We start from the raw sequence: 115,343 nt of genomic DNA on the forward strand, positions 1-115,343 counted from the left end.
CCTCCTATCCTATTATTTTATGGATAGGAGGTTTTTTTATCTATACAAGGCTATTTCGGCCATATTTCCCCTTCTCCTTGGAACGGAAGTTTGACATACAATCGAAAGTATAGTAAATTAGCAAATGACGAACAATATTATTAATGTTTATATTAAATATTCGTTTTTAGGGGTGTAATATATGGAAAATGTATTTGATTATGAGGATATTCAGTTAATTCCCGCAAAATGTATCGTTAACAGTCGTTCTGAATGTGATACATCTGTGACTTTTGGAGGACGAGTATTTAGATTGCCAGTAGTGCCTGCAAACATGCAGACCATTATAGATGAAAACATTGCATTAAAATTAGCAGAAGAAGGCTATTTCTACATTATGCACCGATTCAATCCAGAGAAGAGATTAGGTTTTGTTAAAGATATGCAAGAACGTAATTTATATGCTTCAATTAGTGTCGGGGTAAAAGAGGAAGAATATCGTTTTGTAGAAGAACTTGCCGAGAACAATTTAGTTCCGGAATACATTACAATTGATATTGCCCATGGACATTCCAATGCTGTTATCCAGATGATCCAACATATTAAGAAACATCTTCCGGAGAGCTTTGTTATTGCAGGGAATGTTGGTACTCCTGAGGCCGTAAGAGAATTAGAAAATGCTGGTGCTGATGCAACTAAAGTAGGTATTGGGCCAGGAAAGGTTTGTATCACTAAAATTAAGACTGGTTTCGGTACTGGTGGTTGGCAATTAGCAGCACTTCGCTGGTGTGCCAAAGCCGCAAGTAAGCCAATTATTGCTGACGGTGGTATTCGTACACATGGAGATATCGCTAAATCCGTACGTTTTGGTGCATCTATGGTGATGATTGGATCACTTTTCGCAGGCCATGAGGAATCACCTGGTGAAACAGTTGAAAAGGATGGCAAGCTTTACAAAGAATACTTTGGTTCAGCATCCGAATATCAAAAAGGTGAGAAAAAGAATGTGGAAGGCAAAAAGATGTTAGTCGAGCATAAAGGCTCCATACGAGACACGCTAGTTGAGATGGAGCAAGATTTACAATCCTCTATTTCCTATGCTGGTGGCAACAAACTTGACGCAATCCGAAATGTTGATTACGTTGTCGTAAAGAACTCGATCTTCAATGGAGATAAAGTATATTAATTAGAAAAAAGAACACATTCGCTCGTCCGTATGCGGATGTGTTCTTTTTATGTAGGCGAGATTGATCTTTTATTAAAAAAGGTGATTGCTATCATGCAATCACCTTTCCTTTATTAATCGACCATTTTTTGAAGCTGGTGCAATTGGAATGTCCGAACAGACCTTGGTAAGAATCGACGGATCTCATCTTCGTTATAGCCTACTTGAAGTCTTTTCTCATCGATAATAATAGGTCTTCTTAATAAACCTGGATTTTCCTGGATTAATTGATACAATTCTTTCATCGGAAGTTGTTCAATATCCACATCAATTTCTTTAAAGACTTTTGACCGCTCAGAGATGATTTCTTCTGTACCGTCTTCTGTTAAACGTAAGATGCCCTTTATTTCATCAAATGTTAAAGGATCGGAAAAGATATTACGTTCTTTGTACGGTATATTGTTTTCTTGAAACCACGCCTTTGCCTTTCTGCAGGATGTACAACTTGGTGTAACAAAAAGTGTTACCATGTAATTACTTCCTTTCTCTCTTGAAGAGATTTGACAAACTTACCAATGGATATCTCCAATGGTTCCGTCGCTTGCAGACTCTTGTATTCCCATATCTAAAACTATATTGTTATATATGTAATATCTTTAATTCAATACAATTTTATTACAGCTATGAAGCAGTGTCAACCTTACTTCCTTTACTCTTTTGTAAAGCATTTGTCTTTATTCTATTATAGCATCAGAAACTAGTGTTCGCTATGCTTTTTTTAGGTTTCTTTTATAGGAATTGCTTCGAATCCACAATAGAAAGTATACCCTAAACAATTATGGGTTTATGCAGTAACTTACACTTTATTCGTTTTTCTAGACTTTATAGTAAACCTTATCTACTACTAATACATTCCAAAGGGATCCATCCTACATCACCATTTGATTTTTTAACTAGAATATAACCCTCACACTCATCATCCACAATCTTTACCCTTTCTCCTTCAACGACCGGGAGAAAAGTTGCACTTAAGTCATCCTTACAGTAAAACTTTCCATCCTTTACTATTATATATTCATTTTTAATCCATTGTTCTACACCTAATTTTACATTTTCACATTGTGTAAAGTACTCACCTCGGTTAATGATGGATAATTCGTAATTAGGATATGTCACAGTTCCTACTCGTTTTCTCTCATCAACATAGCCCCTGAGTATAGTTGTTTCCTTCTTTAATTCATCAACGAATGTGTACGAGTATGCTCCATCTTTTATGATGAGTGCATTTAATTGACCATCTTTCTTGATTTGATTTCCGCCATCAATTGAAATAATACGATTTTCTTGATCGATTAACGGTACATGAGAACTAATTTGAAATGGACGATAATTAATGACTGGCCAGTGCCCAACGATTACAGTTTTATTAGATGCATGGCCTTGTTCCTGGAAAGCCCTTGTGTAAAGCGCAGTATTTTCTTCCGTTTTATACCAATCTTCTATGTCATCAATACCTGCATGGATAATAATATGATCCTCCAATTCATAGGCTGTAACAAGGGATTCTAACCAGCTAATCTCATCTCGAAAGTTCTCCTGATAATAGTCAGCTAACTCTCTTAAGGTAGCGAAATCATCTATTGACTTCCCGTGCTTCTCTAACATTTCATTTAAGACGGAATGCTTACGCTCTTTCATGTAATCTACTATTCCATGATTTTGATTCCATACATAATTATAGACAACATCACAATTACCCTTAGTAACAAATATTTTGTCATTTTCCGCTACTAACCCACGGACATATTCCAACACCTCGAGACTATTAGGACCTTTCTCACAAAGATCACCGTTAATGAAAAGGTAGTCGTCGTTCGTAAATATTACTTTCTCTAGTAATTTCTTAAATAATTTTAGGTTTGCATGAATATCAGAGGTAATGATAATCCGCTTCGATTTATCTAATGTAAGTTTTTGTACATTAATCACAAAATATCTCCCCCTAGTTTAAGATACCAACTAAGCGCTTCCTTCTCCATCCGCTGAACGAAATGTTCCTTACCCTTTATATAAGAACTAATGTCGTATGGGAACTGCTTTGCAAGACTTTGTTTTAAATCCCCATATTGTACTGCTTTTTCGTGATGCGCCCGCAAGAAATCACGAAATGCAAGGTGACGTATGATTTCTTCATTACCAGCCTCATATACATGAACATGATGCGTCCTATTTGCACCATCTTTATTGAAATATCGACGATTCTTTATTCCATTTTCCCCTTTTGGCTGATATCCCAGATCTATCATTGCTGGATTGAAATTATCTATTCTCGTAATCTCTTTCACGATTACAAGTATATCAATTATTGGTTTAGCAGCTAACCCCGGTACAGAGGTACTACCGATATGAAAGATTTCAACAATTTCAGGATACATAATCTCTCTCAGTTTCCTAGCTTCTGTCTTAAATTGTTCCATCCATTCCTTGTCATAGGCTACGACATCTACCTTTCTCATGGCATCCCCCAAACTACTGTATTTTCTAATTAAAGTCTATCATTAGTTTCCTATAATACCAATCTACTTTTTAACTACCTTTCGCTTCCCATTATTATCCATAACCTATACAATACCAATAGGAACAATTTACTAATAGAAAGTTACATGCTTCTAGGGGGAAACGTTAATGAAACTTTCAACAAAAGAGATATTTACGATTCCAAATATTTTATCGTATATACGATTGTTGTTAATACCTATTTTTGTCTACATCTATGTGACATCTGATGGACCAAGTGATTATTACATAGCTGCAATTATCATACTAATTTCTGGACTGACCGATTTATTTGATGGACTTATTGCACGTAAATTCAATCAAATTACCGAGCTTGGAAAAACCGTTGATCCTGTTGCAGATAAACTGACACAAGCAGCGATTGTTGGCTGTTTAATGTTTCGCTATGAATACATGTGGATTCTTGTCGTATTACTGGTTGTAAAGGAATTATTTATGGGAATTAATGGCCTAATTCTTCTTAAAAAAGGTAGAAAGCTAGATGGTGCTATGTGGTTCGGCAAAGTTTCAACAGCAGTATTTTATGCTGCTACTTTTATCCTGATTGGTTTTCCAGAGATAAGTTCCCAACTAGCAACTATTCTAATGTTCATTACCGGTATTTTTTTAGGTTTATCTTTCATCCTATACATACCAGAATTTCTAAAGCTATATCGAAATAAATAACGTTCAAGGGGGACCTTTCTTATGAACACGTTTATGAAACGCGCGATCGAACTAGCAATTCAAAATGTTCATGAAGGCGGACAGCCTTTTGGAGCAGTACTTGTTAAAGATAATCAAATCATTACAGAAGGGGTTAACGAACTACATATAAACCATGATATCAGTGGTCATGCTGAGTTATTAGCCATCAGGCGTGCGCAGAGCAAGTTAAAAACGACTGATTTATCAGGTTATACGATGTATGCAAGTGGGGAACCATGCCCGATGTGTTTATCTGCTATGTACTTCTCAGGGATTGAACAAGTATATTATTGCCAAACTGTTGAAGATGCAGCTATAGTTGGTTTGACAAAATCAAAAGAGATCTACCAAGATTTAAAAAAGGATAAAGCGAACAGAACGTTAGCCATTTCGCAAATCCCTTTAGAAAACATGCATGAAAACCCAATGAAACTTTTCCAAGAAAAGAATTAATTCCATCCTCTTATTCATCTAGTAATTTATATAGTAAATATATTTTTCTTCGATTTTTTAACCATAGATACTATATTACCTTTCCATATGATTGACCGCCGACACTTCGGCGGTTTTTTTCTTTTCCCGGAAAGTATTAGGCGACAAAAATAGACATTTAATTTGTCGAATTTTAAAAATTATTGTTATCTTTCGACAATTAGCAGGAATTTTGACTAAGTGTGTGGAATTAGTCATGCTAAGGCAAAAATCACCCACAACTAGCTATTCCATTTGGAAATTTCTCCACCAAGTAATATCACAAACATTTTCTTAATAAGCTAGTTTAAAAGGTCTGGGAGAGAAAAAACGACTAAAGGGGGGCTAAACCCAAGTGACAGAAGCAATCTTAAAGATTACAGATCTACAAACTCATTTCTTCACCGACAATGGAGAAATACCCGCTGTTGATGGTGTTAGTATAACTGTTAACAAAGGAGAGGTAGTCGGTATTGTTGGTGAATCCGGCTGCGGAAAAAGTGTAACCTCCTTATCTATCATGCAATTAGTACCGAGCCCACCAGGAAAGATTGTCGGAGGCGCTATCCAGTATAAAGGTGAAGATCTCCTTACCGCTTCAAAGAAAAGGATAAAAGATATTCGAGGAAATGAAATCTCCATGATTTTCCAAGAACCTATGACCTCATTAGACCCATTATTTACAATTGGCAACCAAATCCGTGAAGCCATTCGTATTCACCAAAAAATATCCAAAAAGGAAGCTAGTCGCAAATCTATTGAAATGCTGAAGCTAGTTGGCATACCGCGCGCAGAAGAAGTAATGAATGATTACCCACATCAATTATCAGGTGGAATGCGTCAACGAGTTATGATAGCAATTGCCATGGCATGTGAACCAGAAATCTTAATAGCAGATGAGCCAACTACAGCACTGGATGTTACTATCCAAGCCCAAATATTGGACTTGATGAAAAAGTTAAATAAAGAAAAGAATACAGCAATCCTTATGATTACACATGATTTAGGGGTCGTTGCTGATATTTGTGATCGAGTTATTGTCATGTATGCGGGTCAGGTCGTTGAAGAAGGAACAACTCGGGAAATATTAAAAGATCCCTCACACCCGTATACAAAGGGGCTAATTCGCTCCATACCGAAGTTGCATGAAAAGGATCAAAAATTATATTCCATACCTGGAACCGTTCCGAAGCCCAAATTGGGAGTGGTAGGTTGTCGTTTTAAGGATCGTTGCGAATTCGCCCACGACCGTTGTTTCTCGGATTCTCCGGAACTATTTTCATTGGGAAATAGTCGGCACAGCCGTTGCTTCTTAATAGACGACCCGGAAAGGAAGGTGGCACAAGATGCAGCAGCCAATATTGGAAGTCAATAATTTAAAGAAGTACTTTGATATCCGTGGCGGAGTATTCGGGAAGAAAGTTGGCGAAGTAAAAGCAGTTGATGATGTTTCCTTTTCCGTAAATCCGGGAGAGATTCTAGGCATAGTTGGGGAGTCTGGTTGTGGTAAGTCCACAACCGGAAAGAGTATTCTCCGGTTAATTGAACCTTCAGACGGTGAAGTTAAATTTGAAGGACAGGATATTACCAAACTTAATGCTGAGTCGATGAGAAAGCTACGACGGGATATGCAGATTATATTTCAAGACCCTTATGCCTCCTTAAACCCACGACACACGGTAGAAAAAATTATTAGTGAACCGTTACTGATTCATGGGATGAGTAAACAGGAACGAAAATCTAGGGTAAAAGAACTTCTCGAAGTTGTTGGTTTAAGTAGCTATCACGCTTCTAGATACCCACACCAATTCAGTGGTGGCCAACGGCAGCGTATTGGAATTGCTAGGGCATTAGCAAATAATCCCAAACTGATTATTTGTGATGAACCAGTGTCTGCTCTTGATGTATCCGTTCAATCCCAGATTTTAAATTTAATGGAAGGTTTACGGGATCAATTTAATTTAACCTATATTTTTATCGCGCATGACCTTAGTGTTGTAAAGCATATAAGCGATCGAGTCGGTGTAATGTACTTAGGAAGGTTAGTTGAGCTTACAGATAAGGATTCTCTATATGACGATCCGAAGCACCCATATACCAAAGCATTATTATCGGCAGTACCACTACCGGATCCAGATATCGAGAAAGAAAGAATTATCCTTGAGGGAGATGTACCAAGTCCTTCCAATCCGCCAACAGGCTGTGCCTTTCACACAAGATGTCCGATGGCAATGGAAATCTGCAAGAATATAAGACCAAATTTCGAACAAGTTGAGGTTAATCATTTTGTTGCCTGTCATTTATATAACGGGGCAGAGCAATAAAATATAACAATTGAAAACAAATAAGGGGGAAATCAAATGAAGTTCAAGTATTCACTGTTGTTCTCACTATTGCTTGCATTATTTCTAGTTCTTGCTGCATGTAGTGGTGATAACGAAACTGGAGGAAAATCTAATGATGCTGACTCTGGTGAAAATACGGATTCTGGAGATAATGGCGGCTCTGGAGAGGCAAATGGTGATCAAGTATTAATTTTTGCTCGTGGAGGAGACTCTGAAAGTCTTGATCCTGGTAGTACTACAGATGGAGAGTCATCAAGGGTTACGAAGCAGATTTTAGAAGGACTATTGGAATTTGATAAAGAATCCTTCGAGGTAACGCCTGGTCTTGCACATGACTGGGAAGTTTCTGAGGACGGATTAACGTATACATTCTATTTAGAAGAAGGGGTTAAGTTCCATGATGGAACAGACTTCAATGCAGAAGCAGTTAAAACTAACTTTGAACGTTGGGCAGATCCAGAACACGAGTATGCCTTTACAGATGATGGTTATGTCTATTCCATGTATGGAACGATGTTCGGTGGTTTTAAAGGCGACGAAGGCCATGTTATTAAAGAAATTAATGTAGTCAATGATCATGAAATCCAGTTTGTGTTAAACAAACCACTTGGATTCTTCCTACAAAATCTAGCAATGTCTTACTTTGCCATTACATCACCAGCAGCACTTGCAGAGTATGGTGCTAAGATTAACGAAAACCCAGTTGGTACTGGTCCATTCAAATTCGTTAGTTGGAGTAAGGATGACTCTATTGTTCTAGAGAAGTTTGAAGATTATCGAGTTGAAGGGCTTCCAAAGTTAGATCAAGTTATCTTCAGTGTCATCCCAGACAATGCTTCTCGCTTAATCGCACTTAAATCTGGCGAGATTGACATTATGGATGGATTGAATCCTGATGATGCAGCAGGTGTAGAATCTGATTCTAATCTAGTATTATATGAGCGTGCTGAAAACAACTTCGGATATGTGGGCTTCAATACACAAAAAGAACCATTTACTAATAAAGAACTTCGACAAGCTATCAGCTACGCTATTGACCGTCAAGCAATTGCAGATGCATTATATGCTGGATACGCTGTATCCGCTAAAAACCCATTACCTCCAAGCTATATGGGGTATAACGATGATGTTGAACCGTACGCTTACGACCCAGAAAAAGCAAAAGAATTATTAGCAGAAGCTGGCTATCCAGACGGGTTGGAGATTGAGCTTTGGACAATGCCGGTTGCCCGTCCATATATGCCAGACCCAGAAACTGTTGCCGTTATCATTCAAAGCAACCTAGCAGACATTGGCATAACAGCCAATATTGTACGTGAAGAGTGGGCACCATATCTAGAGAAGACAATGAACGGTGAACATCAAATGTATATGCTTGGTTGGTCTGGAACGAATGGTGACCCAGATTACTTCCTAAGTAGCTTATTGCACGGTGGAAATATCGGTACAAGTAACCGAAGTTTCTATGAAAATACGGAAGTAGATAAATTATTAGACCAAGCAAAAGTAGCTATTGACCAAGAAGAAAGAGCATCACTTTATAGTGAAGCACAAGCATTAATTTCTGAGGATGTACCAATGGTTCCATTAGTACACTCCAGACCAGTTCTTGCTACAACAGCTGCCGTTAAGAACTATGTACCGCATCCATCAACAAGTGAATCACTAGCTGAAGTAGAAATTCAGGAATAATCCAAATTAGGTATATAGGGGCTGGGACATAACTAAATTAGACGGAATCTAAAGCGAACAATAACCTACTTAAGCACCGGAAATATACGGAGACTCCTGTGGGAGGATAGGCCTAGCTAAGACCCCGCAAGAGCGATAGCTCTGAGGAGGCTTAGCAGCCGCCCACGGAAAGCGAAGTATATTTCCGGTGCGGGTTTTTGCACTATCTATTGTATTGTTCCGATTCCATTTAGGCTAACATACTCTTGTCTCGGCCACTTTCCTATTACTAGACTATTATATTCAGAAGAGCAGAGGTGAATAAACATGATTGCCTATACGACGCGACGATTATTAATGCTCATACCTGTACTCATTGGGATGACCTTAATCACATTCTCTATTGTTCATTTAATACCAGGGAATCCTGCTCAAGTTATTCTAGGTGAAACTGCTAGTGAGTCTGCCATAAAGGATCTAGAAGAAAGCATGGGACTTAACGAACCGTATGCTGTACAGTATTCCATTTATATTAAAGATTTAATCCAAGGTGACTTAGGCACGTCCTTAAAAACAAAAACACCAATTTCCGAGGAAATTTGGCCTTATATTGCCGCTACCTTTGAACTTACATTGTTTGCCATGTTATTTGCAATTGTAGTCGGTGTTAACGCAGGTATCATTAGTGCATGGAAACAAAACTCCTGGTTCGACTTTCTAGCCATGCTTATCGCCTTGATTGGAGTTTCTGTACCGGTCTTTTGGCTTGCACTTATGGAACAATGGATTTTTGCCCAAGAGTTAAGTTGGTTTCCATCTAGCGGAAGACAAGATAACCGAGATCCGATGGAACCTATTACATATTTCTTTGTCTTAGACTCTATTCTCCATGGCGATTTCGGAAGAACCATTACTACCTTAAAACATTTAGTGTTACCAAGTATTGCGTTGGGTACTATCCCAATGGCTATTATCGCGAGAATGACGCGTTCCAGCATGTTAGAGGTTATGAAATCAGACTATATCCGAACCGTACGAGCAAAAGGATCTGGACAATTTCTTATTATCTATAAACACGCACTGAAGAACGCACTTATCCCTGTCTTAACAGTAATCGGTTTGCAAACAGGAGTCCTATTAGGGGGAGCAATTTTAACCGAAACTATCTTTAGTTGGCCTGGTATTGGACGTTATATCTATGAAGCGATAACCTATCGAGATTACCCAGTTATTCAATCTGGTATTTTGGTGATTGCATTCTTATTTGTCATCATCAATCTAATTGTAGACCTACTCTATAAATTTATTGATCCAAGGATTAATTATTAGGGGGGATAGATGATGAAGATAAAAGAAAAAGCAATTGTAACAAATCAAACCAATCAGCCATTGAATAATAGACAACAGCAAAATGATGATGCAGATGTCATTTCCCCGTGGAAGGACAGCTTAAGACAATTACGGAGAAATCGATTTGCCATAGCAGGGATATTCATTATCGTTTTCTTTATTTTAATTGCTATATTCGCACCACTAATCACATCGTATCCATACGATAAGATTGATCCTGTCAATCGTCTCCAGCCGCCTTCTGGTGAACATTGGTTTGGAACAGATGATGTCGGTAGGGATATCTTCACAAGGATCGCATATGGAGCAAGAATTTCATTACAGGTAGGTTTCTTCGCTGTGACTGGTGCACTAGTCTTTGGTACCTTATTAGGAATCATTGCGGGATACTACGGACGCTGGGTGGACATGTTAATCTCCAGGACTTTCGATATTTTATTAGCATTCCCTAGTATACTACTTGCTATTGCAGTTGTAGCAATTCTTGGGCCATCCCTTGAAAACGCTCTAATTGCCATCGCAATTGTTAATATACCGATATTTGGAAGGTTAATCAGATCGAAGGTTATTAGTTTAAGAGAAGAAGAGTTTATTATGGCTGCAAGAGCACAAGGCATGAAAAATGGCAGAATACTATTCCACCACATACTTCCTAATAGTGTTGCTCCGATTATCGTTCAAGCAACATTGAGCTTTGGTACGGCTATTTTAGAAGCAGCAGCTCTCGGATTCTTAGGGCTTGGCGCACAGCCTCCTGCACCAGAATGGGGTGCAATGTTAGCGGGGTCGCGAGATTTCATCCAATTGGCACCATGGACATTAATCTTCCCAGGGGTATCGATCATGTTGGTCGTACTAGGATTTAATCTTGTAGGGGATGGATTAAGAGATGCTCTAGATCCTAAGATGAAGAATTAGCTGCCTACTATGTAAAAACGGTTCTGCATATTATCCTGCAGAGCCGTTTTTAACTTTAATTATTTATATACTTCTCAAATACATCTCCAAAATCCTTCTTATGATATTGTTCTCGGATGGAAGTTAGCCAAGAAAACCCATACTCTGTCAATTGTTTATATTGATCCGCTAGTTGGGTCTCATTTGTTCTAGAATTATGGAGAACTGAGACTGCTTTTTCAAGGCTTTGATGAGCCAGTTCTTGCATCGTTAGGTTCTCATGTGTTAATTCCGCAATATATAGAAGTGCCTTATATAGATCATTTAACCGATTGATTTCCTTTTTATCTACATCAATAGACATATTTTCATTACCAATAGTAAATTTAATTTCAATATCCAAGTCTACTTTACCAGCAGTTTCGAGTAATACGTTAGAGATTTTATTCTGTGAGTAGGAATAACGCTTTAAAACACGTTTAGAGGATACTGCATTATCTCCATCAACATGGATTAATGCTAAATTCGTAAAGCAATATTCATCAGACTTAGTTTTAATCAAAAAGTAAATTTTCTCGTTATCCTCATGTCTTACATAATCATCCGAATCTGTTTTGTCATAGTCCTCAGGTCCGATAATTTTCCCAATATCAGATAACCCTAAAGCATCAGAAGCTAGCTTTTTTAACATCGATATTTCCCCTTTCACGAAAATATGTAACCTACACCCCATCATGTTACCATATAATTCTGATAATTGAATAGGGCGTAGTAACTAGTTCTTCTGCATAATTACCTTTCATGTTAACTACTTCCATTGTACTTTGACAGTCGCTTCTTTGCTGTTCGTATCTCAGAAGTAATTATTTGGTGTTTCTTTGCTTTTGCTAAGCCAAACAGTGGCATATTCCCATAAAAAGACTCATAATTACCTTTTGCTACGTGATAGGTTTCATGATAGATACCAACTGCATCGTTATCTCCAACTTTCTTGTTGAAGTTCCTCCAAGCCGCTAAATGTTTCTCCCCTTTTGCATAAGCGAGCAAATCATCAGTTGATTGCCAATATGTGATTAGCAGTGTCGTTCTTAAACCCATGAAGGTTTCCGACGAAAGAAATCCCAGCGATTCCTTATGCTGATATAGTTCTCTAATCATTGGCGGCATTGCATTAAATACTGGCAACCACTTATTTATTGCATAACGTTTGTTTATTCTCATACCGATGAGAAAGACGACCACATTACTATCGTTATCAGCTGTGTAACGACCAGAGAAAACCTTAGCCATAAAATTCCTCCTTTATTCCATAAGTTTTATCGTATCCTTGCACCATTCCATTTCAGTGCTTGCAATTCGCTTCCCGTAATCTAGTGTGATTAGCCAATATTTCGCATCGGCCTTGTCTTGTGAGTGTGTGCGAATTAGATTTTCAATTTCCAAATACGTTGTCAATTTTTCATGTAAGACTTCGAGGTACTCCTTCAAATATAGAATTGTCTTTGTATCATCTTGATGCCGTCCAAAGAAGAGTTTTAAAAGTACTTCACTTTTATAAAAAGGTATTTCCTCTAAGGGAGAACTTAACCACACTCTTAGCGCCTCTTCTCCTTTACTAGTAAGGTAATATTCCTTTTTGTCAGGTTTTCCATCCTGTGGTATTACTTGCACAATTGCTAACCCTTCCTCAACAAGGGTCTTTAATGTTGGATAAATTTGCCCGTAACTTATTTTCCAGAAATGGTTTAGGCTATTGTCCATCATTTGTTTAATTTGATAACCCGTATTGCAGCTTGTGGAAAGCAAGCCAAGAATCGCATATTTAGAATGATTTAGTTTTGCCATATTGTTACCTCTATCTTTTAGATATATATCTTTAAGATACATAATAATCGATTATAATTCGTATTGCAATAGAAAACTTTCTGATAATAAAAATAAGGCTTGTCTCTCTATTTACTTTTTGGGGATTTGATTGTACTATTTCTTAGGGACACGAAATATTAGGAAAGGCGAAATAATATGGCTATTTTCTTAAAAGAATGGTCTGCACAACTAAAGACCTACAATCAAAATATTAAATTAGCAATCTGGGCCAATATCTTTTCCCAAATTGGAATGGGAATATTCATGGTCATTTACAATATTTATATTCAAGAGCTTGGACTAAGCCATGAAGTGAATGGTCAAGTTATTGCGCTTACCTCACTTGCCACAGCTATTATTCTAGTACCTGCTGGGATTATGAGTGATAAGCTTGGTAGAAAGCGTGTAATGGCTTTTGGAGTAATTCTAACGGCTCTCATTTTACTACTTAGGAGTATCGTGGAAATACAGTCGCTGTTACTGATCACAGGTTTTGCTACAGGGATATTCACTGCGTTCCTTCAAGTATCATCCATTCCTTGGTTAGCAGAGAACTCAAAGCCTAAACAGCGTGTACACTTATTCAGCCTACATTCAGCTATTATGACTGCGGCAAATGTCATTGGTAGTTTACTAGGTGGAACACTTACTGACTTTTTCAACTTATTTACAACTGAACTAAGTGCAATTCGATTCACTCTTGTAATTGGAAGTATCTTCTACTTAATAGCCTTCTTCCCTATTTTAAAAATGGTAGAAGTATCTAAAACAAAGGTAAACAAAGCGGATAAAGTTCCATTACGAGAATTCGTAACGAATAACAAATCCGGCTTTAAAATTATTGGATTATTTGCAGTTGCCCAATTACTAATCGGATTTGGTAGTGGTTTAGTTATACCTTATCTCAATCTTTACTTTGCAGATCGATTTGAAGCATCGAACTCGATTATTGGACTTATTATCTCACTCGGCCAAGCTGCTACAGCAGTGGCAATGATTATAGGGCCATTAGTAGTGAAAAAGGTCGGAGAAGTCCGAGCTGTTGTCTACTTACAGCTAAGTTCTTTACCGTTTTTACTCTTGACAGCTTATACAGAAAATTTATTATTAGCAAGTATTGGATTCCTCTTTAGACAGGCACTTATGAATGCAGGTAATCCGATTCAGGCATCCTTAATGATGTCGAAAGTAGATAATTCGATGAAGGGATTAGCGAATTCCATTAACCAAATGGTGTTCCAGTTAGGTTGGGCATTTATGGGGCCAGTATCTACGTCTATCGTTATGATCAACGGAGCATATTGGGGGTATGCGCAAGTCTTTACGATTACTGCGGGGCTTTATCTCGTTGGATCGTTATACTTCTTAATCGTATTCCGTTCATTAAAATCATCAGATGAGTAAAGTGTAAAGGATGTGAGCTGTAGCCTCACATCCTTTTTACAATCTCACAGATATCTTCCTACCATCTGAGTCTTCAAGCTCAAAGATGGTTATGTCTCGGTGATTTTTCATCTCTTTAATGATTGTTTTTAGTAATGGTTTTATGACTTTTTTATTTTCGGGAGGAAATATTACTGTTGTTGTTTGTACAGAATCTGAATGTGTTATTCTTTTCCATACTAGGTTTGATAGAATAATAGAAGAAGCAAAATGCAATGCAAAATAGGGTACTCGAATAGTTATCTTTCTGGATTTTTGGGATATTACTTTAATCTTAATCATCGTTATCCCTACTCGATAAACACAGCGACCTTGTCACCATTACCTGATTCTATATCTACAATCTGTCCTTCTAATTCATTATCAATTGCTTCCAAAATCAGATCAATGTCTAGCTCATTTACATATTTCTTTGCCTCAGGAATATTGGATGCAATACCATATCCAGCTTTAATTAATACTTGAAAAAGCCTGATCGGCAAGTTAACATTTACCCGGTCATATTCTTCAGATTGAATTCGAATCTTTAACGTTTTATCTAGATAGCTAGACTTCTTTGTAGAGTCTTTATCTTTTTCTTTTAACAATGCGATTAACTCACTTGCTTTCTCAGCGTCAATCTTTCCTTGCTCCATCATATTCAATACTTTTGAAATTTCATCCTTCACTTAAATTCCCCCTTTATTTTTTAACATTTTAATAGCTTCATCAGGTGTGATTTCCCCTCTTTCTAACATGCCAACAATACGACTTTCATCCACTTGTGATTTCTCTCTATCCTTATGACCAAGTGCTTGAATAATATCATTTAACTTACCGCGAACGGTTGGGTAGGAAATACCAAGCTCCTTTTCAACCTCTTTAATATTTCCTCTACAAAGCAAAAAGGTCTCAATAAACTGAAGCTGTTCCTGTGAAAGTAAAGTAAACTTAGATAGCTCAAAATCATTTTCAATTACCGTATTACACGAATGGCAGTGAAGCTTCGATACTGTGAGTGTATTCTGGCAAATTGGGCAATTTGTTATTAATGTATGTGCCATAGTAGATTCCCTTCCTTAATTTGGTTATATTATAATAGCCATTTCACTAAATGTAAATAATAAATTAAACTATTTTATAAATATTAATGTATTTATTAATATTATTAATTACATTATTAATTATTATAAAAATCGAAGTTAAGAAAGTTGAATTCTACCTCTACCTAACAGCCATCTCATTTTTAGCCAAAATTACCTACCCACTAATAAGCACAAAGAACTATAATCTTCACACTATTTTAACAAAGGGTTTACATTCCATTGGTATAATTTTCTATAGATTAAACTTGTGTGGGGGTTATATATTGAAACAGACAAAGAAGAAAGATGGACTCAGCCTTCGAAATCGATTATTACTCGTATTTATTACATTACTGACTATTTCTATTATTGCAGTAGGATTCAGTTCCTACACGATTACAAAGAATAACATCGTAAAATCTATAGAAGACAGGCTTTATAGTGAGGCGGGCCTAATGAGTGAAATTGCCAGTAATTTAAAATTTATGTATGTAAGTGATGAAGCTTACTTTCAACAACAACTTCAAGCAAGCATACGCACCCAAAAAGAAAAACTTGCTCAAGATGGCATCACCTCTGACTATTTTTACATATCTAGAAATGAAGTAGTTCCATTTAATATTAGTAAGGGCAAATTACCAAAGATTCCAGAAACCATAATTTCTGAAATCCTCGCTAAGAAAGATGGCGTTCTTCAGCAATCTATCCGAGGAGAAACATATACGTTTAGCTTCTTAGAGATGGAGGAGATAGATGGAGTATATGTTACTATTGTCCCTAGCTCATCATATATGGAGAATATCAATCAAATGGCTTATGTGATGGTTACCGTTATTATCGTTAGTATTATCATCGCAACCATCGTTATCTTATTAGTTGTTCGTGGTATTACCAAACCACTCAGCCTACTTCGAGAAAAAATGAGGAAGGTTAGAAATGGGAATCTCCAAGAAGATGACTTGTCAATTGAGACAAAAATTCCTGAAATTGCCTCCTTAAACAAAAGCTATTTAGCAATGGTCGACAATATGCGGACAATGCTTCAGAAAATTAATGATACAACAAGACATTTATCATCGACTGGTACAGAATTAACATTGTCTTCTGATGCTACTTTAGAATCGAGTAAGGATCTGATTATAGCTATTCAAGCTGTCAAAACAAGTGCAGAACAAACAGCTAGTAGTTCGGAGGGAAGCTCTGAATTATTTAATAATATGAAGGACAAAATTGTTCAGATGATGGAAAGTATGGAAACTATCTTCTCTAACTCCATCCAAATGTCCGAATCTGCAAGTCATGGTGAACAAAATATGTCGGAGCTTATTGATACAGTTAATTCATTTAAACAGGATTTTGAGCATTTAACAACTACCATTAAACAAGTGCAGGCATATTCTAATTCTATCAATCAGCTAGTTGGTTTAATTCAGGCTATTGCGGAACAGACGAAGCTACTATCGTTAAATGCATCTATTGAGGCTGCTAGAGCTGGTGAGGCTGGAAAGGGATTTGCCGTTGTTGCAGATGAGGTCGGGAAACTCGCAGAACAATCATCAAAAGCTACAGAAAAAATCACAGAATCCATTTCGAATATGGATATCATTACACATACTGCTACAGATGAATTTGAACAGATGCTAGATAAAACCAAGAACACGTTAGCCAAGTCAAATGAGGCTAAAGCCTCCATCGATGATTTAATGCATGAGGTTGAAATAGTTAGTACAGAGCTTCAAGGTGTACAAACTGAATTAATGGACCTTGAAAAACTACTTCCTCCATTAGAAAATGAAACATTAGGGTTTATAAGCGTATCACAAGAAACATTAGCTAGTGCCGAAGAAATGCTTGCAAGTAGTGAAAACCAACTAAAACAAATCGAGCATACCCATCAGGTCGGAATCAAGCTATCGAGCATTTCAAAGTCTCTTGCTGAAAGCACTGAGAAATTTGAACTATGAGGAAAAGACTGGCTATCACCATAGCCAGTCTTTCTATATCATCAAGGGGGGAAGATGAAATTCATTCATTAGTTTAACCAAAACGACCAGAAATATAATCCTCTGTGCGTTTATCTGCTGGATTTGTAAAAATTGTATCTGTCACATCAAATTCAACTACTTCTCCATCAAGGAAGAATGCCGTACGGTCCGAAATACGTGCTGCCTGTTGCATATTGTGAGTGACAATAATAATTGAGTAGTCCTTTTTCAATTCTTGTACAAGATCCTCAATTTTAAGTGTTGACTTTGGATCAAGAGCAGATGTGGGCTCATCCATCAAAATTACATCTGGTTCGATTGCAAGTGTACGAGCAATACACAAACGTTGCTGCTGTCCACCAGATAAACCATAAGCATTTTCCTTTAAGCGATCCTTTACCTCATCCCAAATATATGCTCCACGAAGACTTTTCTCCACAATCTCATCTAATATCTTTTTATTACGAATACCATGAATTCGTGGACCGTACGCTATATTATCATATATCGACTTAGGGAATGGATTAGGCTTTTGGAAAACCATTCCAACATGTGTTCGTAAATCCTCTACCTTAAAAGACTTATCTAAAATACTTTTCCCTTTGTACATAATCTCACCTGTTGTGCGTACAGTCGGAACAAGCTCTACCATTCGATTTAAAGTCTTTAAATACGTAGATTTACCACATCCAGATGGACCGATAATCGCCGTTACCTCTTTTTCATTAATCTGAAGGTTAATATCTTTTAATGCATGTGTGTTACCGTACCACAGGTTTAAGTCCTTTGTATCAAAAACAAGCTTATTACTTGCTTGTGCAGTAGTTACATTATTATTTACATTTAGTTGCATTTCCGTATTCTCCTTAACTATAGAAAGACTCACGTAAGGTTCCTCCTTTATTTAGAAACGCTGTTGAAATTTGTTTCTTATAAAGATTGCAGCTGAATTCAATACAAATAACAGTACTAGCAGAACTACAATGGTTGCCGCGGCAAGATTTGCATATTCCGCTACCAAGGATGAATCAAGTGTCCAATAGTAAATTTGCATTGGTAGTGCAGTAAATTTATCAAATATCCCCTCTGGGAAAGGAATGATTAATGCTGGAATACCAATAACCGTTAGTGGAGCAGTCTCACCTATCGCACGGGAAAGTGCTAGTATCGCTCCTGTTAAGATACCTGGCAAAGCTGCCGGTAAAATTACATTTTTAATAGTTTGCCATTTTGTTGCACCCATACCGTAGGATGCCTCACTTAGAAAACTGGGAACAGCACGAATTGCTTCCTGCGCAGCAACAATAACAATTGGCAGAATCAATAAGGATAGCGTTAGTCCACCAGCCAGAATAATATTTCCCATATCCATAGCACGGACAAAGATCGTTAGTCCTAATATTCCATACACAATAGATGGAACTCCAGCTAGATTTGAAATATTAGTTTGTATGATAGACTGAAGTTTACCTTTTTTGGCATATAGCTCTAAATATATCGCTGTTCCAATTCCTAGTATTAATGTAACTGGAGCAACAACAAGCATCATCCACAAGGTACCTAGAATAGCACCCATAATTCCCGCACGCTCTGCCGCGGTAGATAACCTACCGGTCAAGAAGTCCCAATCTATCCAACCAACACTATCGACGATTACACGATAAATTAATATCGCCAATACTATTAGGCCAAAGACTGTCGCTGCTAGAAAGATAGATTTTAGAATGTTATTTTTCGCAATTCTTCCGTTCATGCGCTTTGAAACTTGGTTCACATCGATATATTTCATTTTAGTATTCCTCCCTAAACTTACGAGAGACATATCTTGCAAGTAGATTCATGATTAAAGTGAATACAAATAATGTCATTGCAACAGCATACAAGCTATAATAGATTGTCGTTCCTGCTGCCGCTTCTCCACCAGATACTTCTACAATATAAGCTGTCATCGTCTGCATCGATTGTGTGATATCAAATGTGAAGTTTTTCGAGCTACCACTTGCAATCGTAACAATCATGGTTTCTCCAATTGCTCTAGAAATTCCAAGTACAAAGGATGCGATAATTCCAGAAAGTGCTGCTGGTATTACAACCTTGAACGTAGTTTCTAGCTTTGTGGAACCTAGACCTAATGCTCCTTCACGCATTGCTTTTGGCACAGCGCTCATTGCATCTTCTGAAAGGGAAGCGATCATTGGAATAATCATAATCCCCATCACAATACCAGGACTTAATATATTGGTTGCCGCTACATCTGGCCAGATGGAACGGATAAGTGGTGTGACGAAAGTAAAGGCAAAAAATCCATAAACAATTGTCGGAATACCTGCTAGAATTTCAAGCATTGGCTTAATTACTCTTCTGACACGATCAGATGCATATTCGCTCAAATAGATTGCCGCCATAATTCCAATAGGTCCGGCAACAAGCATGGCGATAACAGAAGAAATAATGGTACCGTTTATGAGAGGTAATACGCCAAATTCCGGGTTTTGGCTCATTGGTTTTAAGACTGTACCTGTAAAGAAGTCCCAAATCGGCACAAGCTTAAAAAACTCGATGGTTTCTGTTAAAAGTGTAAAGACTATTCCAACCGTAGTAAAAACCGTAATGATTGCAAATAAAAATAAGATGATTGGAATAATCTTTTCCGTTACAGTAGAAAAACTTTTTGCCTGTTTGTTTTTGGCAATCATTCCTTTAACATCTACATAATTATTTTTTGCGTTGTTGTTTGCTGCCATTTTACGCAGCTCTCCTTCCAAATCTTAAAGTCAATAAGATGAGAGCTATTTCGTGCCCTCATCTTATGATTCCTGTGTGCAAAAGTCTCATCGTTGACTATTCAATTATTTAATTGCATTAAGCTCATCGACTAATGCTTGTGCTTCTTCCTCTGGAATTGGAGCAAAACCAGTTTCACCAGCAAAGTCATTTGTGCTTTCCATTACATAGATCGCATAATCCAATACTTGTGCTTTTTCTTTTGCATTATTTACGTTCAAGTATGTGAATACTGGACGTGTAAATCCTGCATAATCTCCATCTTCTGCGATTGTATCAAGAGATGGTACAACAGCACCTTCACCAAAGTCGATTCCTACAGCATTAACCTTTTCTTTATTGCTATCATAGTAACCAAAACCAAAGAATCCAATTGCATTTGTATCTTCAGAAACTAATGTAACCAATGTTGAATAATCTTGTTGTAGGTTAATACCTTCCACTAAATCTTGCTCTTCTAAAATATTTTCGTAGAAGAATTCATACGTACCATGGTTTTCATTTGGACCATATGTTTGGATTTTTTCACTTGGCCAGTCAGGATTAATATCAGACCAGTTTGTATATTCACCAAGGAAGATTCCTTTTACTTGATCTACTGTTAATTCCGTAGCCCAATCATTGTCAGGGTGCGTTACAATTGTTAAACCATCTAGAGCTACTTTTAGTTCCATTACTTCTATTCCAAGCTCGTCTGCTTTTGCCTTTTCTTCATCTTTAATGACACGTGATGCATCGTTAAAGTCTGTACCGTTTTCTTGTAAGAACTTTTCAAATCCTGCTGATGTACCTGCGCGACTTACCTCTACTGATACACCTGGTTGTTCGTTAAGCATATATTCTTCAGCTAATCTGGACATTAAAGGATAAACTGTACCAGATCCATCAATTACTACACTACCTTCTAATTCTTCTGAAGCTCCCTCATCATTACCATTTTCTGTGTTTTCTGAAGCGTTATCTCCTGTATTGCTATCGTCCTTGCTATCGCCCTCGCTATCCCCACAAGCAACTAACATGATAGCTAGTGCCGCTACAAATAGGAACATTAAATACTTTTTGAACTTCATCAAAATTGTCCTCCCCAAAGTGCAATTTATGTTTTGTGGGTTTCCCCTTTACAAGTACAAGTATAAGAGCTGAATATTAACTGCATGTGTTGTAAATGTAAAGGGTTTGTAAATTTATAAAACATTCATTGATAAGTCTAATTTCCTATTTTGAAATTATAGCGAGAACACGTTGGACAACCTGTTATTTCGTGTTAAAATTTAGATAAGGATGAAAAAGGGGAAATTATGATGAGTCTATGGATGAGGAAAATAGCCGTTGCATTAATTGCGATTATGACTTTAGGGTTGTATACACCTACTTATCTAATTACAGATGAAGATAATAATGAGGTAGTATCCCCCGAAGGAAGTAATCAGGGAAACTTTGCTGTTAACGATACCACCGAGGCTACCGTAAACGAAGATACTGACCCATTTCGTACTTTAACAGAAAAGGCAAAAGAGCAAAGCTTTACGAAATTCGGACCAAAAATTTCTGAAAAAGTAGAAGATGAGTTCAATCAGTTCATATTACCTAATATCGAACACGCATTAGCCTCTATTATTCAGGATGACAATGCATCATACTTCTCTATAACAGAGCAACCATCAAGTGGTTATGGAGAAAGAATATTTAATGTGTACAATGAAATGACTAAAGAAGACATCGCTAAATTCCATGTAAGAAGAGATAATCGTCCACATGATGGTTATTGGTTTAATTTTCATTATCACTTAAAGGAAGACAACTTTGAAACTCACCACACATTAGGTGAGATTTACTGGGATAAAAATACGCCTCCAAAATGGATGGCATAAATTAAAATAAAGACAAAAGCTTAAAGAAAAATGGTTCCGATATCCTAAAACGATAAATCGGAGCCATTTTCATTTTGGTTAGTACTTCCTAACTTCCCCTATTCCTCATTATAAAATAAATTCCATACCCTCATCAGCGATGTAAAACCCTCGCATTTCAATATCTCTTCTTACTTCACCATTAAGATTAACAGCTGGATTAGAATGATTTAAATGTGTAAAGAAGATTTGTGTGTCTGACGTAACCTCTTGAAGTTTATCCATAGTAACCGTCATTAATGGATGAGGAATTTCTCGATAGTCACGCTTAATATGTTCTAAATCCTTTGAAGAATGGAAAGTTCCATCTAATAAACAAATGTCGGCTTTTTTACTAGCTTCTACAATATCTACTTCCCATTCCTCCCATCGATCAATATCCGGAATATATAGTACTTTTTATTTGGGCCATTGATCCAAAAACCGAATGTCTCAGAAAATTCATTTCGATGTGGGACAGAAATCGGTGTCACCGATACAGAATTAGAAATACTAACAGGGCTGTCATTTCTCAATTCCTTCAATATAATATTATCTTGTTTGGTTAATAGGCTCCAAGGTGCATTATTTTCAAGCATCCCTTTCAATTTCGCTCCTGTAAATACAGGTACTTGATTAGCATTAATACTCTCTTTACCTAAGAATAGTAGACCTGGAAGGTGTCCCATGTGTGCATGGGTTAAAAAGATACTGCTCATTATTTGGCCCTCCAAATGATATGATTGCTGAAGCTTTGACATTTGCTCTTTCATATCAGGAGTTGCATCAATTAAGTGCCATTTCTTCTCATCCGATAATATAATCGCAAGGGAAGCTGCAGAGCGCCTGAGAAGATGATTATCCTTTGAGACTTTGCAGTTTTCACAAAAACAGTTTGGATGTGGAATCCCACCATCTTGCGCAGTTCCGATTACTGATAAAATTACGCTGCTCATGCTATATCATCTCCTTTTTCTATTCGTACGTTATTGGTGTATTCTTTTCGAGTAATTGTCCATCCTGTATATCCAAAGAGTATATTAATAAGAGGAACAAGAATGACAAAGAACGAAAATGGGATAAATTCTGCAGGGCTTGTCCCGAGAATGTCTGCAGCAAAAACTGCGGGAACACCCCAAGGTACCAAATTTATACCGACTGTCCCTGCCGATTCTACCGCACGGGAAAGGTTTTTTGTATCTATTCCCATTTCTTTATATTTATACTCAAACGTTCGCGCTGGTAGAATTATCGCTAGAAACTGTGCACCAGTAGTAAATGCTATGAGAAAAGTTGATAAAATTGTAGTTGAAATTAAGGCACCTGTTGTTCGAACTGTTGCCATTATCTTTCTAGTTAACACATAGAATGCTCCTGTTCTCTCCAGCACCCCTCCTAGAGCGGTTGCTAAAATTAAAATAGAAACCGTACCTAGCATAGAGGTTAAACCACCGTTATTTAATAAAGAATTGATTGCAGTAACTTCTGATTCTCCCGTAAACCCATTGGTCATGGTTTGGATAATATTCGTTATAGATTCACCTTGTATAATTACTGCTAATACAGCACCTAATAAACTAACTGTCATTAAGGCTGGTATGGCAGGTATTTTTTTAAGCATGATAATGATTGTTACTATCGGCATAAAGAGTAATAGTGGATGAATAATAAATAACTTTTCTAATCCTTCTTGTATACTGTTGATTGTTTGTAAATCTGTAATACCACTACCTATATTCGTATTACTCACAATCCAAAATAAAAGTATAGAGATTACAAATGCAGGAATTGTATCCCAAAGCATGTGTTTAACATGACTAAACAAATCCGTACCTGCCATTGCTGGTGCTATGTTAGTGGTATCTGACAACGGAGAAAGTTTATCACCGAAGTAAGCACCTGAAATAATGGCACCTGCAGTAATTCCTGCGGGAAAGCCGAGTCCTTCCCCAATAATCATAAACGCCAGACCAACTGTCGCAATGGAAGTGAATGAGCTACCGAGCGATACTGCGACAAGACCGGTAACTAGTGCAACTATTGGAACAAATACTTCCGGTCGAATCATTATCAGGCCGTAATAGATAATAGTAGGGATGACTCCACTTGCAATCCAAGACCCAACAATCGTTCCTATAATTAATAGAATGAATACTGCTGGCAAAGCTTTGCTAACACCGTCTATCATCATCGTTTGTATTTCATCCCATTTCCAACCACTTACAAACGCTATGAGCGAGGCAGCTATAATACCGAAAATCAACGGAAAGTGCATACCTGCACCCCACAAGAACACAGATAAAGATGCCGTTATAATAATCGTAATGATTGGTAATATTGCTAATCCTAGCGACAATTCCTTTTTCATGATAACTCCTCCTATTTTTTAATCCACAAAAAAAAGCCCTCATCCCAATAAAGGGACGAAAGCTCCGTGGTACCACCCTAATTAGTAGACTCCTGTCTACTCACTCTACTAGATAACGGCCGAAACCGGAAAAAATCAGCTCCCTATTTGTAATTCGCCCTACATCTTGCCTGATTTTCACCAACCATCAGGTCTCTGTTTTCAAGAGTTGTAGAAACTACTAGAATAGTTCATTGCTTTTTAAAATATCAACTTTTATTTACCTAAGATGATTAGAAAAACTCGCATTCGCACGTCTTTTAGCGAATGTGTTAGTTTTTCTTATGTCGGCGGAAAGTTTTTACACTTTCCTAACTACAAAAAAACCTCCATCCCAAAAAAAGGGACGGAGGCTCCGCGGTACCACCCTAGTTAGCAGATTTCTCTGCTCGCTTTGTATTAGATAACGGCCGAAACCGGAAAAAATCAGCTCCCTATTTGTAATTCACTATACACCTTGCCTGATTTACACCATCCACCAGGTCTCTATGTTTCAAGTATGTATAAGCTACTGGAATAGTTCTACGCTTTTCCTTCATGAAGTTAAAGAACATAGTATAGGATTATTTTATAATTGTCAATGGTTTTTAAAAAATCAGGAATTACATGAAAATAAATCGCGCAAATTCACAGGGAATAATCATAAATTTGGGGTAGATTCATTCGTGCATGAGTCTACCCAATAATTTTAGTATTTTATATTTGTTCATATAAATTAGTAAGTTGCACTTCCAATTCACTTTGAGGGTCATCTAATGGAAATATTCTAGCTGTACCATTCTCATTCACTTGTTGTATATAAACCTGTTTTCCATTATAGGTAACATTTTTCATTGTTGGTGATGCAGCAATTTCCATTGCTCTCATACGATGCATTTTCTATCTCCTCCAAATTAAATACTAATAGGACCGGTTTCGTTTAACCCTTCTAAATCAACCTCTTGTTCATGATTCATGGAATCAAGCGGAAAAACCTTAGCGGTATGTTGATTAACTTCCTGGAGATATACCGGGATACCATGATAATGCACATTAACAAATACATCCGAGTTCATTATTTTCTCTGCACGTTGCATATCCATTTTCTAGCCTCCCTTTCATTGCCTTATTATTTTCTTCGAATTTTCACTTCCTATGTTAGGAGAAAAAGTGCTCCTTTGATACATATTTCCAGTTCAGCTGTATCGAATAATCTTTACGGAACATATATTGAAATGATTATGAACTTAAAAGGGAGGAAGTCATGAAAATTCTATTCAGAAACATCATTGGAGCCGCCGTTTTCCTTTTGATACTATTAACAGGATGTACAGAGAAGGAAGAAGTGGATTCCAAGGAATTCGAGCATGCATCAGAAGAGGTTGCTTATGATTATTACAATAACTTGAAGGACAGTAATTTTGAGGATGCACTTCAATTAATAAACGATTCCTATTTGGAATACATTGGATTTACTGAACGTGATTATATTAATACGTTTAAAGATAGAATTACACTAGAGGACTGGAAAATCACCAAGATTGAGGTACGGTCTAGTGAAGAAGTGACGGATGAAGTGACGATTGCACCTCAGCTTCAACCATTACTAACAGAAAGTGTTAACTATCTCGTCATACTGGATTTAGAAATAGAAAATCAAGGGGAAAAAATTGGGGTTGTTGATCATGTCATCCTATCGCAGAATGATAAGAAGAATTGGAAGATTAATGGTATTATATCCTACTAAAAAAAAGCCCTCCTAGGGGCTTTTTGGTTAGGATTACGTCGTACTTGAAAATGATTCCTTAACTACGATGGATTGTGTTACTTTTGTCTTTTTGTATTCTTTAAAATCTTCTTCCCCTACAAGACCGAGGTTAATAGCTGATTCTAACTTTTCCGTATCTGCAACCTTTTTCTCGATAATGAAATCATTCAGATTTAATTGTTCTAATTGAAGTACTGTACCATCGTTATCATAATGAATGGAGGTACGAATTTGTCTTTGTAATTTATAATGACCAAGTTTGATTTCACCTTTACTTTGTATTCCAAAGGTCGCATCTAAAATATCATGAAATTTCTTTTTTAAGTCGTTCATTTCTTGCTCTATATCCTTTTTTTGCTTTGCCAGCTCATAGTATCTTTTTACCTCTGCTTCCAGAACCGTCATAACTTCTCCCATATCTATACCTCCAGTAAATGTCTTTATTTCATTCATATGTCCGCCGTTGGTAGTTCATGCCATTTTTGTGGGACAGGCTCACCAGAGAATATAGGAGCATAATTCGTTAAGTAGCTGAATAAACATCTTGGAAACAATACGGAGGTGTTATTAAGTTGGGTCCAAAAATCATTAAGAAAGATTCTTTTCAACTTATTGGATATCGCCTTTCTACAAATTTAAAGGAAATAAATGAGCATGATATTATCCATCATGCAGCCACAAGACTTAAGGAGAAATCTATTTATATCCATAATAAAGTGCGTGATAAATTACTGATTTTGCAAATTTATCCTATGAAAGAAGAGTTTAATCCAGTTGATGAAAATTTTAACGTTATTGTCGGTTATGAAGTAAATAACGCAGAAGATACACCAGAGAATACCGTGCTTTTTACGGTTGAGAGCAATATGTATGTCAATTGTAAGCATAATGGTTCTAGGACTGATCTTTATAAAACCTATGACTTCCTCTATAATGACTGGTTACAGAAAAACAGATGTACACCTTTAGGTTTTGAAATGGAAGTATGGAATGAAAAATCTGACTCGGAGGTAGAAGTCTGTATACCCATAACGAAATATATGTAAGAAACTTGTTTAAACCTCTTCTTCCACAGGAAATAATAGTAATGATTGCCTTGAAATTAGGATAAGCAGATGTTTCATTGCATATAATTGTAAAAAATAATTTAGAAGAAGTGGGGAATGGTTATGACCAACTTTATTAAAAGAGGGACTTTGTCATTATTATTCATTCTAATGGTATTCATACCTTTTTCAGTTCACCACTCAGCTCAAACAGCAAATGCCTCCAACCAAACTACAAAGGAACAAACCCTTCAGGAAATTCTAAATCAAGTACTTAACCATCATGCAATAAAGGGATCAACCACTGGAGTTAGTGTGCGAAATGCTGATACAGGTGAATTAGTCTATTCGTATTATGGCGACCACCGTTTACATCCTGCCTCTAACATGAAAATGCTGACATCTATCGCCGCTCTCGATACACTGGGTGAAGAACACAAATTTTCAACAGAAGTGCTGACGGACGGGAAAGTGAATGGTAAAGTACTTCAGGGAAACTTATATTTAAAGGGTAAAGGCGATCCGACTTTATTGAAGGAAGACCTTGACCAGCTTGCTTCTCAATTAAAAGCAAAGGGTATTACAAAGATTAAAGGAGATTTGGTAGGAGATGATTCATGGTATGATGATGTTCGACTGTCCCAGGATCTAAACTGGTCAGATGAACCCTTTTATACCGGCGCACAAATATCCGCTTTAACCCTTTCACCTAACAATGACTATGACGCCGGAACACTTATTGTTGAGGTATACCCTGCAAAAGAAGTTGGTAAAAGTCCAATTGTAAAGCTCACTCCTCATACAGATTATGTAACAATAGTTAATAAAGCGTCGACAGTAAAAGATGGGAATAATAGGACCATCTCTATCGACAGAGAACACGGTTCAAATCAAATTATTATTGAAGGAAATATACCAGTCAGTGGCTCTATGGCGAGATCTTGGGTGTCTGTATGGGAACCAACTGGGTACGTTTTAGATGTGTTCAAAAAATCACTGACCACACAAGGAATACAATTTATTGGCAATACGAAAACAACCCTTGGAACCACACCAAAGAATGCTGAGCTCCTTGTCTCTAAGCAATCCATCACCTTAAAGGAGTTACTTATTCCATTTATGAAACTTAGTAACAATGGACATGGAGAAGTTCTAACGAAGGAAATGGGTAAAGTCGTACATGGTGAAGGCAGCTGGGATAAAGGATTAGAAGTATTAACAGAGGTCACCACACAATATGGTATCAATGCAGAGAATATCTTACTACGTGATGGCTCTGGAATGTCCCATAAAAACTTGATCACAGCAAATGATTTATCGCAATTACTATACGCAATTCAAAAAAAAGATTGGTATCCTTCATTTGAAAAGTCACTTCCTGTAGCCGGTAACTCGGAACGATTTATAGGTGGTACACTTCGATATAGAATGACCGACAGCGCAGCGACGAATAACGTAAAAGCAAAAACAGGATCACTAACTGGCGTATCATCCTTATCCGGTTACGTTACATCAAAAGACGGGCAAAAGTTAGTATTTTCTATCCTAGTTAATAACTATATTGAGTCCCCTAGTACTATAAGAACCATCGAGGATACCATTGCCACCAAGCTTGCCAACTATGAATTTTAGCGTTATTAAAGAAGCTTCTAGTAAGGGAGCTTCTTTTTTTGTTTGTGACGAAATTGTTAAGAAACAGAAATATACCCAGGACTTTGTACTTATATTCCATTGTAAATATATCCAAATAACTATACTCTAAGAGTATATAGATATATTTTAATTTAGTAGCTGGGGGCGTACCAACAATGAAAAAAGGGCTAACAAGACAATTAGGAATAATAATTATTGCAGTTTTTTTAATTTCCTTAGCAATCACATCCATATCTAATTACTGGGTAACGTATCAACACACGTATGAAGCAGCCGGGATTGAGGCTGTTGGTTGTGCCAATATCACTACCGGTTTAATCCATCCAGATGATGTAGAAGAATTGATAGATGGAGACCACTCAAAGGAACAACAATTAAAGGAATCACTAAATTGGACAACCGATCATAAACATATTTTTGAGGACCAGTATATTATTTCTTTAGACGGTACCATTCTAATTGCAGATAAGAATTTAGAGGATCAAGGCTTCCGTGCAGGAGATAGCTTTCACCTTGATGAAGAATTAGTTCAAACGATTATGAAAACCAAACAACCAGCTTATTCTGAAATATACGAAGCTGGTGGAATGAAACGTTTAACTGGTTATGCGCCAATCTTTAAAGACCATGATCCAAATAATGAGATTATCGCATTAAACGCTATTGATTTTAATGCCAGTATTGTAACAGAGCGCACACTAGATTCTGTAAAGAGTAGTGTATTACTTGGACTTATACCATTAATCATTGCATGTCTGGTTACAATTTTTATCATTAGTAGAAAGACAAAACCAATTACCTTGTTAATCGAATATGCAAAAAAAATTGCGGATGGCGATTTAACAGTTCAAAAGCTTAGTGTCAAAAATAAAGATGAAATTGGTCTTCTTGCTAATACATTAAATCAGATGGCTGAAAATTTAAGGCACGTTATTAAAGAGTTTAACTCTAGCGCGGATCATGTTGCAACCTCTACTCATGCTCTTGTGAAACATGTCCAAGAGACAAATGAAGCGACAGAGGAAATTGCAACTACAATGGAAGAGTTATCTGCAGGTGTAGATACTCAAGTTCAAACAATCGAAGAAACTTCCGGTACTATTCAAGAAATGTCCAGTGGTATTCAACAGATTGCATCTAACGCACACACAGTATCCAATACAGCATTAGAGGCAACGGATAATGCAACAAGAGGAAAAGAAGCCATTCAAATAGCAATTAAGCAAATGAATGAAATTAAGCATACTGTCCATGGACTCTCTAAGGTTATCGAAGGACTTGGAGAGCGTTCAAGAGAAATAAACCATATTATCGAGATCATTACGGAAATTGCCGACCAAACGAACCTTCTTTCTCTTAACGCTTCCATAGAGGCTGCGAGAGCCGGAGAACACGGAAAAGGATTTGCAGTTGTAGCAGATGAGGTTAAAAAGCTAGCAGAACAATCTTCTAATTCTGCATTACAAATTTCACAATTAATCAATGCAGTTCAAGTCGATATGGAGACAGCTACAACATCCATGAATGACGCAACAAACGAAGTTAGTACTGGTATAGGCGTTGTCACTGATGTTGGTAACTCTTTCGAACAGTTAAATCATTATATTCAAGATGTAAGTATAAAAATCCAAAACGTTACAGAGGCTGTGCAGCAAATGTCTATCGGTGCAGAGGAAATAGTAGAATCCATCAATCATGTAACGACCATCTCCGAGACGGCAGCACTTAACTCGCAAGATGTCTCAGCTAAAACAGAACAGCAAGTCGAGTTGATGAACCAAATTAACGATGCTATCCATAACCTTTCAACGGTTACAGATAATTCACGAGAAATAATTAGTAAATTTAAAGTATAACTTCATTTAAGACTATCTCACTTATTTCATTGGGTGAGATAGTTTTTTATCCCTATAATTACTTTTCGTAACTTGATAATTAATAGTTGCAAAGGGGACAAATCCATGTTAAGATGAAAACGTTGAATTCAAATATATTGAATTAAAGATAAACTACTTCGTTGTTTACTCTTAATTCAAACGATAAAAGCAATTTAGAGGAGGAAAAAATGATGTTAAAAATCGGTATTGTACTTGGTAGTGTTCGCGAAGGACGTAATGGAGAAGCAGTAGCTAATTGGATGCTTAACTTCGCAAAAAATCGTAATGATGAAGGTGTTGAATATGAACTAGTAGATCTTGCTAACTACGATCTAGCTATGTTAGGTTCAAAAGCATCTCAAACAGAAGAAGCTCAAGGCGCAGCAAAAGCTTGGTCTGAAAAAATGGCTTCTTATGATGGTTACATCTTTGTAACTCCTGAATACAACCATGCAATAGGTGGAGCATTGAAAAATGCACTAGATTACTTAAATCCTGAAGTGAACAACAAAGCTGCTGGTTTCGTTGGATATGGTAGCCTAGGTGGTACTCGTGCTCATGAAAACCTACGCCTTATCTTAGGTGAGCTTCAAGTAGCTGACGTTCGTACTGCTGTTACATTCTCTCTAATGGCTGACTTTGAAAACTTCTCTGTATTCAAACCAGCTGACTACCATGCTGATAATGCTAACACGATGTTAGACCAAGTTATCGCATGGAGCCGTGTATTAAAAACAGTTCGCTAATAGAATTGAGGTCAATGATAAATGGGATTCTTAGATAAATTATTTGGAAAATCAAAAAAGAAAGAGGTAGAAACGATGGCTGAAACGTTAAGAGTTGCGATTGTACAAGGTAGTGTTCGCGAAGGACGCAATGGTGCTGCTGTTGCAGAATGGACGTTAAATTTTGCTTCTAACCGAAATGATGAAAATGTTGATTATGAACTAGTAGACTTAGCTAACTATGATTTAGCTATGTTAGGTTCTAAAGCATCTCAAACAGAAGAAGCACAAGCTGCTGCAAAAGCTTGGTCTGAAAAAATGGCTTCATTTGATGCTTATATCTTTGTTACACCAGAATACAACCACACTGTTGGTGGTGCTTTGAAAAACGCACTAGATTACTTAAACCCAGAAGTGAACAACAAAGCTGCTGGTTTCGTTGGATACGGTAGCCTAGGTGGTACACGTGCTCATGAAAACCTACGACTTATCCTAGGTGAGCTTCAAGTTGCAGACGTTCGTACTGCTGTTACGTTCTCACTAATGGCTGATTTTGAAAACTTCTCTGTATTCAAGCCTGCTGACTACCATGCTGATAATGCTAACACTATGTTAGATCAGGTTATTACATGGGGTAGAGCTTTTAAAGCTTTACGATAAAAAACAAAAAATGGTATCTGGTTTTCATAATCAGATACCATTTTTTTGGAGAGAAGGATTTTTTCTAGTGACGTTTACTAGGTAAATTAGCCCTGTTTCCACCACGCTGCCTTCTTCTAATTTGTTCATCCTTTTGCTTCCGCTCATTAAATTTTGCTACAAAACTAGACGTATCCTCCAACGAAATTCCTCCTTATAACACTTTGTATTAGTTTTACCCTAATAGGGTTTGGTTATACGGAAGCTTATTAGAGAAGGCCCTTGTTAACTCAATAACAAGGGCCTTCTTATTAAAATAAATCATCAAATAAATCAAACATTGTTTTCTTCTTCTTTTTCTTATACCCATAATATCTTGGATCATATGACTGTGCATTCGGATATTCCTTTTTATAAGAAGGATGCTCACGGTGTCCCCTCTCATAAGAATCAAACGTTTCTTCATAATACTTACGATCTTCTTTTAGTCCTGCTGTTATCTTTTCTAATTCTCCTCTGTCTAACCATACACCTTTACAGCTTGGACAAATATCAATAAGAACTTCTCCCTTTTGAACTTCCCTCATTTTTACATCATCACAAATTGGACAATTCATATTAAGCCTCCTCTACTTCCATTAAATCTTCTTTTATGATGTGAACTTGCTTTAAAGTTCTTCCATCTACTTCGAGTATCTTAAAGACAAGGTTATCTTTCGCGAACACGTCGCCCTGTTTTGGAAAATGATTAAGCTCTGTCAACAAGTAACCTGATAGTACATCCTCTTCCTCGGGGATATCCGTATTAAAAATAGAATTCAGCCGATGAAGTGTTATTTTACCGTCACAGACGATTTCTGTGTCTGTTAGTCTTTCCACTAATTTCTCACTTTCTAAATCCATCTCATCCTCAATCTCTAACCCAATCATAGCCTCAATGATGTCCTCATGTGTTAGGACACCTTCCGTTCCGCCATATTCATCTAGTACAATTGCTAAGTGTTTCCGATCCTTTGTCATCTGACGGAACACCATTTCAATGGAGTGGAATTCAAAGAACACCATTGGATTCATGTCACAATATTCTTCTAATCGCTTCTCAGGTTCAATGGACCATGTTAATAAATATTTAGAGTGAAAAACCCCCACTATATTATCAATATCCCCTTCATAAACAGGATATCTCGTATATTGATTCTGGATAACGATATCTCTAACCTCTTCATATGTTGCATCATGAGGTACGGCAACAATATCGATACGAGGAGTTTTCATGACGTCCTTCACATTTAAATCTTGAAATTCAAGTACTCCCTTAATACGGTAAGACTCCTCTTGTTTAAACGTACCTTCCGTATCGGCAATGTCTACCATTGCCCTTAGGTCTTCTTTGGATATCGAAACATTCTCTGCATCATCTCTTGCTAAGAGCTTGATAATTAATCCAGTTAGCCCATTTAATAACCAAGTTAGTGGCTTAAATAATATGGTAAAAAATCGAATTATTGGATAGACAATATATGCTATTCTATCTGGAAATGCAGCTGCTACCGATTTTGGTATGACCTCTGATAAGACAATAATGGTCACAGTTAATATCCCGGAAGCCAAAGCAACATTTATACCATAATCGAGCGCAACCATTGTTACTAGTGTCGGCAACATAATATTAGCTATATTGTTTCCTATTAGAATAGTAGTAATAAACTCACTTGGCTTGGACACTAATTCCAATAATTTTTCTGACTTTTTATCATTCTGATTTGCTTTTGTTTGTAGCTTCATCTTATTTGCTGCAGTAAGGGCAGTTTCACTACCAGAGAAAAAGAATGATACAAACAATAATATGATGATCGCAATGATCACAAGAAAGTTCCCCCTTAAAATTTACAATTCCTTTATATAATGGTTACTTTTATAGGAAAATATTTAGAACTTATGATACAACTGTTACGCCTTAAAAATGCTCAATAAATAATCGAATTACATCTGCTCCACCTACAAAGGTTCCTAATGAACTACCAAGGTTAGCAAATATGACTACTAATAATACACGAGTAACCTTGTTGTTCCAGAATCCTTTGAAAGAATGAACATCGGTCGATAGACTTTCAAAGTCTTGAACACTCGGTCTTTTAAAATACGCTTGCACGAATCCTGCGAACCAACCTGCCGCAAGAAAAGGTTCTAATGAAGTTATTGGTGCCGCTATAAAGGCTGTTAAGACTGCAAGTGGATGTCCAAATGCAAGCAACGTCCCTAACGCTGACAAGGAACCATTCCATAAGATCCAGCTAATAACTTGTGCTATTCCAGCTTCTTGATTTGTTATGAAAGTAGTTACGATAAGCGCAATAATAAATATAGGAATAGTCCAACCAATAATTTTAGGGATTTTTGATTTTGGTGGGAGCTTAGTCAACTGCTCTAGGTCATGATCGCTTTTAATCTGCTCCTTAATTCCCGGCACATGGGCAGCACCTAATACTGCTACAACCTTTTCTCCTGGAGCTTCCTTTATCTTTTGTGCCAAGTATTGGTCGCGCTCATCTATTAAAGGTTTTTTCAGCCTAGGAAAGCTTTCTGTGAATTCATCAAGCATGGAATCAATCATATCTTGGGATTTCATTTTCTCCAACTCATCTTCACTGATCGTTTCATTCGTAAAGATACTGGCAATCACTTGCGTTAACAGCATAAATTTTCCTTTTAAACCTATCCCGCGCCAAATACGGGAAAAGGTTACCTGGATATTTCGGTCTGCTAAAACAAGGTCTGCACCAATTTCTTTAGCCGATTCAATCCCTTGGATCATTTCCTGTCCTGGATTAATACCAAATTGACTAGCCATTCGTTTTTGAAAAGAGGATATAGCAAGGTTCATGAGTAATAATGTAGCCTTCTTATCTTTAATAACTTGAAATATATCTGTTTCCTTCCACTTACTCCCCTCTGTGATGGATTTATAACGCTGCTCATCTAACTCCACACAGACGGAGTCGGGATTTTCTGCTGCTATAACTTCCTTTACTTGCTCAGCACTTGTTTTCGATACATGTGCTGTACCAATTAAAATAATTTCTTTCCCGTTTATCTCTAAACGCGATATATTTTCATCCGTCATAGAATACCTTCCTTTATTCATAACTATATAAGATTAATAATAAACTAGTTTGGAATAAAATTGAATATTTTTGATAATCCATTGTCATAAGTGAATAAGTTCAGGCTTATCCCGTTTAGCTATTATTCATTTTTACCCAATTATATCCATGTGGGATTTCTTTCCTACTTTGAAAAAAACGTAGCCTTTATAACAAAGGTTACGCCTTTTCCAATGTGATACCCATATTATTTTAGTATCTCCGTCATAGGAAGATAATTCATTCGCCATTGTAACCATTGTCTTTCTCTTGTTTTCCTAGGTAAGAACTGTCTTATATCATCTATATGAAAGCCAACCTGTAGACGTTTTTCATCCAACATGATAGGACTTCTTAAAAGTCTAGGATGCTTATGAATCAATTCAAGTAATCCCTGAAGTGGAAGTGAATCAATATCGACATTCATTTCCTTATATACTTTCGATCTTGTGGAAATAATCTCTTCTGTGCCCTCGACTGTTCTACTCAGGATTTGCTGTAGCTCCTTAACAGTCAATGGCTCCCTTAATATATTTCTTTCAATATAGTCTATATTATTTTTCTTAAACCATTCTTTTGCTTTTCTAGTTGATGAACATGCAGCACCATAAATCATTACAGTCATGTACCATTCCCCATTTCTACTAAATTTGAAAACTATAGCGTATTACCTACTTACATACTGCTTAAAGATTTCAATAAATTGTTTTGGAGAAGATTTCACAGTATAAGAATAAACACCACGAATGGTATGTAAGTAAAGGAGTCCTCCTCCTTCACTTCCTATTTCCCTATATGACATATCCAATATATCTCTTATATGGAATTCCCGGTGCTTACTGACAATCTTATCAGAATAAAGTACGAGTAAACGTTTATGCTCTATATCCACTTGCTCAATGCTATTTACTCTTCTTTCCACCTTGACATATTCCTGCTTCGCTAGTACTTCCACGAAATCCCTCCAGGTCTTGTAAAGCTTATTAATCCATCACTCTATTTTCTTCTTCTAAAAATCGAATAAAATGATTTATCGCAAACACTGGCTGTTGTTTTACTTGTTGGATATAGCGATCCTTTATAAAATCTTCCACAACAGTACTCTTCTTAATGCGCTTGATTATAAATGCCTCACTAACCTTTACTATTTCTTTACGTTGGTATTTTGCTTCCTTGGATAAAGTAAACCCAGTTGCCCCCATTACTGCATATATGATCAAGGAAACAGTGGTTCCTGTTTCTGGCATTACAATCAATGAGAAGAACAGATTAATTAGCGAGAATGCAATTAATGGAAAGGACCAAAAGGAATATTTAGAAACCTTTTTAATAAAAGGTGAGATGGTTTCATTTAACTTATCAACTTCTTTTCTTACAAAACTCGGCATATCTGTCATGGGTAAATTCATCTTAATCCACCTCTTCTTAGTTTTCTCTTTCTCTAAATATCAAAATATATTTAATAAGCTCTAGTAACGCAATCAACGTGCTAGCAACATAAGTCAATGCTGCAGCATTTAGTACTTTTCCAACGCCTCTTTCCTCTTGATTCGATATTAAACCAAGTTGTAGCAGTTTATTTCTCGCTCTCTTAGAAGCATCGAATTCTACTGGTAATGTGATTAATTGAAAAAGAACTGCCGCTGAAAAAAGTATAATACCTAGACCAATCAAATTTGCCCAATCGAGTAAAAAACCTCCAATAAGCAAAAATGGTGATAGTTGTGATCCGATATTAGCTACCGGCACAAACTTATGACGTAGAACTAACATCGAGTAGCGATTAGCATGTTGAATCGCATGACCTACTTCGTGGGCAGCTACTGCTAAGGATGCAATAGAACTACCTCGATATACAGGTTCAGATAGTCGTATTACTCTAGCGGTTGGATCATAATGATCGGATAAAGCTCCTCTTCTAGACAATTCAATTCTTACATCCGAAAGACCTTCACTATCTAGAATTTTCCTTGCAACTTCTAATCCTGTCATCCCTGAGGAAGCCCTTACTTTAGAACCTTTGCGGAAATTCCCTTGCACTCTTGTCTGAGCCCACATCGCAAGAAAGAATGCCATAATAATTAAAATATCCATTGGATGAAAGAGCATATCGTATCCTCCTAGATGTCTATCTTGCTATCAATAGACTTGCCATTATCATCCCAGATTTAAACCAAATTTTGGTTCTTTCATAGATATATACGAAATAACTTTGTGTTTTGTTGCACAAATTCATAAAAAACTTTATATTTCTGGGTATAGTCATAGTATAAAGAATAAATATGAACTGAATATGAACTAAAAAAGACCATGAGCAAAAAATGCTCATAGTCTTAGTACTATTGGCCAATCGGTATATTAACAGTGAATGTAGAGCCAACCCCTTCTTCACTCTCCACCTCGATACTAAATTTATGCATACGCAAGATTTTTTTTACGATTGATAGACCTAAGCCGTTTCCTTCTACCGACCGATTACGGGAGCGATCCACTTTATAGAACCTACCAAAAATATTAGGCATCGCTTCTTTTGGTATACCAATCCCATTATCTTTCACCTTCACTTTAATTTTATTGCTCACTATTTCGATGGTTACTTCAACAACCCCATCTTCATCCGAGTACCGAATACTGTTTGTAATCAAATTCAACCAAACCTGCTCCATCAAATCTTTGTCTGCAAATATCTCTACCGGTTCAATTTCCAAGCGAATGTCGATGTTCTTCTTACTCCACAGTGGTTCCGTTGTCAATACAGAGTTACGAATTTGTTCATCCAATCGATAAGAGGTTGGGTGGTATGGATGATGTTCAGAGTCAAGTGATGCCATCCGTAGTAAATTTTCACTCAATCGGGACATTCGTTCAATTTCCTGATAAATAATTTGTAGGTATTCCTTCTGATCCTCTTTCGGTACTACATCATCCATAATTGCTTTTGTAAATCCTTTAATAGATGTTAAGGGTGATTGAATCTCATGGGATACATTACTTACAAAGTCCGCACGCATCGTATCTATCTTCTCTAATTCTGCAGTCATATGGTTGAAGCTATCGATTAATTCCCCAACCTCATCCTGATTCTTTCTATTCTTCTTTTCCACCCGAACAGAGAAATCACCCTTGGCGATTTTCCGTGATGCTTGAGTTAGCCTTCTAATTGGTTTAACTAAGTAAGTGGAGGCAAAAAAGATTAAAATACTTCCAATTAACAAAACCAATAATAAAGAAACAAATACACCCTGTTGCAGGTCTTCAAATTCGTCCTCATAATCGATTCTAGTGATGAGTGCATATTGCTGACCGGAAACATGGATTGGAACACCTATAATCCTGGCAGATTGGTTATCCTCATCTACAAGCACAACAGGATCATCAAAAGAATGACTTAAAATCTCCTCTATGTCTTCACGCTGGATTGGGAATCTCTTATTGCTTTCCTTTTTATAAAAGACCGTGCGGCCATCTGTAATTAACACATCAAAATGGATATCATCAAATTCGTCCATTAATAACGGGATACTATCTGGACCGGCTATTTGAATGATTTCAGCTAATCCAATAGATATTTTCGATAATTCCTCTTTAAAGATTTCCTCTTGTTTAATGGAATAGGGTGTTAAAGCATATGACAGTACAATACTGACGATAACGACCCCGATGAAGGTACCAACTATTTTCAGGTAGAGACTCTTAATCATGACTAGCCTCCAAACGATATCCAAGCCCTCTGACAGTTGAAATCGAAATCTCTTCAAAATGTTCTAGTTGTTCTCGCAGCCGCTTGATATGAACATCCACCGTACGCTCGTCTCCTTCGTAATCATATCCCCAAATTTTTTCGATTAACTGATTACGTGTGAAGATTTTCCCTGGTGAGCTTGCTAGTACAAACAGTAACTCACATTCCTTCCTTTTCAAGGCTACACTCTTATCATCAGATTGAACGGTTAAACTGTCCTTATCAATTAGGATAGATCCAATTTTCACCTGATTCTCTGCACCAATATTATATCGTTTCAACAATGCTTCTACACGAAGAACCAGTTCTACTGGATCGAATGGCTTCACTAAGTAATCATCGGTTCCAGCACGGAATCCTCTAACTTTATCTTGAGATTCCCCTTTAGCTGTCACCATTAATATTGGAATGTCTAAGAAGGAGCGAATATCCTCCGTAAGCTCGTAGCCATCTATATTAGGCATCATCACATCGACGATAGCAAGTGCGACCGTCTCTTTCTCCAGTATCGTTAAAGCCTCCTGGCCATCTTCCGCTTCGACTACACTATAGTTACTATTTTCTAGATATAAACGAATTAATTTTCGAATATGTGCATCATCATCCACAACTAAAATTTTGTTCATACAAGTTCACTTCCCATTATTATTCTATGTTTAGTTTAGCCTAGGAATCCCGAACAGTAAAATTAGAAAAACTCGGTAGACGCTTCTATTTCCTTCAGAACACAAAAGCAATATTTTTACAATTTGCATCAATATTTTCCCAAATACGACTAATACTATAAGCAACCATAATAAAAGGAGTGATAATATGAAAAAAATTCTCATCAGTTTCATTACCGTGTTTCTAATCACCATCTTGCTTTCGGCATGTAATAATGATAATGCCAATAATGATAATGGCAATAACAATAACAACCAAACGAATAATGATGGTAACATTTCTAGTCTAAGTACCGACCAATCTAGTAATGATTATCCAGAGACACAGCCTATTAAGACTCAGGATGCAAAATACGAATTCCGCAAAGCTCCTGAAGGACAGCAAGCAACACCGGAGAATAAAGCACCAAATACAAATAATGTAGCCAACAAGCAGAATACCCAGCAAGCCAAGAACGGGAACTACGCTTTAAGTAATTTTGAGAGTGATGTAGTAACTCTCACCAATAAGGAAAGACAACAGGCTGGGTTATCGTTACTGGAAGTGGATAATGCTCTTAGCAATGTAGCTCGGGAAAAGTCGAATGATATGCAACGTAACGGCTACTTCTCCCACACTAGTCCGACCTATGGGTCACCATTCGATATGATGCGTGATTTCGGAATTACCTATCAATCAGCAGGTGAGAACATTGCACAAGGTCAACGAACACCAGATGAAGTCGTACAAGCATGGATGAACAGTGAAGGGCATCGTGCCAATATCTTGAATCCAGACTTTACACATATTGGAGTCGGTTATGACCCAGATGGACAGCATTGGACTCAGATGTTTATTAGAAAATAAGGATTATAGGGTGTCACGGTGACACCCTTTTTATATTAAGTTAGAATAATTATCAATTTGAGATTGATATTTCACTCAGTTAAGACTACTAGCCTGTAGTAATAAATATTTCAAAATGTTATAGTACATCACTTCCCCCTATGCTAAAATCTCATTAGGAAAAAGGGGGATGGAAAATCATGCTAAAGGAATGGACTTGGTTCGAACGTATTTGGTTACTCGTTTTTGCAGGGATAAATATTTGGTTATTCTTCGCTTGGGATGACACCCTATTAGGTTTAATTAGTTCCTTAACCGGTATGCTCTGTGTCGTCCTAGTTGCCAAAGGAAAGATTAGTAACTACTACTTCGGGATAATTCAGACTGGCACATATGCTTATATTTCCTTTACATACGGGTTATATGGGGAAGCAATGCTAAATGGATTATTCTATTTTCCTGTGCAATTTATTGGTATTTATTTATGGAATCGAAATAAAACAAAACAAAGTACGATTGGGGAAGAAGTTATTGTTAAGCGAATGAACGCTAAAGCTTGGACGTTTACATTAGCCGCTATTGCACTAGCTACAGTGTTATACGCCATATTTTTAGAACTCATTGGTGGGAGAAGTGTCGGTCTTGATTCCGCAACCAATGTATTTTCCATTGCTGCTCAGATTCTAATGCTGAAACGTTTTGCTGAACAGTGGATCATGTGGATTATCGTAAACGTATTATCTATTATTCTATGGTATATCACTTTAGTAGATACTGGTGGAAATGATTATACGCTTCTAGTCATGTGGACTGCATTTCTGTTTAATAGCGTTTATGGTTATATAAACTGGATTCGAATGAGCAAAAAGCAAGGAGCGGTATAAATGCGTGAAGTAGGAATGTATGGAGGGAAATTTGTTCCTATCCACATGGGCCATGTCCATGCCATGATTCAAGCTAGTACAATGGTGAAAGAACTTCATTTTATTGTTTCGTACGATGAAGCTTATGAGCGAGAAGTGTTTTTCAAGGGCGCTCAAATCCTCCCAATTCCTTATAAGGTGCGGTTACGTTGGTGGAAGCAGCTTACCAAGGAAATGTCACATGTCCATGTGCACGCTATTCAAGAAAAACAAACCGGGCACTTCTCAGATTGGGAATATGGAGCAAAAGCGATTAAAGATGTGATTGGAAAAGAAATTGATACGGTCTTTTCATCAGAGGTGGCTTACGAAGACTATTTCCATAAACTATACCCGAATGCTGAGCATATTTTGTTAGATAAAGATCGCCTAGCGTTTCCTATTTCCGCAACCAAAATTCGTACAGAAGGTGTCATGAAGCATTGGGACTTCCTACCAAACATTGTCAAACCTTACTTCGTTAAAAAGGTTGCAATCGTGGGAACAGGAAGCACTGGTAAGTCTACACTCGTAAAAAACCTCGCTAGCCTTTACAATACAACATGTGTTCAGGAGGTTGGACGTAGCTTTTATGATCGACTCGGAACCTATGAAACCATGAAAAGTGATTTTGCAGAAATTGCATTTGAACACCATCTAGAGATAAAGAAGCAATTGAATCTCGCTCGTAAGATTTTATTTGTAGATACAGAGGCCTTGGTTACTCAAAACTTTTCCATCGCCTATGAGAGGATTAGACAGCCTATACTTGATGGAGTAGCAAAGCTGCAACAGTTCGGACCTATGGCTATTCCTAGAACCTGATGTGGAATGGGTGGATGACGGTACAAGAGTATTTGGTAAGATTAGTATCAGAAAGAAGAATAATGATAGGCTTAAACAGCTATTAGCAGAGCAGCAGATAAGCTATATTTCCATTAAGGGAAACTATCAGGAACGTTTACAGAAAGTAATTCCTTTAATTAATAAATTATTAGATTAATTGATCAGAAGAAAAGCTCCTTATAATCTTTAGAAACCTAGTTGATGTAGAAATCCGTAAGATGCATGATAAAGTTAGAGAGGCTGACGTCTTCGGGACCTCAGCTTTATGGACTGGTTTATTTAGAAAAGACTAATCCCCATTAAGTACCCCCTACCAATTCCAGGTAGGGGGCACAAATTAACCTTTCTTCCTAACTTTTATGATAAACGTTGCCGGAATTAACTTGGCTTTTTCAACGGAATACCATCTAAGGTCATTCCCCTCTGGGACAACATCGGGTAGTACGACATCGTCTATCACCTTCTCAATTTCAAAACCAACTTGAATCAATGTATTGATATATGTAGATAATTTACGGTGATAAATGATAACCTCATTCTTCCATGCCTCATTAAATTCTGGACCTTCCTCTAAGTATGACTTGTCTACTATAAAACTATCTTCTATCCGTTTCACTCGGTCATGCATTGGGTGTTCCCAACTAAAGACAAAAATTCCTCCTGGCTTTAAGTAACGATGGATATTGGATAGTGTCTTTTCAAGATCTACGGTCCATCCAAGGGCATAAATGGAATAGGCGATGTCAAAATAATTCTTCGGTAATCCTGGATCTTCTTCCATTGGGGTCTCGAATAGTTTTACTATTGCCTCTTGGTCTTGAAGTAATTCTCTCGCTGTTTCGATTTGTTTCGTTGTCAAATCTATTCCCCAGAGCTCTGCCGCTCCATTCTCTCCCATATAGTTCAAGGAATGTCCGCTACCACACCCAATATCAAGTACCTTTTTATTTGAGATTTCACCAAACAGGTTTAACTCCGACTCTGTTGGTGCAAGCGGTCCTAGTTCAGGTAAAGCAGTTCTACCGAAAAAGCGTTTCGCAGATTTTTCCCAGCCTTGCTTGTTTATATGAAGCATTTCTACCTTTTCCATTCTGTTCCCCCTAGTTTTACTTGATATTACTTTCTAACATTCTACCAAAGATGTATAATTAAGAAAAATTAAATATTAATACATCATTCGCAATTTGAGACCTTAAATTTATATTAAAATCACGGTAGATACTAGTTAGGAGGGATTATCATAGACTGGATATTATTAGCTTCTTTAAGCGGTTTCCATATTGGAGATATGCTTTTCCAATTATTTTTTCTCGTATTCATCGTTTTAATCATTATTCTAATTGTTACTTTCATCCTTTCGTCGAAGAAGCGTAAACATCAACTTGACCGACTGGAGGAGAAGCTAAATTCTATAGAAAACAAATTAAATTCTGATTGATAGGTACATGTCACCATGTAACACCTATGACTATCGGACGATTACCACTGCACTAATATAAGCTACAATATAAATATGCATGGTGAGTCGTTAGGGTGGGATTTTCACTTCCCTCTGGAACCATTTTGGTGAAAGGGGGGATGCCTTTGGATTTTGTGATATCGATATTGATGTTACTGATCGCAGCGGGTTCATTTTTGATCACATTGCTGGAGTTCATTAGGCGGTTAATTGACGACAAGATTAACAAAAAGTGAACCCCCACCCGTGACGGCTAATCACTAATTAGGTGAGGGTTCTTTTGTTCATTTTAATTGTAAGATGTTCAGAGGGAATTCCACACCTGAACTTCTAACCATGCGAGCCGGGGATGTCGAAAGCATCCTCGGTTCATCTTATGCTGATTTAGCTACCATTATACCTAGCACTCCTCCTAATGTCCACAACCGTTTTAAACCTTCATGACATCCTCCTCGACACCCCGAAGTAATATTCCGAATATTTATGCTATAATTTGATTATTATTTATAATAGTTATGGAGAGGAAGTATGTGATGAAGAATTTTGAGGAAGTTCTTGGTGACTATTACAAAGCTTGGAATCAAGGTTTTAAAACAAAAGACCCCACTAACATCAAAGAATTCATGTCAAAGGATTTCACAGGATATTGGGCTTTTTCTGGAATAGCGAAACCTGAAATATATGACTATCATTATGATATTACCACTGTGTTAAATCAATATGATGAGAATACAAATAAAGATTATGAAATCATCTCCACCACCAAACGTAATTCGGAGGAGAATTATTTAATCTTCGGCACAGAAACAAGTATGATATCTGGACAACCTCATTACGCTAAAATTATGTATGTCTGGGCTATTGAGAACGGAAAGTGGAAGTTAATTCGAGAGTATATTGAGATGGAGAATTAGATTAACGTTTAAGAAAGTAGTTGAATATTTATGGATAAATTAGAATATGCACTTGTATTAAGAAAGAAGAAAAAGTTAAAAGAGTCTAACTCCCTATTGATAGAATTAACAAAAGAACATCCTCACAACCCCGAGTACCACTATCAATGTGCTTGGAGCTTTGATGTGTTAGGAGAAGAAGCGAAGGCTGTTCCTTACTACGAAAGAGCAATTGAATTAGGTTTAAACGGTAAATCCTTGGAAGGTGCAATAGTGGGATTGGGGAGTACTTATCGTACAATAGGCGATTATGAAAATTCTAAACGAATCTTTGAAAAAGGATTGAAGTTATTCCCAAATAACCAGGCGATAAAGGCATTCTTCTCCATGACTCTATATAATTTAAAACAGCACGATCAGGCAATGGAATTACTGTTAAATTGTTTGATAGAAACTACTGCCGATAATAGCATTAGAGATTACGAGAGAGCTATTCGGTATTATTCGGATAAGCTTGACCAAATTTGGTAGATCCTGTATTCTTACCACGCACACAAGGAACTGGAAAATATCCAGTTCCCATTTGTTAGTTTTCCTTATATATCCATTCCTTCATATGCTAGAAGAAACTTTTCATAGCTTTGGCTCCCTAATGTCTCAGTATTACTTCTAAACAAACGCTTAAAAGCAATCTCCTTGGCTTCGCTCACTGGACAATCTCTCGTATTCATAATTAAAGTCATATAAGCTACAAAGTATTCTTTACTTAGTGCCCCACCACGATTAAGTATCATAATCATTCCTCCGGCAATTTATAATCTTTTCTCAAAAAGAAGGACATCCCTCCAGACCCCATTTAATTGTGATTTTTTTCCCGATAACCAACTTCACGAAAACCAAACTTATTATGCAAGGCAATACTAGCCACGTTCTCAGGGAAAATACTAGACTGCAGCAGCCAACATCCATTTTTCTGTACTGATGTAACTATACTATTCATTAACTTTGATCCTACACCTTGCCCAGCATAGTCAGGATCAATATAGTTACTAAGCTCCACAACACCCAGATAAACTGCACGCCTTGAATATGGTGATAAAGCACCCCAACCAACTATCTTCCCACTTTCACTTGCAACGAACCGACTATGCTTCACATGTTGCTTATCCCAAACATGCCATGTTGGTGCTTGAACTTCAACCGTTCCATTTTTTGTTTCAATACCTTGTCCATAGATTCCAAGCACCACTTCCCCATCTTCATGCTCCAAAGAACGAATTGTGATATGATTATGTTCATTATTTTATCACTACTAACACCCACAGTTTCCCTCATTATTACCGGTTATAATTTGAAACTGTTTTGGAACAGAATTCACCTTACATACACCTGTTTCAGGAAGTTTTAATTGTACTTGCTTAGCAGCTTCTAAATCCCCTGTGAGATACGCTACAATGGAACGAACTTGCTCATAACCTGTGGTCATCAAGAAAGTAGGTGCACGGCCATAGCTTTTCACCCCAGCAATGTAAAAATTAGGCTCTGGATGGCGTAGCTCCTCTTCTCCATGAGGCCTTACGGTGCCACAGCTATGAAGGTTAGGATCAATTAATGGTGCAAGTTTCGGTGTACTTTCTACCGCATAGTCTACATCTAAGCGCAGCTCACTTAGGAAGGAGAAGTCTGGTCTCGCCCCTGTATTGACCACCATCTCATCTATTTGGTTTACTTCCCTACCATCTGTAGATAAGACACGCAAACCGTTACTACCCTTTAGGATATCTTCTATATAAAAACTGGCGTACACTTCAAACATCCTATTGTCTACTAATTGGTGTGTTTTCGTTCCTAATTCACCTCTTGCCGACAAAGAATCACTCGCTTCTCCACCAAATGCCTCCTGAACTTCTTGTTTCCGAACAATCCAAGAAATCTTTGTATCAGGGTATTGTTCCTTTAAATGAGCTAGATCAATTAACGTGTTTAAAGCTGAATGCCCACTACCAATGACAGCAATATGTTTATTCTTAAATTTATCTGGTTCTGCCTTTACATTCGGAATCGCGGTAATCAGTTGTTGCTTCAGCTCTTTATCACGCCATACCCCATCTGCAAACGGTGGATTAGGATTATGCCATGTTCCACTAGCATCGATAATTGCCTTCGCTTCTATATTCTTTGTTACTCCTCCTGATTGTACATAAATAATAAACGGACTTTCTTCTCGCAAGGAAGAATTCATTTTATCTTTATTCTTCCTAGTAACCGCTATAACTTCCGTTCGATAGAGAATTTTTTGTTTGAATTGCGGAAGCTTTGATAATGGTTCTATGTATTCTTCTACAATCTCATATCCAGTAGGAAGTTCTTCTGCTGCAGGTTCTGCCCAACCATTTGCAAGCAATAATTTTCTAGCTACAGAATCCATGTTAAATTTCCATGGTGAGAACACTTGAACATGTCCCCATTTCAATATATTTGCCCCTGCCTTTTGACCCCTTTCTAGTACTAAGAATTCTTCTTCCTTTTCATATAGATGTGCTGCAGCAGCAAGCCCGACTGGACCTGCACCAATAACAACTATTGGTAATTTCTCCATCTTGATTCCCCCTTTTATTAGCAACCACAGTTCATGTTAACAGTGCCTTTATTGTCTGGTCTTCTAAATAAACAACAAAGCTCCTCAGAAAGTATCTTGTTCATCACTTCATTATTGATGGAATAATAATGCCAAGTTCCCTTTTTTTCTCGTTGAATAAGATCTGCCTGCATCAATATCTTCAAGTGATACGATAGTTTGGATTGTGCCATGCCCATCGCTTCCTCCAAATCGCATACACAGATAGATTCTTCCTTTGAATCAGCCAATAGATGAAGTAACTTTAATCGCTTCTCATCCGCAAGAGCTTTAAATGTTTTTTCATAGTCCTTGAAAATGATTTGTAATTCAATAGCCCCCATCTCGGTTACCCCTTTCAATACATCAAACATTTTTGATATTTAAAGTATACATCAAGTTTTTTTGATATACAATCCACACCACCTGGAAATTAATAAGTTCTATATTTTTAGAATTTAACATTCAATAAGTATTGAATTTATGTTACTATCAAAATGGAGAGGTGAGATTATGGAAGTTATTAATCTAACAAGTAGGAAAAGACAAACCTATCAGGTTCAATTCGAATATTCCTTATTATGGGAGGCAGCACTAGGAATTGCTGCTTTTACCAACAAGACAATGCTAGATAGTTTAGAAAAACCGCTAGATTTTTGGCCCAACTCCTTATCAACAATTACGTTGGAACTGTTACACGATGTAGAGCGAAACAATACATGGAAAGCATTACTTCAACTCCTACATCGTCATCACGTGAAAGAACTCTCAGCATTTACATCTTACATCATGAACCTTTCGGAAGAGGACTTAAAGTATATTTGTTTACCATTCGTCAGCAGCCAATCTCAAGGTTTAAGAAAAGCTGCCGCTTCTGGCGAACAGACTGCTGTGGAGAATCTGAAGAAATTAATTGCTGATAACTCCTTCTTTCCGAGCTATATCGATTACATATACACAGTGGATGGAGACCAATTAAAAAATCATCTTACCCAAGTAATGGAGGCTTGGTATGAAGAGGTTATCCACGAGCAGCACGATAAACTTCATGCCATTTTACAGACCGACTATGAAACCAAAAAGCAAATGGCAATAAAAATGGACCCAGAAAAACTGGTGGAATGGGCAACCGGAGGAGTAACTTACATTCCTGAACCTCAAGTTACAAAGGTCTTACTTATTCCACAATACATCTATCGTCCTTGGAATATTGAGGCAGATATCGAGGATACCAAAGTTTTTTACTATCCTGTTGCAAACGAAAGCATTACACCTACAGACAGATTTACTCCGAATCATTTCTTAGTTTTAAAATATAAAGCTCTGGGAGATGAAGTACGGCTCAGAATTGTAAAGCTACTCTTTGAAGGGGAAAGAACCCTACATGACATCACGACCCAACTAGAAATGGGGAAATCGACCATTCATCATCACCTCAAGATCCTTCGCTCCGCAAAATTAGTAGAAATTATAGATTCAAAGTACGCACTAAAGAAGAACACATTAAACATTTTAGGCGAAGAATTGGACATGTATTTAGAAAAGTAGGGGTGTTTAGTGATGAAAAATCCCAGTTACCGGTCGGTTTTACTCAGCAGTACCACATCTGAGTTGGGTGGGGCATTATTTACAGCATGCAACTCCATCGTCATCTATGAACTCACCGGATCAGCCAGTGCCCTCGGGTCTATCTGGCTTATGTATTATTTTCCCTCATTTTTTATGCAGCTTTTTATCGGACCATATGTTGATCGTTGGAGTAGAAAAAAGATTATGATTCACTGCCAAATAATCCGAATGCTATTGGCCATCGTTCTATTGATGTCCCTAATCTTAGACGCTTACACCATCGCTCTGATTTATATCATTCAAATTATCGTTGGTTTAATCATGCCGATTTTCACCCCTGCTAATCAAGCGATTCTTCCAACCATACTGAATAATGAGGATCTTACGAGAGCGAATGCCTCCTTAGATAGCATAAGACAAGTAATGGTCATTACCGGACCCTTGTTATCCGGATTATTTGTTGATTATTTTGCAATCGAATGGGTGCTTTTATTGATTACTATTGCATTCGCTGTTAGTGCAGGACTTCTAGTAATAATTCAAGAAAACTACCAACAAAATAAAGTAAGAAAAAAGTGGATAACGGAATTCCAGGAAGGGCTTCACTATTTTTTTGCGCAACGAATAATTGTCTTGCTAGGTGTATTTTTGGGATTTGTTCAATTTGGAGTTGGCGTTACTATCGTTACAACCATTCCTTTTATCACCACTATTTTGGAGCAGCCTTATTCAGCGTATGGAATCTTCATGGCTGGTTTTCCACTCGGATACTTAATTGGTGCATTCATAAAACAACGCCTGGAAAACCCAGATGGATTAGGTATACTCTTTACTTCACTAATGATTGGTGGATGCACATATCTTTCACTAGGATTTACACCTTGGTATTCGCTAGGTGTTGTCACAGAGATAATCGCCGGAATCGTCATTGCTATTTTCAACATTCATTATGTCACATTGATTCAAATTCTGATCCCGAACCATGTAATGGGAAAAGTGACTTCGGTACGCTTATTAATTATGCGAACCATGATGCCCTTGGGCATACTGTTCGCTACGTTAACGACGACTTTTATTAGCATTCGTGTGCTCTATATTATTATTGGCTGTGTGATATGTGTTAGTGCTACTTTGGGTTATGTATTTCTACGTAATAGGAATTTTGAATATAAGGGATAAATTATTTTCTTTTATTATTTTGGGACTTTTTATTGTTTCATTCGTCTTAAGTATTACAATCGATTGTTTTTAGAGAGAGAAAAGGGGTTATCCATATGGAACAAAAAGTAGAAATTCCTCCCTCCATTCAATCAAACGATAGAGAGACCGCGATTGAATGGATTATGGAAGAATACGGGGAAAGTTTGAAACGTTTTATTTTTACGTATACCAAAAACCAGGCTCAAGCTGATGATATTTTTCAAGAGGTAATGCTAGTCGTATATCGAAAAATAGATACTTATCAAGGAAGGGCTTCCTTCAAGAACTGGTTATATCAAGTGACCGCTAACAAGTGTAAAGATTACTTACGATCACCGATCCATCGCTTCATTACATGGAAAGATCAATGGAAGGAACAATCACATACCGATAGTCCTGAACAAAGTATTTTAGTAGATGAGCAAAAGAAAATGGTTATAGAGGCCATTTTGAACCTCCCAATAAAATATAGAGAAGTACTTATTCTACAATACTATCAGGAATTCAGTATCCAGGAAATTAGTGAACTTCTAAAGGTTAATCCCTCTACCATTAAGACTCGAATTATGCGTGCGAAAGAGAAATTGAAATCGGGATTAAAGGGGGAATTTTTCGATGAGTAAATTAACTAAAAAAGATTTCGATGATTACCTAGGGATAGAGAGTTATCACACAAAGGAAGATCATGAGCGTTTTTATAGAAATATTCAAACTTCAAAAGGAAGGAATTTCTATTGGCTTCCAAAATCTTTAACAGCAGCCTTAATTATCGGGTTATTCGTTGTGGGTACACAGTTTCTCTTGGGGAATATTCCCTTTATTTCGAGTGATGATAACGAATCGGATTCTGAAGAGAAAACAGATTGGTCACTCTGGAAAGAGGCAGATAGCCTACATGATGTTGATTATTTTTATGACGCCATTATTCCTGGATTAAAGATAGCTAGGGAACGAAATCAAGTAATAGACATAAATCAAAAACATTCATTAAACGACGAAGTTAGGTTGTATATTGATAAAGCCTGGTTCCATGAAGATAAAATTTATTTATTTTATAGTATGGACTTATTAACAGATGATTTTGTGGAGAAAAACCACCAAACCGGGAGCATCGATGATTTCGTGTTACTCGAGAAAGACGGAACCAACATAAAACTTAAAACAGACTCCCCTAGTCCATGGAGTGGGATTGTATTTCATGATTCGTTCAATAACAAGCTCTATCGAGTAGCTACTATAACCCTAGAAGACGAGAAGCTATTAGCAGAAGCAGACCAACTAACAGCATCATTTTCTATCGACGCACATCATGAAGAAGTATCATTAAGTAATATAGAATTACCAGTAGCATATGGGGATGAAACCATAACTAGTAGGGCTTTGAATGAGTCATTCCAAACACTACACTCCTACATTTCATTCAAGAGGTTTGATAAGAGTGCTGATACAGGATATCTATTTGGTGTTGTGGATTCTGATCTAGGTCAGGAAGTTGAAACGCTTCACGGCACAATTACTTTAGACAACGGAGAGGAGATTTACCTTACTGATAGGCTTACTGTACTTTATGATGGAGAATTTATATTAGATTTACCAGAATTGGCACATGAAAATGTCTCTATTGATATTGATTATTTATCTATGTTGGAAAAAGAAAAAACTATTGATATACCTATCGATTTATCGGATTACCATAAAGAAGGTTCAGAAAATGTCATTGAACAGAGTAAGACGATTAATGAACCAATTGCTGAGCTAGGTAATACCAATATCCTATTACGAAGTATTCACTTTGACAATCAAGGGGTAACGGTTACTATTTCAACAAATAAAATAGCGACTGATCTACCGACACAAATTAATTTTTATAGTTTCTTCCCAGAATCTGCTGGATGGGGATTTCCTAACTCACTGAACGCAGTAGATAACAACGGGGAAGAAGCAGAAGATTATCACTTCCACTCGATGAGTGATAGTGGAGAATCTAACGAATTTACCTTTGGTTTAACGAGGAAATTTATAGAGAATAAGGAACACGTTACGATAAGCATTAGCAATCTATCGATAGGTGAAGAATTCGAATGGAATGCCGAGATTTCAAAACAGGATTAAAAGGGGGACTTAGGGTTGATTCTCTAGGTCCTTTTTAGTAGGAGACAAGTAAAAAATTGGGCTCAACACGAATGAAAGGAGGTAATCCTTATTAACTTAAGAATTCCTCCTTTTCCTATATAACTAATCCAAATGAATTGTCATTGGTGCCATTTTTACGATTTCAAGTGCCCCTCCTGATTCTTTTGAGTAGTAAACTTGAGGTGTTAATGTCAAAGACGTAGCATTTGGGTCTAGTGAATAAATGGTCGCTCGCGACTCGCTCATAGCTCCGTCGTCATAGCTAATTCCACCATTCCCATCAACCTCATAAACATTCCCGAGATTATCTTTGACCTCCATCATTTCAACCGAAACAAATTTCCATGCTTGTAGAATAGATTGATCTACATAAAATTCGTATTCTAATACAGCCGCCATCTCGGAATGTTCTAGTGACTTTATGACTAATTTTATACCGTTCTGTTCCATTGTTTGATTCAATAGTTGAACATCTGTTGATAGTTGCGCTAGTGTAAATTCAAAACTCCAACTGCCATCAAATTGTTTATCCGTATGGGTATTAATAAATGATCTTGGTTGCCATTGAATGAGGATTTCTTCTGGGCTATCCCCTTTAAAGTGAGGTGTCACCTTTTCAATGCCGACATACGTCGTTTCATTAACTTTTTTAATGGAACCTGAACCACCGATACCGTTTGCTTGTTCCACTTGTAGATAGCCATTGGATCGAGGATTTTCTCCTAGCTCCTCTTCAGTTTGAATCGCATATGTCACTATCACATTTGTGCCATCATACACTGCGCTTTCAATCATTACATCAATACCATTACTTGTTTGAACCTCATTCACAACCGTGGACAAATCTACATACGTATCTGGCAGAGCTTCATCCTCAAAATATGATAGGATGCTTTGAATAATAGGAAATTGGTTCGCAATCGCAGGTGTCAAAAAACTAGCAGTTACAACACTAACACCCAGGACTGCAACAGCAACATAGTGTACACTAAATCGTTTCCTCACTTTACTTCTGGACAACACATGCGTTTTTATTGCGCTTTTTCGTTCAGTGGATAACGGTTTTGGTTCAATTTCATTTATATTTAAATCAAGCCATTTTCTTTCTTGATTCATAGAAACCTCTCCTTTAGTTGTTTAGATTGTGCTAATTTCTTCTTCCCTCGATATAATCGATTTTCTACAGCTGAAATGGATAGGTTGAGAGCCTCTGATATTTCAGCTGTAGATAAATATAGGGAATATTTCATCATAAAAATATCGCGGTCAATATCTGGTAATGTACTCAGTGCAAGCAAAAGGGTATTCCTTTCCTCTTTCTTTAATACGTGCATCTGAACATCCTCCTGAGCTGGATGTTCAGTCAGAAATTCGTCGCTTTGTTCACGAGCTTGTAGCCTCTCAAGTTGACGAAATCGATCAATCGCTTTATATTTCGTGATCATCGCAATCCACTTTTTAAAGTCCTCAGCTTCTCCCTTAAACTGATTTGCATTCTGCCAAACGGTTAGAAACACATCATTAACACATTCCTCTACCGCTTCATTACTAATATTAGATAGAACTTTATAGCATATCGCATGGACAAGGGATGAATATTGATCAATAACATATTCGAGCGAATCTTCTTTTTGCCGCTTTAAACGTTTAATAAAATTGGTATCATTACACTTCATATGGGCACTCCTTATCTAATTCGAAAAAGCTTTTTCACTTCATATATCGAATCTCGGAAACAAAACCTCTCAAATTTATTAAAAGTTAGTTCAATAGATTAAACGTCAACATACTCAAGTAATAACTACTTTTCAACGAAAAATTCTCCATTCACAGCAACTAATTATCTATCCTAGGATAAGAGAAAACGAGTGATATCCCGATTGATTTTTCCAACTATGAAGAAGGAAAATCGGTCGAGAAGACCATGAATGAATTAAATGCTAAGATGGGTAATACCACCTTTTGAGTTTTTCATAGTTTTCACCCTTGACTATAGTGTAACTAGATACTTTAAAATGACAATTATAAAATTGTGATGAGCCATGACAATAGGAAGTAAAATTAGGAGGTCTAACATTGAACTGGTATGAAGAATTAAAATCATATTTTCCAGAAGAAGAAATGAAATCGAAAGCACAGTTGGATTGTTTATTAAAGGAAAGAGGAGATATTTACTATAAAGAAGAAGGTCCATATCATATTGCAATATACAGTGAATTCCCTGATTTTATTTTTATTGATTTCCTATGGGTCTCGGAAAAATCGAGAGGGAAGGGAATTGGAAGAAAAGTTATTGAAACATTAAAAGAGAAAAATAAACCAATTATAATAGAAGTTGAACCGATTGATAAAAATGAACCCGACACGGAACGTAGGCTTCGTTTTTATAGGAAGTTGGATTTTAAGTTGGCAGAATCCATCGATTATATGTTTCAAGCATTTGTGGCCAAATCGGAAACAAAGCTGGAAATTATGTATTGGTCAAACAGAGATATAACAGAAAGAGAAATTTTTGAAAATATGAATACAGTCTATAAGGAAATTCATACTTATAAAGTTGAGGAAATTTATCAAGTAGTCCCCAAAAAGGCAAAAGAGGTAATTCGTTTACTATAAAAAGGCGTGTAAATCTAATATATATAAAACACATGGACCAGCCTTAAATGAATAAAACCTTTGTGAAAAGTGTGCTATAGATTTCTTTAGCTATAAGAAAGTCGATTATTCAATTTGGTAATCGGCTTTTTTATATTTACCTAGCAAATAGGAGTAAAACTCTTGTTCAAAAATCTATTTTAATGAAGAAAGTCATTAAAAATGATTATCAATTTCATCAATAATCTACTTATTGAGAATTATTATCAGTATTTAGCAGGTTGACTTATTTAGGGGGATAACATGGAGATATTTGATGTGACAATTATTGGTGGCGGTCCTGCCGGTTTATATAGTGCTTTCTATAGTGGTTTACGAAATATGAAAACTAAAATTATTGAGGTACAACCTGCCCTAGGTGGAAAAGTGAATACATATCCTGAGAAGGTTTTATGGGATGTAGGTGGGATTCCAACAATCCAGGCACATCAATTTGTTCAAAATTTAATAAATCAAGCGAATACTTTTTTACCGACAATATGTCTCAATACTAAAGTGGAACAGATAAAGAAACAAGATAATATGTTTGTCATATCAACGAATACAAAAGAAGTTCATTATTCTAAAACAATCATTGTAGCTGTTGGTGGAGGTATATTAAATCCAATTAAGTTTGAAATTGAAGGCTCTGAAAAATATGAAATGACAAACTTGCAGTATACGATTTCTGGAACGCTACCGTAATAAAAGAGTTCTTGTATCTGGTGGTGGAAACGGAGCAATTGATTGGGCAGTCGAACTGCTATCCGTTGCAAGTGAAGTCGTTCTTATCTATCGCAAAGAACAATTAACTGCCCACGAATCTCAGGTTAAGATACTAAAAGATCACGGGGTGCAAATAAAGCTTCATGCAGAAATACAGTCATTTGTACCAAATGATAAGCAAACAGCAATTGAACAAGTTATCATTTCACAAAATGGACAGGCCACTCCATTACAAGTTGGTGAAGTTTTGATTTGCCATGGGTTTAATCGTGAAGAATCATTAACGTTTGCTGATGATATAAAACCTCAACGCAAGGATGAATATTATTTAGTTAGTCAAGGTCAATGTAAAACATCAGTTCCAGGGATTTTTGGTGCTGGTGATATTATCTCGTATGACGACAAAGTGAGTTTAATAGTAGGTACTTTTCAAGATGCAGTTCTTGCAGTCAACAACGCTAAAATGTATATCGATCCACAGGCCAGCCAATATGCAATGGTTTCCTCGCATAACGAAAAATTTAAAGAGAAAAATATAGCTTTCACAAAAGAAATATTATCCCACCGAAGCAATTGGCTCGAATTTTAGGGCTTCTTCCACAATCTCCTGTTGTACCAGATGGGATTACTGTAGCGGATTTAGTCGGTAGAGGCAGGTTTCCACATCAATCCTTATTCAGTGGATGGTCCAAGAAAGATTATGAAGCTGTGGAAGAAGCGATGGAATTTATGAACATAACAGAGTTTGCAGATTATGACATTGATGAGCTTTCAGGTGGACAAAGACAGCGTGTTTGGATTGCTATGGCACTTGCACAACAGACCGATATCCTATTTCTAGATGAACCTACTACCTTTTTAGATATCACGTATCAGGTAGAAATATTAGACCTATTAACAAATTTAAACCGAAAGTACAATACAACAATTGTGATGGTATTACACGATATTAACTTATCAGCTCGTTATGCAGACCATCTATTTGCTGTAAAGGAAGGGCAGCTAGTTGCAGAAGGTAAACCTACTGAAGTCCTAACTAGTGAACTAGTAAAATCTGTTTTTGATCTAAATTGTGTTGTCATTTCTGACCCAATCTCTGATACTCCATTAATTATTCCTAAAGGTCGCTATCATGTAAAAGATTGATTTACATGGAGATGTGAGATATATAGGGATCTAGAAAGAAAAAGTCGAATTTCCAATCCGAAAATCGGCCTTTTTTATTACCACTTAATCAATAAGTAATAATTGCAAACCTTACATTAGTAAAATAATAATATTACAATGTATAAGTTTACTTTACATTTATAAATAAATAATTTATTATAGTTATATAAGGAAAGGAAGGTATTAGATGTGAAAAAAGACTTCGGAGATTCTATTCAAAATAAAGTGTATGAACACAGGGTGTTAAGAAGAATGTCACAAAAGGAGTTAGCTGAAGCTGTAGGCGTGTCTAAACAAACCATTTTTGTGATGGAGAAAAATAATTACTCCCCTTCTCTTGTCTTAGCTTTTCGAATTGCTGATTTTTTTAATGTAGATGTTAACGATATTTTTACTTATGTGAAAGGTAGTGATCAAAATGAAATTTGAGTCTATCTCAGAAGTATCAAATATACTCTTTGACCCTTTAAGAATCTGGGCGGAAAATTCAACTTATAATTGGAACATTCTTATTGGTAGTGGTCTTGCATTGATTTTAGTCGGAGGGATTCTTGTATACGTATATCAACGAAAGATGGGTAAGTCGGACGAGAGAACAAGCCCAATTTTTTTAAAAAGCTCCCTTATTATGCTATGTAGTGTAATATTATGCGATTTGATCTTTCCGAAAGAATATATGTGGGAGATTTTCTTCTTATTTAAATATTCTCTTGCGTTCCTGGCGTCAGGAATATATCTAGCTATTCAATATAATAGAGATTTTTTAAATTAAATAATTATAGATAGCAAACTTTCCATATCATCAATTATAAGGAATAATTTAACAAGAAGATTGGGATTGTTAGGCCTTTATAGTATTGGAGGGTTAAAAATAATTGGAGGCTTGAAAATGAGTAAATCTCTTAGAGTTTTATTTCTACTAACAGATATTGGTTTTATTATTTATTGGGTAGTTACTTTCTTTGAATTAATCCCAAAGGAGTATCTGTATCAAGATTATCAAAATGAGTTATTAGTAATCTGGAATTGGTCATTTTTCCCTCTAGACATTTTGATTTCTGTAACTGGAATTGCAAGTATCTATTTACATAGACAAAAAAATGCAAAATGGGAATCCTTTGCATTATTATCACTTACACTTACTTTTTGTTCTGGGTTACAAGCTATTGTTTTTTGGATTATCAAGCTTGACTTTGACCTTATGTGGTGGATACCGAATCTCTATCTATTACTATATCCATTATTTTATATTCCTTCTTTACTAAAACCGAATCGTGATAGATAACATTCATGACTTTATAGAGAAGAATTACATGTATAATGCTAAGAGAAGCTGTTGTTGTACAATGCCACCAATTTTTTGGGAGGCATTTATCTTTTCTTGTGAAATAGCAGCCTCATTGATGCCAATAGTCCAACACTTTTTTTAGAATAACTATTCCTAATCGGACTTCTTCTATCCCAAAAAACATCCAGACTTTAACAATGTTATTAGGTTTAGTTTAATTATTATGAGATAAAATAACGATTCTCTGAAACTTTCTTAAAACTTTCCCGTCTATATATAAATCCGTAAAAGGGGGGTGTACTCCATGGGGCAACAATTAGAGGACCAAGTAAAGATACTATACGCGCAATACCATAACGAAATATTTACTTACATATTACTCATGATTGGTGAGAGACAGCAAGCAAAGGATCTAATGCAGGATACCTTTGTAAAAGTATTTATAAATTGGGAGCGTTTCAGGGGCCAATCCTCCCCGAAAACATGGATTTATCACATAGCCCGGAATGTAACGATAGACTACATACGAAAGAAACATCCCGTCTCCTATTATTTGGATTATTATTCTCCTATTCATTCCAAACAACCAACACCAGAAGAGAGCCTCGAATTAAATGAAGATATTGCCCTGCTTCACCGCGCACTCTTGAAGCTAAACAGACCTACCCGAGATGTTATCGTGTTACGGAAAATCATGGAATTCTCTATAAAAGAGACTGCTCTAGTTCTAGACTGGAAGGAAAGTCGAGTGAAAACAGTCTTACACCGTGGACTTGAAGCACTTCGAAAAGAGTTAGTAGAGGAGGGATTTACCAATGAAACGGTATGAAGAACAATCAAATCTTGATAAGGACTTAAAAAAATTACGAAATAACCGGTTGACGCAGGGTGAATCCTTAGAATCCTATCATATCATTCTATCAAGGCTAAATCAGAAGGATAAACAAGAAAAAAAACCGCTTTCCTATAGCCGATTAACGGTTACTTTAGCCACCATTATTGTTCTAATTTCTGTAAGCTGGATTATTTTTAGCCAGCAGCAGCATCTAGCAACCTCCATATCTAACCAAATGGACGGAATTGAACTCGAATTGACAATTGATAAAAGTACGTATTCCTTAGACGATAATTTTGTAGCAACTATAACGATCACGAACCATAACGGTACAGCTAAAGAAATCTATGTCCCTGTTCCGATTGATATAGAAGCAGGTATCTCAGCGGTTATGGTAGAAAAGAGGGGGCAAATGTTATATCAGCTTTTAACTCCACAATCTAACCAGGAGCATTCTAATTTAAAGGGACGTTCGTTTTATGACTATGCCCTTGTCAAAATAGGACCTCATGAAACGATTAAGCAGGATTTCCAATGGGATATGAAACTGATTAAACAAGAAAACAGAAAAGTTATTGCTGCAGACCGTGGAGAATATACACTTAGTTCCTTTATTGTATTGGATGAGTTACATCAGCAGCTAGAATATTACGAACCTGAGAACCAGTTAATCTCAAAACTTACTTTTAGAATAACTGATGATACACCAGAATCGGATGTATACACTAGTGCCAACTGCCCTGAAGGGTATATTCCTTGTGTCAATGCTATAGCAGGGAGTAGCGCTGTGAAAGTTTTTAATGGTACGAGTACACTTAATAGAGAAGACGGAAGCATGATGATGGGGGATTTTTTTCAAGGTGATATTGAAAAGAATTTAGATACACTGAAGGTGAATAAAAGTGACATGGTTACATTGGAATTTATTAATCATGATCCTAACAAATTAAGCGTCTATATGCTGGAAAAGGAAGAAAAAGTGAAAAAGGTAAATATTAAGCAGAATGCCTTTACGGCACCAGATAAATCTGGGACATATATTTATGAAATAGTCGGGGAATACGCACATGGGATTGTAAACCATTATGTGAAAGTCAGGGTGAAATAGTTTTGTATGATAACACAAAAAAACAGCCAAGCTCATATACTTGGCTGTTTACTACTTTGTATTTATCTCCTAAAAACCCGATCCCCATCATAACTATAAACTGTCAGCTTATCATCCACATATGTCTCCAAATAAACCTTCCTACCCCATAATTGATGAATATAAGGCAGTACATTTTCTAAATAATGTAGATCAAGCTCCATACCCTCGTATCCGTGAACCAAATACAATTCACCATTACGCATATAATCTCCATCCACTACTGTAATATATGGGAACCCCCCATTGACCCGCATCGAAACTAACTGTTCACGGACGTTTTCATAGTCTTTATCTGATATTTTGTAATACGGTCCTTGCTTTTCAAATAGATACAAGTCCTCTCGTTCTACCAAGTCCTTTGTTAGATAGTTCCGGATAAATGAAATATCCGATTCTATCTCACGTACTTCAAACATTTTCTCACGACCATATCCTGGCTTAACACCCCGTGCTATCATCTCTTCAGTTGGATTATTATAGCGTTCCTCAATATCCTCAAAGATTTTCAAGCCTAAATAATAGGGGTTGATTTGTTGTTTGGATGGCTGCACGACGGCGGAGTTTAGTTTGGCGAATTCTACGGTTTCATCGGATGTTAAGTCTAGTTCGCGCATGATGCGTTGGTGCCAGTAGGAAGCCCAGCCTTCATTCATGATTTTCGTCTCAAGCTGCGGCCAGAAGTATAACATCTCCTCCCGCATCATCGTCAGTATATCCCGTTGCCAGTCTTCTAACTCTCTACTATATTGTTCAATGAATAGGAGTAAATCCTTCTCAGGTCTTGGAGGAAGTTTCTTTTTTCGATTTACTTTCGGCATAGTCTCTTCCGGCTTTTCATCCATATCCCAAAGATCATCATATGGTGTTTGAGCCTTCTTGATTGGGGATTCCTCTTCTTCCCATTTATACTGTGGTAGCTTTGGGCGAACGATAGAAGGATCAATATGTTCCTGAATAGCCAGGACAGCATCTAGGAATTTTTCTACCTCACCCTTCCCATGAAGAATCTCATATTCTGCAATTCTTTCCGCTGTTGCCGTCATGCTCTCTACCATATCTCTCCTCGTATTGGAAAAACGAACATTGTTTTTAAAGAAGTCACAGTGCGCAAGGACATGCGCGATAATGAGTTTGTTTTGAATTAAGCTATTTGTATTTAATAAAAATGCGTAACATGGATCAGAGTTGATAACTAACTCATAGATTTGACTCAGTCCTAAATCATATTGTAACTTCATTCGATGAAATTGTTTTCCAAAGCTCCAATGAGAGAAACGGGTCGGCATCCCATACGCTCCAAACGTATAGATTATATCAGCAGGACAAATTTCATATCGCATTGGATAAAAGTCCAATCCAAATCCAACAGCAATTTCCGTAATTTCTTCTATGGCTTTATGAAGTTCTTTCGAATCGGTCAATGGTGATCCCTCCAAATAAGCTTTTTATAGTTTATGAGAGAAAGTTGGAATGATGAACGTGGTACAAGAATAAACATAAATCGTAACCGTTACTATTTACAAACCGTAACCATTACGATATAATCAATCTTAGTTTTTACAAAGGGAGAGTTTTGTATTGAAAAAAATACTGTTTTTCGTAAGTTTACTGAGTTTAATTGTAATGTTAGGAGCTTGTGGAAGTAGTGCAAGTTCAGATCACTCAAAAGATGAGGGAACATTATCCATCTACACATCTATATACCCTCTAGAAGACTTCGCCAAGAAAATTGGTGGAGAACATGTAGAGGTTACCACGCTTATACCGCCTGGAACAGATAGCCATACTTACGAGCCTACTTCAAAGGAAATATTAGATATCGCTAGAGCAGATGCTTTTATCTATAACGGGCTCGGGATGGAAACCTATGCAGTGAAGATTCACGAAACACTTGAAGATGAAGATGTCACGATAGTAGAAGCTGCGGGTGGGGTAGAAGCTGTGACACATGAACATAATCATGGGGACGAAGAACATCATGGACATGGCGAAGATGATCATGAACATAGTGAAGAAGAACATGAACACGAAGGACATGAAGAGGACGGACATCACCATGGTGATCAAGACCCACATGTGTGGCTTGATCCTCATAGAGCAATCACATTAGCAGCAAGTATAAAAGATACACTGATTGAATTGAAACCTGAGGCTAAAGAAGAATTCGAGAAAAACTACGAAGAACTTGTGAACAACTTACAAGAGTTAGATAACGAATTTCACCAACTAGTGGAGGCAAAAAGTAATCCTGAAATGATTGTTTCTCATGCTGCTTATGGTTATTGGGAGGAAAGCTATGGCATCAAACAAATCGCCATTGCTGGACTATCATCTAGTCAAGAGCCTTCACAAGGCGAGTTAACCGAGATCATCCAAATCGCTAAAGAAAAGGACATCAAATATGTTATTTTCGAACAAAATGTTACACCAAAAGTTGCCGATGTAATTCGTGAAGAAATTAAAGCAGAGCCACTATACTTGCATAATCTATCTACACTAACAGACGAAGATATCGAAAACGGAGAAGATTATTTTAGCTTAATGGAACGAAATTTAGAAACCTTAGATAAAGCTTTAAAATAATTAGCACTTCTTCACAGTTAAATACCCAGCACATATTCCGTGTGCTGGGTATTTCTTTTAAGAAGAAGCAACCATAATTTTACACATATTATTGGTTAGTTCCACTGGGTCCTCCACTGGTAAGCCTTCAATTAATAAAGCTTGGTTGAACAATATGTTCGTGTATAGTTCCAATTTCTCTTTATCGTTTTCATATGCATCCTTCAATGTTAGGAAAACATCATGATTCGGATTGATTTCTAGTACCTTCTCTGCGGTTACATGCTGGTCAGGCATAGCATTAATTACTTTTTCCATTTCAATCGATATCTCTCCATCTGCCGTTAAGCACACTGGATGAGTTCTCAACCGTTTGGAGACACGTACTTCTTTTACTTTTCCAGCTAGTTTCTCTTTCATGTACGCAAAGAGTTCCTTGTTCTCATTCGTCTCTTCCTCTGATGCCTTCTTCTCATCTTCTGATTCGATTCCAAGATCATGGCTGGATACAGACTTGAATTCCTTGTCATCATAGTTCATGAGCATTCGAATTGCGAACTCATCAATTTCTTCCGTAAAGTACAGGATTTCATAGCCTTTATCCGCTACAAGCTCTGTTTGTGGTAGCTTGTCTATGCGTTCAATGGAATCACCTGTTGCATAATAGATATATTTCTGATCTTCTGGCATTCTAGAAACATATTCCGCTAATGTCACGAGTTTTTTCTCTTTTGATGAGTAGAATAGTAATAGATCCTTCAATGTATCTTTATGCATTCCAAATTCATTGTAAACACCGAATTTTAATTGACGGCCAAATGCCTCAAAGAATTTTTCATACTTTTCTCGATCGTCTCGTTGTAAGCTTAATAGTTGAGTTTTTATTTTCTTCTCAATATTTTTTGCGATTAAGGTTAGCTGACGATCCTGCTGTAGCATCTCACGTGAAATATTTAAGGAAAGGTCTTCTGAATCCACTAATCCCTTTACAAAGCTAAAGTGATCTGGAACTAAATCAGCGCACTTCTCCATAATTAGCACACCGTTTGAATACAATTCCAAACCTTTTTCGTAGTCTTGAGAGTAATAATCGAATGGACGATTCTCTGGTACAAATAAAATGGCATTGTAGCGAATTGTTCCATCCACATTTAAGTGAATCGATTTAATTGGTTTATCAAAGCCATATCGCTTTTCCTGATAGAAGATTTCATAATCCTCATCGGTCAGTTCACTCTTGTTCTTTTTCCAAATTGGAACCATACTGTTGATTGTTTCTTCTTCCACATAATCAACATACTCATCACTATCGTCTTCTTTTTTACTTTTCGTAACATCCATTTTAATTGGGAATCGAATAAAGTCGGAGTACTTTTTAATTATTTCTTTCAATCGATACTCTTCTAAGTACTCATCATAATTATCATCTTCTGTGTTATTTTTTATTTTTAAGGTAATTTCTGTTCCTACAGATTCCTTTTCGGCAGGTTCAATTGTATAGCCGTCAGTACCCTTGGATACCCATTTAAATGCTTGCTCACTTCCTAGTGCTTTACTAATTACAGTAACTTCATCCGCAACCATAAACGCCGCATAGAAACCAACACCAAATTGACCTATAATATCGTGGCCGTCTTTTATTTCATTTTCACTCTTGAAGTTGAAGGAACCACTTTTGGCGATAGTACCAAGATTCTTTTCCAACTCATCTTCGGTCATACCAATACCAGTATCGATAATTTTTAAAGTACGTGAATCCTTGTCCGCTTTAATTTTTATATAATAATCACTTTGATTAAATGTAATCGTATCATCTGTTAATGCTTTGTAATAAATCTTATCAATTGCATCACTTGCGTTCGAAATTAATTCACGTAAAAATACTTCACGCTGTGAATAAATGGAGTTAATCATTAATTCCAATAGTCTTTTGGATTCTGCTTTAAACTTTCTTTTTCCCATTTCCAACACTCCTTCTATCATATTTAAAGATATAAGACGCATGCTTTTTAGCACTCAATCATCTAGAGTGCTAATTCTTTATAAAATTATAAATATCATACCGTTATGACTGTGTCAATTGGAATGGACTATATTTTGCCTAATTTTCATGTCCGCATATTTCCTTATGAATTAGGAGAATTTAAACTCAGGAGGGATACTATGGAACACCAATTTTTATCTGTCGAAGAATTTAATTCACGGATTCAGCAATGGAGCGGAAGAACGGTAAAAATCACAAAGCATGAGATGGATGATGTCGATCAAATCGTGTTGAATTTGCAACATATCTCTTATGATCGAAATACGCGTAGGATTGATGATTATGTACCAATGCATAGCTTACAACTTGTAGGCGATGGTCATATTGAAACATTAGCATCCATGAGTACCCAACCTCTACCTTCGCCCAATTATGAAATCCCATTGCAGGATAGTACGATGTATGAGTTTGATGGGGAGAAATTTTTCATTACAACAGAGCGTGGGGTTTATAAAATCGAGTTGACTTAAGGACCATTAGAAAAATCCCGAGGAGATTACTCCAAGGGATTTTCCTTCTCTTATACATTCACCGCTGCCTCTCGCTGGAAGAAGCTTTTCATCGCATGATACACATCACGTTTTTCTTTTAAAATATAGTGCCTGAACTTTGGATCTTCAATCGTATTATAAGCACGCATTAGCGTCGAATGACGATTATAAATATTCACTTCAGCATAACCAAACATATTCGAGACGTCCATGATCTCATTTACTAACCGGATACATTTTGGGTTGTCAGAGGTAATGTTTTCCCCATCGGAAAAGTGAAATGGATAAATATTATAGCGAGAAGGGTTATAACGTTCATCTATTAGTTCAATAGCCTTTGTATAAGCAGATGAGCAAATCGTACCTCCACTTTCCCCTTTGGTAAAGAACTCTTCCTCTGTTACTTCTTTTGCCTCAGTATGATGAGCGATAAACGCTATATCCACATGTTCATATTTTGTTTTTAGGAATCGGGTCATCCAGAAAAAGAAACTTCTTGCCATATACTTCTCGAATGAACCCATCGATGCTGAAGTATCCATCATCGCTAGGACGACTGCTTTAGACTCTTGTTTCACTTCTTCATCCCACGTCTTAAATCGGAGGTCATCATTATATATTGGCGTTATTCCAGATTTACCTTTCCTCGCATTTCGCTTAAGCGCCGTCAATATGGTCCGCTTTTTATCGATGTTCCCCATCAAACCTTTCTTCCTTACATCATTAAACTCAATTTTTTCTGTAACAATCTCAGCTTTTTCCTTTTCTCTTAAGTTTGGTAATTCTAATTCCTTAAATAGGGCTTCCTCTAGCTTCTCTAATGATACCTCAGCTTCATAGTAGTCTTTTCCAGGCTGATTGCCTGCTTTTTTTCCATCGCCAGGGCCGTTTTCCTTTTGACCTTTCGCATTCGGATCCCTTCCTACTACATCTCCAACTTTACTATCTCCATCTCCTTGCCCTACATGCTTCGATTTGTTGTAATTATACCGGATTTTATACTCATCTAATGAACGGATAGGTATCTTGATAATGTCCCGCCCATTAGACATCACGATGCTTTCTTCACTAATCAGATCTGGTAAATTATTCTTTATGGCTTCCTTTACTTTATCCATGTGTCGTTGTTGATCCTGAAAGCCTTTGCGATGGAGGGACCAGTTTTCTTCGGAGATGACAAAATTTTGTTTACCTTCCTGCACAACATCCCCTCCTATTCTAAGTTGTATTCAAATTAGGCATTCACATCTTGCGAATACCTTACATGCTCTTGGCTCAATAATCGCCAAGCTAGCTGCTAAAAGCACCGTTATCTTTCAGAAGAATTCGATACTTTTCACTATAATATGCAGTTGGGCGCATATTATTGCAATATACCGAAAATAATAGATTAAAAAAAGGTAACAAGACTAGCTATTAGCCACTTGTTACCTTTTTACATATTAACGGTTTAATAAACTACCGACATATCGCAGTAATTCATTTGCTGATACAGAGTTATAACCATACTCATCTATTAACCTAGCAATCACTTCATTTATTTTCTTCAATTGCGACTCATCCGGAGTCTTGGAAGAGGTCGTAATTTTAACCACATCTTTTAAGTCTGCAAATAGTTTCTTTTGTATTGCCTCTCGTAAGCGTTCATGGGAGTTATAATCAAATCGCTTACCCTTTCTAGCATAAGCAGAGATTCGAATCAAAATCTCTTCTCGGAAGGACCTCTTCGCATTTTCAGAGATACCGATTTGTTCCTCAATAGAACGCATTAGCTTTTCGTCTGGATTCATTTCCTCACCAGTTAATGGATCTCTTAACTTATTTTTATTACAAAAGGCTTCTACGTTATCTAGGTAATTATCCATCAATGACTTAGCCGATTCCTCATAGGAATACACAAATGCCTTTTGTACTTCTTTTTTCGCTATTTCATCGTACTCTCTTCTTGCGATAGAGATGTAATTCATATATTTTTCCTTATCTTCAACCGAAATCGATGCATGCTGATCAAGACCTTCTTTTAAAGAACGCAAGACATCGAGTGCATTAATGGAAGGAACTTCTTTACGAATAATAGCCGACGAAATCCGGTTGATAACATAACGAGGGTCTATCCCCTCCATGCCTTCTGTAGCAAATTCCTTTTTTAACTCCTCTACATCAACCTGGTTATACCCCTCCACACTCTTTCCATCATACAAGCGCATTTTTTTCAGCAGATCCATCCCTTGTTTCTTGGATTCTTTCAATCTCGTTAAAACGGAAAAAATAGCCGCTACTCGTAGTGCATGTGGAGCAATATGAACATGTGCCATATCACTTTGGTTAATCATCTTTTCATAGATTCGTTCTTCTTCACTCACTCGTAGGTTATATGGAATAGGCATTACAATAATTCTCGAATGAAGCGCCTCATTTTTCTTATTTGAGATAAACGAGCGATATTCCGACTCATTTGTATGTGCTACTATTAGCTCATCCGCAGAGATTAGCGCGAACCTTCCAGCCTTGAAGTTCCCCTCTTGTGTTAGGGATAGTAAATGCCATAGGAATTTTTCATCACACTTCAACATTTCTTGGAATTCCATCATGCCACGGTTTGCCTTATTTAATTCTCCATCAAATCGGTAGGCTCTTGGATCGGATTCAGATCCATATTCTGCGATCGTAGAAAAATCAATACTTCCTGTTAAATCCGCAATATCTTGTGATTTGGGATCGGACGGACTAAAAGTTCCAATTCCAACACGCTTATCCTCTGAAAAGAAGATTCGCTCCACCATAACATCCTCTACACGCCCACCATATTCTTTTTCCAGGCGCATCGTATTCAATGGAGATAGACTTCCTTCGATACGAATGCCATATTCATCGAAAAAGTCCTCTCTTAAATGGTTTGGAATCAAATGTAGAGGGTCCTCATGCATCGGACAACCTTTGATGGCATAAACAGCGCCCCCATCTGTCCGTGAATATTTTTCCAATCCTCGCTTTAGCATGGTCACTATAGTGGATTTCCCACCACTTACCGGGCCCATTAATAAAAGAATTCGTTTGCGAACATCTAACCTCTTTGCTGCCGGATGAAAGTATTCTTCAACAAGTCGTTCAATTGCCTCTTCTAATCCAAAAATCTCTTCACCAAAAAACTCATACATCTTACGACCATCTCGTTCTTTAATCCCGGCAGCCTTAATCATATTATATACACGAGAATGTGCAGTCTGAGCCACTTCGGGTCTTTCCTTTATAATTTCTAGGTACTCCGCGAAAGTACCTTCCCACTTTAAGCGGTTCTCTTCTTCTCTAAAGCTTCTCACCTTGTTAAGAATATCCATGTTTGTCTTCCCTCCATCTTGGACGCGGTTTATATAGCTTATGCATGAGCCTGCATCAAGATGCCTTAGAAGATGGAGTTAAGTCGGGGACGAGGGGGCGTTATTAGTATAAATGCATTCAGAGTGGTTATCACGATCTTAGTTTGTAGAGATTTGGTTCAAGAATGCGATAACAACCCCTATCATCGTCTCCTTTCTTCCGGTTTTACTTCAAAAACGTCATGATAGCTCCTATCATCATCTTCTTTCTCCTGGTTTTACCTCAAGAACGTCATGATAGCTCCTATCATCATCTTCTTTCTCCTAGATTTTCTTCAAAAACGTCATGATAACCACTATCATCACCTTCTTTCTCCATGATTCACTTCAAAAACGTCATGATAACCACTATCATCACCTTCTTTCTCCATGATTCACTTCAAAAACGTACATGATAGCTCCTATCATCACCTTCTTTCTCCATGATTCACTTCAAAAACGTCATGATAACCACTATCATCACCTTCTTTCTCCATGATTCACTTCAAAAACGTCATGATAACCACTATCATCACCTTCTTTCTCCATGATTCACTTCAAGAACACGATGATAACCTCTTTCTTCATCTTCTTTCTCCATGATTCACCTCAAGAACACGATGATAACCTCTTTCTTCATCTTCTTTCCAACAAATTCACTTCAAGAACGCGATGATACCCCTTCCAAAAATGTTGTCCTAAATTTCCCCAAGAAAATCTCAAAAAATTGTTGTATAATAGTAAAGTCAATCAGTTGAAACTGCACTATTACTGTATTACAATTCAAACAGATTCGATAACGAAAGCGAGATGTTCTTATGGGACGTAAGTGGAATAATATCAAAGATAAAAAGGCTGAAAAGGATAAAAACACGAGTCGTATTTATGCGAAGTTCGGTCGTGAAATTTATGTAGCAGCTAAGCAAGGGGAGCCAGATCCGGAGGCCAACCAAGCGCTTAAGGTTGTTTTAGAACGTGCGAAAACATACAGTGTACCGAAACATATCATTGAAAAAGCAATAGAGAAGGCAAAAGGTGGAGCTGAGGAGAATTACGATGAGCTTCGTTATGAAGGATTCGGTCCTAACGGTTCCATGATAATTGTAGATACATTAACGAACAATGTGAATAGAACCGCTTCAGAGGTACGTGCCGCTTTTGGTAAAAATGGCGGAAACATGGGTGTAAGTGGCTCGGTTGCTTATATGTTTGATGCAACTGCGGTATTCGGTATAGAAGGAAAAACTGCGGATGACGTATTGGAACTTCTAATGGAAGCCGATGTAGACGTGCGTGACGTGCTGGAAGAGGAGGAAACAGTGATTGTTTATGCAGAACCAGATCAATACCATGCTGTACAGGAAGCTTTCAAGGCTGAAGGCATTACGGAATTTACGATAGCAGAACTTACAATGTTACCACAAAATGAAGTAACCCTTGATGGTGACTCACAGGCACAATTTGAAAAGTTAATCGATGTACTAGAAGACCTAGAAGACGTTCAACAAGTCTATCATAATGTCGATTTAGGTGAATGATACATTTTGAACCAGCAATTTGTTACATAATTGCTGGTTTTTCTATACAGTCAGTATGAACCTTGCAGAAGAGGATGATATCATGAAAATATACCAAACAAAGGATGCAGAGCTAATTGCTAAGCTAAACCAATCCGTTCATGAACTGCATGTTAGTTTATATCCAAGTTATTTTAAGGACTATCATGCTGAAAAGGTTAAGACGTTTTTTGAGGGCTTAATGAATAAAGAACAGTATATATTTTTAGTTTTAGAGGATATTGGGCAGTCTATAGGGTTTGCTATGCTAGAGTTAAAAGCTTACCCTGAAACAATATTTAAAAATGCATACCAATCCCTCTATATACATCAGTTAAGTATTTCTAGTATGTACAAAAGTAAAGGATATGGAACAAAGTTGATGGATGAAATTACAACTATTGCTAGAAATAAAGGCTTACATAAGATCGAACTTGACCATTGGTCTGATAACGAAATAGCAAAAGCGTTTTATAAAAACCTAGGTTATAGCCCGATACGGGAATACTTGTATAAAGACATTTAACAGAAACCGAAAACGATATCCATGTATTATTTCCTATTTAAATTTTGAAATTAGGAATTAGGAATCATCAGTCGACAAATTATTTAGAAAGTATCTTTACCTTAGCTTCATTACCTCTTCATAATTAGTCTGTACAATTAATGGTGTACCAAATAATAAGGATGAGGTGAATGAAATGAAGTTAAGAAAACTATTATTAACCTTATTAATTTTGATGCTCTCAACAGGTGTATTATTTGCATGCTCAGCAGAGGATTCCGAATCCGAAGATGCGGAAACAAATGAAACAGAAGAACAAGAATCAAACGATGATGGAGAAGAAAAAGAAGAGGATTCCGAATAAGTATAATAAAAGCCTTCCGCCGGTGGAAGGCTTCTTTATTGTAGAAAGGAAGACATTACTAGCTGATATCCCATATACAATGCCATTCCCCAAATAATAAATGCTGAAATCTGATTAATCCTTTTAAGTAACTTACGGGATTTCGTTAGTTGACCAATCTTTCTTCCTACTAGTGCAATTCCGAAAAACCATATCCAAGAGACGACGATACACGCCACAGCAAAGGTAAGCTTTTCATAACCATGATAACCGATGGAACTAGTTCCAATCACTCCAATTGTATCAAGAATGGCATGTGGATTCAGAAGAGATACTGAAGCCGCAAACGTTATCTGGCGTCTGGCAGAATAATGTTCCTCCGTCGTTCGAGTTACTTGCGGATCACTTTTCCACATCACCCACCCCATATACAGTAAAAAGAAGAAACCTATGGATGATAAAATGATTCCAAATCCTTCAACACTTAGCACAACCACTGATACTCCCGCAACCGCTAGTGTAATTAGCAAGGTATCACATATTGCGGCTGTCACGACAGCAGGAAGAGCCCTCTGGAATATAGTACTTGTTGCACCTTGATTAAATATAAACACATTCTGTATTCCTAGAGGAAGTATTAAGCCAAAAGCTAGTATTACACCATGTATGATTGGTTCCATATACTTCCTCCTTCTAACAATCCTATACCTTAAATGGATTCATCCATTCCATGGAATGAAGGTCTACATACATCCACAACAGTGTTTTTCCGTTAGAGTTATGATTTAAGAAGCCAACTCAAAAGAACAGACTCTATTTTGATAATGCAATTTTAATATGAGCTAAGTGATGTTCTTCATGCCAAGCTAATTTTGCAAGCTTTGTTGCAACCGTTATTTCTCCATTTGTCTGGTGAATAAAGGATCGACCTAGTTGCTTTTCTGTTAAACTACTACCTAATGATACGATTCGCTCGTTTATACCTTCCAACATCTTGATAGAACTTTCGACAGAAAGCTTAGTGTCCGGCTGAATAGCCCATTTTTCCTCATCAAAAGCTGGTACTGTTGGGCTATCATCCGTTAACGCCAGTTTCAGGCGTTGGTACATATTCAACTGGGAGTCCGCAATATGATGAACAAGCTGACGAACATTCCAACTTCCATCACGATACGTTTTATTTAACTCACCATGATCTAGTTGGTCAACCGTTTTTCTTAAACGGTCTGTGTATGATTCTATTTCTTTTAACCATTCATGAATATTTTCTAATGTAACCTTCTCAGGTACTTGTAATTTGCCAATCGGGAATCTTACATCCATTTCCATTCCTCCTATATCCTTAAACGGATTCTTCCATTCCATCAAAGCTGCATAGTTCACAGACTCCTCATCCTCTAAGTAATCGGGAACGACACCGATAGGCGTTCTTCCAGCACGTAACATAAAGGAAATGACAGGGTCATGAATACTTCCCTCTACTACTCTTTGTAAATACTGCTCCGCAGACATAACACTAGCATGCTTATGATACCCTGGCATCCTGCCGCCACCTAACAGGCGTTCTAGGTTCTTATGTATCACTACACCATACATGGACTGCATCAATAACTTTCCTAAAGCTAACCCACGAAATGAAGGTCTTATACACACATCCACGATATACAGTGTATTACCATTTGGGTTATGGTTGCGAATATAGCCATTATCGGTTATTTCCTCCCAAGTATGGGAGGTATGGTTTGGGTCAAAGTCTACTACTAAACCTGTCATAGATCCTGCAAGTGTTCCGTTTATTTCCACGCAAAGTGCACCTTCCGGGAAAAGCGTCACATGGTTTTCTAATTGTTCTTGATTCCACCAAAGCTCCGATGGAAAGGGAGGCGGAAAACTTTCCGCCTGAATTTGAATTAATCCTTCAAAATCCTTCGACTCATAATTTCGTACTATTGCTTTAACATAACCTTCTCCATTTTTGAGGTAGACTTGTTTTTGATAAAGCAATCGCCTCATTCCCTTCTTATTTGCTAAGGTCGGGATATAAATCTAAGCGTCTATCATTCCAGGTTGTAACCGAACCTTCTTCTCTCACTTTATATAAAAGCGATAAATCTAAATCAGCGGTGATTAGCATATCATGATTAAATTCGCCTTCCATCAAAATACCGTTCTTCGGAAATGGAATATCATTTGGCGTGATAATTGCTGCCTGACCATAATTTGCTCGCATGAAATCTACATTACGCAGTGCACCAACTGTACCCGTGGTCACCACGTATACCTGATTTTCAATTGTTCTGGCATGACAGGTATAGCGAACTCGGTTAAAACCATGTAGATCATCGGTGCAAGATGGAGCAAAAATAACATCCGCCCCCATTCCCCTTACCATACGAACAATTTCAGGAAACTCCATATCATAACAAGTAAGCAATGCGATTTTACCTTTTTCCGTTTCAAAGATTTGAATAGATTCACCTGGTGTGATATTCCAATCCTTTTTTTCAGTTGGTGTCATGTGTAGCTTTGCTTGTTCTGCTACACGGCCATCTGGATAAAATAGATGTGCTGTATTATACAATTTATCGCCTTTTTGTACGACATGGGTTCCACCGATAAGATGCATACCTGTTTCCTTCGCTAGACTTCTAAATAATTCTATATATTGTTTAGTGTATTTTGGTAGCTCATCTACACGGCTTACCGTCCCATCAGATATAGAAAGTAATTGGGTTGTAAAGAATTCTGGAAATAGTACAAATTCGGAATCGTATTCTGCTGCTGTTTTAACATTATGTGTCACTTGCTCTGCAAATTCACTAAAAGAGTTTATTTTTTCTAAATGGTATTGAACTGCTGATACACGTAGTTTCATGATAGGTTGCTCCTTCAATAATTTATATCTGTACTATATTTCATTGCCTCCAACAATTCAACCATTACTATTTCCGATAAATGAAAAGGTATCTTCCTTAGCACCAAGGAAGATACCACTTCATGTCTATCGCTCTAGAGCACTGCGGAGAGATTTAGCTACCATATAAGGATCTTCAGCCTTATTAATGACTGATACGACTGCCACCCCTGTTACATCTAGTGTAAGCACTGCATCTATATTTTCATTCGTAATTCCACCAATCGCAATTACTGGTAAGGATACTTTTTCAATAATACTCTCTAACTTCCCCGGAGCCAGTACCTTCGCATTCTTCTTGGACTGCGTTGGAAAGACTGCACCTACTCCAATATAATCTGCACCACCATGCTCTGCGGCTAATGCTTGTTCTACAGTAGAAGTAGATACACCTACTATCATAGAAGGTGGTACTAGACGCCTTACCTCGGATAGTGGTAGGTCGGACTGCCCGATATGGACCCCATCCGCATCAGTGGCTAAAGCAACATCCACACGATCATTAATTATAAGAGGAATCTCATAGCGTCTCGTTAGTTCCCTAAGTTTTACTGCTTTACCAAAGAACTCTTCCCCTGAACTTTCCTTATCTCGTAGTTGAACCATGGTCACACCACCCTTTATTGCTTCTTCGACTACTGCTAGTAGCCTTTCAATGGGCAAAGTTCCCTCTGTAACCAAATATAATGTATAGTCTCTTTTCATCTTATGCGTACTCCCTTCTCCCAACTCTCACCATTCATTAGTGAAATTTCATCCATTAATTTCATTCTAAAAGTGCCTAACCCCTCATACTCAGCTAAGTTCTTTCCTGCGAGCTCTCCTGCTAGACTCATGACCGACATCCCAGCAATGGAAGCCTCGAATAAATATTCTGTCACCCCTGCAAAGCAAGCAATTAATGATGCCGTCATACATCCAGTACCCGTAATTTTGGTAAGATTTATATCACCATTCCCGATTCTAACAATGTCCGCACCATTAGAAATCACATCTTCCTCACCACTTATGACCGTAATGACACCCAGTTCTTTTGATGTCGTCCTAGCTAATTCTTCTTTTGAAATGGAAATCTCACCTGCATCTACACCACGAGTTTTCGACTCGCCACCTATAAGAGCAAATACTTCAGAAGCATTCCCACGGACTATGGATACTTTGACTTGCCCGATAAAATCTTTTGCTCTTGCTGTACGGAATGGAGTAGCACCGACACCTACAGGATCAAAAATGACAGGAATTCCTTTTCGATTAGCAGATTGACCCGCTAATATCATCGCCTGGTACATCGCATCATCAATGGTTCCGAAGTTGATTACTAAAGCATCTGCAAGCTGTGTCATATCCCCAACCTCTTCGACACTTGTGGCCATTACTGGTGACCCACCGATAGCTAGTGTCACATTCGCACAATCATTAATCGTTACGTTGTTTGTGATATGATGGACCAATGGTTGCATCTCTATTACCTTCGAAAATAAGAGCTTTATATTTTCCTGTAATTTCATACGCTATTTCAACTCCATTTCTGATTGGAAATATCCTGCTTTTTCATATAAAGCATAAAAATGATTGGTTGGTCCATGCCCATTTCCTAGGGATAAGCTATGTTGAATCGCAATTGTAATAAATTGCTTCGCTCTTTGCACAGCATCAAGCAAACTGTAACCCTTAGCCAAATTCGCCGCAATTGCGGATGACAATGTACAACCAGTTCCATGTGTATTATTCGTGTAAATACGCTCACCCTTTATCCAGTGCATTGTTTTACCATCATAAAACAAGTCGTTAGGTTCACCCTCAAGATGACCACCTTTAAGAAGTACGGACTTAGCACCGAGGTTTAACACTTGCTCACTTGCTTCAACCATATCCTCTTCTGTTCGAATATCAATTCCTGTAAGCACTTCAGCTTCCGGAATATTTGGCGTGACAATGGTTGCTAAAGGTAACATCGTTTTCTTCAAGGAATCAATAGCCTCAGGTCGCAGTAAATGGTGACCACCCTTGGATACCATTACCGGATCAAGCACAATATAAGGAGGCTGATATTTCCTTAATGCTTGCCCAACTACTTCTACTGTATATGGTGATGAAAGCATACCAATTTTTACGGCATCTACTGGAATATCATCAAACACTGCCTCTATTTGATCCTTGATAATCGGTAATTCCATATCCTGAACAGAACGAACTTCCATCGTATTCTGTGCCGTTACCGCTGTGATAACAGACATTCCAAATACACCGTTGGCAGCAAAAGATTTAAGGTCTGCCTGAATGCCAGCACCTCCCCCTGAGTCAGAGCCTGCAATTGTAAGTGCTGTTTTCATAGATTGATCCCTCCTAAAGCGCTACTTCTTACCATTACCTTCATTAGACCATATCCCATCAACGCTCCCGTTAATGAGCTGATGGTGAATGCAGGTATTAGCCCAAAGATTGTTGCTTCTTGACCAAGAATAAGCACCGCGATTGGATATGTAGCCATCGCTCCTAATATTCCTGTACCAATTACTTCTCCTATGCCTGCTAATGCTAGTTTTTTAGTCTTAGCATAAAGAACTGCAGCCAACAAAGCCCCTATCATACTTCCTGGATAGGCGAACAATCCCCCGGTGCCCATCATATTTCGTAATGTTGATGTTATAAACGCCTGCAGGACAGCATACCATGGCCCAAGCAATACTGCAGATAGCACATTAGCAAAGTGTTGAATCGGAAATATCTTTGCAAACCCGATTGGAATATAAATGAGGCTACTAGAGACAGTCGTTATTGCAGCGATGACAGCTGTCATCGTCATCTTCCTTGTATTCATCCTTTATCTCTCCCGTCCGTTTACGTTAGCACCTCTTATATTGGCCACTCTTGCTTGTAATAGTTCATATCCCAGAATAAGTATTCATATTTAGAAGTCATCTGAAAATGCTCTTCTAGCACAGCTAGTTCACGCTCTGGTTTTCCTTCTGCAAGTTCATTCATCAAGTTAATGAGCCATTTCGCCCCTTCACCAAAAGTCTCTGAATCATAGGTTTCTATCCATTTCGCATATGGATTGGATGCTAACGTATCCTTGTATTGCTTCTTTAGTAATCTGCCAATCTCCCAGTAATCCCATGCACATGGCAATAAGCACGCGACTACCTCTGCTAAACTACCATTTTGTGCCACATTCAACATATATCTCGTGTACGCGATATTGACAGGTGTCGGTTTTGTTTCTTCTAATTCTTCACGACTAATACCAAATTCTGCCGCAAATTTACGGTGAAGATCCATTTCTATATGCAATGTTTCATGTAATATTTGGGCGAACTTCCCCATCTCTTCTAATTCCCTTGCTTTTATCACGCCCGCAGCAAACAATTTCGCATAATCAATTAAATACACATAATCCTGTTTCATATAATAAACAAACTTGTCACGGTCTAACGTCCCTTTACCAATGCCTTGTACAAAAGGATGATTATGGTTTTTCTCCCATATCGGTTGAACATTCTCATATAACCGGTCTGTAAATTTTTTCGTTGCGATGTTCTCCATTTTTATTCCTCCCAAATCCATCGTATTTTCTTGAAAATTTTTTCGTTGCGTGGGTTAAATTTTTCACAGAATGAGCAACAAAAAAGCCACTCTCCGAGGTGGAAAGTGGCGTAACGAGTTTATTTATAGAATTACTCCCATTCGCCTACTTCCCTCCGCTAGTATTAACTAGATCAGGTTCTAAGGGTTCTTCTCAGCTTTACAGCGCCCCTAGTAGATTAACGATTACTATTCAGTTCGTAATATAAGTTGGAAATCCTATCTGCCTTATAGCAGAAAAGCCCCCACTTAGACAGCGTCAGAGTGGGGGCTGTAATATGAGTACTCATACAACCAATTAACCACTTCCCTCCGCTAGTTTTACCTAGTTCAGGTTCAAAGGGTTTAGAACGAATGTTCAATCTCAGTCTGTGAAGACTCCCCTAGTGCAACGATATATGTTCATCCTTAGCTTAGCATGTGTGGATACGAATGCAAGTAATATCTACTAAATTGAGTAAAAGGCCCTAGTTAATGGTATGGAGATTTTGCTTCCTTTGGTAGCCACCTATAAGCAACGTGATTAGGACGATACCGACTAACAATAATATCTCAAGGGAAGTGCCTGAGATAAAACTTTGTTGTATAAAGTCCTCTTTGATAATCATTTCTCCTGCGGTCCAAGCTAACAATGCGGAGCCAAAGTAGATTACAATTGGAAATCTCTCCATAAGCCTAACAATTAAGTGGCTTGCAAATAACATTATCGGAATGCCTAAGATAATCCCTACCAATACAATTAGCATATTCCCATCTGAAACAGCGACGATTCCTAACACATTATCCAAGCTCATTAACAAGTCAGCAAAAATGATGATGACAATCGCTTCTCTCAAGGTGTTTCCTACTTTCACTTCACTTTCATCCTCTTCGCTAACAAGAAGTTTATACGCAACAAATAGTAACAGCACACCACCTATGAAATGAATGAATGGTAGCTTCATAAGGAACATGATGATAGCAGTAAATAATATTCGAAACACAACTGCTGCCAAAGTCCCCCAGACGATAGCCTTTCTTTTTAAATCCTCTCGCAAATTGCGGCTAGCCATGGCAATCACGACGGCATTATCACCACTCAAAACGATATTAATTAATAATATTTTTATCAAAGGCTCGATGAACTCCAAAAAAGACCCTCACTCCCTCTCTTGCTTGTCCTATGAATAGTTTATTTTTATGTGAGAGGTTGTGTTAACATTACATTTTTTATCTAGACCTCTATATCAAAATCAAAAAATGAGAACCTCACCCTTGATTGCTAAATCATGTTAGGGTGAGGTTCTTTCCTTAAAACAGTGCACGAGAGGGAAACTCATACTTCTATTATTCTTCCTTTAGCCTGTCACAGTATCTCAAAAAGCATAACACTCAATTTCTTATCCAGTATTCAGAACCATCCTTACTACGATTCATGAATCCATATTCAATTAAATATCTTCTAATTGTTGCAAAGTCACTGTATATTGCTTTCAAAATTTCATTTACTTCCTTCTCGGAATATTTTCTATCCGCTTCAAATCGTTTCATTATATTTTGTAGAACAATCAATTTCCGTTTTTCCTTACTTGGAAAAATATCTAACTTACCATCAGTACCTTCTTTGAAATAAGTTGATAAAATCTTTTCCTTTTCTTCCTCAGTTGTTGCATACCGTTCATCCACCATTTTTGCCCCCTTATGAAAACTAACAAAATTATGTTCCAGTTTTTCCTCTGATTTCTCACGTAATAGATTCATTATCGTCAGAAACACCTTAGCTTGTTTTTCTTTTTCTTTCAGTTTAAATCGGTGATTTCTAACAGTAGACGGACTACCCATATTTAACTCTTTTACAATTTCTTTGTCATTTAACCCTTTTTAAAGTAAAGAAGTAATTCCCTTTGGTGTTCGGACAACCCAGTGTATTTTTTGTCCATCTTAAGCAAATAATCAAATACGGAAACATGATCTTCTTGAATGTGCAGCGATATAGCCTTTCTAGCTTCACATAAAACCCCGTTCGATGGATATATAACCCCATCTAAAAACCTCTCGCCACATAGAAGACAAACATATTTTTCATCCATTAAGACATAACCATTTTCAAGCTCTTCAATCGATGCATTCCAAAACAACTCCCCATCACCAATCACGTAAACATAACCTCTATTCGTTTGTTATTTTATAAACATTATATATTTTTGTTTACATATAATCAATTATTAACCAGAAAACCCAATATGAAAGCTTTGACTAAAAATACCGTTAAGTTAATGGTAAATAGGCGAATGTTTTTATCCCATATTTCTTGTCAGCGCATATCCTAGTTAAAAAGCGGAGGAATGCGAATGTTTTATTATCAGTATTATTTTCCACAGGTTGTCCCTGTTCATTATCACGGCCAGCCATTATTTATGGATATCCGTCAACAAACAAGTGTTCAGGAGATACTTCAAATCATTCGAACACAACATAATAATTTATATACACAGTTAGAAAACGCCGGAATGAATCGGCAAATTGCTGAGTATGTCTTTTTCTTTGTTGTGAATTATACCGTGAATCAAGCAAACACGAATCAAACAGCCAACCAAATTTATAACCAATTCCAAAGACAGGTACCATGGTTTAACCTATTGTTTAGACAATTCAACGTGCCCCAGAATGTCGCAGATCGCGTTCTTGTTCGAGTCATTCAAATTACCTTAGACGCATTAAAAGGTGAGGAACAGCCACCTAGCCAAGGTTGGTCTAATTGGGAAGACTTAGGGGGAGTACTAACCTCAGCTCCTACTGTTGCCTCTTGGCAGCCGAATCGATTAGATGTGTTCGTTCGGGGAACAGATAATGCTCTTTATCACAAATGGTGGGACGGACGTAGATGGAATGATTGGGAAAATCTCGGTGGTGTTCTAACCAGCGCACCAGGTGCCGTATCATGGGGGCCGAATCGTATTGATGTCTTTGTACGCGGTACGGATAATGCACTCTATCATAAATGGTGGGACGGGGCACGTTGGAATGACTGGGAAAGTCTAGGAGGAACCTTAACTAGTGGCCCTGCCGTGTCATCACGTCGTTCTAATCAACTTGATGTATTTGTCCGTGGAACTGGTAATCGTCTATATAAGAGAACATGGAATGGTTCACGTTGGGAAGAGTGGGAGGACCTCGGTGGAAATCTAGACTCTGAACCTGCTGCTGTTTCATGGGGTCCAAATCGTATTGATGTGTTTGCTAGAGGACAAAACCGCAATTTAATTCATAAATGGTGGAACGGTAACAGATGGAGTGATTGGGAAAGCCTTGGAGGAACCTTAACTAGTGCTCCGACAGTTTCATCCAGAAGAAACAATCAATTGGATGTATTTGTTCGTGGAACTGGTAATAGACTATATAAGAGGACATGGAATGGCACTCGTTGGGAAGGATGGGAGAACCTCGGTGGATCGTTGACCTCAGCACCTGCTGCCGTTTCATGGGGACCGAATCGAATCGATGTATTTGCTAGAGGAGATAATCAATCCCTAATTCATTCTTACTTCGGTAGATAAAACAACACTACAGCTGTCTTCTACCCAAGACAAACAAGAAAAGGGTGCTTTTGCACCCTAGTATTTTTTCCCACAGAATGATAAAATATTTACTTTCAATCTAATAGAGGACGAGGTCTACATATGCGAAAAAAAAGTATTTCTAGCTTATCTAATTCAAAAAACAATATACAATTAAAACGTACATTAGGAGCATTCGATTTAGTCATGCTAGGCGTTGGAGCCATCATTGGAACAGGAATATTTATACTTCCAGGAACTGTTGCAGCACTACATGCTGGACCCGCGATTGTCTATTCCTTTATTATTGCGGCCATTGTCTGCTCGTTTGCAGCCATGTGCTACTCTGAATTTGCTTCATCTGTGCCAGTAACAGGAAGCGCCTATACATATAGCTACATTGTTTTTGGTGAGGTTGTTGCATGGATAGTAGCTTGGGCACTTGTCCTGGAATATGGACTAGCCGCAGCTTCTGTAGCCACTGGATGGTCTGCTTATTTTGTATCATTACTAGAGGGATTCCAGATATTTATCCCAGTAGCACTAACTGGCCCTTATAATCCAGATGAAGGTACTTTCATTAATTTGCCAGCAATGATTATCGTACTTGCTTTGGCGCTGTTATTAACATTCGGATTACAAGAATCGAATCGATTGAATAAAATTATGGTTTTTATCAAGGTATCTGTCATTTTACTATTTCTCATCGTAGGAGTATTTTATGTTACACCAGATAACTGGCAACCATTTATGCCTTTTGGCTGGGATGGTGTATTTACTGGGGCTGCATTAGTGTTCTTTGCCTTTCTAGGATTTGACGCTGTTTCCTCCGCTGCAGAGGAAGTGAAAAATCCTCAACGGAATATGCCTATCGGAATTATTGGTTCCTTACTAGTATGTACCGCGTTGTATGTAGCGGTTTCCCTTGTATTAACCGGTATGGTTTCCTACAAACATTTAAATGTTAGTGACCCAGTGAGCTTTGCGATGGAGCTGGTTAACCAGAATTGGATTGCGGGATTTATATCGCTTGGGGCGATTGCAGGTATGATTACGGTAATTCTTGTACTATTATATGGGGGAACTCGATTGCTATTTGCTCTAGGTCGTGACCAGTTATTACCTGGGTTCATGAGTCATGTTAGCAAGAATAGAAATACACCTGTAATAAGCACATGGATATTCTCTATTTTGATTGCAATCTGTGCAGGGTTACTTCCATTATCACAACTAGCCGAAATGGCCAATATGGGAACATTACTCGCCTTTACTATCGTTTCCATTGGGGTTATATTTTTGCGAAAAGATAAAAGTGCACCTCAAAGTGGGTTCCGTGTGCCATTATTTCCGGTTATCCCAATCGTATCGTTTATATTATGTATATTTTTAATCACAAAGCTATCAGTAGATACGTTATTAGCATCAGGTGTATGGTTCTTCATAGGACTAGTTATTTACTTTAGCTATGGCAGAAGCAGAAGCCATATGAATAAAAGGTAAGTAAAAGTTAATAGCCCCGAACAAATTCACGATATCGAATTAGTTCGGGGCTATTTTTCCGCTCATTTCTAAACCTATCATAGGTCAACTAAAGCACCGCTTTGATCTGTCTTGTATAGAAATAACGCACAATAAAGTAATAAATAATTTGGATTGCTAGAAAAACACCTAATACTATAGCAGATACATCAGCTAGGTTATGATAGAAAAGATTCGAAAGTGCCGTTAGCGCAACCGCTCCATGCACGATTGCCACAATTATCGGTGTAAAGAATAACAGAGCAATCTGTCTACTTAACACCTTACTTAATTCCTTCTCAGTAAGACCCATTTTCATAATTGCTTTAAATTTTTGTTTATCTTCATCCAAGTCTGTATAAAGGCGGAAGTATAGGAAACTTCCTGCTGAAACAAAGAAAACAATCCCTATAAATAATCCTACAAATAACACACTAGCAAATTGCTTATTTAAGGAGTAAATTCTATAGTCTAAAACAAATAGTTTATAGACAGGAATTTCCTCATACAATTCTTCAGCGACTTTAATAAGCCCTGACTCTCCACTCATAACATGCCAAGCAGTATAGTAGTCCTTAAATTCCGGTTTAGGGAGTTTGGAGTGATCATGATCCGAAACAACATAATAAGAATCTTGTGCAGGTAAAGCCTTTGAATAGATGACATCATTTGCCTTTAATTTTTCACCAGATGTTAACAACACTTCCTGCTGTAATAATTCATCTGTTTCCCCATAATTACTTCCAGTAAATTCTACAACAACTATCTCACCATCATTAACCTCTATCGGATCCTCACCAATTAATGTTGAAAATCGGTTAAAATCTGATTCATTTGCAATCAAGGATAAATTATCACCATATCTATAATAGTTGAGGATACCATTAGCTTGCTTCGTTTCTATATTAGCTTCTTCTAACTTTTTATTTATTAGCGATTTATTATCCTCTTCATCTTCTTCAGAAGTAAATGTCACTGAATTAGGCTGTGATTTCTTCAGTTCTGATGTTAGTGTTGTTTGAAAACCAAACAGTGTACCAATCGCACTAAATGCAACCGTTGATATGATAGCAACTAAGAAGAACGTTCTAGCATTATCCTTCATTCGAAATGATAAGTCGGATAATAGAATCATGTTAGTTCTACGCCAAAAAATAGACTTATTACTTTTTAAACGCCCGATAACATAAACACTAAGTTGTGTAAATAATAAATAGGTTCCAATCGTAACAACGATAATTACTGGAAGCATCGCCGTTATGACCATTACACCTTCCACTAGTAAAGCAACGACATATCCTGAACCTAACAATAATATAGCTAATATGGTTAAGAAAATATTGGCTTTAGGTTCTCCCTTCGACTTCTTATTACTTTTAATTAACTCAATTAGCTTACGGCTTCGCAGTACATACGAAACAAAAATTGAGATAATGAAAAATAAAATAACAAAGGAAATAAAAGTTATCACGATTGCTTGAACCGGAAAATAGAAATCAAGTCCACCTTCCAATACGAGTACATTTTCTGCCACCAATAAAATAAACTTCGCGAATACTAAACCAAGGAGAATACCACTAATTGTTGCAGCAATTCCTATAATCGTATTCTCTAGAAACACCATCATACGAATCTGTTTCATGGACATCCCTTGGATCATCAGCAACCCAAACTCCCGTTTACGGGACTGAAGAAACGAACTCATGGAATACAAAATAAAGAAGAAAGAAAAGACGTAAATTATCCCGGAAGAGATATTCATCCCTTGTCGAACACTAGAATTCATTCCATCCCCACTCAGTTCTGGATGAAAAGCAAAGATAGAAAAGGTAAAGAAGACCATTACCGTAAATAAGCTACTAAGGTAGTAGGCGGCATATAACCTTTTGTTTCGTGCTACATTCCTAAACGCGAATTGACGAAAGGTCATTTCCATCCCCTCCTAGTAAGGAAAGTGTATCGATAATCTTTTGGAAGAAGGCTTGACGATTATCTCCCCTATGGATTTCTGAATAAAACTTACCATCACGAATGAACACAACTCGTTTACAATAGCTTGCAGCTTGCGGATCATGCGTAACCAGCAACATCGTTGTGCGCTCTTTCTGGTTAATCAACTCCAACATCTCCATGACATCTTTCGAGGACTTAGAGTCCAGATTTCCAGTCGGTTCATCTGCAAGGAGTAGTTTTGGTGTATGAATCATTGCTCGAGCAACGGCAGCGCGTTGTGCTTGACCACCAGATATTTCAAACGTGCGTTTATTCAAAATACTAGCGATACCTAGCTTTTCCGCAATCGCCTTTGCTTTCCTTTTCATTTCTCTAACCTTTTCCCCATCAAGTGTCAAAGGAAGAACCATATTCTCCTCAACTGTTAACGTATGAAGTAGATTAAAGTCCTGGAAAACAAAGCCTAGCTCTCTTCTCCGAAATTTAGCCAGATCGTCTTTCTTTAGCTTATGTGGATTCTTACCATTAATTAAAATTTCCCCGGTAGTTGGTTCATCGATAGTTGCAATCATATTTAGCAAGGTTGTCTTCCCACTACCAGACGGACCCATTATTCCAACAAATTCACCTTCTTCAATCGATAGATTTATATCCGTTAAGGCTCTATATGCAATTTTCCCATCATATATCTTACTTACTTGTTTTACTTCTAACATCACACGATCTCCTTCTTATTATTGACCTGTGATTAGTATACAGCCTTTTACTCTCGGGAAACTATCGATTCTTCTTTCACTTTCCTTACAACGCTGTAAGGTTCTGTGTATCTGAAAAGATAATCCGTACGGTTGTTCCGCTATTGACTTCTGTACCAACTTCTATCTGGTGCCCAAGATAATCAATTATTTCCTTTACTAAATAGAGGCCCATTCCTGTAGACTCTCGATACTTCCGACCATTTTCCCCTGTATAAAATGGATCAAATATACGGCGTTGGTCCGTATCAGGTATACCAATCCCATAATCCGTTACCTCTAGGATAGCCTCTTTTTGTCTATCATATAAGGAAATTAGAACTCGGTTACTGCGACCAGCTGAATATTTTACCGCATTATTTAATAGCTGGGAAAGAATAAAAAACATCCATTTTTCATCTGTTTCAACCGTTATCGCTTCTCTCGATTCTTCTAACTTCGGATAGACTTGGTTTCGAATATAGAATCGTTTATTTTCCTTGTTTACTTCATGGATAATAGATGACAAGTTAACCGGTTTAATATGAAAATCCTGCTCAATCGTTCGTAGTCTTGCCATATAGAGAACAGTATTTAAGCCATTTTTTATACGGTCTGTTTCTTCCCTAATACTAGAAGAGTCTGGCTCATCTAAGCCTTGAGCAGTTAATTCAATAACCGATAGTGGGGTTTTCATTTGATGAACCCACTGATCCATAAACTTTCGATGTTCTTCTTGTTGCTTTTCTTTTTCACTCAGTCGATGTTGATATAATTTATATTGTTCTCGTAGTAGATTATCCAGGGCAACTGCTATTGGAGCTTGATCCGCCACTTGAAAGGTATCATCTAACGAATCGAGTGGACTTTCTAAACGACGGTAAAATTCCCGATGTTTTATCCAGTGATAGAACAAATAACCAACCAGAAAGAATAAAATGATGAAGCCAGCATAAAAAAACAGCTTCAAGTCTCGATAACCATCTAACCAATAAATAAGCAGAAGGAAAATCAGTTGAACAATATGTACGACGAGAAGAAATGCATGTTCTTTTAAGAACAATTTCATACTTCTTCCTCCTTAGGCCAAGTTACGTACAGACGATAACCCACTCCTCTCACTGTTTCAACCCCTTCATGAATACCAATCTCCTGAAGTTTCTTTCTTACCCTGGTTATATTGACATTTAACGTATTTTCATCCACGTAGGATTGGTCATCCCATAATTTTTCTAACAAATCCTCGCGGCCAGCCACTCTTGGATATCGTTCCATTAAGCTTTCCATTATATCGGATTCATTTTTAGACAATGATACGGTTTTAGTACCAAAAGTCAGTTCTAGTCTTTCAGGCAAAAGCTTTAGCCCAGATACCTCCAAGACACGCTCAGCCGCTCTTGTTGCATATTCTCCATATGCTCGTCGTAATTGACTACGTATTTTTGCCATCACTAGTTCAGGGTGGAACGGCTTCGTGATATAATCATCTGCACCATTTTCTAATGCCAACACCTGATCCATCTCACCAATTCGTGCAGATAGAAAAATAACCGGACATACAGATTCCTTTCGTATTTGACGACACCAAAAATACCCATCATAGCTTGGTAGATTGATATCTAACAGAACCAAATGTGGTTGTATTTGATGGAATTCGTCCATTACGCGGTCAAAGTCTATCACATTGGATACAGTGTAACCGTATTTTTCAATATGTGTTTTTAAATGTTCTGCTAGTTTCGGGTCATCTTCTACGATCATAATTTTTTGTTGCATCTCCATACTCCCTCTAACCATAATTTCATAAGCCATTTGTAGTTGTATTGATTTTACTGCTACTAAAGAAAAAAATCTAGAAGAGCATCATTCCGATGTACTTCTAGATTTTCCACTACAGTGGTGATTTAATCCACCTTGCTTCATTGTCATTCATTTAATAAATTTGTATTTGTAGGTATAAGCACTTACAAGTAGGTACGAAGTAAAATAAATTAGGACTCTAATAGATGATTTCTAAGCAATGTTATTTCTTCCTCGGATAATCCTATCCCTTGTGAAAGATATATATCAACATCGCCAAACTTTTTCTCTATCTCATCAAAAAATGCACGAATATAATCAATTCTAGCCTCATATATAGCCTTTACTACCTCTCGATCAATATGACTTGGCAATATATAGCCGATTGCCGTAAAGCCTCTTTCAATCTCCTCTAATAGATTGTTCGTGTATAAATAGTCCTCTTCTATCACCTCACGAGGCACACGTAACAAACTTAATAGTAATGCTGCAACTACGCCAGTTCTATCCTTGCCTGCCATACAATGAAATAACATTGGCTCAGTAGGATTATCAATCAATAGTTGAAATATCCTTCTAAACTCTAAGGTATTTGAAATCATTTCACGATTGAGTGAAAGAAGCATTTCACCAGGTTTACTATTCATTAGTTTTGTCTCAAATTGATTCAAGTCACCTGGTTGTCTTACTACCTCTTCATCCTTTATTAATGGGATATGATTCCATGTTACCCCTTCTAAAATTGGGTCTGGGTGTTTATTCACCTCGTCATTATCACGTAAATCACAAATGTTTTTAATACCCATTTCACGAAGCCTATTCTTATCAGTTTCTGTAATTCTACTAAGATTTCCCGATCGAAAAAGCATCCCGTTCTTCACGCGCTTTCCATCAGTAGTTTCATAGCCACCTAAATCCCTAAAATTAAAACTACCTTCCATTTTCACTTCCCGAGATAGTTGCCTCATTTGTTTTTCCCCCATCCTGCAATCCGTTAATGATTTTAATTATACAGGATTGGCAACATAATTTCCCAAGAATAGTTTAGAATTTTTTATACAAACTATAATTAACAACGGTACTTAAACTTGACTTGGAGAGAATTAACCTATGAAGTTATTATCATTTATTGTATGTTCGCTTACATGCCTATTAGTAGTCCCCATTTTATCCGTTGCCGCTTCTAATCCATATGAGGTGAAACAAGGCGATACACTTCCTGATATTGCAATCAAGTATTCGACTAGTGCCGAAAACTTAATTCAGATAAACGGACTACAAACATCAAACTTATTAGAAGGACAGCTGTTAATAGTTCCTACTAAACATGAAGTTATGCCAGGTGAGAGCATTCAAGATATTGCGACAGAGCATCGTTCGACTGTTGAAAGTATAAAAAAAGACAATCATTTAACTTCTAATTATTTGTACCCTGGTCAAATTCTAGACATTAATCCGAGGAAGCTGAATCGGAAGGGTAACCATATTCTGATGACTTTAGATGAATTTAAAGAATGGCTGTTTAACCATCAATTCTCAAGGGAAATACGTCTTATTCAACAACATCATACATGGCAGCCGTCCTATAAACATTTCCACGGCAATAATCATTTCCAGCTACTTGACAGTATGCGAACCCATCATATGAAAACGATGGGGTGGAGTGATATCGCGCAGAACATTACTATATTTCCAGATGGGAAGATTGCTGTTTCAAGACCTTTTGACGTAGCGCCTGAAGGAACAATCGGACCGACAGCAAATAAACATGGAATAGCCATCGAGAACATTGGTAACTTCGACAAAGGGCATGATGTAATGACAAAAGAACAGAAGGATGCAATTGTTGCTGTTACGGCATTACTCAGTTTAAAGTTTGACTTAACACCTTCTATTGATACGATTACCTACCATCACTGGTGGCATTATAAAACAAAAGAAAGAGTATTAGATGATGCAAAAGACTATGAAGTAAAATCCTGTCCGGGAACAGCCTTTTTCGGTGGTAATTCTACTGCAAATGCCCAAACATATTTTTATCCACTAGTCCAAGAAAAGATGGAAGAATTCAAACGAACATTTTCTAAACAAGAATACAAAGACCCTCTAGCGCAATAGAGGGTCTTTCATTATATTACTCATCATCAATCTCGCCATCACCGATTTCATCTTCTTCCTCGACATCAATCTCTTCAATGTCTTCTCCTTCTTCAGGAAGCTCATCATCACCACACGCTGTTAATGCAAAAGTCGGTATGATTAAAAATAATAGTAACAAGAACTTTTTCATTGTTATTACCTCCTTCTTTGGTAATATTTTTCTCCGACTCATGCTAAATTATTCTTTTCTAGTTGCTATATAAAATAACCCACAAAACAAATATGGAGCCTGAAAACAGGCTCCTTGTACATACATCCTATTATGTTCGATCCCAGAAACGTTGTTTCGCAATAGCGTATATAAATTCCTTTGCAAAGTCAGGGTTATTAGCTGCAAAAACTACTCCTGCTAGATTGTTTTTAGGGGATTTCTTAATATACGCCTGTGCTGTAGAGGCAATACCAATCGGTTTATAATATTTATACGCCGTATTTACCCAATCAAGGATTTCTTGATCGAATTTTTCTTTGTTTTCAACGGTGCCACCTACAATATAAAGCGTATCATAAAGATGGGGATTCTTTGTTAATAATGTCTCATTTGCTTCTAGTTTTGTTCCGTCAGTTCCTGTTATTACGCCTAAACGTTCACCGATAATATCATAAAATACCTTTTGACTATCAAATGCAGCCAAGACACTTTTCACTTCTGATCCATTAAAACCATTTCCTATTATGACGCCAACTTTTTGGGTATAGGCATAGTATGGGGTATTAAACTGACTAATAGCTGGAGATTTGGATGTTACCGGTACATGCGTACCTTTAGGTCTTTCAACCCCTAAGTTATCTGCCAGCTTACATGCAAGTTCTTGATCCACTTTCACCCACATATCAACATTCTGTTTCCTCACTGATTTATTTTTAGCATATTGCAAGTGGTATGTTAATGTCTCAAGAAGGTCTTGCTTTTCCACTGCGGATAAACTGTTCCAGAAAAATCTAGCCTGTGAGAAGAAATCGGTAAAGGACTCACTTGGTACCTCTCTTGTCACACGCCCTTCTACTTTGCCCGGGTAATTAACAAACCCACCTTCCTCTAAGGAAGATACTTCTGGTGTGTTTTCAGCCTGGGAATTATTCTTATAATGGACCGAGTCTACATCAATCCGATATCGCATAAAACTATCCCGCATATTATAATTTTTTTCTACAATCGGTCTGTTAACTGGCAAATCTTCGAAGTTAGCAGAGTGATGTCGATATAGTTCTGTATCACGATAAGCAAATGAACGACCTTGTAGGACCGGGTCATTGGTAAAGTCAATCCCAGGAACTAAGGAAGCGGGGTCAAACGCCGATTGCTCTGCCTCTGCAAAAAAGTTATCGATTAATCGATTTAGTGTCATCTTCCCGATACGTTGCACTGGTATTAGTTCCTCTGGCCATAACTTGGTATCATCTAAAATATCGAAATTGTACTTAAATTCATCTTCTTCCTCGATTAGCTGTACACCTAACTCGTATTCAGGATAAGCACCTTTCTCGATGGCTTCTATTATATCCCTTCTATGAAAGTCTGGGTCAACACCGCCAATAATATTAGCTTCATCAAGCAATAGAGAATGTACACCTAGCTTTGGTTCCCATTTAAAGCGGACAAAGGTGGACTTACCTTGAGCATTAACAAAACGAAATGTATTAATCGGCCAACCTGCCATCATTCGCCAGCTTCTTGGACGACCTCTCATCGACATCAGCCACATCACCATATGTGCCGATTCTTGGTTATTTGCTACATAATCCCAGAAATTATCATGTGCAGTGGTTGCTTGTGGAATATGAACTTTGGGGTTAGGTTTTGCCGCATGCGTTAATTCTTGGAATTTCATCGCATCAGCAAGTATGAACACTGGAAATTGGAGTGATAAAGAATCATAGTTTCCTTCTTTAGTATAAAATTTTACCGCAAAACCACGAATATCTACCGCGGTATCCTTTGACCCTTTATTTCCTTGGAAGTTAGAAAACCGAACCAATACTGGCGTTTTTCTACCTGCAGCACCTAAAAAATGGGCCTTTGTAAGATGCTTTAATGATTGATAGGCTTCAAATTGACCGTAGACGGTAAAACCTCTAGCATGAACAACCTTTTCCGGTATTCGCTCTCGATTAAAATGAGATTGTTTTCGGTAAAAATGAAAATCTTGAAACAATGCTGGACCACGTTTACCAGCTCGTAATGTTGTCTCATCATTTGATACCTTAACACTATTATCATCCGTTAGTTTCTTACCAGGACCAGTATTTTGGGCGCGAAATTTTTCGAGTTGCGCATCCTTCTCATCCATTGGTCCTTGGTTTCGATCTTTATCTTTATCTTTATCCACAAGTCACCCTCCTAGATGTTGACTATTATGTGCCCAAATACATCGTATGAGAGTTTTTTAGAAAATATTACTAATAGTTAAGACAGGAGGGATAATGTAAACTTGGAAAATATGGTTTCTAATAATGAGGCCATCAAACGTGAAAATGTCTACCCTTGCTCCATCACTTTAGAGGAAAGGTAGTCATCAATTTTTCTATCTAGTTCTTGAATTAAGGAGAGTTCTTTCTTTTTATCAATACGTTGGTAGTGATGTTGGTCTCCTGGTTGTTTATCACTTTCATCTGCCAGGTGAACAACCTTTTGTAACGGTGAAAAGTGAAATTTTCCTTCTGGAAGTACGGAATCGGTGTGAAGTAGTATTGCATGAGCAATCTCTTTTGCGGCATGTTTATCCTCACCCAGACGAACTAAAAGTTTATGGGCACGCTCCGCCCCTTTAATTGGATGTATATCATAATCACGATACCGCTGATAATCCCATTCACCATCACTGTACCATTCATAATGTCCAATATCATGTAAAAAACCCGCCTTTGCAGCTACATCGGGGTTCACACCGTACTCTTTAGCAAGATCAAAAGCATGGTAGGCTACAGCAATCGCATGCGCCATTCCAGACCGTCTTACATATTTCTGAGTAATACGATGATTGTATATATTAGCTAGTGTAACCTTTCTCATGGATGTTCTACCTCCCGAATTGCAGTTAAATTATCGATATATTACCACTTATTCTATAACAAATCAACGGATTTCTTTTAACCTTTTCAACATCTAGCTATTTAACTGTTGAGCGACCAACTTAAAGTCATCTAATAGTAAGGGATAGAGATTGGGGCGCCTTCTCGTAGCAAGTGGATGATAGCTACAAGTAACGGAAAACCCATTTACTTGATACCAATCACCCCGAAGATGCTTTACATCTAGACTTTCATTTCCAAAAAATGATTGAACGGCTACATTACCTAAACAAATAATATATTCGGGTTTCTGATCTTTTAGCTGTTCGAATAGATGTTGGATACATATTCTTCGAGTTTTCTCTTTTTCATATTTTCGAACTGGACGTCGTTTTAATATATAAGTAACTAGTAGTTGTTCTTTTTTTATGCCGGCTTCAAACGCTGCCCTTTGTAGCGCCTGTCTAGTCCCACAGACTATCGGATTTCCTTCTTTATCCTCCCGTCCACCTGGATTATCAAGCACTACCATAATAGGTGCATTGGAAGTCCCCTCTCCCCAAACCATACGCGTCCCTTGTTCATACAATCCGCATTCTTTACAATTTAAATATTGGTTTGGAGTTGGTAGCTCTGGCCATAATTCCGGACAAAATTCTCTCACAGTCATCACACTCCTTCATATAGAGTGTCCAATTTAGTGAAAATCAAGCAAGTGTTTTCTTAATGTTGTCCATTAGAAAGATGATGCAATTACTCATCTTTAATACTGGATTGTTCGTTTTCCAATATTGAGTTTCATCAAATAAAAAAGCCACATCCCTGTGACTTTTCCCAACCGTTTATTTTGTTAAATCTATTTTTTTACTAACAAAATAGATGACGATCCCACCTATAGTCATGGACAACAATTCACCAATACCAACCGTTAGCCATGTATAAAAAAATGGAAAATCAAGTAGAATGGCCAGTTGGCCTGCTACTGTGAACATCGATAATGCAAAAATAACCGCGGTAAATACCAATCTAAGAATCTCGTTTTCTATCTTCCTAGTTACAGCGCGGCAGAGGATTAATACCAAAAATGTTGCAATTCCACCAATCGGCACATCCAAGAACCATGTTGGTGACAGGAAGTTAGCAAAAACAACTCCTAGTGTAACTGCAAGTACATACCGTTTGTGATAGAGAGCTAAATAGTTAAACATCTCCGATAATCTCAGTTGGATTGCTCCAAAGCTAATCACAGCTAACACCACGGTTACAACCACATATAATGCAGCTACAATCGAAACCTTAGCTATTTCTACAGTAGACTTCCTAGGTAGTTCTTTTGCCATTGATTTATTCATATGTACGTCTCCTTTATAAAATAGCCATGAGCTATTTTAGTAATAACTACGGCCAAAGGATGACCAAGTGCCGTAGTGCAGGCCTGAACCTGCTAGGTAAATATACCATATTATTTGATTACTTCATAGTCCAACCACCATCAATCGGAATAGCAGCTCCATGAATATAGCTAGCAGCTTCACTCGCTAGATAAAGGCTAAGGTTAGCAACTTCATCAGGCTGAGCCCATCTTCCAGCAGGTGTCTCTTCTGCCACCCATTTTGCCATCTTCCCATCTCCTTCAAAATCAGCTTGATTCATCGGAGTATGGATTGCACCTGGTGCAATAGCATTCGCTCGGATTCCTTGACGGCAATAATCATAATCTAGTTGTTTTGTGTACCCGATGATAGCATGTTTGGATGCCGTATAAGCTGCACCTCCACCACCTGCAACAAGTCCAGCGATTGATGCCATGTTGATAATCACACCAGAACTTCTCTGAAGCATGTGAGGCAAAATAGTATTGGTTACGAAATAGGTACCCTTCACATTGGTATTCATTATCCTATCCCATAATGCCTCGCTCGTATCTAATGTCTTTGCATAATCATCCAAAACACCCGCTGTATTCAGTAATATATCCACCATATCGAATTCTGCGATAGCAGCTGCAACAGCATGTTCTACTGCAACTTTATCTGCAACACTTCCAACAGCAAATTGAAACGTTTGGGGAAATCGTTCTACCAGCTCCGAAAGTCCGTGCTCATTTATATCAAACCCAAAAACAAATGACCCATTCTCTAAAAAGGCGGTAGCTTGAGCTTTCCCTATTCCCGATGCTGCACCTGTAATAAAGACTGTTTTCCCTTTATATTCCTTGAAAAGTATCTTACTCAACTATTTCCCAATCCTTTGCTAATATATCGCATACTGTTGGTGTAAACATCGTATAGCCTTCTCCTTCAACATTAATGAGAAAATAAGGGTTTAATGTTTCTCCATCCATTATCCCTTCACCAACCATCTTCACATATAATTCTGCACCACCCCAACCTTTGCGGATGATCTTTTTTCCTGCTTTCAATTGCGGTAAAATCGCTTCAAATGTCATTCTTTGAAACTCCTCTCGATTAAATAGTATTTATACAGAGATAATATATTAGTAAGGGTGGATTCGCAAAGTTAATCTTGATTAGCTTATAGAGCATAAGAAAGATGAACTATTTTTTCAAAAAAACAGTGTAGCCCATTGATTATTCTAAAGTATACGTTATAATAATTAGTAATTAACAAATTACAAATTACTAATTAACGTTTTAAGAGGTGAAATGATGGCAGATTATCCAAGCGAACAAGAAGCAGTGAACAACTATGACTCAAGTCAATACATTACACCTGATGGTTACACAAGTGATATCGCAGTATTCACCATCACAGCAGAAGAATACATTAAGAACCCAAAAGTCTCCACTAGTAAAGAATTAAAAATTATGCTCATAAAACGAGCAGCGGTGGATGCAGCAGGAAGACCAAATATAGAAGGTGGAAAATGGGCATTACCCGGCGGATTTATTGATGGCAGAACGAAAGAAACCGCACTGGAGGCTGCAGCACGTGAATTAGAGGAAGAAACAGGAATTAGTGGAATTTTTCTTAAGCACTTTGGTGTTTATGATGAATTTGGCAGGGACAAAAGGGGCTGGATTATTGCGAATGCACATTATGCAATAGTTCCAGAGCAAGCATTAAGCAAACGGAAAGCAGCTGATGACGCAGTTGAGGTTCAGTTATTTTCCATTGATGAAGTATTTTCACTAAATCTCGCCTTTGATCACAGAAAAATCATTAAGGATGCTATATCCTTTATTGAGAGAGATCTAATTGAAACGAAGGTTGCTAAAAACTTTCTTCCAGAAGAATTTACCTTATCTGAACTTCAAAGCGTTTTATTGACTGTATCCAACAACCCGAGAATTACTACAAAATCGGTATTCTTTGCAAAAGTCCCTAAGTTAGCCTTTATTGAAAAAGTATATGACGAGGATGGAAACCCTAAAAAGACCGAACGCAATTCTTACCGTCCATCACAGCTTTACCGCTTCAATGATGTAGAAGTAATTAAATCGATTTATGAATAAATGATTGCTTAGTAATTTGTGATTTTCCACAACCAGTATACTGGAGATGATTCTTGGATTCACTTTATCATGAAAAATGTATGGAGAGGTGTTTGAAATGACTAAGAGAGTTTTATTAAATGTGGATTATACGAATGATTTTATTGCAGAGAATGGCGCGTTAACTTGTGGAAAACCTGGCCAAGATATAGAAAAATACATCGTAAACGTAACGAAACAATTTATCGAAAACAATGATGAGGTTATCTTTGCCATTGATATGCATGTTGAAAATGACCCCTACCATCCCGAAACAAAGCTTTATCCACCTCACAATATTAAGGGAACAAAAGGAAGAGAACTATACGGGGAATTAAATAATGTTTGGGAAGTGCATCAAGATAAACCAAATGTCCACTGGATGGATAAGACGAGATACTCAGCATTTGTGGGGACTAATTTAGATGTGATCTTACGTGAGCGTAACATTAAAGAAGTACACATTGTTGGGTGTTGTACGGACATTTGTGTACTCCACACGGCAGTTGATGCTTACGGAAAAGGTTATGATATTGTCATTCACGAAAAAGGTGTGGCTAGTTTTAACCAAATCGGCCATGAATGGGCACTTGAGCATTTTGCTAATTGCCTTAACGCCAAAATCGTGAAATGAATGGGGAAACAGGGATTAGGAAGAATAATAGAACCACTACTAGGAGGTTTTATCCATGGGATATAACGATGACAGTTTAGTCCTTCATACCGATTTATATCAAGTCAATATGGCTGAGACGTATTGGGCAGACGACATTCATGAGCGTCGCGCGGTGTTTGATCTCTATTTTCGCAAACTCCCCTTTGGGAATGGCTATGCAGTTTTTGCTGGTTTAGAAAAGGTAATCGAATATCTAAGCAACTTCAAGTTTTCGGAAACTGACCTTGAATATTTAAAAGAAATAGGCTATAAAGAAGACTTCTTAGAATATCTAAAAACGGTTACCTTTACAGGCTCTATCAAAGCCATGCAGGAAGGTGAAATTGTCTTTTGTAATGAGCCACTTATACGAGTAGAGGCAAATCTTGCTGAAGCTCAACTCATTGAAACAGCTTTACTAAACATTGTGAACTACCAAACATTAATCGCAACGAAAGCGTCTCGAATTAGACAAATTGCCAAGACGCAAACACTGATGGAATTTGGTACGAGAAGAGCCCAAGAAATGGACGCCGCACTTTGGGGAACCCGTGCCGCTATTATCGGTGGTTTTGATGCAACAAGTAATGTTCGCGCAGGTAAATTATTTGGAATCCCTGTGAAAGGCACCCATGCCCACGCAATGGTGCAAGCTTATCAAGATGAATATGTTGCTTTTCACAAATATGCAGAACGCCATCGGGATTGTGTTTTCCTAGTGGATACGTATGACACATTAAAGTCTGGTGTCCCAAACGCTATCCGGGTTGCTAAAGAGTTAGGTGACAAGATCAATTTCTTAGGAATTCGTTTAGACAGTGGTGATTTGGCTTACTTGTCAAAGGAAGCTAGAAAAATGTTAGACAAAGCTGGATTTCCTAATGCGGAAATTTACGCTTCTAATGATTTAGATGAATCCACTATCCAAAGCCTTCACGCACAAGATGCGAAAATCGATGTCTATGGGGTTGGAACGAAATTAATTACCGCATATGATCAACCGGCATTAGGAGCAGTATATAAGCTTGTAGCCATTGAAAATGAGCATGGTGAATTAGAAGATACCATTAAGATATCCGGTAATCCTGAAAAAGTAACAACACCTGGAATGAAAAAGGTATATCGGATTATCAACAATACGAATAACCGCTCTGAAGGTGATTACATTACCTTAGAGGATGAAGACCCAAACCAAGAAGAAAGACTAAAAATGTTTCATCCAGTCCACACCTATATTAGTAAATTCGTAACCGATTTTAAGGCAGTTAATTTGCATCATGATATCTTCCAGGATGGCAAATTAGTCTATCATTCACCTAACCTTCAGGAGTTGCAGGATTATTCCAAACAACAGCTTGAACTTCTATGGGATGAATATAAACGTTCTATTAACCCAGAAGAGTATCCAGTTGACTTAAGCACGAAAACATGGGATAACAAAATGAAAAAGATTGAGAGTGTCCGACAGAAAATTAAGGAGTGGACCTAAGTGGCAGCGGATGTAAAGGAGTATTTTAGAGCATTAAATCCACAAAAAGAAATCACTCATTTACTAAAAGAAGGGGTCAAAATCGGTATTTATGGCTCTTCATTTGACCCTATTACAAATGTACATCTTTGGACAGCCTCAACGGTGGCACATCGGAAGAAGTTAGATTATATCATCTTCCTCCCATCATCAGGTAAACGTAGGGATAAGAGCTTGAAAACAGATGAAACTCATAGGGCGACAATGGTACAATTAGCCATAGAAGACAATCCAAAGTTCCTACTAGATACGTATGAGTTTTCCGCTCCGGCAGGTAAAGGTTACACATACTACACCATGGAGCATTTCAAGGACCTACTTCCAAACGCCGAATTCTTCTTTATCATGGGAGCAGACTTGTTAGTTGACATTGCTGATGGGAAATGGGTCAAAGATGAAGAGCTCATCCGCTCCAATCAATTCATTATAATGGCTAGGGATAATATTGATATGCTCGGAACTATCGCAAAATCACCTTTATTACGCAACTATGATGATGGCAGATTCCACCTATTAGACAAAGGACTAGCGATGGAGATTAGTTCAACCTATATTCGCGAAGAGTTTTCTCGTGGCGGAGAACCAAGGTATTTATTACCAACGAGCTGTTATCACTACATTAAAAATAATAACCTATACAAGTGAGGGATACGAATATGAGTAGTTTACAGAGTACTGTTATTGCAGAGCTAAAAGTACAACCGGCAATTGATCCGAAAGAAGAAATAAGGAAGCGAATTAATTTTCTAAAAGAGTATCTACTAAAAAACAGTTTTGCTACAGGATATGTTCTTGGGATTTCAGGTGGTCAAGACTCTACCCTAGCATCTAAACTGGCACAATTAGCAATTAATGAATTAAATGAAACGTCTGACAAAAAATATCAGTTCATCGGTGTAAGACTTCCATACGGTGAGCAGTTCGACGAAGAGGATTGCCAAGACGCAATTGATTTTGTTAAACCAAGTAAAGTCATTACAGTGAACATCAAAAAAGCTGTGGATGCTAGTGTACAATCCTTATCAGATGCAGGAATTACTATTAGCGACTTCCTTAAAGGGAATGAAAAGGCTAGGGAAAGAATGAAAGTCCAATATAGTATTGGTGGTACTGAAAACTGCTTCGTGATCGGAACAGATCATGCTAGTGAGGCCGTAACAGGTTTCTTTACGAAGCATGGTGATGGGGCATGTGATTTAATCCCACTTTATGGACTTAACAAACGTCAAGGAAAGCAATTATTAAAAGAACTCGGCTGTCCAGAGCATCTTTATAACAAAAAGCCTACTGCAGATTTAGAGGATAATAAACCAGCTTTACCTGACGAAGAAGCTTTAGGTGTCACGTATGAAGCAATTGATGATTATCTAGAAGGAAAACAAGTATCCGATAACGATAATGCAAGGATTGAAGAATTATATCTTAAGTCACGTCATAAACGACATGAAGCTGTTTCTGTTTTTGATGATTGGTGGAAATAACTGACAAAGCGACTGGGCCACAATTTTGGTTCAGTTGCTTATCATATTTTAAGAGGTGATGTTGTGAAAGAGAAAGTGATGGATACATTTAATAAACTCGCTACTGTTTATGCACACTCCGTCGATACGAAGAGTCTTTATAATAGTGAATACGAAAGACCCGCTATGTTAAGTGAATTACCAGAAGACCTTACAGGCCAGCTTATCCTCGACGCAGGCTGTGCAGCAGGATGGTACTCCGAACAATTACTAAACCGAAGAGCCAATGTGATTGCAACAGATATTAGTGCAGAAATGGTTTCCGCTACGAAGAGAAGAATAGGAGACAGAGCTCACGTCCTACAACATGACATAGAAATCAAATTTCCACTCCAAGACCAAACCTTCGATTACATTATTAGCTCCTTAACACTTCACTATATACGAGATTGGAACCATACATTTCAGGAATTCAAGCGTATTTTAAAGCCTAATGGCACGCTGTTATTTTCCGTCCATCATCCTTTCACCGATATTCGGCTGCTTCCAGATTATAATTATTTTCAGACAGAATTAATTGTGGATCAGTGGAATAAAGAAGGAAAGGTATATGAGGTACCATTTTACAGGCGATCACTTCAGTCTATTATCAATACGACATTGCAATACTTTGCTATAGAAAGAATGATTGAACCCTCGCCAACTGAGAAATTCAAAGAGCAATCCTTACATAAGTATAATCATCTGTTAAACAATCCAGCTTTCTTAATCATTAAAGCTCGCCAGAAATGACTTTTTTGTAACCTCTTTGTCATCCTTTTTTAATGACGATCTAGGTTTAAAAGGGAGAAATACTGTGAATAGAATAGTGTAATCCTAAATACACGGCTCAAAAAGGAGTGATAACGTGATTGGATTTAAACATATTCTATTAGCATTTGATGGGTCAGAGTATAGTGTACGTGCCTTACAAACGGCTGAGCATATAGCCAAACTAAGCAAGGCAAAGTTAACCGTGGCTTATGTTCACGAACCAAACTTAGACACTAGCTTCAGACCTGCATTAACACGAGTACAAGACCAGGGTGTTATGCATACGGAAATCGGAACCATTCCAGTCCCATCGACCGAACCTGCAAGAAACGATTTGGAACAGACGCATTATGAGGACAATACACCAGATCATATCCTATCAGATGCTAAACTTCGGCTATCTAATTTGGATGAAGTAATATACGAGGTTTTAGCTGGAAAGCCTTCCGAGGAAATAGCAAAGCTTGCAAAAGAAGAAGATATGGACTTAATCATTATGGGTAACCGAGGTATTAGTGGGTTTAAGAAATTCGTGATGGGCAGTGTGAGTAGAAAGGTAATGGATGAAGCGGAATGTCCGGTATTGGTTATAAAATGATTGGAGCAACCGGGTAGTCCATCATACCAAATTATAGTGCTTTACAATAGAACGATAGAAACCCCAGTATTCCCTGCTTCCCATGAAGTCAGCCAAGGATAATATATACGTAATCCCAGATCGCTAACTTTCAGTGCTCTGGGATTACATATTTATTATTTTCTATTCAAAATAATGATAGCCCCACCATAACCTATCACACACCAAATTAACAAATTAATATAATTCCCTAAAGTTGCATCAAAGGTAGTAGTTGCTAATGAAGCGCGCATAACCTCTGCCATTGAATATATTGGAAGTATTTCATGAAGTGTTTGTAACCACTCAGGGAGACGATCCATTGGGAAGTTTACCGGAGAAAACATTAGGGCACCGAAAATTATTACTTGCGATATACCTAATGATGCTGTTGGTGATAACAAATAAGAAAAGCCATACCCAACACCAATTGACGTTAAGGCAATCATGAGTAATGCTGGAACTACCGTCCAGGAGATATCATATCCTGGGCTAAACATGAAATGTGCAACAAGAGAAGCTACAACAATTCCTGGAACTGTTATGATGATCCACATAAAAGTCTCCGCACCTAAAATTACAGAACGTTTAACTGGCCATGTACGCATAAATTCCATATAGCCATCTGATTTAGCAGTACCCACTTGTTGGGGCAGGATTACTAATCCAGTAATAATTAAGATTATTGTAGGAGCACCTGTCGCTAGAAACAGAATAGTTTTAGTATCCGGAGCAGGAATTAAATACGTAAACCCAATCACGATCCCTACAGAAATTAGTATTTGTATTAAAGCCATAAAAATTAAAAATCCTGCGTTTCTAAGGAATTGCAGCTGAAAAACATATTTATAATGGCTCCATAAACTCATCATGAGCTCACCACCTTATTAGAGGTTAGTTCAATATAGGCATCCTCAATAGTTGTGGGGGACAATGAATAGTCATTAACAATCCCTTTATCCACTAAATTTTTTACCCAATCGATTGATTGCGATACATTTGAAGCATCCATCGAGTAAATTATCCTAGTTCCATTACTATGGAAGGAATTTGCCCAACCTGGACAATCTAATTCGGATCTATCATCAGCTAAACTTAGCTCCATTCGCATATGGTTACTGACGGATCCTTTTACCTCAGTTGGAGCGCCCTGAGTTATAATTCTTCCATCATGTATGATGGCGACCTGATCAACTGCCTTCTCAGCCTCCAGCACATTATGTGTAACTAAAATGACCGAGGTACCTTCCTTTGTTAAATCACGGATGACATTCCATAGATAACGCCTCCTTACCGGATCAACATCATTAGTTGGCTCATCAAGGATGACCAACTTGCCCGGAACAATTACAGCCATACAGAACGCGGTCAATCTTCTAGCACCACCCGAGAGACTTTGCCCCTCCTTATTAGCCCACTTCCCCATATCCAATGCATCAAATAGCATATCTAAACGCTTAGGATTATATTTTTTACCTCCTCTCACTTTCCCCATCAAACTAACAGCTTGCTTAGGAGATAAGAATCCCAGTGGAACTTGAGATTGTGGTTGTATAGAACACAATGACCTGGTACGTATTGGTGATTGGTATACCGATTCTCCTAGCAATGTAATTTCACCGGAATCAGGAGTTACTAGCCCTAATATTTGGTTCACCAAAGTCGTTTTTCCTGCACCATTCTGTCCAAGTAACCCGAGTATTTCACCTTCTTTGAGTTCGAGCGAAATATTATCATTAGCAATAATTTTGTTCTTACCTTTGCGTTGAAAAATCTTCGTAACATTCCTTACCTCCAAAACCATGTTATTGATCCCCCCTCGCCATATTTACGCGTTCTAAAAAGCCTATAACATGTTTATCCATCGGGTAAAAAGCTATCCCATCCTTTAAATTCTTGAGGGACTCCCACATATCACTTAATAAATCTTCATCATTACCGAACATCTTTGTCGCTTGGTTTAACCATCGCTGAGCTAAATCAAAAGCTAACTCCGAGTTAGGATCAATATCGTGGTATTTCTTAATATCACTAATTATTTTGAGCCACTCTTTTATATCTTCCTCATTCATTTCTGCGCTTATTTCAATGATCTTTTTCATCTCTTCTTTATCTAAATAGTCATGATAGTGTTTTAGTGCATCCTCTGGGTCTTGCTGGAACATTTGGATTACGCTAAATATAATTGGCCAATTAACGTCTCCCTCAAACTCAATGGAGTACGATACCCCTAGAAGTGCTTGTTCTAATATCTTTAATCTTTCTTTTTCCTTCTTCACCATCTCAAGTTGTTCCTGAATAGATTGTTGCCAACTCACAGCTGAATCCTTTAAAATATCCTTTATCCTCTCTAATGTAAACCCCATGTATTTCAGGGCTAACACTCGTTCTAGCCGCATTACATCCTCATCATTATATAAGCGGTGCCCACCACTTGTTCTTGAGGAAGGTTTGATTAAACCAATTTCATCGTAGTAGTCTAACGTCCTTACCGTTACACCTGTATTTTTGGAAAGCTGCCCTATCGTATACATTTATCTCACCTCTTCTTTATTTTCTTCAGTATAAAACAACACGTTACGTGTGATTCAATAGGAAAATGAAAAAATTTTTAAATAAAAAGAGTAACAACAATGAAAAATTCAATGTGTTACTCTTTCGCTTGGCTCTTTTATTAAATGATACTTGTTATCCCAAAATGCTCCATAAGTGATTTTTCCTCTTTAAATTCAATCCACCTATGATATTCCTTAAAAACTTGGTATACATCATCATTAAATTGCACCTCCACTAAATATTTAACAGCAAGAAAGCTACGCCAATAATCATACATAATACTAGTCAAACTACCGGCATAACTGCCTTGTCCAAATTGGTCGAGTGTGTGATTCCCATACTTATCTTTAAAATGGTGTACTAATTCCGTCTCTATATGCGTAAACTCAGCAAATTGCTCATCACTTAGAATATATTTTCTCGGTAAGTACTGACACATACCTTCTTCAAACCAAATACTGTCTGTACGTTCTTCATCAAACTCGTCCGGAAATAAATCTAAATGATGTGTTAACTCGTGCCCTAAGATTGTAAAAATGTGAATTTCTGGTAGGTTTTCATAAAATGCCTTAATCTCAGGATAATCTCGCCCTTCTAATTGCTGGATGAACAGCTGTCTCCAAGCTACTAAATCAGGGGTAAAATATATTAAATCTTTATTTGTATATGCCGGGATTGGTATAGATGAAAATGTCGTTGTTGCTAACTCCGAAGTCGTCCAAACAATTCCCCTTGGTAACTCTCTTAATTCATAATCTTTTTGTAGTATATTTTGATATTCAACTAGTTTTTCAGTAAATCTCTTTATTCTCTCTTGATACTTCGCATAGTCTTCAATTTGCTCAAAAGCAAAAATTTGCTTCATTTTTTCCCCACCCCATCTTTCTAGGTTTATTTTACCACGTATTACCAGTCGGGAGGGTATGGAAATTGTACTCCAGGGTTAATCGATGCGGGAGGCTGTCTCGGACTCGCGCCGGGGGTTGGATAAGTCACGAGAGAGAGCTCGACTCGCGCTGGGGGGTGAATAAGTCGCGAGGCCAGTGATTGTTCTTGCACCACGGGCGGGGGCTCGAGTGAGAATAAAACTGAGTCGCGTTAGTTTGAACGGTTGGCGCGTCAGTTTCTCTCGGCGACGCGGAAATTTTCCCAATCGTCGCGCGAGTTGTTTTAGGTCGCGCCGGTGGGAGAAATAGTCACGAGAGAGGACCCGACTCGCGCTGGGAGGTGAATAAGTCGCGCGGCCAGTGATTGTTCTTGCGCCACGGGCGGGGGCTCGAGCGAGAATAAAACTGAGTCGCGTTAGTTTGAACGGTTGGCGCGTCAGTTTCTCTCGGCGACGCGGATATTTCTTCAATCACCACTCGAGTTTTTCCTTAAGCCCCAGTGAGAATTCCAAAACCTCGCGCGACTCTCCTTGACAATCTGGATTCTGCCTACCCCTAACCTACCATTATCAAGAAAATAAACAATACAAACATCAGCATTAACCCAAAAGGAGCTCCGAATCTCGCCCATTCTTTACTCGTGATTCCTAACTTATTGGCAGAGATGATATTCGGAATATTCCCTGGGATTAACATACCCCCACTAATGATTAAGCCAAATAACAAGAAGCGAATCGTTTCTGAATTCATAGACGGACTGATTTCTGCTGCCGCCAATGTCGCATTATCTAGTACAGCAGAAATCATGTTAATCCAATATAATACCCCAGGCTGTAAATCTAGTAAAAACATGTTTACAAATGGTTCAAAACCTGCTCCCAGCAATGTTAGACCCATAACGAATAAGTATATTTTTAGAGATCGAACAAAAATCTCTGCATAGCTCTCTGCCTCATTACTCCCACTCAATCCATGTGTACGCTTTTTCGGTTTTATTGTTAGAAAAGCTATAACCCCAATCACTAGAAGCGTAATCATTATTTCCATCCCCATTAGGTTAAAAAGATAAGAGAAACTTTGATTAAGCTTACTAGTCGTGATAGTTGATAATGGCTCACCGATTGGTGTTAGTACGGCTCCTAAACCGATTGAGAAACAAGCAAGAATGACTGCTCGAATTTCTGATTGTCTATCTAAGTTTAGTACACTAATAATAGAAACTAGCACAATTGCAGCAATTATAGCTGTGATGATGCTCGATAATAGCCCCAATATAATAATAACAATTGCTAGAAATACGTGTTGGTTCATCCTCTTACTTATCTGTAGGATTTGGTATTCTATTGGACTCTTTAACCATTTAAATAATAACCCTGCGGTTAATACCGCAAACGTAATAAATACCGGCTCTCTCCATGCCTGGTTAATAAGGCTTGGCCCCAAAACTCCGCTTACTACTGCAGACAACAACCCCATAAAAAATAAAAAAGCCTCTAGATTTTGTTCTACTACCTTGGAAAAGAAAGGCATTATTAATACTAGTAATAGAATGATAACGAGGCCATATATCATGTGAAATTCCTCCAATACAATATGTTAAAAAAGTAAGTAACCTCTATTACCCTATTCGGACATGCCTTAAAATATCACCTTGAATCTCTGAAGCAAACGTCAAAAAACCACACATCCCAATATGTGTGGTTTTAAATCAAATTAGCTATTAAGCTTTTTGTAGCATATCGGTTAATCCAAGAGTTTCAGCTGTTGCATTGTGAATTTTTCGAGCAAGCTCTGGATTCTCTGTTAAGGAAACACCATATGCAGGAATCATTTCCTTAATCTTAGGCTCCCATTCATCCATGCGTTCAGGGAAGCATCTATTTAATACTTCTAGCATGACATGAACAGCTGTTGAAGCACCTGGGGAAGCACCTAACAATGCAGCTACTGAACCATCAGCAGCATTCACTACTTCTGTACCAAATTGAAGCGTTCCTTTACCATCAGCTTCGGTCTCCTTGATTACCTGAACACGTTGACCAGCAACTACGATTTCCCAGTCTTCTGATTTTGCATTCGGGATAAATTCACGAAGCTCTTCCATACGCTTTTCTTTGGATAATAACACTTGTTGTATTAAATACTTTGTTAAACCGAAGTTCTTCAAACCTGCACCTACCATATTCACAATGTTATGTGGCTTAATGGAAGTAAACAAATCTAGCATAGATCCTGTTTTTAGAAACTTTGGTGAGAATCCTGCGAAAGGACCAAATAGTAATGTCTTTTGATTATCAATATATCGTGTATCCAAATGCGGAACAGACATTGGCGGAGCACCCACCTTTGCCTTTCCGTATACTTTTGCTTCGTGTTGTGCGATTATATCAGGGTTCTTACAAACCATAAATAATCCACTTACAGGAAATCCACCAATTCCTTTTCCTTCTGGGATACCAGTCTTTTGCAGTAGGTGGAGACTTCCACCTCCTGCACCCAAAAAGACAAACTTCGCTGTATGTCGCTCTACGGTTCCGCTTTCATTTTTCACTTTCACTTCCCATGATCCGTCACTTGTCCGTTTCATGTTTTTCACACTATGTTTATAATGAATGTTCACATTTTTACTTTCTAAATGTTTGAATAAGATACGTGTTAATTCCCCAAAGTTTACATCTGTACCAGAATCAATCTTCGTTGCAGCAATCGGCTCCTTATCTTTGCGTTCTTGCATGACTAATGGAATCCATTCTTTCAGCTTTTCTGGGTCGTCAGAAAACTCCATACCTTGGAATAGCGGACTGTTTGATAGCGCTTCAAATCTTTTCTTTAAAAAAGAAACGTTCTCTTCACCATGCACTAAACTCATATGTGGTAATGGCATAATAAAGTCCTGTGGATTCTGGATTAATTTGTTATGAACTAAGTAAGACCAGAACTGTCTCGAAACGTGGAACTGCTCGTTTATAGCAATTGCTTTCTTAATATCCACCGAACCGTCTGGTTTTTCTGGAGTATAGTTTAATTCACATAATGCAGCATGCCCCGTTCCTGCATTATTCCATTCATTAGAACTTTCTTCCCCTGGCTTATCCAGTTGCTCAAATACAGTTATATTCCATTCTGGAACTAATTCTTTCAGAAGTGCCCCAAGGGTAGCACTCATAATGCCAGCACCTATTAAGATGACATCTGTTTTGTTCTGTAAGTTGCTCATAATACCCATCCTTATCCCCTATATTTACAAAAAAATGTTATCGCTCTCATTAGAGCCGAGAAATAAAATTGGTACTTCATTCAACGGAGAGTTCTCCAATTGAATCGAAAAAAGTAAAAATATTGTTAAATCTATTATAACTTATTTATAGTTTATCAGATTATCCTGATAGACTGAAATATTTATTTTCTTTTTCCCTTGTTAAGCATACTTAGGTAGTTAAATTAATTATATGTAAACCATGCATCTTTTAGGTATATCAAAAGCATTATTCGACCTTGTCCCCATACACTTTATGTGGATTTCACTTCTACTAGTTTCTAAAAATGTAATTTTTTATAAGAAAAGAAGCGCACGGCGGCCGTAGAATTAGGAAATTCAGGCTACCACCTGAATCGTTATTGTGCGGAGGTGAAGGAAAGTCTCGCTAGACGCTGGTGACCGAAGCTAGGCATCTTTGTTTATATTTTCTTACCTTTTAAAAAAGAAGGGAATAAAATCCCTCCCTCCTTTAAAAATCCTATTTAAATGTCACATTCACTGTATATCCAAGATTACTAAAAAATTCATTCATCACTTTATCTGCATTTTGTTCAGCAGATTCGAACAATCCGACCTCAATTGCCTCTTCTTGGGCCATTTTCTGTGCCTCTGCTGCTAGATCAAATCCTTCCACCCATTCTACATCACCACGGAAAAGGCCTTCATCCGAGAATGTACGAACTGCATCCATTTGAATGGATGGCTCTTGTATTAATGTTGCATGTGGCAAGGTCAGGTCAATTCGTTTATTCTTCTCATCGACCTTTATATCCTCCTGCGTTATTTCCTTGAGGTTTACCCCAGCAATAACCTTAGCCGGAACTATTAATACAATCTCCCGCTTCGTACCTGGTATATTAATAGAAATATCATTCCCAAATATTTTATTATCTGATTGTTCCATAACGACTTTTAGATGTGCCTCTGCAGTAGCAAGCGTTGCTAATTCTTGAACCTGTTCCACAAAGGTTGTCGACTCTTTCTTTAACGTACTTCCAGAGGTCAAATACCAAATACCACCTGAAACGAGGAGTACTATCACCAAAAGAGCAGCAATTAACTTAACACCCCAAAACCGGAAGAAGATTTTAAATACTGCACCTGATAGATTACGTTTACTAGTTTTTGCATTCATCGTTGCAGTAGCAGCACTTTCCTCTTGTCCTTTTGTTAATTCCTGTATTATATAATCTAGTTGCTTTTGATTGTCTTGTTTATTCATTGTTTTCCCCCTAGCATTCAAGAAATAAAAATGACTACATCTGCGTAGTCATCGTATATATCGCCTCTATTTTATAACTAGATTTCGCTTTAACTTATGTCTCTATTTTACTATAGGATGTATTGCCTGTCTCGAAAATCGTCGAAATTTGAAGCAAATTAAATAACGAGAGTGTCGCATATATCACTACACTCCCGTTATTCTCCACCGCTATATTTTCTTCACAAACTCCGACTTCAATTGCATTGCACCGAACCCATCAATCTTACAATCAATATCATGATCCCCGTCAATTAAACGGATATTTTTCACCTTTGTTCCTTGCTTAATGACAGTGGAACTCCCTTTGACCTTTAAGTCCTTGATGACGGTAACGGTATCTCCATCCTGTAATACATTTCCATTGGAATCTTTGATGACTGTTTGTTCTTCATTTTCTTGTTCTGTTGTCCATTCATGTCCACACTCTGGACAAATGAATAATACCCCATCTTCATATGTATATTCCGAATTACACTTCGGGCAATTTGGTAAGTTACTCACAACTCTTCCTCCTGTTTACGTTGGTGTATACCTCTATACTACCCTTTTCGGGATTTGTTGCAACTCTTACCATTATCCCCATAATCAGGAACTATTCGAGCACTTCATCAAACCGACACATATAATGGATATTTTTTTCAAAAATAATAATTATGGTGAAAATTATTTACAATTAACAAACAATATGATAGGCTCTTTACTGAAAGCGGTAACAATATACTCAGGAGGAATACGAAATGATTGATCACAAATTCAAAGGTCATTCCAGCTTTTTATGCTTGTTACGATAATAAGGGAAATGTATCGGAAGACAGAACGAAGCAATTAGCTAATTATCTTTACCTAAAGGGTGTTCATGGACTTTATGTTGGTGGTAGTTCCGGAGAATGTATCTATCAAAATGTAGAAGAACGAAAGGATACATTACGTTATGTTGCCGAGGAAGTAAAAGGAAAACTTACATTAATCGCACATGTAGGAGCACCTTCAACAAGGGATAGTATAGAACTAGCAAAATATGCATCTGAATTGGGTTATGATGCATTATCCGCCATCCCCCCTATTTACTTTAGACTTCCCGAAGATGCAATCTACCATTATTGGACAGATATAATGGATAGTACAGATTTACCTTTTATCATTTATAACATCCCACAGACAACCGGTTATAACCTTTCATTAAATCTTTTTAACCGATTACTAGATAACAAGAAGGTCATCGGGGTCAAAAACTCATCCATGCCTACTTTAGATATAGAACGTTTTAAAACCACTGGTGGTGATGACTTTATCGTATTCAACGGCCCAGACGAGCAATATGTTTCTGGAAGATTAATTGGTGCAGATAGTGGGATCGGTGGAACTTATGCAGCAATGCCCGAGCTTTACTTAAAGGCAGATGAATACATTTTCACTGGTAACTTCAAGCAAGCAAGATCTATCCAACGTGATATAAATAACATTATTATCGCTCTTACTTCACAGAAGGCAAACATGTATGCAGTTATCAAAGAGATTTTGAAAATGAATGGTGTTGAAGTTGGGGGCGTTAGGGCTCCACTTCAAGATATATCAGACAATGAAATCTCAACTATAGCAGAAATAAAAAAATTGATAGACCAAACCATTTTAGCTCATAGCTAGATTACAAGAACTACCGATGAGTAGGGGGTGATTATCTACGAGTAGATAATCAATAAACACTTTAGAAAAGCAATAGCTTAATACAACATGCTAATAACATTAAAAAATCTTATTAAACTAGGAGGTTTTATTATGTTAAAAAAGTCTTTTTTTACATTACTTAATTTTATACTCATTATCTCTATTCTAGCTGCCTGCGGCGATAAAGATGAAAAAGCAAGCTCTAATAGTGGAGATACTGTTGAATTGTCATTATGGCTAACACCTCAATGGAAGGGTATTTTAGATGCGGATGAAGAAGGCGCTGATTACGATAGCTTCTTCAAGCATGCAGCCGAGGAATTCGCAAAACAATATGATAAACACGATGTAAAAATTAATGTGGAAGTAATTGCAGGGGATCAAAGGGATGAGATGTTAAACGTTAATCTAAATGGTGGTACACCTCCAGACATCTTTTTTGAAAGCGTATTCGCAATGGGAGACTATGCACATCGAGGCGCACTAGTTCCACTAAACGACATCGTTGATGACGAAGCAAAAAGCGATATAGAGCAAAGCTACTGGGATACGGTAACTTTTGGTGACGATATTTATTTCTACCCATTCTCCCATATGCCAGGGACATTAGTGTATAACGCTGATATGTTTAAAGACGCTGGTTTAGATGAATTCGTAGGAAACGAAGATGAAATTAAAACTTGGACACTAGATGAATTAGAAACTATCCTTGCTGGATTAAAAGAAAACATTCCTGCTGACAAATATACAAACGCATATCCAATGGGATTATTCGCACTAAACAATCAAGGAGACACTTGGAATCTAGCATACTTAAGAATGTTTGGAAATCAATTCTTCGATGACAATGGCAATATTGTTTTAGATGATGAGAACGGCTCAAAAGCTATAGCTTGGTTAAAAGAGGTCTATGACAATGGGTACGCTAATCCTGGTGCTGAGTCTGTTTCTTCTAATGACGTTAATGCCATGTTCCAAAACAAACAGCTTGGTGTGAGCTTCACGAACTCTGTGCTATACAACAATATTTTAGCTGATATGGAAAGTGGAAACATTGAAAAATTTGACGCAAGACTTGCGAATATCCCATCTGTAAGTGGTGATCCACTATCATTCACTTATGTAACTGGTGCAGCAGTCTTTAATACCGGTGATGAAACGAGAATGGAAGTAGCAAAAGACTTCGTTAAGTTCTTCTCAACAGACCCAGAACTTGTTAAGTCATCTAAAAATGGTGTACCAGTCAGAAAGTCCGTTGTAGAAGAATTTAAAGATGAGAAACCACTTTTTGCAGCATATGAAGCCAATGCACCATACATGTTTAGCTTCACAGGCAATGTTCCAGGCTATAACGAGTTAAGACAAGTGCTATATCCAGAACTTCAAGCAGTATTTACAGGTGAAAAAACACCAGAAGAAGCAGTAAAGAGCTATCAAGAAAAAGGAAATGATGTAATCGAAAAGGCGAAAGCAGATTCGGTAATTTATCAATAACTAGCTTCGATTAAATTTGATTAGGTGGAGGATGGTCTACTTGATAGACCTCCTCCTCTCCCCTATCATAAGTCTCTACGAGAAAGGTACATGTTGCTTATGAAACTCAATAAACATTCGTTAAAAAGAAATCTAACTGGTTATCTATTTATTACACCACAGATGTTTTTCTTTTTTCTATTTTTAGTTTTCCCTATTTATGAAGGTATTCGTTTAAGCCTTTTTAAAATTACGTATACAAGTGAGGAATTTGTAGGGCTAGCAAACTATAAAGCTCTTTTATCGGATCCAGTATTCTTAAAGGCAACCTTAAATACGGTCATCTTTGTTATCTGTATAGTAGCGTTGACGGTGGTTTTTGCATTATTTGTATCTTCAGCAATCTTTGATAAAAATGCGAAATATGTTTCTGTCATTAGAGGAAGCTATTACATTCCCGTTATGGTTTCGATGGTTGTCATGAGTATGATTTGGAGTTTCTTACTAAATCCATCAAACGGATTAATTCCGTTTGTTGCAAGAGAGCTTGAGATGCCAGTCGTTAACTTCCTAGGGGATAAAACACTCGTACTCCCGGTAGTTATTTTTGTTACATTCGCTACAAATGTGGGGCAGGCAATCATTTTATATATTGCCTCGATGATCGGTATACCCAAGGATGTATTCGAAGCTGCCGAGATCGATGGCGCTAGTAGACGAACTATTATCTTAAAATATTAATTCCACTTGTTAAACCGACAACCATTTATATTATTGTGATGAATATTATTGCCGTACTTAAGATATTTGTTGTAATACAATTACTTACAGGCGGTGGGCCTAATAATGCGTCCACAACGTTAATGTACTTCTTATACAATAATGCATTTAAATACAACCAATTGGGCATTGCTTCTGCGGTAGGCGTTATCATGTTCTCTATTGCACTGATTCTGTCATTCCCTCAAATCCGAGCAATGTTAACGAAACGATAGGGGTGAAGAAACCATGCTGAAACGAAAAAACAAACGAAAACTAGAAAAATATGATTTGTTTGCAAACATATTGGTCATCCTTTTCGCTGTATTAAGTGTATTCCCTTTATATTGGTTGATAACAAGTTCTTTTAAAACGAGTGCCTCTGTTGTGAAGATGCCTCCAGATTGGTTCCCGGAAACTTTTCACATCCAGAACTATATCGACGTATTTAATAACCAACCCGCGTTAAAGTGGGCAATGAATAGCTTCACTGTTGCTTTTACTACAACCGTTGTATTAATTATGGTTAGTTCGCTTGCTGCTTATGGGTTTTCCAAGCTACAGTTCAAAGGGAAAAATATCATTTTTATTATCTTCATATCCAGTTTAATGGTTCCAAAAGAAGTCATGATTGTCCCTTTATTTCGAGTTGTACAGGATTTAGGAATGGTTAACTCCATTCATGGAATGATTTGGCCAAACGTTGCAACAGCATTTGGAGTATTTCTATTAAAAGGATTTTTTGACAATATTCCAGACTCATTACGAGAATCAGCCAGAATCGATGGTGCAGGCGAACTAAGAACATTTTTCAAAATCATGTTGCCTATCGTGAAGCCAGGGATTGGCGCATTGTTTATTCTAAATTTTGTGGAGATTTGGAATGACTACTTATGGCAATTAGTCATTGGTCAAACAGAAGATTCCAAGACATTAATGGTTGGTGTTGCGACATTAATGCAAGATTTAAACCCGAACTTTGCATATAAAATGGCAGGGGCGACGGTTGCGGCAATTCCAATGCTAGTCATCTTTATTTTCTTCCAGCGTTACTTTACACGCGGAATCATTATCGGGGCAGATAAAGGATAATCTAATTTACGGAGATGCGTGCTATGAAAACAAACAAGGAGATACTAGAATCTATCAAAGGCCAGCTAATCGTCTCTTGCCAAGCCTTACCAGAGGAGCCTTTACACAGTTCCTTTATTATGGGAAGAATGGCAAGAGCAGCTAAACTAGGCGGAGCGAAAGGAATTCGTTCCAATAGTGTAGAAGATATTATTGAAATAAAGAAAGAAGTCGATTTACCAATCATCGGTATTATTAAAAAGGTCTATGAAAATTCGGATGTTTTCATAACACCAACTATACATGAGGTGGAAATGCTCTACCATGAGGGTGTCGATATTATCGCTATGGATGCAACTAATCGGGTTAGACCAGATGGGAAGAAGATCCGAGATGTCTTTCCACTAATTCGCGAAAGATTTCCGAATCAATTGTTTATGGCAGATTGCTCCAATTTCGAGGATGCTAGAGTAGCTTACCAATTAGGTTTTGATTGTATTGGAACTACTTTATGTGGATATACCGAGGAAACAAAAACCAAAGCATACCAAACTTTGACTTTATTGAAAAACTCGTACATGACATCGGGGTCCCTATTATTGCAGAAGGCGGCATTTGGACACCAGAGCAATTGAAAAAAACCTTTGATATTGGTGTATATGCTGCCGTTGTCGGAACAGCCATCACTAGACCAATGAATATAACTCGTAGATTTATTCAAGCTATAAAATAAGAAATAATAGAAGACTTGGGTAGGTTACTAGGTATCAAGTCTTCTATCTAAAGGAAGGCATATTGATGAAAATACTTGGTGTAGACATTGGTGGGACATCTATTAAACTATGTATCGCAGACGAATTCGGTAATATCGAAACGTTTCAAGAGTACGATTCCGAAGCGAAAAAAGGTGGGCCACACCTCATTCATAAGGTTATTTCCATCATCGAAGACTATAGTGGTTTTGAAGCCATCGGTATTAGTACTGCAGGTCAAGTGAATATACAGGAAGGTTCCATCCGCTACGCGAATGAAAATATTCCGAACTACACGGGGATGCAAGTAAAATCCATAATTGAAAACCATTTTAACCTACCTGTAAGGATAGAAAACGATGTGAATGCAGCCGCTCTTGGTGAGAATTTTTTCGGTAATGGTAGAAATTTCCATCATTTTATTTGTGTAACCTATGGTACTGGAATAGGTGGTGCCATTGTCATGAATTCCGACTTATATCGGGGAGCTAACGGATCTGCTGCAGAATTCGGCCATATCATGACACACCCTCGAGGCAAACGTTGTAATTGTGGTTTACAGGGTTGCTATGAAATGTATGGTTCAACAACAGCTTTAGTGCAAGAGGCACGTAAGGTTTATCCAGATTTATTAGATGGAAGAGCTATTTTCCACCTTTACCACAAGGGGAATGAATCACTTCAATTAGTTGTCCATAATTGGATAGAAGAAGTTGCTCTAGGGCTTACTTCTTTAGTTCATACCTTTAATCCAGAGGCAATCATTCTTGGTGGGGGTGTGATGGAACAGGATGACCTCGTAACAATGCTTGCTAATCGGGTGAAAGATAATATTATGGAAAGCTTCTCAAATATCGCTATAATAAAAGCTGGACTTGGTAATAAAGCGGGTGTACTTGGAGCAATATCCTTACATACGCAAAAGAATATAGGAAGGAGTTTTCTATGACAAAACTCGAT

The 115,343-nt window shown here is 37.5% G+C and carries 124 protein-coding genes, 5 pseudogenes, 2 riboswitches and 2 other annotated features (1 of these 133 running past the window's edge); of the genes and pseudogenes, 58 read left to right on the plus strand and 71 right to left on the minus strand.

The features are described 5' to 3' along the window. Positions 1–181: 181 nt before the first annotated feature. Positions 182–1,165, plus strand: coding sequence for a GMP reductase (gene guaC, locus G5W_RS0110340; RefSeq protein ID WP_010096438.1), 984 nt, complete (start codon positions 182–184; stop codon positions 1,163–1,165). Between the two features lie 113 nt (positions 1,166–1,278). Here guaC and spxA read toward each other — a convergent pair whose 3' ends face one another. The 3 genes from spxA to G5W_RS0110355 all read right to left on the minus strand — a co-directional run bounded on the left by spxA (position 1,279) and on the right by G5W_RS0110355 (position 3,660). Continuing rightward, positions 1,279–1,674 carry a transcriptional regulator SpxA gene (spxA, locus tag G5W_RS0110345; RefSeq protein WP_010096439.1) on the minus strand — a complete coding sequence of 132 codons (396 nt, stop codon included), beginning with the start codon at positions 1,672–1,674 and terminating at the stop codon, positions 1,279–1,281. Between the two features lie 364 nt (positions 1,675–2,038). Continuing rightward, positions 2,039–3,133, minus strand: a complete 1,095-nt coding sequence (locus tag G5W_RS0110350) for a metallophosphoesterase family protein (protein ID WP_010096440.1) — start codon at positions 3,131–3,133, stop codon at positions 2,039–2,041. Continuing rightward, the gene (locus tag G5W_RS0110355) at positions 3,130–3,660 is read right to left on the minus strand and encodes a GrpB family protein (protein WP_010096441.1); all 531 of its coding nucleotides are present in this window, start codon (positions 3,658–3,660) and stop codon (positions 3,130–3,132) included. Before G5W_RS0110355 ends, G5W_RS0110350 begins: the two co-directional genes overlap by 4 nt. Positions 3,661–3,829: 169 nt before the next feature. Between G5W_RS0110355 and G5W_RS0110360 the strand changes: the two genes are divergently transcribed. From G5W_RS0110360 to G5W_RS0110390, 7 genes are all read left to right on the plus strand, one after another. Beyond that, the gene (locus G5W_RS0110360) at positions 3,830–4,387 is read left to right on the plus strand and encodes a CDP-alcohol phosphatidyltransferase family protein (RefSeq protein ID WP_010096442.1); all 558 of its coding nucleotides are present in this window, start codon (positions 3,830–3,832) and stop codon (positions 4,385–4,387) included. Between the two features lie 21 nt (positions 4,388–4,408). Next, positions 4,409–4,861 carry a nucleoside deaminase gene (locus G5W_RS0110365; protein WP_010096446.1) on the plus strand — a complete coding sequence of 151 codons (453 nt, stop codon included), beginning with the start codon at positions 4,409–4,411 and terminating at the stop codon, positions 4,859–4,861. Between the two features lie 373 nt (positions 4,862–5,234). Next, on the plus strand, positions 5,235–6,254 hold the full coding sequence (locus G5W_RS0110370; protein ID WP_010096447.1) for an ABC transporter ATP-binding protein: 1,020 nt from the start codon (positions 5,235–5,237) through the stop codon (positions 6,252–6,254). Then, the gene (locus G5W_RS0110375) at positions 6,226–7,203 is read left to right on the plus strand and encodes an ABC transporter ATP-binding protein (RefSeq protein WP_010096448.1); all 978 of its coding nucleotides are present in this window, start codon (positions 6,226–6,228) and stop codon (positions 7,201–7,203) included. Before G5W_RS0110370 ends, G5W_RS0110375 begins: the two co-directional genes overlap by 29 nt. 36 nt (positions 7,204–7,239) lie before the next feature. Beyond that, the gene (locus tag G5W_RS0110380; protein WP_010096449.1) at positions 7,240–8,916 is read left to right on the plus strand and encodes an ABC transporter substrate-binding protein; all 1,677 of its coding nucleotides are present in this window, start codon (positions 7,240–7,242) and stop codon (positions 8,914–8,916) included. Between the two features lie 306 nt (positions 8,917–9,222). Then, on the plus strand, positions 9,223–10,224 hold the full coding sequence (locus G5W_RS0110385; protein WP_010096451.1) for an ABC transporter permease: 1,002 nt from the start codon (positions 9,223–9,225) through the stop codon (positions 10,222–10,224). Between the two features lie 12 nt (positions 10,225–10,236). Continuing rightward, complete coding sequence (locus tag G5W_RS0110390) at positions 10,237–11,163, plus strand: ABC transporter permease (protein ID WP_010096453.1); 927 nt, start codon at positions 10,237–10,239, stop codon at positions 11,161–11,163. A 55-nt stretch (positions 11,164–11,218) separates the two neighbouring features. Here G5W_RS0110390 and G5W_RS0110395 read toward each other — a convergent pair whose 3' ends face one another. The 3 genes from G5W_RS0110395 to G5W_RS0110405 form a co-directional block, all read right to left on the minus strand. Further along, positions 11,219–11,833, minus strand: coding sequence for a PH domain-containing protein (locus G5W_RS0110395; protein ID WP_010096454.1), 615 nt, complete (start codon positions 11,831–11,833; stop codon positions 11,219–11,221). A gap of 113 nt (positions 11,834–11,946) precedes the next feature. Further along, positions 11,947–12,432: a DUF4188 domain-containing protein gene (locus G5W_RS0110400; protein WP_010096455.1), complete on the minus strand. Its 486-nt coding sequence runs from the start codon at positions 12,430–12,432 to the stop codon at positions 11,947–11,949. Between the two features lie 12 nt (positions 12,433–12,444). Further along, positions 12,445–12,987 carry a PadR family transcriptional regulator gene (locus G5W_RS0110405; RefSeq protein ID WP_010096456.1) on the minus strand — a complete coding sequence of 181 codons (543 nt, stop codon included), beginning with the start codon at positions 12,985–12,987 and terminating at the stop codon, positions 12,445–12,447. Positions 12,988–13,164: 177 nt separating this feature from the next. Here G5W_RS0110405 and G5W_RS0110410 point away from each other — a divergent pair, with 177 nt between their 5' ends. Continuing rightward, positions 13,165–14,412 (plus strand): MFS transporter, encoded by a 1,248-nt coding sequence (locus G5W_RS0110410; protein WP_010096459.1) that lies wholly within the window; start codon positions 13,165–13,167, stop codon positions 14,410–14,412. 36 nt (positions 14,413–14,448) lie between these two features. Here G5W_RS0110410 and G5W_RS0110415 read toward each other — a convergent pair whose 3' ends face one another. The 3 genes from G5W_RS0110415 to G5W_RS0110425 are packed head-to-tail and all read right to left on the minus strand — an operon-like array spanning position 14,449 to position 15,494. Then, the gene (locus G5W_RS0110415) at positions 14,449–14,733 is read right to left on the minus strand and encodes a hypothetical protein (RefSeq protein WP_010096461.1); all 285 of its coding nucleotides are present in this window, start codon (positions 14,731–14,733) and stop codon (positions 14,449–14,451) included. 8 nt (positions 14,734–14,741) lie between these two features. Further along, positions 14,742–15,119 (minus strand): hypothetical protein, encoded by a 378-nt coding sequence (locus G5W_RS0110420; RefSeq protein ID WP_010096464.1) that lies wholly within the window; start codon positions 15,117–15,119, stop codon positions 14,742–14,744. After that, positions 15,120–15,494, minus strand: coding sequence for a DUF2089 domain-containing protein (locus G5W_RS0110425; protein WP_010096466.1), 375 nt, complete (start codon positions 15,492–15,494; stop codon positions 15,120–15,122). 305 nt (positions 15,495–15,799) lie between these two features. On the opposite strand from G5W_RS0110425, the gene G5W_RS0110430 reads away from it, so the two are divergent. Further along, on the plus strand, positions 15,800–17,479 hold the full coding sequence (locus G5W_RS0110430) for a methyl-accepting chemotaxis protein (protein WP_010096468.1): 1,680 nt from the start codon (positions 15,800–15,802) through the stop codon (positions 17,477–17,479). Between the two features lie 73 nt (positions 17,480–17,552). On the opposite strand, the gene pstB is transcribed toward G5W_RS0110430, so the two are convergent. From pstB to G5W_RS0110450, 4 genes are all read right to left on the minus strand, one after another. Further along, complete coding sequence (gene pstB / locus G5W_RS0110435) at positions 17,553–18,353, minus strand: phosphate ABC transporter ATP-binding protein PstB (RefSeq protein WP_033445657.1); 801 nt, start codon at positions 18,351–18,353, stop codon at positions 17,553–17,555. Between the two features lie 51 nt (positions 18,354–18,404). Continuing rightward, positions 18,405–19,289: a phosphate ABC transporter permease PstA gene (gene pstA, locus G5W_RS0110440; RefSeq protein ID WP_010096472.1), complete on the minus strand. Its 885-nt coding sequence runs from the start codon at positions 19,287–19,289 to the stop codon at positions 18,405–18,407. Position 19,290: 1 nt separating this feature from the next. Next, entirely contained in the window at positions 19,291–20,244 is a 954-nt protein-coding gene (gene pstC, locus G5W_RS0110445; protein ID WP_010096474.1) for a phosphate ABC transporter permease subunit PstC, read from the minus strand. Between the two features lie 105 nt (positions 20,245–20,349). After that, positions 20,350–21,354, minus strand: coding sequence for a PstS family phosphate ABC transporter substrate-binding protein (locus G5W_RS0110450; RefSeq protein ID WP_010096476.1), 1,005 nt, complete (start codon positions 21,352–21,354; stop codon positions 20,350–20,352). Between the two features lie 231 nt (positions 21,355–21,585). Between G5W_RS0110450 and G5W_RS0110455 the strand changes: the two genes are divergently transcribed. Then, positions 21,586–22,155, plus strand: coding sequence for a YpjP family protein (locus tag G5W_RS0110455; RefSeq protein ID WP_010096478.1), 570 nt, complete (start codon positions 21,586–21,588; stop codon positions 22,153–22,155). A gap of 108 nt (positions 22,156–22,263) precedes the next feature. On the opposite strand, the gene G5W_RS24255 is transcribed toward G5W_RS0110455, so the two are convergent. The 5 genes from G5W_RS24255 to G5W_RS0110475 form a co-directional block, all read right to left on the minus strand. Then, positions 22,264–22,419 carry a hypothetical protein gene (locus G5W_RS24255; RefSeq protein WP_010096483.1) on the minus strand — a complete coding sequence of 52 codons (156 nt, stop codon included), beginning with the start codon at positions 22,417–22,419 and terminating at the stop codon, positions 22,264–22,266. Between the two features lie 125 nt (positions 22,420–22,544). Beyond that, on the minus strand, positions 22,545–23,129 hold the full coding sequence (locus G5W_RS22150; protein ID WP_010096485.1) for an MBL fold metallo-hydrolase: 585 nt from the start codon (positions 23,127–23,129) through the stop codon (positions 22,545–22,547). Continuing rightward, on the minus strand, positions 23,126–24,541 hold the full coding sequence (nhaC, locus tag G5W_RS0110465) for a Na+/H+ antiporter NhaC (RefSeq protein WP_010096487.1): 1,416 nt from the start codon (positions 24,539–24,541) through the stop codon (positions 23,126–23,128). The genes G5W_RS22150 and nhaC overlap by 4 nt, the downstream gene beginning before the upstream one ends. 48 nt (positions 24,542–24,589) lie before the next feature. Further along, positions 24,590–24,784: a binding site (T-box leader), on the minus strand. Between the two features lie 135 nt (positions 24,785–24,919). Beyond that, positions 24,920–25,114: a binding site (T-box leader), on the minus strand. Positions 25,115–25,276: 162 nt separating this feature from the next. Continuing rightward, a complete protein-coding gene (locus G5W_RS0110470; RefSeq protein WP_010096489.1) occupies positions 25,277–25,456 on the minus strand; it encodes an H-type small acid-soluble spore protein in 180 nt (59 codons plus the stop codon). Positions 25,457–25,473: 17 nt separating this feature from the next. After that, positions 25,474–25,662, minus strand: a complete 189-nt coding sequence (locus G5W_RS0110475; protein WP_010096490.1) for an H-type small acid-soluble spore protein — start codon at positions 25,660–25,662, stop codon at positions 25,474–25,476. A 161-nt stretch (positions 25,663–25,823) separates the two neighbouring features. Here G5W_RS0110475 and G5W_RS0110480 point away from each other — a divergent pair, with 161 nt between their 5' ends. After that, positions 25,824–26,306 carry a hypothetical protein gene (locus G5W_RS0110480; RefSeq protein WP_010096491.1) on the plus strand — a complete coding sequence of 161 codons (483 nt, stop codon included), beginning with the start codon at positions 25,824–25,826 and terminating at the stop codon, positions 26,304–26,306. Between the two features lie 33 nt (positions 26,307–26,339). Here G5W_RS0110480 and G5W_RS0110485 read toward each other — a convergent pair whose 3' ends face one another. After that, the gene (locus tag G5W_RS0110485; RefSeq protein WP_010096492.1) at positions 26,340–26,744 is read right to left on the minus strand and encodes a hypothetical protein; all 405 of its coding nucleotides are present in this window, start codon (positions 26,742–26,744) and stop codon (positions 26,340–26,342) included. Between the two features lie 155 nt (positions 26,745–26,899). Between G5W_RS0110485 and G5W_RS0110490 the strand changes: the two genes are divergently transcribed. The 5 genes from G5W_RS0110490 (at position 26,900) to G5W_RS0110510 (ending at position 32,288) form a co-directional block, all read left to right on the plus strand. Further along, positions 26,900–27,373 carry a GyrI-like domain-containing protein gene (locus tag G5W_RS0110490; protein ID WP_010096494.1) on the plus strand — a complete coding sequence of 158 codons (474 nt, stop codon included), beginning with the start codon at positions 26,900–26,902 and terminating at the stop codon, positions 27,371–27,373. A gap of 123 nt (positions 27,374–27,496) precedes the next feature. Then, entirely contained in the window at positions 27,497–29,005 is a 1,509-nt protein-coding gene (gene dacB, locus G5W_RS0110495) for a D-alanyl-D-alanine carboxypeptidase/D-alanyl-D-alanine endopeptidase (protein WP_010096495.1), read from the plus strand. Positions 29,006–29,181: 176 nt separating this feature from the next. Next, entirely contained in the window at positions 29,182–30,882 is a 1,701-nt protein-coding gene (locus G5W_RS0110500) for a methyl-accepting chemotaxis protein (RefSeq protein WP_010096496.1), read from the plus strand. Positions 30,883–31,094: 212 nt separating this feature from the next. Further along, a complete protein-coding gene (locus tag G5W_RS0110505; protein WP_010096498.1) occupies positions 31,095–31,649 on the plus strand; it encodes an NADPH-dependent FMN reductase in 555 nt (184 codons plus the stop codon). Between the two features lie 21 nt (positions 31,650–31,670). Continuing rightward, positions 31,671–32,288 (plus strand): NADPH-dependent FMN reductase, encoded by a 618-nt coding sequence (locus G5W_RS0110510; RefSeq protein ID WP_010096500.1) that lies wholly within the window; start codon positions 31,671–31,673, stop codon positions 32,286–32,288. A 64-nt stretch (positions 32,289–32,352) separates the two neighbouring features. Here the strand turns inward: G5W_RS0110510 and G5W_RS23570 are convergent, their stop codons facing one another. The 10 genes from G5W_RS23570 to G5W_RS0110560 form a co-directional block, all read right to left on the minus strand. After that, positions 32,353–32,469, minus strand: coding sequence for a DUF4023 family protein (locus G5W_RS23570; RefSeq protein WP_010096501.1), 117 nt, complete (start codon positions 32,467–32,469; stop codon positions 32,353–32,355). Between the two features lie 109 nt (positions 32,470–32,578). After that, the gene (locus G5W_RS0110520; RefSeq protein ID WP_010096502.1) at positions 32,579–32,884 is read right to left on the minus strand and encodes a TFIIB-type zinc ribbon-containing protein; all 306 of its coding nucleotides are present in this window, start codon (positions 32,882–32,884) and stop codon (positions 32,579–32,581) included. A 1-nt stretch (position 32,885) separates the two neighbouring features. Continuing rightward, a complete protein-coding gene (locus G5W_RS0110525; protein ID WP_010096504.1) occupies positions 32,886–34,133 on the minus strand; it encodes a hemolysin family protein in 1,248 nt (415 codons plus the stop codon). 91 nt (positions 34,134–34,224) lie between these two features. Next, entirely contained in the window at positions 34,225–35,391 is a 1,167-nt protein-coding gene (locus G5W_RS0110530) for a TraB/GumN family protein (protein WP_010096506.1), read from the minus strand. Positions 35,392–35,618: 227 nt separating this feature from the next. Further along, positions 35,619–36,035: a Spx/MgsR family RNA polymerase-binding regulatory protein gene (locus G5W_RS0110535; RefSeq protein WP_010096508.1), complete on the minus strand. Its 417-nt coding sequence runs from the start codon at positions 36,033–36,035 to the stop codon at positions 35,619–35,621. Positions 36,036–36,077: 42 nt separating this feature from the next. After that, entirely contained in the window at positions 36,078–36,365 is a 288-nt protein-coding gene (locus G5W_RS0110540) for a hypothetical protein (protein WP_010096509.1), read from the minus strand. A 28-nt stretch (positions 36,366–36,393) separates the two neighbouring features. After that, positions 36,394–36,819 carry a DUF5392 family protein gene (locus tag G5W_RS0110545; protein WP_010096511.1) on the minus strand — a complete coding sequence of 142 codons (426 nt, stop codon included), beginning with the start codon at positions 36,817–36,819 and terminating at the stop codon, positions 36,394–36,396. Between the two features lie 16 nt (positions 36,820–36,835). Further along, positions 36,836–37,519, minus strand: a complete 684-nt coding sequence (locus tag G5W_RS0110550; RefSeq protein ID WP_010096514.1) for a zinc metallopeptidase — start codon at positions 37,517–37,519, stop codon at positions 36,836–36,838. Between the two features lie 230 nt (positions 37,520–37,749). Continuing rightward, on the minus strand, positions 37,750–39,111 hold the full coding sequence (locus tag G5W_RS0110555) for a sensor histidine kinase (protein ID WP_010096516.1): 1,362 nt from the start codon (positions 39,109–39,111) through the stop codon (positions 37,750–37,752). Further along, positions 39,104–39,778 carry a response regulator transcription factor gene (locus G5W_RS0110560; RefSeq protein ID WP_010096518.1) on the minus strand — a complete coding sequence of 225 codons (675 nt, stop codon included), beginning with the start codon at positions 39,776–39,778 and terminating at the stop codon, positions 39,104–39,106. The genes G5W_RS0110555 and G5W_RS0110560 overlap by 8 nt, the downstream gene beginning before the upstream one ends. A gap of 187 nt (positions 39,779–39,965) precedes the next feature. On the opposite strand from G5W_RS0110560, the gene G5W_RS0110565 reads away from it, so the two are divergent. From G5W_RS0110565 to G5W_RS24495, 4 genes are all read left to right on the plus strand, one after another. Further along, complete coding sequence (locus tag G5W_RS0110565; RefSeq protein ID WP_010096520.1) at positions 39,966–40,664, plus strand: CAP domain-containing protein; 699 nt, start codon at positions 39,966–39,968, stop codon at positions 40,662–40,664. A 179-nt stretch (positions 40,665–40,843) separates the two neighbouring features. Then, the gene (gene pnuC, locus G5W_RS0110570; protein WP_010096522.1) at positions 40,844–41,527 is read left to right on the plus strand and encodes a nicotinamide riboside transporter PnuC; all 684 of its coding nucleotides are present in this window, start codon (positions 40,844–40,846) and stop codon (positions 41,525–41,527) included. Beyond that, positions 41,528–42,370: an AAA family ATPase gene (locus G5W_RS24490; RefSeq protein WP_010096525.1), complete on the plus strand. Its 843-nt coding sequence runs from the start codon at positions 41,528–41,530 to the stop codon at positions 42,368–42,370. It begins immediately after the preceding gene. A 10-nt stretch (positions 42,371–42,380) separates the two neighbouring features. Next, positions 42,381–42,548 (plus strand): hypothetical protein, encoded by a 168-nt coding sequence (locus G5W_RS24495; RefSeq protein ID WP_010096527.1) that lies wholly within the window; start codon positions 42,381–42,383, stop codon positions 42,546–42,548. A gap of 180 nt (positions 42,549–42,728) precedes the next feature. On the opposite strand, the gene G5W_RS0110580 is transcribed toward G5W_RS24495, so the two are convergent. Continuing rightward, complete coding sequence (locus G5W_RS0110580; protein ID WP_010096529.1) at positions 42,729–43,481, minus strand: class I SAM-dependent methyltransferase; 753 nt, start codon at positions 43,479–43,481, stop codon at positions 42,729–42,731. Positions 43,482–43,999: 518 nt separating this feature from the next. Between G5W_RS0110580 and G5W_RS24865 the strand changes: the two genes are divergently transcribed. The 3 genes from G5W_RS24865 to G5W_RS0110595 all read left to right on the plus strand — a co-directional run bounded on the left by G5W_RS24865 (position 44,000) and on the right by G5W_RS0110595 (position 45,274). Then, on the plus strand, positions 44,000–44,086 hold the full coding sequence (locus G5W_RS24865; RefSeq protein WP_420178372.1) for a putative holin-like toxin: 87 nt from the start codon (positions 44,000–44,002) through the stop codon (positions 44,084–44,086). A gap of 297 nt (positions 44,087–44,383) precedes the next feature. Next, entirely contained in the window at positions 44,384–44,764 is a 381-nt protein-coding gene (locus tag G5W_RS0110590; protein ID WP_029191092.1) for a hypothetical protein, read from the plus strand. Between the two features lie 30 nt (positions 44,765–44,794). Continuing rightward, positions 44,795–45,274, plus strand: a complete 480-nt coding sequence (locus G5W_RS0110595; protein ID WP_010096532.1) for a tetratricopeptide repeat protein — start codon at positions 44,795–44,797, stop codon at positions 45,272–45,274. Between the two features lie 65 nt (positions 45,275–45,339). On the opposite strand, the gene G5W_RS0110600 is transcribed toward G5W_RS0110595, so the two are convergent. From G5W_RS0110600 to G5W_RS0110615, 4 genes are all read right to left on the minus strand, one after another. Beyond that, a complete protein-coding gene (locus G5W_RS0110600; RefSeq protein ID WP_010096533.1) occupies positions 45,340–45,537 on the minus strand; it encodes a hypothetical protein in 198 nt (65 codons plus the stop codon). Between the two features lie 62 nt (positions 45,538–45,599). Further along, positions 45,600–45,989, minus strand: coding sequence for a GNAT family N-acetyltransferase (locus tag G5W_RS22160; protein ID WP_010096534.1), 390 nt, complete (start codon positions 45,987–45,989; stop codon positions 45,600–45,602). A gap of 66 nt (positions 45,990–46,055) precedes the next feature. Then, positions 46,056–47,342 (minus strand): NAD(P)-binding domain-containing protein, encoded by a 1,287-nt coding sequence (locus tag G5W_RS0110610; protein WP_010096535.1) that lies wholly within the window; start codon positions 47,340–47,342, stop codon positions 46,056–46,058. 17 nt (positions 47,343–47,359) lie between these two features. Next, complete coding sequence (locus G5W_RS0110615) at positions 47,360–47,704, minus strand: ArsR/SmtB family transcription factor (protein ID WP_010096537.1); 345 nt, start codon at positions 47,702–47,704, stop codon at positions 47,360–47,362. Positions 47,705–47,873: 169 nt separating this feature from the next. Between G5W_RS0110615 and G5W_RS0110620 the strand changes: the two genes are divergently transcribed. From G5W_RS0110620 to G5W_RS0110635, 4 genes are all read left to right on the plus strand, one after another. Beyond that, entirely contained in the window at positions 47,874–48,908 is a 1,035-nt protein-coding gene (locus tag G5W_RS0110620; RefSeq protein WP_010096538.1) for an ArsR/SmtB family transcription factor, read from the plus strand. A 12-nt stretch (positions 48,909–48,920) separates the two neighbouring features. Next, the gene (locus G5W_RS0110625) at positions 48,921–50,108 is read left to right on the plus strand and encodes an MFS transporter (protein ID WP_010096539.1); all 1,188 of its coding nucleotides are present in this window, start codon (positions 48,921–48,923) and stop codon (positions 50,106–50,108) included. 95 nt (positions 50,109–50,203) lie between these two features. Next, complete coding sequence (locus tag G5W_RS0110630) at positions 50,204–50,752, plus strand: RNA polymerase sigma factor (protein ID WP_010096540.1); 549 nt, start codon at positions 50,204–50,206, stop codon at positions 50,750–50,752. Beyond that, the gene (locus G5W_RS0110635) at positions 50,745–52,241 is read left to right on the plus strand and encodes a hypothetical protein (RefSeq protein WP_010096542.1); all 1,497 of its coding nucleotides are present in this window, start codon (positions 50,745–50,747) and stop codon (positions 52,239–52,241) included. The genes G5W_RS0110630 and G5W_RS0110635 overlap by 8 nt, the downstream gene beginning before the upstream one ends. A 123-nt stretch (positions 52,242–52,364) precedes the next feature. On the opposite strand, the gene G5W_RS0110640 is transcribed toward G5W_RS0110635, so the two are convergent. Both G5W_RS0110640 and G5W_RS0110645 read right to left on the minus strand, forming a co-directional pair. Beyond that, the gene (locus G5W_RS0110640; RefSeq protein ID WP_010096544.1) at positions 52,365–53,378 is read right to left on the minus strand and encodes a DUF4179 domain-containing protein; all 1,014 of its coding nucleotides are present in this window, start codon (positions 53,376–53,378) and stop codon (positions 52,365–52,367) included. Then, positions 53,375–53,938 (minus strand): sigma-70 family RNA polymerase sigma factor, encoded by a 564-nt coding sequence (locus tag G5W_RS0110645; RefSeq protein ID WP_010096546.1) that lies wholly within the window; start codon positions 53,936–53,938, stop codon positions 53,375–53,377. Before G5W_RS0110645 ends, G5W_RS0110640 begins: the two co-directional genes overlap by 4 nt. 400 nt (positions 53,939–54,338) lie before the next feature. Between G5W_RS0110645 and G5W_RS0110650 the strand changes: the two genes are divergently transcribed. The 8 genes and pseudogenes from G5W_RS0110650 (at position 54,339) to G5W_RS0110685 (ending at position 60,020) form a co-directional block, all read left to right on the plus strand. Then, the gene (locus tag G5W_RS0110650) at positions 54,339–54,878 is read left to right on the plus strand and encodes a GNAT family N-acetyltransferase (RefSeq protein ID WP_010096548.1); all 540 of its coding nucleotides are present in this window, start codon (positions 54,339–54,341) and stop codon (positions 54,876–54,878) included. Positions 54,879–55,160: 282 nt separating this feature from the next. Then, positions 55,161–56,211: pseudogene (locus G5W_RS22165) on the plus strand (NAD(P)/FAD-dependent oxidoreductase). Then, positions 56,181–56,768, plus strand: a pseudogene (locus G5W_RS20930) (ABC transporter ATP-binding protein); the annotation flags it as partial. The pseudogenes G5W_RS22165 and G5W_RS20930, both read left to right, overlap by 31 nt. Before the next feature lie 210 nt (positions 56,769–56,978). Further along, entirely contained in the window at positions 56,979–57,218 is a 240-nt protein-coding gene (locus tag G5W_RS0110665; protein ID WP_010096555.1) for a helix-turn-helix transcriptional regulator, read from the plus strand. Next, entirely contained in the window at positions 57,208–57,561 is a 354-nt protein-coding gene (locus G5W_RS24870) for a hypothetical protein (protein WP_010096556.1), read from the plus strand. Before G5W_RS0110665 ends, G5W_RS24870 begins: the two co-directional genes overlap by 11 nt. Before the next feature lie 117 nt (positions 57,562–57,678). After that, positions 57,679–58,074, plus strand: coding sequence for a DUF5360 family protein (locus G5W_RS0110675; protein ID WP_010096557.1), 396 nt, complete (start codon positions 57,679–57,681; stop codon positions 58,072–58,074). 307 nt (positions 58,075–58,381) lie between these two features. Beyond that, the gene (locus G5W_RS0110680; protein WP_010096559.1) at positions 58,382–58,906 is read left to right on the plus strand and encodes an RNA polymerase sigma factor; all 525 of its coding nucleotides are present in this window, start codon (positions 58,382–58,384) and stop codon (positions 58,904–58,906) included. After that, positions 58,893–60,020 (plus strand): hypothetical protein, encoded by a 1,128-nt coding sequence (locus G5W_RS0110685; protein ID WP_010096561.1) that lies wholly within the window; start codon positions 58,893–58,895, stop codon positions 60,018–60,020. The genes G5W_RS0110680 and G5W_RS0110685 overlap by 14 nt, the downstream gene beginning before the upstream one ends. Positions 60,021–60,082: 62 nt before the next feature. On the opposite strand, the gene G5W_RS0110690 is transcribed toward G5W_RS0110685, so the two are convergent. Further along, a complete protein-coding gene (locus tag G5W_RS0110690) occupies positions 60,083–61,483 on the minus strand; it encodes a SpoVR family protein (RefSeq protein ID WP_010096562.1) in 1,401 nt (466 codons plus the stop codon). Between the two features lie 157 nt (positions 61,484–61,640). On the opposite strand from G5W_RS0110690, the gene G5W_RS0110695 reads away from it, so the two are divergent. Continuing rightward, entirely contained in the window at positions 61,641–62,645 is a 1,005-nt protein-coding gene (locus G5W_RS0110695) for a metal ABC transporter solute-binding protein, Zn/Mn family (protein ID WP_010096563.1), read from the plus strand. Positions 62,646–62,702: 57 nt separating this feature from the next. On the opposite strand, the gene htpG is transcribed toward G5W_RS0110695, so the two are convergent. Next, positions 62,703–64,586: a molecular chaperone HtpG gene (gene htpG, locus G5W_RS0110700; RefSeq protein WP_010096564.1), complete on the minus strand. Its 1,884-nt coding sequence runs from the start codon at positions 64,584–64,586 to the stop codon at positions 62,703–62,705. 201 nt (positions 64,587–64,787) lie between these two features. On the opposite strand from htpG, the gene ymzB reads away from it, so the two are divergent. Further along, entirely contained in the window at positions 64,788–65,138 is a 351-nt protein-coding gene (gene ymzB / locus G5W_RS0110705; RefSeq protein ID WP_010096565.1) for a protein YmzB, read from the plus strand. Between the two features lie 50 nt (positions 65,139–65,188). On the opposite strand, the gene yhbH is transcribed toward ymzB, so the two are convergent. Beyond that, positions 65,189–66,361: a sporulation protein YhbH gene (gene yhbH / locus G5W_RS0110710; RefSeq protein ID WP_010096566.1), complete on the minus strand. Its 1,173-nt coding sequence runs from the start codon at positions 66,359–66,361 to the stop codon at positions 65,189–65,191. A 240-nt stretch (positions 66,362–66,601) separates the two neighbouring features. Next, on the minus strand, positions 66,602–68,497 hold the full coding sequence (locus tag G5W_RS0110715; RefSeq protein WP_010096567.1) for a PrkA family serine protein kinase: 1,896 nt from the start codon (positions 68,495–68,497) through the stop codon (positions 66,602–66,604). 836 nt (positions 68,498–69,333) lie between these two features. Between G5W_RS0110715 and G5W_RS0110720 the strand changes: the two genes are divergently transcribed. From G5W_RS0110720 to G5W_RS23770, 3 genes are all read left to right on the plus strand, one after another. Continuing rightward, positions 69,334–70,053 carry a YebC/PmpR family DNA-binding transcriptional regulator gene (locus tag G5W_RS0110720; RefSeq protein WP_010096569.1) on the plus strand — a complete coding sequence of 240 codons (720 nt, stop codon included), beginning with the start codon at positions 69,334–69,336 and terminating at the stop codon, positions 70,051–70,053. Between the two features lie 82 nt (positions 70,054–70,135). Then, entirely contained in the window at positions 70,136–70,597 is a 462-nt protein-coding gene (locus G5W_RS0110725) for a GNAT family N-acetyltransferase (protein WP_010096571.1), read from the plus strand. Between the two features lie 175 nt (positions 70,598–70,772). After that, complete coding sequence (locus G5W_RS23770) at positions 70,773–70,940, plus strand: hypothetical protein (RefSeq protein ID WP_010096574.1); 168 nt, start codon at positions 70,773–70,775, stop codon at positions 70,938–70,940. Positions 70,941–70,975: 35 nt separating this feature from the next. Here the strand turns inward: G5W_RS23770 and G5W_RS0110735 are convergent, their stop codons facing one another. The 11 genes and pseudogenes from G5W_RS0110735 to G5W_RS22170 form a co-directional block, all read right to left on the minus strand. After that, the gene (locus G5W_RS0110735) at positions 70,976–71,599 is read right to left on the minus strand and encodes a LysE/ArgO family amino acid transporter (protein ID WP_010096577.1); all 624 of its coding nucleotides are present in this window, start codon (positions 71,597–71,599) and stop codon (positions 70,976–70,978) included. A 133-nt stretch (positions 71,600–71,732) separates the two neighbouring features. Further along, positions 71,733–72,284, minus strand: coding sequence for a YfiT family bacillithiol transferase (locus G5W_RS23285; protein WP_337445663.1), 552 nt, complete (start codon positions 72,282–72,284; stop codon positions 71,733–71,735). Then, positions 72,261–72,932 (minus strand): annotated as a pseudogene (locus tag G5W_RS20935) (GNAT family N-acetyltransferase); the annotation flags it as partial. The gene G5W_RS23285 and the pseudogene G5W_RS20935, both read right to left, overlap by 24 nt. Before the next feature lie 7 nt (positions 72,933–72,939). Continuing rightward, a complete protein-coding gene (locus G5W_RS0110745; RefSeq protein WP_010096579.1) occupies positions 72,940–73,794 on the minus strand; it encodes a carbon-nitrogen hydrolase family protein in 855 nt (284 codons plus the stop codon). A 126-nt stretch (positions 73,795–73,920) separates the two neighbouring features. Further along, entirely contained in the window at positions 73,921–74,538 is a 618-nt protein-coding gene (gene thiE / locus G5W_RS0110750) for a thiamine phosphate synthase (RefSeq protein ID WP_010096581.1), read from the minus strand. Further along, the gene (thiM, locus tag G5W_RS0110755; protein WP_010096583.1) at positions 74,535–75,341 is read right to left on the minus strand and encodes a hydroxyethylthiazole kinase; all 807 of its coding nucleotides are present in this window, start codon (positions 75,339–75,341) and stop codon (positions 74,535–74,537) included. The genes thiE and thiM overlap by 4 nt, the downstream gene beginning before the upstream one ends. A 3-nt stretch (positions 75,342–75,344) precedes the next feature. Further along, positions 75,345–76,166, minus strand: coding sequence for a bifunctional hydroxymethylpyrimidine kinase/phosphomethylpyrimidine kinase (thiD, locus tag G5W_RS0110760; protein ID WP_010096585.1), 822 nt, complete (start codon positions 76,164–76,166; stop codon positions 75,345–75,347). After that, positions 76,163–76,654, minus strand: coding sequence for an energy coupling factor transporter S component ThiW (thiW, locus tag G5W_RS0110765; RefSeq protein ID WP_010096586.1), 492 nt, complete (start codon positions 76,652–76,654; stop codon positions 76,163–76,165). The genes thiD and thiW overlap by 4 nt, the downstream gene beginning before the upstream one ends. A 35-nt stretch (positions 76,655–76,689) precedes the next feature. Further along, on the minus strand, positions 76,690–77,379 hold the full coding sequence (tenA, locus tag G5W_RS0110770) for a thiaminase II (protein ID WP_010096587.1): 690 nt from the start codon (positions 77,377–77,379) through the stop codon (positions 76,690–76,692). A 133-nt stretch (positions 77,380–77,512) separates the two neighbouring features. Continuing rightward, a riboswitch (TPP riboswitch) is annotated at positions 77,513–77,601 on the minus strand. Between the two features lie 107 nt (positions 77,602–77,708). Then, a riboswitch (TPP riboswitch) is annotated at positions 77,709–77,813 on the minus strand. A 72-nt stretch (positions 77,814–77,885) separates the two neighbouring features. Further along, positions 77,886–78,548 (minus strand): TerC family protein, encoded by a 663-nt coding sequence (locus G5W_RS0110775; protein WP_010096589.1) that lies wholly within the window; start codon positions 78,546–78,548, stop codon positions 77,886–77,888. A gap of 241 nt (positions 78,549–78,789) precedes the next feature. Then, positions 78,790–79,553 (minus strand): annotated as a pseudogene (locus G5W_RS22170) (DUF2087 domain-containing protein). Between the two features lie 195 nt (positions 79,554–79,748). Between G5W_RS22170 and G5W_RS0110785 the strand changes: the two are divergent. Together G5W_RS0110785 and G5W_RS0110790 are read left to right on the plus strand one after the other, a co-directional pair. Next, the gene (locus G5W_RS0110785; RefSeq protein ID WP_010096594.1) at positions 79,749–80,954 is read left to right on the plus strand and encodes a PLL family lectin; all 1,206 of its coding nucleotides are present in this window, start codon (positions 79,749–79,751) and stop codon (positions 80,952–80,954) included. 123 nt (positions 80,955–81,077) lie between these two features. After that, positions 81,078–82,454: a branched-chain amino acid transporter BcaP gene (locus G5W_RS0110790; RefSeq protein WP_010096596.1), complete on the plus strand. Its 1,377-nt coding sequence runs from the start codon at positions 81,078–81,080 to the stop codon at positions 82,452–82,454. A gap of 88 nt (positions 82,455–82,542) precedes the next feature. Here the strand turns inward: G5W_RS0110790 and G5W_RS0110795 are convergent, their stop codons facing one another. The 5 genes from G5W_RS0110795 to G5W_RS20945 form a co-directional block, all read right to left on the minus strand. Continuing rightward, positions 82,543–84,402, minus strand: coding sequence for an ABC transporter permease (locus G5W_RS0110795; RefSeq protein WP_010096599.1), 1,860 nt, complete (start codon positions 84,400–84,402; stop codon positions 82,543–82,545). Beyond that, positions 84,377–85,141 carry an ABC transporter ATP-binding protein gene (locus G5W_RS0110800; RefSeq protein WP_010096601.1) on the minus strand — a complete coding sequence of 255 codons (765 nt, stop codon included), beginning with the start codon at positions 85,139–85,141 and terminating at the stop codon, positions 84,377–84,379. Before G5W_RS0110800 ends, G5W_RS0110795 begins: the two co-directional genes overlap by 26 nt. Before the next feature lie 85 nt (positions 85,142–85,226). Continuing rightward, positions 85,227–86,228 (minus strand): sensor histidine kinase, encoded by a 1,002-nt coding sequence (locus tag G5W_RS0110805; protein ID WP_010096603.1) that lies wholly within the window; start codon positions 86,226–86,228, stop codon positions 85,227–85,229. Then, on the minus strand, positions 86,225–86,935 hold the full coding sequence (locus G5W_RS0110810) for a response regulator transcription factor (RefSeq protein WP_010096605.1): 711 nt from the start codon (positions 86,933–86,935) through the stop codon (positions 86,225–86,227). Before G5W_RS0110810 ends, G5W_RS0110805 begins: the two co-directional genes overlap by 4 nt. 215 nt (positions 86,936–87,150) lie before the next feature. Next, positions 87,151–87,927, minus strand: coding sequence for a tyrosine-protein phosphatase (locus tag G5W_RS20945; RefSeq protein ID WP_010096607.1), 777 nt, complete (start codon positions 87,925–87,927; stop codon positions 87,151–87,153). Between the two features lie 142 nt (positions 87,928–88,069). On the opposite strand from G5W_RS20945, the gene G5W_RS20950 reads away from it, so the two are divergent. Then, positions 88,070–89,077: a LysM peptidoglycan-binding domain-containing protein gene (locus G5W_RS20950; protein ID WP_010096609.1), complete on the plus strand. Its 1,008-nt coding sequence runs from the start codon at positions 88,070–88,072 to the stop codon at positions 89,075–89,077. Positions 89,078–89,093: 16 nt separating this feature from the next. Here the strand turns inward: G5W_RS20950 and G5W_RS23960 are convergent, their stop codons facing one another. From G5W_RS23960 to G5W_RS0110855, 7 genes are all read right to left on the minus strand, one after another. Beyond that, positions 89,094–89,249, minus strand: a complete 156-nt coding sequence (locus G5W_RS23960) for a hypothetical protein (protein ID WP_010096611.1) — start codon at positions 89,247–89,249, stop codon at positions 89,094–89,096. A gap of 130 nt (positions 89,250–89,379) precedes the next feature. Beyond that, positions 89,380–91,410 carry a catalase gene (locus tag G5W_RS0110830; RefSeq protein WP_050801669.1) on the minus strand — a complete coding sequence of 677 codons (2,031 nt, stop codon included), beginning with the start codon at positions 91,408–91,410 and terminating at the stop codon, positions 89,380–89,382. A 188-nt stretch (positions 91,411–91,598) separates the two neighbouring features. After that, entirely contained in the window at positions 91,599–92,132 is a 534-nt protein-coding gene (locus G5W_RS0110835) for an HD domain-containing protein (RefSeq protein WP_010096613.1), read from the minus strand. Between the two features lie 93 nt (positions 92,133–92,225). Beyond that, the gene (locus G5W_RS0110840) at positions 92,226–92,801 is read right to left on the minus strand and encodes a uracil-DNA glycosylase (RefSeq protein ID WP_033445655.1); all 576 of its coding nucleotides are present in this window, start codon (positions 92,799–92,801) and stop codon (positions 92,226–92,228) included. Positions 92,802–92,973: 172 nt separating this feature from the next. After that, entirely contained in the window at positions 92,974–93,483 is a 510-nt protein-coding gene (locus tag G5W_RS0110845) for a QueT transporter family protein (protein ID WP_010096615.1), read from the minus strand. Positions 93,484–93,601: 118 nt separating this feature from the next. Then, a complete protein-coding gene (locus G5W_RS0110850) occupies positions 93,602–94,357 on the minus strand; it encodes a 3-oxoacyl-ACP reductase (protein ID WP_029191093.1) in 756 nt (251 codons plus the stop codon). A 1-nt stretch (position 94,358) separates the two neighbouring features. Then, positions 94,359–94,580, minus strand: coding sequence for a DUF2829 domain-containing protein (locus G5W_RS0110855; protein WP_010096617.1), 222 nt, complete (start codon positions 94,578–94,580; stop codon positions 94,359–94,361). Positions 94,581–94,800: 220 nt separating this feature from the next. Here G5W_RS0110855 and G5W_RS0110860 point away from each other — a divergent pair, with 220 nt between their 5' ends. From G5W_RS0110860 to G5W_RS0110890, 7 genes are all read left to right on the plus strand, one after another. Then, positions 94,801–95,607, plus strand: coding sequence for an NUDIX domain-containing protein (locus tag G5W_RS0110860; RefSeq protein ID WP_010096618.1), 807 nt, complete (start codon positions 94,801–94,803; stop codon positions 95,605–95,607). Between the two features lie 97 nt (positions 95,608–95,704). Continuing rightward, on the plus strand, positions 95,705–96,259 hold the full coding sequence (locus tag G5W_RS0110865; protein WP_010096620.1) for a cysteine hydrolase family protein: 555 nt from the start codon (positions 95,705–95,707) through the stop codon (positions 96,257–96,259). A 55-nt stretch (positions 96,260–96,314) separates the two neighbouring features. Continuing rightward, positions 96,315–97,769, plus strand: coding sequence for a nicotinate phosphoribosyltransferase (locus G5W_RS0110870; protein WP_010096622.1), 1,455 nt, complete (start codon positions 96,315–96,317; stop codon positions 97,767–97,769). Beyond that, complete coding sequence (nadD, locus tag G5W_RS0110875) at positions 97,770–98,453, plus strand: nicotinate (nicotinamide) nucleotide adenylyltransferase (protein ID WP_010096623.1); 684 nt, start codon at positions 97,770–97,772, stop codon at positions 98,451–98,453. It begins immediately after the preceding gene. A gap of 11 nt (positions 98,454–98,464) precedes the next feature. Continuing rightward, positions 98,465–99,289, plus strand: coding sequence for an ammonia-dependent NAD(+) synthetase (nadE, locus tag G5W_RS0110880; protein ID WP_010096624.1), 825 nt, complete (start codon positions 98,465–98,467; stop codon positions 99,287–99,289). Positions 99,290–99,352: 63 nt separating this feature from the next. Beyond that, on the plus strand, positions 99,353–100,060 hold the full coding sequence (locus G5W_RS0110885; RefSeq protein WP_010096625.1) for a class I SAM-dependent methyltransferase: 708 nt from the start codon (positions 99,353–99,355) through the stop codon (positions 100,058–100,060). 115 nt (positions 100,061–100,175) lie between these two features. After that, positions 100,176–100,679 carry a universal stress protein gene (locus G5W_RS0110890; RefSeq protein ID WP_010096626.1) on the plus strand — a complete coding sequence of 168 codons (504 nt, stop codon included), beginning with the start codon at positions 100,176–100,178 and terminating at the stop codon, positions 100,677–100,679. 155 nt (positions 100,680–100,834) lie between these two features. On the opposite strand, the gene G5W_RS0110895 is transcribed toward G5W_RS0110890, so the two are convergent. From G5W_RS0110895 to G5W_RS0110930, 8 genes are all read right to left on the minus strand, one after another. Continuing rightward, a complete protein-coding gene (locus G5W_RS0110895) occupies positions 100,835–101,569 on the minus strand; it encodes an ABC transporter permease (protein ID WP_010096627.1) in 735 nt (244 codons plus the stop codon). Beyond that, positions 101,566–102,501 carry an ABC transporter ATP-binding protein gene (locus G5W_RS0110900; RefSeq protein ID WP_010096629.1) on the minus strand — a complete coding sequence of 312 codons (936 nt, stop codon included), beginning with the start codon at positions 102,499–102,501 and terminating at the stop codon, positions 101,566–101,568. The genes G5W_RS0110895 and G5W_RS0110900 overlap by 4 nt, the downstream gene beginning before the upstream one ends. 1 nt (position 102,502) lies before the next feature. After that, entirely contained in the window at positions 102,503–103,231 is a 729-nt protein-coding gene (locus G5W_RS0110905) for a MerR family transcriptional regulator (RefSeq protein ID WP_010096631.1), read from the minus strand. A gap of 140 nt (positions 103,232–103,371) precedes the next feature. Then, complete coding sequence (locus G5W_RS0110910) at positions 103,372–104,118, minus strand: collagenase (RefSeq protein ID WP_010096633.1); 747 nt, start codon at positions 104,116–104,118, stop codon at positions 103,372–103,374. A 577-nt stretch (positions 104,119–104,695) separates the two neighbouring features. Beyond that, complete coding sequence (locus tag G5W_RS0110915) at positions 104,696–105,712, minus strand: DUF1646 family protein (protein ID WP_010096635.1); 1,017 nt, start codon at positions 105,710–105,712, stop codon at positions 104,696–104,698. A gap of 148 nt (positions 105,713–105,860) precedes the next feature. Further along, positions 105,861–107,366 carry a malate:quinone oxidoreductase gene (locus G5W_RS0110920; RefSeq protein ID WP_010096637.1) on the minus strand — a complete coding sequence of 502 codons (1,506 nt, stop codon included), beginning with the start codon at positions 107,364–107,366 and terminating at the stop codon, positions 105,861–105,863. 511 nt (positions 107,367–107,877) lie between these two features. Continuing rightward, positions 107,878–108,621, minus strand: a complete 744-nt coding sequence (locus tag G5W_RS0110925; RefSeq protein ID WP_010096639.1) for a DUF4230 domain-containing protein — start codon at positions 108,619–108,621, stop codon at positions 107,878–107,880. 210 nt (positions 108,622–108,831) lie between these two features. Further along, positions 108,832–109,164, minus strand: coding sequence for a zinc ribbon domain-containing protein YjdM (locus G5W_RS0110930; protein WP_010096641.1), 333 nt, complete (start codon positions 109,162–109,164; stop codon positions 108,832–108,834). Positions 109,165–109,404: 240 nt separating this feature from the next. On the opposite strand from G5W_RS0110930, the gene G5W_RS0110935 reads away from it, so the two are divergent. The 7 genes and pseudogenes from G5W_RS0110935 to G5W_RS0110965 form a co-directional block, all read left to right on the plus strand. Beyond that, positions 109,405–110,307 (plus strand): dihydrodipicolinate synthase family protein, encoded by a 903-nt coding sequence (locus G5W_RS0110935; protein WP_010096643.1) that lies wholly within the window; start codon positions 109,405–109,407, stop codon positions 110,305–110,307. A 132-nt stretch (positions 110,308–110,439) separates the two neighbouring features. Next, complete coding sequence (locus tag G5W_RS0110940; RefSeq protein WP_010096645.1) at positions 110,440–111,822, plus strand: ABC transporter substrate-binding protein; 1,383 nt, start codon at positions 110,440–110,442, stop codon at positions 111,820–111,822. A 90-nt stretch (positions 111,823–111,912) separates the two neighbouring features. Next, entirely contained in the window at positions 111,913–112,542 is a 630-nt protein-coding gene (locus tag G5W_RS22175) for a carbohydrate ABC transporter permease (RefSeq protein WP_237706215.1), read from the plus strand. Between the two features lie 267 nt (positions 112,543–112,809). Continuing rightward, the gene (locus G5W_RS0110950) at positions 112,810–113,652 is read left to right on the plus strand and encodes a carbohydrate ABC transporter permease (protein WP_010096647.1); all 843 of its coding nucleotides are present in this window, start codon (positions 112,810–112,812) and stop codon (positions 113,650–113,652) included. Between the two features lie 23 nt (positions 113,653–113,675). After that, a pseudogene (locus tag G5W_RS22180) lies at positions 113,676–114,364 on the plus strand (N-acetylmannosamine-6-phosphate 2-epimerase). A 65-nt stretch (positions 114,365–114,429) separates the two neighbouring features. After that, positions 114,430–115,332: an ROK family protein gene (locus G5W_RS0110960; protein ID WP_010096648.1), complete on the plus strand. Its 903-nt coding sequence runs from the start codon at positions 114,430–114,432 to the stop codon at positions 115,330–115,332. Beyond that, on the plus strand, positions 115,329–115,343 hold the 5' end (the start) of the coding sequence (locus G5W_RS0110965; protein ID WP_010096650.1) for a MurR/RpiR family transcriptional regulator. The gene runs 840 nt beyond the window's last position; 15 of the gene's 855 nt are visible here — the first part of the coding sequence; its start codon is at positions 115,329–115,331; its stop codon lies beyond the right edge, outside the window. The genes G5W_RS0110960 and G5W_RS0110965 overlap by 4 nt, the downstream gene beginning before the upstream one ends.

Source organism: Ornithinibacillus scapharcae TW25, from assembly GCF_000190475.1.
In the GTDB taxonomy this organism is placed as follows: domain Bacteria; phylum Bacillota; class Bacilli; order Bacillales; family Amphibacillaceae; genus Ornithinibacillus; species Ornithinibacillus scapharcae.

Excerpts from the sequence above, each read along its gene's own strand:
- guaC (WP_010096438.1), top strand. The coding sequence starts at position 182 with ATGGAAAATGTATTTGATTATGAGGATATTCAGTTAATTCCCGCAAAA.
- spxA (WP_010096439.1), bottom strand. The coding sequence starts at position 1,674 with ATGGTAACACTTTTTGTTACACCAAGTTGTACATCCTGCAGAAAGGCA.
- G5W_RS0110355 (WP_010096441.1), bottom strand. The coding sequence starts at position 3,660 with ATGAGAAAGGTAGATGTCGTAGCCTATGACAAGGAATGGATGGAACAA.
- G5W_RS0110360 (WP_010096442.1), top strand. The coding sequence starts at position 3,830 with ATGAAACTTTCAACAAAAGAGATATTTACGATTCCAAATATTTTATCG.
- G5W_RS0110365 (WP_010096446.1), top strand. The coding sequence starts at position 4,409 with ATGAACACGTTTATGAAACGCGCGATCGAACTAGCAATTCAAAATGTT.
- G5W_RS0110375 (WP_010096448.1), top strand. The coding sequence starts at position 6,226 with ATGCAGCAGCCAATATTGGAAGTCAATAATTTAAAGAAGTACTTTGAT.
- G5W_RS0110380 (WP_010096449.1), top strand. The coding sequence starts at position 7,240 with ATGAAGTTCAAGTATTCACTGTTGTTCTCACTATTGCTTGCATTATTT.
- G5W_RS0110385 (WP_010096451.1), top strand. The coding sequence starts at position 9,223 with ATGATTGCCTATACGACGCGACGATTATTAATGCTCATACCTGTACTC.
- G5W_RS0110390 (WP_010096453.1), top strand. The coding sequence starts at position 10,237 with ATGAAGATAAAAGAAAAAGCAATTGTAACAAATCAAACCAATCAGCCA.
- G5W_RS0110395 (WP_010096454.1), bottom strand. The coding sequence starts at position 11,833 with ATGTTAAAAAAGCTAGCTTCTGATGCTTTAGGGTTATCTGATATTGGG.
- G5W_RS0110400 (WP_010096455.1), bottom strand. The coding sequence starts at position 12,432 with ATGGCTAAGGTTTTCTCTGGTCGTTACACAGCTGATAACGATAGTAAT.
- G5W_RS0110405 (WP_010096456.1), bottom strand. The coding sequence starts at position 12,987 with ATGGCAAAACTAAATCATTCTAAATATGCGATTCTTGGCTTGCTTTCC.
- G5W_RS0110410 (WP_010096459.1), top strand. The coding sequence starts at position 13,165 with ATGGCTATTTTCTTAAAAGAATGGTCTGCACAACTAAAGACCTACAAT.
- G5W_RS0110415 (WP_010096461.1), bottom strand. The coding sequence starts at position 14,733 with ATGATTAAGATTAAAGTAATATCCCAAAAATCCAGAAAGATAACTATT.
- G5W_RS0110425 (WP_010096466.1), bottom strand. The coding sequence starts at position 15,494 with ATGGCACATACATTAATAACAAATTGCCCAATTTGCCAGAATACACTC.
- pstB (WP_033445657.1), bottom strand. The coding sequence starts at position 18,353 with ATGCAACTAAATGTAAATAATAATGTAACTACTGCACAAGCAAGTAAT.
- pstA (WP_010096472.1), bottom strand. The coding sequence starts at position 19,289 with ATGAAATATATCGATGTGAACCAAGTTTCAAAGCGCATGAACGGAAGA.
- pstC (WP_010096474.1), bottom strand. The coding sequence starts at position 20,244 with ATGGCAGCAAACAACAACGCAAAAAATAATTATGTAGATGTTAAAGGA.
- G5W_RS0110450 (WP_010096476.1), bottom strand. The coding sequence starts at position 21,354 with ATGAAGTTCAAAAAGTATTTAATGTTCCTATTTGTAGCGGCACTAGCT.
- G5W_RS0110455 (WP_010096478.1), top strand. The coding sequence starts at position 21,586 with ATGAGTCTATGGATGAGGAAAATAGCCGTTGCATTAATTGCGATTATG.
- G5W_RS24255 (WP_010096483.1), bottom strand. The coding sequence starts at position 22,419 with ATGGATAAACTTCAAGAGGTTACGTCAGACACACAAATCTTCTTTACA.
- G5W_RS22150 (WP_010096485.1), bottom strand. The coding sequence starts at position 23,129 with ATGAGCAGCGTAATTTTATCAGTAATCGGAACTGCGCAAGATGGTGGG.
- nhaC (WP_010096487.1), bottom strand. The coding sequence starts at position 24,541 with ATGAAAAAGGAATTGTCGCTAGGATTAGCAATATTACCAATCATTACG.
- G5W_RS0110470 (WP_010096489.1), bottom strand. The coding sequence starts at position 25,456 with ATGCATCGTATGAGAGCAATGGAAATTGCTGCATCACCAACAATGAAA.
- G5W_RS0110475 (WP_010096490.1), bottom strand. The coding sequence starts at position 25,662 with ATGGATATGCAACGTGCAGAGAAAATAATGAACTCGGATGTATTTGTT.
- G5W_RS0110480 (WP_010096491.1), top strand. The coding sequence starts at position 25,824 with ATGAAAATTCTATTCAGAAACATCATTGGAGCCGCCGTTTTCCTTTTG.
- G5W_RS0110485 (WP_010096492.1), bottom strand. The coding sequence starts at position 26,744 with ATGGGAGAAGTTATGACGGTTCTGGAAGCAGAGGTAAAAAGATACTAT.
- dacB (WP_010096495.1), top strand. The coding sequence starts at position 27,497 with ATGACCAACTTTATTAAAAGAGGGACTTTGTCATTATTATTCATTCTA.
- G5W_RS0110500 (WP_010096496.1), top strand. The coding sequence starts at position 29,182 with ATGAAAAAAGGGCTAACAAGACAATTAGGAATAATAATTATTGCAGTT.
- G5W_RS0110505 (WP_010096498.1), top strand. The coding sequence starts at position 31,095 with ATGTTAAAAATCGGTATTGTACTTGGTAGTGTTCGCGAAGGACGTAAT.
- G5W_RS0110510 (WP_010096500.1), top strand. The coding sequence starts at position 31,671 with ATGGGATTCTTAGATAAATTATTTGGAAAATCAAAAAAGAAAGAGGTA.
- G5W_RS0110520 (WP_010096502.1), bottom strand. The coding sequence starts at position 32,884 with ATGAATTGTCCAATTTGTGATGATGTAAAAATGAGGGAAGTTCAAAAG.
- G5W_RS0110530 (WP_010096506.1), bottom strand. The coding sequence starts at position 35,391 with ATGACGGATGAAAATATATCGCGTTTAGAGATAAACGGGAAAGAAATT.
- G5W_RS0110535 (WP_010096508.1), bottom strand. The coding sequence starts at position 36,035 with ATGACTGTAATGATTTATGGTGCTGCATGTTCATCAACTAGAAAAGCA.
- G5W_RS0110545 (WP_010096511.1), bottom strand. The coding sequence starts at position 36,819 with ATGAATTTACCCATGACAGATATGCCGAGTTTTGTAAGAAAAGAAGTT.
- G5W_RS0110550 (WP_010096514.1), bottom strand. The coding sequence starts at position 37,519 with ATGCTCTTTCATCCAATGGATATTTTAATTATTATGGCATTCTTTCTT.
- G5W_RS0110555 (WP_010096516.1), bottom strand. The coding sequence starts at position 39,111 with ATGATTAAGAGTCTCTACCTGAAAATAGTTGGTACCTTCATCGGGGTC.
- G5W_RS0110560 (WP_010096518.1), bottom strand. The coding sequence starts at position 39,778 with ATGAACAAAATTTTAGTTGTGGATGATGATGCACATATTCGAAAATTA.
- G5W_RS0110565 (WP_010096520.1), top strand. The coding sequence starts at position 39,966 with ATGAAAAAAATTCTCATCAGTTTCATTACCGTGTTTCTAATCACCATC.
- pnuC (WP_010096522.1), top strand. The coding sequence starts at position 40,844 with ATGCTAAAGGAATGGACTTGGTTCGAACGTATTTGGTTACTCGTTTTT.
- G5W_RS24490 (WP_010096525.1), top strand. The coding sequence starts at position 41,528 with ATGCGTGAAGTAGGAATGTATGGAGGGAAATTTGTTCCTATCCACATG.
- G5W_RS0110580 (WP_010096529.1), bottom strand. The coding sequence starts at position 43,481 with ATGGAAAAGGTAGAAATGCTTCATATAAACAAGCAAGGCTGGGAAAAA.
- G5W_RS24865 (WP_420178372.1), top strand. The coding sequence starts at position 44,000 with ATGTTACTGATCGCAGCGGGTTCATTTTTGATCACATTGCTGGAGTTC.
- G5W_RS0110590 (WP_029191092.1), top strand. The coding sequence starts at position 44,384 with ATGAAGAATTTTGAGGAAGTTCTTGGTGACTATTACAAAGCTTGGAAT.
- G5W_RS0110595 (WP_010096532.1), top strand. The coding sequence starts at position 44,795 with ATGGATAAATTAGAATATGCACTTGTATTAAGAAAGAAGAAAAAGTTA.
- G5W_RS0110600 (WP_010096533.1), bottom strand. The coding sequence starts at position 45,537 with ATGATACTTAATCGTGGTGGGGCACTAAGTAAAGAATACTTTGTAGCT.
- G5W_RS0110610 (WP_010096535.1), bottom strand. The coding sequence starts at position 47,342 with ATGGAGAAATTACCAATAGTTGTTATTGGTGCAGGTCCAGTCGGGCTT.
- G5W_RS0110615 (WP_010096537.1), bottom strand. The coding sequence starts at position 47,704 with ATGGGGGCTATTGAATTACAAATCATTTTCAAGGACTATGAAAAAACA.
- G5W_RS0110620 (WP_010096538.1), top strand. The coding sequence starts at position 47,874 with ATGGAAGTTATTAATCTAACAAGTAGGAAAAGACAAACCTATCAGGTT.
- G5W_RS0110625 (WP_010096539.1), top strand. The coding sequence starts at position 48,921 with ATGAAAAATCCCAGTTACCGGTCGGTTTTACTCAGCAGTACCACATCT.
- G5W_RS0110630 (WP_010096540.1), top strand. The coding sequence starts at position 50,204 with ATGGAACAAAAAGTAGAAATTCCTCCCTCCATTCAATCAAACGATAGA.
- G5W_RS0110635 (WP_010096542.1), top strand. The coding sequence starts at position 50,745 with ATGAGTAAATTAACTAAAAAAGATTTCGATGATTACCTAGGGATAGAG.
- G5W_RS0110640 (WP_010096544.1), bottom strand. The coding sequence starts at position 53,378 with ATGAATCAAGAAAGAAAATGGCTTGATTTAAATATAAATGAAATTGAA.
- G5W_RS0110645 (WP_010096546.1), bottom strand. The coding sequence starts at position 53,938 with ATGAAGTGTAATGATACCAATTTTATTAAACGTTTAAAGCGGCAAAAA.
- G5W_RS24870 (WP_010096556.1), top strand. The coding sequence starts at position 57,208 with ATGAAATTTGAGTCTATCTCAGAAGTATCAAATATACTCTTTGACCCT.
- G5W_RS0110675 (WP_010096557.1), top strand. The coding sequence starts at position 57,679 with ATGAGTAAATCTCTTAGAGTTTTATTTCTACTAACAGATATTGGTTTT.
- G5W_RS0110680 (WP_010096559.1), top strand. The coding sequence starts at position 58,382 with ATGGGGCAACAATTAGAGGACCAAGTAAAGATACTATACGCGCAATAC.
- G5W_RS0110685 (WP_010096561.1), top strand. The coding sequence starts at position 58,893 with ATGAAACGGTATGAAGAACAATCAAATCTTGATAAGGACTTAAAAAAA.
- htpG (WP_010096564.1), bottom strand. The coding sequence starts at position 64,586 with ATGGGAAAAAGAAAGTTTAAAGCAGAATCCAAAAGACTATTGGAATTA.
- ymzB (WP_010096565.1), top strand. The coding sequence starts at position 64,788 with ATGGAACACCAATTTTTATCTGTCGAAGAATTTAATTCACGGATTCAG.
- G5W_RS0110715 (WP_010096567.1), bottom strand. The coding sequence starts at position 68,497 with ATGGATATTCTTAACAAGGTGAGAAGCTTTAGAGAAGAAGAGAACCGC.
- G5W_RS0110720 (WP_010096569.1), top strand. The coding sequence starts at position 69,334 with ATGGGACGTAAGTGGAATAATATCAAAGATAAAAAGGCTGAAAAGGAT.
- G5W_RS0110725 (WP_010096571.1), top strand. The coding sequence starts at position 70,136 with ATGAAAATATACCAAACAAAGGATGCAGAGCTAATTGCTAAGCTAAAC.
- G5W_RS23770 (WP_010096574.1), top strand. The coding sequence starts at position 70,773 with ATGAAGTTAAGAAAACTATTATTAACCTTATTAATTTTGATGCTCTCA.
- G5W_RS0110735 (WP_010096577.1), bottom strand. The coding sequence starts at position 71,599 with ATGGAACCAATCATACATGGTGTAATACTAGCTTTTGGCTTAATACTT.
- G5W_RS23285 (WP_337445663.1), bottom strand. The coding sequence starts at position 72,284 with ATGGAATGGAAGAATCCGTTTAAGGATATAGGAGGAATGGAAATGGAT.
- G5W_RS0110745 (WP_010096579.1), bottom strand. The coding sequence starts at position 73,794 with ATGAAACTACGTGTATCAGCAGTTCAATACCATTTAGAAAAAATAAAC.
- thiE (WP_010096581.1), bottom strand. The coding sequence starts at position 74,538 with ATGAAAAGAGACTATACATTATATTTGGTTACAGAGGGAACTTTGCCC.
- thiM (WP_010096583.1), bottom strand. The coding sequence starts at position 75,341 with ATGAAATTACAGGAAAATATAAAGCTCTTATTTTCGAAGGTAATAGAG.
- thiD (WP_010096585.1), bottom strand. The coding sequence starts at position 76,166 with ATGAAAACAGCACTTACAATTGCAGGCTCTGACTCAGGGGGAGGTGCT.
- thiW (WP_010096586.1), bottom strand. The coding sequence starts at position 76,654 with ATGAATACAAGGAAGATGACGATGACAGCTGTCATCGCTGCAATAACG.
- tenA (WP_010096587.1), bottom strand. The coding sequence starts at position 77,379 with ATGGAGAACATCGCAACGAAAAAATTTACAGACCGGTTATATGAGAAT.
- G5W_RS0110785 (WP_010096594.1), top strand. The coding sequence starts at position 79,749 with ATGTTTTATTATCAGTATTATTTTCCACAGGTTGTCCCTGTTCATTAT.
- G5W_RS0110790 (WP_010096596.1), top strand. The coding sequence starts at position 81,078 with ATGCGAAAAAAAAGTATTTCTAGCTTATCTAATTCAAAAAACAATATA.
- G5W_RS0110795 (WP_010096599.1), bottom strand. The coding sequence starts at position 84,402 with ATGACCTTTCGTCAATTCGCGTTTAGGAATGTAGCACGAAACAAAAGG.
- G5W_RS0110800 (WP_010096601.1), bottom strand. The coding sequence starts at position 85,141 with ATGTTAGAAGTAAAACAAGTAAGTAAGATATATGATGGGAAAATTGCA.
- G5W_RS0110805 (WP_010096603.1), bottom strand. The coding sequence starts at position 86,228 with ATGAAATTGTTCTTAAAAGAACATGCATTTCTTCTCGTCGTACATATT.
- G5W_RS0110810 (WP_010096605.1), bottom strand. The coding sequence starts at position 86,935 with ATGCAACAAAAAATTATGATCGTAGAAGATGACCCGAAACTAGCAGAA.
- G5W_RS20945 (WP_010096607.1), bottom strand. The coding sequence starts at position 87,927 with ATGAGGCAACTATCTCGGGAAGTGAAAATGGAAGGTAGTTTTAATTTT.
- G5W_RS20950 (WP_010096609.1), top strand. The coding sequence starts at position 88,070 with ATGAAGTTATTATCATTTATTGTATGTTCGCTTACATGCCTATTAGTA.
- G5W_RS23960 (WP_010096611.1), bottom strand. The coding sequence starts at position 89,249 with ATGAAAAAGTTCTTGTTACTATTATTTTTAATCATACCGACTTTTGCA.
- G5W_RS0110830 (WP_050801669.1), bottom strand. The coding sequence starts at position 91,410 with ATGGATGAGAAGGATGCGCAACTCGAAAAATTTCGCGCCCAAAATACT.
- G5W_RS0110835 (WP_010096613.1), bottom strand. The coding sequence starts at position 92,132 with ATGAGAAAGGTTACACTAGCTAATATATACAATCATCGTATTACTCAG.
- G5W_RS0110840 (WP_033445655.1), bottom strand. The coding sequence starts at position 92,801 with ATGACTGTGAGAGAATTTTGTCCGGAATTATGGCCAGAGCTACCAACT.
- G5W_RS0110845 (WP_010096615.1), bottom strand. The coding sequence starts at position 93,483 with ATGAATAAATCAATGGCAAAAGAACTACCTAGGAAGTCTACTGTAGAA.
- G5W_RS0110855 (WP_010096617.1), bottom strand. The coding sequence starts at position 94,580 with ATGACATTTGAAGCGATTTTACCGCAATTGAAAGCAGGAAAAAAGATC.
- G5W_RS0110860 (WP_010096618.1), top strand. The coding sequence starts at position 94,801 with ATGGCAGATTATCCAAGCGAACAAGAAGCAGTGAACAACTATGACTCA.
- G5W_RS0110865 (WP_010096620.1), top strand. The coding sequence starts at position 95,705 with ATGACTAAGAGAGTTTTATTAAATGTGGATTATACGAATGATTTTATT.
- G5W_RS0110870 (WP_010096622.1), top strand. The coding sequence starts at position 96,315 with ATGGGATATAACGATGACAGTTTAGTCCTTCATACCGATTTATATCAA.
- nadE (WP_010096624.1), top strand. The coding sequence starts at position 98,465 with ATGAGTAGTTTACAGAGTACTGTTATTGCAGAGCTAAAAGTACAACCG.
- G5W_RS0110895 (WP_010096627.1), bottom strand. The coding sequence starts at position 101,569 with ATGATGAGTTTATGGAGCCATTATAAATATGTTTTTCAGCTGCAATTC.
- G5W_RS0110900 (WP_010096629.1), bottom strand. The coding sequence starts at position 102,501 with ATGGTTTTGGAGGTAAGGAATGTTACGAAGATTTTTCAACGCAAAGGT.
- G5W_RS0110905 (WP_010096631.1), bottom strand. The coding sequence starts at position 103,231 with ATGTATACGATAGGGCAGCTTTCCAAAAATACAGGTGTAACGGTAAGG.
- G5W_RS0110910 (WP_010096633.1), bottom strand. The coding sequence starts at position 104,118 with ATGAAGCAAATTTTTGCTTTTGAGCAAATTGAAGACTATGCGAAGTAT.
- G5W_RS0110915 (WP_010096635.1), bottom strand. The coding sequence starts at position 105,712 with ATGATATATGGCCTCGTTATCATTCTATTACTAGTATTAATAATGCCT.
- G5W_RS0110920 (WP_010096637.1), bottom strand. The coding sequence starts at position 107,366 with ATGGGTATTATGAGCAACTTACAGAACAAAACAGATGTCATCTTAATA.
- G5W_RS0110925 (WP_010096639.1), bottom strand. The coding sequence starts at position 108,621 with ATGAATAAACAAGACAATCAAAAGCAACTAGATTATATAATACAGGAA.
- G5W_RS0110940 (WP_010096645.1), top strand. The coding sequence starts at position 110,440 with ATGTTAAAAAAGTCTTTTTTTACATTACTTAATTTTATACTCATTATC.
- G5W_RS22175 (WP_237706215.1), top strand. The coding sequence starts at position 111,913 with ATGTTGCTTATGAAACTCAATAAACATTCGTTAAAAAGAAATCTAACT.
- G5W_RS0110950 (WP_010096647.1), top strand. The coding sequence starts at position 112,810 with ATGCTGAAACGAAAAAACAAACGAAAACTAGAAAAATATGATTTGTTT.
- G5W_RS0110960 (WP_010096648.1), top strand. The coding sequence starts at position 114,430 with ATGAAAATACTTGGTGTAGACATTGGTGGGACATCTATTAAACTATGT.